A 115,343-nucleotide genomic window follows, 5' to 3' on the forward strand; every position below is an offset into this window, starting at 1 on the left:
TTCTTATCAGGCCGTTTTAGAGGACGATACGATTGATGGTGTCTATATTGCCTTACCGCACATGATGCACAAAGAATGGTCGCTAAAGGCATTAGCGTTAAAAATACCCGTCTTTTGTGAAAAACCTGCCGTTTTAACAACTGCTGATATGAAAAAAATTGAGCTTGCCTCGGTGCAAAACAAAACATTATTTATGGAAGCATTCAAGACGAAATTTAACGCGGGGATGGATCATTTAAAAAAAGACTTAGATTTAATTGGACCCATTCAAACGTTATCGGCTAATTTCTGTTCAAACGCTATTCCGGAACAAAAACCAACCTCATATTTACTACAAAAGGGCCAAGGTGGGGCTTTAAATGATATTGGCACGTATCCAATTGGGTTTGTGTTAGATATTGTGGCAACCCCCATTAAAAAAATTAATCCCACAATGGAAATGCACAATGGGATTGATGAAAGTTTTTCGGCAACTATTTATTTTGAAAATGGCGTACAGGCTTTTATCGAAGGGGCCATTAATGAAGCTAAAGAACGGGTTGCCATTATTTCAGGGCAACGGGGCCAAATCACAATTCCGATGTATAACAGAATTGAAGATTATACGATTGCGTTGACGAATGGGCAAAAAATTGATCGTCATTATTTTATTGCAGGGGATGATATGACGCTTGAAATTCAGGCTTTTATTGATTTGGTGGAAGTTGGGGCGAGCGAATCTCACAGACATAGTTTGCAAGATACATTTGATATTATTCGAGTGATTGAGAAAATTAGACAAGATAAATGATGACAAAATATCTTTTGACAGCGCTTTCTTAATTTGGTATACTTATCTTGTCAAATAAGGGCTGTAACTGATTAGATCAGGCGTTACCTATTGATAACTACTTTTTGTGGTTATCAATAGGTAATTTTTTTTGAAAAAAATGAGTATCAGCTTGTTTTGACGGCAACATGGTACATAAGAACGACAAAAAAACTTTGAAGGAGTGTAATGATATGTATAAAACAGATTATCCAAAAGGGTTTAAAGATGGTTTCTTATGGGGTGGCGCAACGGCCGCTAACCAAGTTGAAGGTGGCTGGAATTTAGATGGAAAAGGGATGACGACTGCTGAAGTTATTCGGAAATCTGAAAAAAGAACTGAAATGAATTTGGGTTCTGTCACAATGAAAGCTATTGAAGAAGCAATGGCTGATACGACCACTGACCATTACCCAAAACGTCGTGGTATTGATTTTTACCATAATTATAAAGAAGATATAAAATTATTCGCAGAAATGGGATTCAAAGCATACAGAATGTCGATGGCATGGGCACGTATTTTCCCTAATGGTAACGAAACAGAACCGAATGAAGCCGGATTGGCTTTTTATGACCGTGTCTTTGATGAATTAGCAAAATATGATATTGAACCCGTTGTGACATTATCACATTATGAGATGCCACTCGACTTGACGATTAAACAAAATGGATGGGCAAGTCGTGATACAATCACAAGTTTTACACGCTATACGGATGTTGTCCTTAAACGTTACAAAGATAAAGTTAGGTATTGGCTAACTTTTAATGAAATTAACGTTAGCTCATTTGGGTTTATGGAGACGGGCGCTGTAGATAGTGAATTAACGGAAAAGGAACAATTACAAATTCGTTATCAGGCAGTTCATCATCAATTTATTGCTAGCGCATTGGTCGTTGAACAAGCACGGAAAATTAATCCTAATTTTGAGGTGGGATGTATGCTTGCGAGAATGCAAACTTATCCCTCAACGCCAAATCCGGCAGATGTTCGGGCCGCTCAAGAAAATGATGATTTAAACTTATTCTTCACAGATGTTCAGATCCGTGGTGAATATCCGGAATATATGAACCGTTACTTCAGAGAAAACAGTGTACATATTTTAATGGAACCCGGGGATGAGGCAATCCTTAAAATGGGAACGGTGTCCTATCTTAGTTTTAGTTACTATATGTCAATGGTCACGTCGGCTGGCAAAACAGGTGACACGTCGTTGGGGAACATGATTAATGGTGAAAAGAATCCATACTTAGAAACAAGTGACTGGGGTTGGCAAATTGACCCGGTCGGGTTACGAATTACGCTGAATGCAATGTGGGATCGTTACCGAGTGCCGTTATTTATCGTTGAAAATGGGATTGGCGCACTTGATAAGTTGGGTGCGGATGGTAAAGTTCACGACGATTACCGAATTAAATACCTTGAGGAACATATTATCCAAATGAAAGAGGCGGTCATGGATGGCGTCGATTTAATGGGTTACACCATGTGGGGTTGCATTGATTTGATTAGTGCATCGACTTCCGAAATGAGTAAACGCTATGGATTCATTTATGTGGATCAAGATGACGACGGTAATGGCTCATTGAAACGTTACAAGAAGGATAGTTTTGATTGGTACAAGCAAGTCATTGAAGCCAATGGTCAAAATATTTAAAGACAGGTTTTATCCGACGAAAAGGAGAAATATAATGAATTTAAATGACATCAAAGATGGGCTAGTCGTTTCTTGTCAGGCACTTGAAAATGAACCGTTATACAGTTCATTTATTATGGGAAAAATGGCTTTGGCAGCAGAACTAGGTGGCGCCGTTGGGATTCGTGCCAATTCAGTAGCCGACATTTTAGAAATTAAAAAACAGGTGAATCTCCCGTTAATTGGGATTATAAAACGAGATTATCCTGATTCAGAAGTTTATATCACGGCGACCATGAAGGAAGTAGATGAGTTACTGACAACGGATGCCGAAATTATTGCGATGGACGCAACTGTTCGAGATCGTCCAAATCATGAATCCGTTACAGATTTAGTCGGCAAAATTCATACGAAAAACAGACTAGTCATGGCAGATATTTCGACTTACGAAGAAGGTATTATGGCCGAAAAAAATGGTTTTGACATGGTTTCTACTACGCTTTCTGGCTATACAGATTATACGGATGAAAGAGACAGTCCAGATTTTGAATTATTAAAAAAATTGGTTGAAAATCTTAAAATCCCCGTGATTATGGAAGGTCATACAACAACGCCGGAAGAGGTAAAAAAAGCCTTGAATATGGGCGCGTTCTCAGCTGTTGTGGGTGGTGTTATAACAAGGCCACAACAAATTACGCAACGATTCGTTGATAGAATAAGTTAAGACAATTGTAAAAATTAAGGGACGCCTTATCAGGGAACGAGATAATTATGATAAGGTGTTCCTTTGTGTGGATAAAAATTGAAATTCATGATACATAAAAAATTATATTCATTATTTTTATTATTGGGCTTAGGCGCGTTATGATAGGCATGAACGTTTGTATTACAAATGCCATAAAGTCCCATTTTAAAAGTAATTTTAACAAACGACTGTATAAGTGGTATTCTTATACTATGATAAAAACTGAGAGAGAAAAGATGTCAGATGGTGAACCGTATGAGCAGTTTGATCCGGAGTTAGTTGAACGACGAGAACTAATTCGGAGAGAACTGCTGACAATTAACCAACTTGACGATAATAAACAACAGAATACAAATATTAAAGCATTATTGGCTGATTCCGGTGACGACTTTTGGGCCGAAACGGGAATCGAATTTGATTATGGATTTAATATTCATATCGGAAATCACTTTTATGCGAACTACCATTTAACGATGTTGGACACTTGTCCGATCACGATTGGTGATCATTGTTACATTGGTCCAGACGTTGGCTTCTACACACCAGTACACCCCTTATCCGCAAAATTACGTAACGCGGATGTTGAAATGGGTAAACCAATTACGGTTGGCGATAGTGTCTGGATGGGTGGACACGTCACGATTTTACCAGGCGTTACGCTTGGTGACCGTGTCGTAGTTGGCGCCGGATCAGTAGTAACAAAGTCGTTCGGTGATGATCTCGTAATTGCGGGTAACCCAGCACGAATTATTCGTTATCTAGATGATAATGGAGACGTGAGCCCAGGTTAGCGATTCGATAGAATATTAACTATTAATTAACGTTATGAGTATTTGTATAAGATGGCAAGCTAACAAGCACGCTGTGCAGATATCCCTAGTGGAGAAACTGTACCAGTGTGTTTTTTTGTGCAAATAAAAGTGAAGTTGTTGGGATGAGTGCGAGGCGCACTCTAAATTTAGGAGGAATTTTTTATTTTAGAAAAACAAAATATCGATAAAAAAATGTTTGTACCAACCGTGGCACTATTTATTTTAGTGTCAGTCGGATTATTGCTTGGTGGGTCAGGTTTGAAGCTAGCATTGGGTTCTGCAATGGACGCCATTACGGCTCATCTGAGTTGGGTTTATCTTGGCATATATATTCTCAATTTTGTTTTCTTTTTATATATTGCCTTGAGTCATTACGGTAGAATAACACTCGGTAATAAAGGCGAAAAGCCCGCATACAATGATTTTAAATGGGGAAGCATGGTTTTTGCGACTGCCATTGATGCTAGTATTTTGATGCTTAGCATGGTTGATCCACTTCGTTACGTGCAACAACCATTGTTTGGCGCTAAAGCAATGTCACCCGTTAATTATCAAAATGCACATATGATGGGCCAATTCGATTGGGGTCCAATGGCTTGGATGATGTTTGCGTCATCGGCCGTAATTATTTCGTACGTTATGTATGTAAAAAAAGTAAAAGTGATGTGTGTCAGTGATGTCATCCCAATGTTAAAAGGGGACCAAGCTTATAAAAAAATCTTACGTAAAATTGTTGATTTTCTAGTTGTCTTTGGGATTATGGGCGGTGTTGGTTCATCAGTCGGAATGGAAATCCCCGTATTGTCACGAATTATCGCAACATTAACGGGTGTTCCAGATACAATTTTGTTAAAATTAGCCTTGTTTGTAGTCTTGTTTTCTATTTTTACGTTAACAATGTTCAAGGGAATTAAGGGCGGAATTGACCGATTAAGTTCAGCACATATCTGGACGGCAATTGGGTTCTTATTAATTGTTTTATTAGTGGGTCCAACGTTATATATTTTAAAATCAGAAGGACATAGCCTTGTACTGATGGTGACACAATTTGTCGCAATGAGTACAGGGACTGCATCAGGGTTGGGCCATGCGGTTGATCCTGTTAAATCAGAAACTATTTTTTATTGGGGTTGGTGGCTAACGTTCATGCCATTTATGGGCTTGTTCATTGCTAGAATTTCACGTGGCCGAACGATTCGCCAAGTTATTTTAGGGATGTTAGCATATGGCGCATTAGGCTGTATGAGTTTCTATGCAATCTTAGGTGGCTACTCACTTTATCTTCAGCAAAGTGGAGCCGTTGACCTTATTCATACCTTGAATGTTTACGGTCAGGCCGCAGCAATCGCGCAAGTCATTTCAACGTTGCCTTTTAAATATGTCATGTTAGTTATATACGCAATTTCCTGTTTTATTTTCTTAGCAACCACCATTTCTTCATCAGCATACATTGTGTCGGCATTTACCAGTACAAAACTTGGACCAGCACAACAACCAAGTTTATTTAATCGCTTGGTCTGGATGGCAATCTTTATGTTATTCTCATTCGGGATTGTCTTTGTTGGTGGATTCAAAACCATTCAAGCAATTTGTTTAATGGCCGGATTCCTGTTGATTTTTGTATCATTATTATTAATTATTTCAACATGGCAATATTTGGCACATGATCATTCAACGGAAAGCGTCCATACTTCATTTATGAAGATGATTGGAAAAGCAGTTAAAAAGAATATCGCTGCACAACAACATGTGATACACGATATGATTCATTAAAAATAGGTAAGATTACGGTCACTTCAGTTTCTTGGAGTGGCTTTTTTAGTGCTTTACAGGTAGAGTGAGCTCTTGTAAACTACCTTAAACGGCAGTAAAAGATACCAACTAAATTAATGGGGTAACCAATATGAACTTTGAAGATGAAATTCCAACAATCACAACGACAGAACTTGAAGCATTACTGTCAGAAAGTCCACAGATTATTGACGTTCGTGAAGATTACGAATTTGCTGAAGGACATATTCCAAATGCAATTAATGTCCCACTAGGCGAAATTGATAATTATGAGTTAAATGGTAAAGCATACATCATTTGTCGATCAGGACAACGTAGCGCGCAAGCTGCTGATCTTTTGTACGAAAAAGGAAACAACGTGGTCGATGTATACGGGGGAATGCTTAGCTGGCAAGGCCCTACGGTTACAGAAGGTTAAACGGTTTCATGATTTTTATGATTTAAGAACGAAGAGGGGAACATATTACTTGTATGTACCCCTCTATTTACTCTATAATAATTAAAATGAGTGTTTAAGTATTAGAAATTGATGATTATTTGCTTTGTTTTGGGTGGGGACTAAGCGTGAGTAAAATTAGGAGGGTCAAGATGATTGAACTAAGCGGAACTTTTAATAAATTAAATCAGCTGTTGAGCTTATACGGGAAGCAAGACGGGCTTATGGATATTAAGCAACTGGGGACAATTGACATATACTATTTGAACGCGATTGAGCAGTTAAAAAATCCAACAATTGGACGAGTGTCAAAATTGTTGAATCAATCAACACCAAATACGAATTACCATTTAAAAAAGCTAATCATGTTAGGGTTAGTGGTGAAAAAGGCAGACGTTTCAGATAAACGGGTGATTCACCTGGTTGTAACAGATAAGTATAAAGAGTTGACGGCTGTTGATAACGATTTTTGGAATCAATTAGAGAGCAAACTAGAGGAACAAGTGACGGGTAAAGATCTAGCAACTTTTAGACGCGTATTAAAAGAAACAATTAATCAAATTGAAGCAATGGAATAAATTTATAATAATAAATTATTCTGGCAAAAATAGCGTACTTAATTAATAAGCATTAGCTATAATTTAATGGATCGATACCTATGAAGAACGATAATGACATCGTTCTTTTTATTTTCGGCAAAAATGATTTAACGCTTGCGATATAAAAATGAATAGGGTATGATAAGTAAAGAGAAACGAACAGATGTTCTACTATTGAGAGGATGGGTTACTAACTATGGCTAATAGAAGTATTGCAACCGGAGACGGTAAGAGAAAAGACGGTAAAGAACGCGAAGCAGCATTAGAAAAAGCGTTATCAGCAATTACAAAAGAATTCGGACAAGGCGCTATCATGAAGATGGGCGACAAGGCCGATACGAAGATTGATGTTAACTCAACGGGTATTTTATCATTGGATTACGCATTAGGTGTAGGTGGTTTCCCTAAAGGCCGTATTATTGAAATATACGGACCAGAAAGTTCTGGTAAAACGACGATTGCACTTCATGCAACTGCAGAAGTGCAAAAAAATGGTGGTACAGTGGCTTATATCGATGCTGAAAATGCGATGGATCCTGCATATGCTACAGCATTAGGTGTAGATATTGATGGATTACTATTATCACAACCAGATACTGGTGAACAAGGATTAGAAATTGCAGATGCCTTGGTATCTAGTGGCGCCGTTGATCTTGTTGTTATTGATTCAGTTGCAGCCTTAGTGCCACGTGCTGAAATTGAAGGCGAAATGGGTGACGCTCATGTTGGGTTACAAGCTCGTATGATGTCACAAGCACTCCGTAAATTAGCCGGTTCAATTAATAAGACAAGAACAACTGTTATTTTCATTAATCAATTGCGTGAAAAAGTTGGGGTTATGTTTGGTAGCCCCGAAACAACACCAGGTGGTCGTGCTTTGAAATTCTACGCAACAATCCGTTTGGATGTTCGTCGTCGCGGACAAATTAAAGATGGTACTGATGTCATCGGAAATGAAACAACGATTAAAGTAGTTAAAAACAAAGTCGCACCACCATTTAAAATTGCTGAATTAAACATGATGTATGGTTCAGGTATATCAGCAACAGCTGATATTTTAGACCTTGCGGTTGAAAATGGGATTGCTGAAAAAGCTGGTTCATGGTTCTCATATCATGGTGAACGTTTAGGTCAAGGTAAACCAAATGTTGTTAATATTTTGGAACAAAAACCCGAAATGTTGCATGAAATGGATCAAGAAGTTCGTGCAAAAATATTTGCACCTGAAGAAGAACCCGCTAAAAAAGTTAAAGAAGAAGTAACAGCGCCAAAGAAAACAACTAAAAAAGCAAAAAAAGCTGATGATGATGCCCCAGTATTAGATTCAAAAATCGAAACATTGGATTTACCAGAAGCTTAATAAGATTAAAGAGCAGCCCACATTTAAAATGTCGGCTGCTCTTTGTTTCTAACTATATGGAAGGATCGATTAAAACGTCGATTAATTTTGCTTGGGTTGGCGTCAAAATATGACTCGTACGATAAACAAGTGACATTAAAAATTTGGGTTGATCCGGCTCTGATAAAGGAAGCGCAACTAAGTTGTCTGATGGATCTAAGGCAAGCTCTGTTAAAAATCCGACTCCGATATTTTCGGCAACCATTTTTTTTATAATCTGACTGTCGCTTGTTGTATAAATGATTTTTGGTTTAAAGTGATTCTTAGTAGTTAGTTCTTTAAAAGCAATCGGATGAACAAAGCCCTCATTTTGCATAATGAATTTTTCGTTACGAAGTTCGGCAAACTTAACGGATTCTCTTGAGGCAAGCGGGTGTTGCTTACTGACAATAATCTTAAAATTTTTAGACGCAAAATGCCTAACTATTAGGTGATTATCTTCAATCGGTTCAACTGACCCTAGTAAGGCCATATCTAGGGAACCATTTATTAACTGGTGAAGTAGGACTTGTGACCCATTTTCTACGGTATCGAGATGGTCCATCAATCCCGATTTGAAAAGGTTACCCACAATCTGTGGAAAATAGTATGTTCCTATAATAGGAGGTAGACCAAAGCGAACGCGTTCATTTTTAAGTTGTTCAATTTCTTGGTTCGCAATTTTCAACTCTCCTAGAATGATATTAACGTGTTCAGCAAATTGTTCTCCGCTAGGCGTGAATAAAACTTGCCGATGTGATTGGTCACGAATAATTAAGGTTGTTTCGAGTTCTGCCTCCAACCGTTTCATGGAAGTTGTAATTGTGGGCTGACTTACTGAAAAATAATTAGCAACTTTTGAAAAATTTCTTAAATTAATTATTTGTTGATAATATTCTAAATCTCTAATGTTCATTATAATCCCCTTGAAATAGGCTTTTTTAATTGTCATATAAATAATATTTATAGTATAGCATACGTTTGACTATAATTTTTAGTGGGGTGTATCCTTGCTCTTGTAAGTAACAGAGAAAACTAAATACAGATAAATAAATGGAGGAATCAATTATGACAAAAGCACAAGATATGTTAAATAACCCATTTGTAAATAAAGGAACAGCCTTTACAATGGAAGAACGTCGTGAATTAGGACTTGTTGGTATGTTACCAGCCCAAGTTCAAACAATCGAAGAACAAGCTACACAAAATTATGCACAATATTTAAGTAAAGAATCAGGTCTTGAAAAACGCCATTTCTTAATGGAATTGTTCAACGAAAACCGCACGTTATTCTTCTACTTGATGGGACAACATGTTGCCGAATTCATGCCCGTTGTTTATGATCCAGTTGTTGCTGACTCAATCGAACAATACAATGAAATCTACGTTAACCCACAAAATGCTGCCTTCTTATCAATTGATCATCCAGAAGATATCGAAGCAACTTTGAAAAACGCTGCTGCCGGTCGCGATATTCGTTTAGTTGTTGTAACTGATGCCGAAGGAATTTTAGGCATGGGTGACTGGGGTGTCAACGGTGTTGATATCGCAATCGGTAAATTAATGGTTTATACAGCTGCTGCTGGAATTGATCCTTCACAAGTATTACCTGTTTCTATTGATGCTGGTACAAATAATGAAACATTGATGAATGACCCATTATACCTTGGTAACAAACATGCTCGTGTAACTGGCGATAAATATTATGACTTTGTTGATGGTTTTGTTCAAAGTACAAAGAGCTTGTTCCCAGAATTATTATTACATTGGGAAGATTTTGGTCGCTCAAATGCTGCTAATATTCTTGAAAAATACCAAAATGATATCACAACATTTAACGATGATATTCAAGGCACAGGGATTGTTGTTTTAGCTGGTATCTTAGGTGCTCTAAGTATCACTAAAGGTTCAATTGCTGACCAAACAATCGTTACTTATGGTGCTGGTACTGCCGGTGTCGGTATTGCTAACCAAATTATGGATGAAATGAAACGCGCCGGTGTTTCAGAAGAAGATGCTCGCAAACGTTTCTTCTTAGTCGACAAACAAGGTTTATTGTTCGATGATACAGAAGACTTAACACCTGGCCAAAAAGAATTTACGCATAAACGTTCAGAATTCGCTAACGCTGATGAATTAACAACTTTAGAAGCAGTTGTCACAGCTGTTCAACCAACTGTTATGATTGGTACATCAACACAACCTGGTACATTTACGAAAGAAATCGTTCAAGATATGGCTTCACATGTTGAACGTCCAATTATCTTCCCATTATCAAACCCTACAAAATTAGCAGAAGCTAAAGCTGAAGATTTGATTGAATGGACTGATGGTAAAGCCTTAGTTGCTACAGGTATTCCAGCAGATAATGTTGATTATAAAGGTGTTACTTACCAAATTGGTCAAGCAAATAATGCACTTATGTACCCAGGTCTTGGATTTGGTATCATCGCTTCAACATCTTCAAGAGTTAATGGTGAAATTTTATCACAAGCTAGTCATGCTTTAGGTGGAATCGTTGATACGACAGCCGTTGGCGCTGCTGTATTGCCACCAGTGACACATTTAGCAGAATTTTCACAAACAATTGCTGAAGTCGTTGCCCAAAGTGTCGTCGACCAAAAACTAAACAAAGAAGCAATTACGGACGTTAAAAAAGCTGTTGCAGATATGAAATGGACTCCTAAGTACTAAAAAAAGTGTAGAGAGAAGGATAATTAATTATGGTATTTTTCCAATCAATTCAAAGTGTTTTAGTTGTTGTTTTGATGATGTTACTTGGTTACATTTTACAAGTTAAAGGATGGTTCGCCGATTCATTTGGTGGCAATATCTCATCATTAATTACTAAAATTGCTTTACCCGCATCAATTTTCGTTTCTGTTTTAAAATTTCTAAAACGTGATCAATTAGTTGCCTTGTCGGGTAGTTTACTTTACCCAGCAATCGCTGTTATTATCGGTTACTTAATTGCATGGGCACTTGTTCATATTTTGAACATCAGACCAGGTCGTCGTGGTATTTTCATGAATGCTGTTGTTAATGCAAATACAATCTTCATTGGTTTACCTCTAAACGTTGCTTTGTTTGGCGAAAAGAGTATCTCATATTTCCTTGTTTACTATATTATTAATACAGTATCAACATGGGCATTTGGTGTTTTCTTAATTTCAAATGATGATCCAACAAAAGACAAATCAGATAAAACGAAAAAGAAAATTAACTGGGCAAAAGTTATCCCAATGCCACTTGTTGGTTTCATCGTTGCTTTAATTTTCTTGATTCTTGCAATTCCAGTTCCTGATTTTATTAGCCAGACATTAGGTTATGTTGGTGGATTAGTGACACCATTATCATTAATTTATATTGGTATTGTGTTAGCTAAAGCTGGATTGAAGAGTATCAGATTTGATCGTGATACAATCGTCGCTTTATTAGGACGTTTTGTCTTATCACCAATCATTTTGATTGCTGTTATCCTTTTAGGGACACACTTAACTGGTGCAGATTTAGCACCATTACTACAAAAAACGTTGATTATTCAATCAGCTACACCTATGTTAGCTGTGTTACCAATCTTGGCTAATGAAGCACATGGGGATGTTAAATATGCAACGAATATTGTGACTTCAAGTACAATTCTATTTATCATCGTTGTCCCAATTCTAACGACACTTATCTCATTTATGTAAGACTTAAGTATTTAAATAGTGTATTGATGATGAACTCCATAATCATTGATGCACTATTTTTTTGCATATTAATGGCAACAACAAGTAAATCAGTTATAATGAAGGAGCATTAGTGAGACCCATTAAAATTGTAGGAGTAAAAACATGAAAACTAATAATAAAACGTATCATATGAGTATTTTAGCGCTATTTATTGCGATTGTTATCGTTCAGAATTTTGTGCCATTATTCGGATATATTCCAGTTGGACCATTGAGTATTACGACCATTCATATCACAGTTATCGTTGCCGCGTTGGTATTGGGTTGGAAGGATGGAGCGTTTGTCGGTGGCGTTTGGGGATTAATTACTTTTATTAGAGCTTTTGTATCGCCAACAAGTCCAATTGCGCCAATTGTGTTCACCAATCCAATCGTATCAATTGTTCCGAGAATTTTGATTGGTATTGTCACGGCAGTAGTTTTCTACTTTATATATAAATGGTGGAAAAATAAGACATTAGCAATGGTCATTGCCTCCGTATTAGGTTCATTAGTTAATACTGTTTTAGTGTTAGGACTGATTTACTTGCTGTATCACGGTCAAGCAGCTAACTTTTATAAAGTTGATATGGGACAATTATTACCTTACATTATGGGATTAGTTGTTACAAATGGTGTGCCAGAAATGATTTTAGCAGGGGTTGTCGCGCCACTAATTGCAGCACCGCTACAAAAATTAGTTCGAAAAGGTTAGGTGCAATGAGCGATGAGTATTTTAACATTTGATTGTTATGGAACATTGTTGAATAGTGACATTATTTATGAGTATATTGAAAAAGTGGCAAAAGAACACGGTGTTGATGGACAACATGCAAGAGACATATTTACGATGTATGAGGATCGATTAATGTATGGTGAACCATACCAGGATTATGATCGAATTTTAAAACAGATTTTAGAGTATTGTGATTTTGAACTTAAAACGGATTTTTTTAAGGGTGAATATAATAATCTTATTGCAATTCATTTTAACTTTAAATTACATCCTGATGTTTTACCGGCTCTAAAGAAGCTAAAGGAACAAGGACATCAAATCTATTTGATGTCTAATACGATGCATCGATTTATGGATAAACATTTGGAACAATTTGATGGCGTAGTTGATGGTGTGTTTTTGGCTGAGGATATGCATTGTTATAAACCAGATTTAAATTTCTTTAAGCAGGTGCAAGCAAAACTGGCATTTACAAATGAAAATCATGTTCATATTGCTAAAGGTTATTGGTGGGATATTGTCCCTGCAACAAAACTGGGTTGGTCAAAAATCTGGATAAATCGTGATCAAAAGCAAGGATTTGAACGAGAGGCTCCTTACTTAGAATTGCCGGATTTAATTGATTTAGTAACACTTATTAAAAAATAAAAAAGTTGTTGGCAACGAAATTTGGCTCTTCGTCAACTATTGTTGTTCGATAATATTATGAAGGTTCTGATCACTTAGTGATTAGACCTTTTTTTGTTGATATTAAAAAATTTTTGGGTTACTTCAAACAGGGTTATCTATAGATCTTGAATGATCAGAATGATAATATGAAGAGAATAAGAATATGTTGAGGAGATCTAGAATGAAAGATATATATGTTGTTGGGGCTGCAATTATAAAAGATGGGAAAATATTATGTACTAAACGTTCAGAAAATAGAATTTTGGGCACATTATGGGAATTTCCAGGTGGCAAAGTTGAATCAAGTGAGACACCACAGGATGCTATAAAACGTGAAATCAAGGAAGAGCTTGGTGCGTCAATATTAGTTGGTAAGCAAGTAGCTGATACTGAAAAATATGAATATTCTTTTGGAATTGTTCATTTAACTGTTTTTTACGCACAGTTTGCTGAAGAAAGTTATGGCCATGTAGCACATAGTGATATGAGGTGGATGATGCAGTCTAGTCTCTATGATTTAACTTGGGCACCAGCAGATCTCCCCGCCGTTGAGGAAATAAAAAGTAGTGATCTTTCTAAATTAAGCTTTATCTAAGGAGAAAAAATGACTGATTTATACCATCAAATGAAGAATGCTGTTCTTGCTGGATTCATGGATAAAGACAAATATATATTAGAGGATGAGTATGCACCTAAGCTCTTATTTAACTCAGCTGATGATTATGTGAAAACACATATTGATGAAGAATTATCAACCTGCCAATCATTTACATTTGCAGTAGCTTTCGTGACAGAAGGTATGCTAACTGATTTAAAAGTGAAATTTGCCGATTTAGCATTAAAAGGTATAAGAGGACGAATTATTACTTCCACTTATTTATCATTCAACCATCCTAAGGTGTTTAGGGAGTTATTAAAAATTCCGAATATTGAAGTTAAAATATTAGATCAAAAGTCTTCTTTTCATGCTAAAGGCTATATTTTTAATAAAGATGAGTATCAATCAATTATTATTGGTAGTTCTAATTTAACAGAACAAGCAATGCTTAAAAATTATGAATGGAATATTCGACTTACATCTTACCAAAATGCAGATTTAACAGAGCAAGTCATTACAGAAGTTGAAAAACAATGGGCTTCAGCATCATATTTAACAAATGATTGGATAGACAGATATGAGTTATTGTATAAAGAAATTCAATATAGAGATACAATCGAAACGTCAGATAGTATTGCAGAGACAGAAGCAACTTATGAAGTTATAAAACCAAATAAGATGCAAATCGAAGCTCTAAATTCTTTAAAAGAGATCAGAATAAATGGAAAAAATAAGGCATTAATTGTCTCCGCAACGGGAACTGGAAAAACATATCTTGGTGCGTTTGATGTAAAAGCATATAATCCAGATCGTTTTTTATTCATTGTACATAGCGAAACGATATTGAAAAAAGCAATAGAGAGTTTTCATAAAGTTCTGGGTGGACCGAGAGAACAATATGGATTATTTTCAGGTAATATAAAAGACAAAAATGCAAGATTTTTATTTGCAACGATACAAACTATCTCAAAAGAGGAACGATTGAACAGCTTTGATCCAGAAGAATTTGACTATATACTTATTGATGAGGCTCATAAATCTGGGGCTAATAGTTACCGTCGTGTAATTGGGTACTTTAAGCCCGATTTTTTATTGGGGATGACTGCTACTCCTGAAAGAACGGATGACTTTAATATTTATGAATTATTTGATTATAATTTAGCGTTTGAAATCAGATTACAAGATGCATTAGAAGAAGACATGTTGTGCCCTTTTCATTATATCGGTGTTACAGATTATGAATGGAAAGATAATATCGAAACGGATAACAATATATTACAACGATTAGTATCACAAGAACGAATGGATTATGTTGAAGAACAGATTAATTATTATGGTTATTCCGGAGAATCTGTTCATGGATTAATTTTTTGTAGCATGAAAGACGAAGCATATGAAATCGCTCAAATAATGACTGACAAGGGATATAGGACTGTTGCATTAACTGGAGAGGATTCAATTGAAAGGCGGGAACAAATTATAGCAGAATTCGAGGCAGGAGAACTTGATTATATTGTAACTGTGGATATTTTTAACGAAGGTATTGATATTCCGTGTGTGAATCAAGTTGTTATGCTTAGAAATACACAATCTAGTATTGTTTTTGTCCAACAGTTGGGAAGAGGTCTTCGTAAATTTGAGGGTAAGGAATATGTTACGGTAATTGATTTTATAGGAAATTATAAAAATAATTACCTTATTCCGATAGCACTAACCGGAGATAATTCGAGAAGTAAAGATATTCTCAGGGGAAGATTACGAACGAGCCAGATTATGGGGATATCAACGATAAATTTTTCTGAAATTGCTAAAGAACGTATCTATGAGTCTATTAATCAGAGTACGTTAGATTCGTTAGTACAGTTAAGAGAAGATTACCGGGATCTAAAAGATAGATTAGGAAGAGTTCCTGGACTTTCTGACTTTAGTTTGATGGGGTCCGTAGATAGTCTTGTTCTATTAAATAAATTTGAAAACCATTTTAAATTTTTAACAAAAATGGGTGAGAAATATCATGTAAAATCAGGTGAAAATGCGATTTTATCATTTGTGTCGCAAGAATTGGTGAATGGATATCGTATTCATGAACTTTTGCTAATACAAATGTTATTAAAAAATGAAGGAGAACTAGAAAAACCAACCTTCATTCAAACGTTAGAAGAGCAAAATATAAGACATGACGATGCAACTCTTAAGAGTATGTTAGAGATACTTTCATTGGAATTTTACACGGCAGCTGTATCGAAAAAATATAACGATCAAGCAATTGTCATAGAGGAAAATGAAAAATATATTTTGAACGATGATATTTATAGAAGTTATCAAGAATCAGCAGACTTTTCTTGGTTTGTTGATGATGCAATTAATACAGGAATTCAGAAAGCAAGTGAGTATAATCAATTTGAGATGTTAACAATTGGTAAAAAGTATACCCGAAAGGATGCATGCCGCTTACTGAATTGGGAATCAGATGAATCCTCAACAATGTATGGTTATAAGAATAAATATGGGACATGTCCATTATTTATTACATACAATAAAAAACAAGATAATAAAGAGACTGTAGCGATGTATGAAGATGAATTTCTGAATAGTGGCATAATGCATATGTTTACAAGGCATCCAAGAAAATTAGACTCTCCGGAAGTCGTAAAAATAGTAGAAGGAAATCGATTAGGAGAAGTTATAATGCCGTTATTTGTTAAAAAAAGTGACGACGAAGGAAGTCAATATTATTATCTGGGTATGGTAAATGTGGATCAACAGTCGGTAAAGCAAGAAAAGATGCTCGTTAAAGAAGAATTAAAAGACGTTGTAACGATGAATCTAATACTTGAGAATCCGGTAAAGTATAGTTTATATCTTGATTTCGTAAAATAAAAATATGAATTCTGTAGTGAATATCTGAACATAAAAAAGGGCCGCGATAAAAGTCCTCAAAAAATCGGACTCTTCGTCAACTGTTGTTGGTAGATAAATAATTATGGTTCTAGTCACTTAGTGATTAGAACCTTTTTGTATGTATCTTAAGTGTATAAAATATTATGACTCTATAAAAGTTTTGTGGGTTTTAGGTCTTTTTTATCATTATACAAAAATATCTGTTGTGCGCAATAGATATTAATTCTATTACTCACAACAGATATTGCGGACCCAATTTTTGTCTGTTAACAACTTTTTTAATTGAATTTAGAAATGATTGCTGAATCCAGCTTACCGGTTTCTAAAGCAATCAACGCATCGATTACAGACATTTGATGAATTTCGGTATCATCTGCGAGCAAACTACTAGGGATGAAGAAGGTCGTTTCGTTTTGGTCACCGGCCAAGTAGTCACCGTCAATTGTCTGACCTAGAATGCGAACATCGTCCCAGTTCAAAGAGAGGGTATCGGGTGATTTTAAAAAGTTCATGGTCTCTTGAAACTGAGTTTGAAGAGACTGACCAGGAAATTGTATGTAACCATCGTTTGTTTGACGAATGCTCTTATCCAGTAATAATTGTTGTAGCGTTTGTGGGGCTAAATCGTTTAACTGACTTTTTAATTCTGTAAACATGAATACCACACTCCTTTGACTTAACGTTTGTTTAGGATGGTAACATTGAAATTGATATTTCCCCAAGAAGTTGTACTTTTACCTTGCATTTGTATTGCTTTCGGGAAGAGTGATTTACCAGAAAAAATAGGTGTGACTTGGTAACGAACGTGGTCGCCCTTATCGACTGCCGCGCGAACTGCGTTTTCATATTTAGTCATGTAAGGCGTATTGACAGGATTTTGATATAAGGTCGCAAGATTTTCTCTTTTATCACCACTACCGCCTAATTGGCGACCAATTAAATGGCCACGAGAATGGTTGTAGGGTGATTGACCGGAAACGAAACCAGTTGGTCGAATCGCAGGGTCGGCAGATGTTCCTCGAGACGCCAAGGATTTAACTAAAAGTGCATTCGCTTGCGTTGCACGGCCAAGTGAATCTAACGCGCCATATTTAATCCAGCCATTTGAAGAGTCTGCCAAATCACTTTTTGAAAATGTCGGATTCTTATTATCGATAATTCCTTTAACAGCTTTACCACTATTAATGGAACTTGTATTTGCCGTTCCTGACCCTTTTTTAACAGTTGTTGAAGTTTGGTGGTCATTTGTTTGTAACAAATCTTTAACAGAACTAGGTAATTTACTACCAAAAAGTGAGAGGACGATAATGACTGCAAGTCCTATCAGATAATTTCGCGTTTTATTTTGGATGACACGTTTTTTTCGTTTCATAAATAGTTAACCCCAACTCTTTTCTTTTAGTGTAGCATGGAATTAAAAAAAGTTATCAACAATTTGTGTTGGTAACTTTTTTGAGCGAATTTATTTTTCAAATGGATATTTATAGTTCCATTGTTCACGTGCTTGCGTCATGATTGACATGACATCAACCGTTTTTTCTAAGAATGGCTTTGGATCTAATTCACCAGAGACCATGTCTTGAACGTCTTTAATTTCATAATTCATTGCTTGTTTTGAATGGCCAGCTATAATTTCTTTGACTGAACCATCGGTAAACACAAGTGTTGCCTTGTTAGCACGAGGATAATCATAAACGGTGAAATAGCCACCTTCGTAGGCAACGATTCCCATTTTAGGCATTTTGGCTCTAAAAGTTAATGAAACATTGGCCATTTCATCATTAGCATTTCGTAAACTAATCGTTTCAGATTCATCAACACCCGATTCGAATAAATTCATAGCTGAACCCGTGATTTCCGGTGTTGCTGTCATGAATTGACGAACGAAAGATAAAGCGTAAACACCAATATCTAATAATGCGCCACCAGCTAAGTTGGGATTAAAGAAACGGTTTGTTGGATCTGGTTCTTTAAAACTACCAAATGAAGCTTGAACCATTTTTAATTTGCCAAGTTTATTTTCTTCAGCAATTTCAATGATTTTTTGGTAAAGTGGCATATGGTAAACGGTCATTGCCTCTTGTAAGATTAACCCTTTTTCTTCGGCCAAATCAGTTGCTCGCTTGAGTTCAGCACTAGTCATCGTAATGGCTTTTTCACTCAAGACATGCTTGCCAGCATTTAGTGCGGCCAGAATTGTTTCGATGTGATAATTGTGAGGCGTTGCAATGTAAACGATATCAATTTTATTATCAGCTAATAAGTCTTCATAACTACCGTAAGCATGTGGAATATTAAATTCATTTGCAAAAGTCTGCGCTTTTTCTAAATCACGAGATCCTGCTGCATAAATGTCACCAAATGGTTGATCAAAATAAGTTGCGAAGCTGTGGGCAATGTTACCGAGTCCGATAATTCCCCAGTTCAAATTTTTTGTCATAACTGCTCTCCTATCACATTTAAGAATAGGTTAAGTTTAACAGAAATTTACTTAAAAGAGAAAAAATACGATGGTATTAAAGATAAAATTAGGGTAAAATAAGTGAAACAATTAAAAGCATAGGGGACGTGTACTGATGAAAAAGAAAAATGTTCGGGGAATTTTTGTTAAGAATGGGAAAATTCAAGTTGCCAATATTATCGTTTTAATTCTAATTGTAGGGATCATTACAGTGGTCGTTTCAATGAATGTTCATAAAAAAAATGTTGCTCGTGATGAATCGATTGCAACATCGTTATCAACTTCAAAAATTGAGGCTAGCGAATCAGCTAAGAAAGCAGCTGAAGCGGCTAAAAAGCAAGCTTTTATTAAAAAGGTTGCACCTGAAGCACAAAAAATGCGTAAACAATATAAAGTATTTGCCAGCATCACAATTGCGCAAGCTATCTTAGAATCAGATTGGGGCACAAGTTCACTAGCTAAGGACTACAATAACCTATTTGGCATTAAAGGAACTGGTGCACGCGCCAAAGACTTTAAAACTAAAGAACAAGAAAAAGATGGTACATGGAAAACAGTTACTGCTAAGTTTATTGTGTTCAAAGACTGGGATGAGGCAATTATGTCTCATTCAAAACTGTTAGCAAATGGAAATACATGGAATAAGACACAATTTGCGGACGTTTTATCGGCAGCAACATACGAAGATGCTGCAGCGGCATTGGTTGTTGATGGTTATGCAACAGATAATGATTACAGTACTAAATTAACGGATATCATTAAACAATATAATTTAGATCAATATGATAAATAAATCGGTTTATGACAGGTAGAGTCACGATAAATGAGCGGATTCAAATTGAATTTATCCTCATTTTGTGTTATTCTTAAGTCATTCAAAACCGGAATGTAGCTTTTTTACTTATTACCGAAGTGGAAAAGCTATTTTTATACCCAAAAAAATATAATAACAAGAGGAGCGTAACCCACGTGAAACTTTTAGAAGACAGAATTATGCAGGATGGCATTGTATTACCAGGAGATGTATTGAAGGTTGACCAATTTTTGAATCATCAAGTTGATCCCGATTTAATGATGGCAATGGGTAAAGAATTTGCTAAGTTATTCAAGGATGAAAAAATCACTAAAATCTTGACGGTTGAATCATCTGGTATTGCCCCAGCCGTATTTGTTGGTTTACAATTCCACGTACCCGTTGTTTTTGCACGTAAGAATAAGAGCATTACTATGCAAAATGACTTATACTCTGCTTCTGTTTACTCGTACACGAAGAAAGTTGAAAATACGATTGCCGTTGCCAATAAATTTTTAGGCGAAAACGATCGTGTTCTAATTATTGATGATTTCTTGGCAAATGGTCAGGCAGCCGAGGGATTATTTAAAATTTGTGATGAAGCTAAGGCAGAGATTGCTGGAATTGGAATTGTGATTGAAAAATCATTCCAAAAAGGTGCCGAATTAATTCATAAACGTGGTGTGCGTTTAGAAGCCCTTGCTAAAATCTCATCATTCGATGGTGATCAAGTTCATTTTGAAGATTAAATTGACTTAAAGAACGCAAATTGCGTTCTTTTTATTTTCTTATAAATTTGTTAAATAAAGAAGGTTAAACCTTGCTTGCCCCACATGATACCAGTATGATTAAGAGTATAAAGCCAAAGTAGAAAGTAGTGAACATATAGTGGAGAAAAAAGTTATCTTTCCTGGAAGTACTTTAGGAATAATTGGTGATAGTCCAACGGGCGCAATGTTGGCCATGGCTGCAAGAAATTTAGGATTCAAAATCGCAGCATATAGTCAAAATGAAGTCAGTGAAACGCTTCAATTAGCGGATTATTCCGTTGTGGGTAAGATGAACGATAAAGATAAATTGAAAGAATTTGCCGAACGAGCAGATGTTGTGACGTATGAGTCTGAACACGTCAGCTCGGAAGTCATTGAATACATTTCAAAATATACTTACGTTCCCCAACAATATGACGCGCTAGAAATTGTACAAGATCGCTTATTAGAAAGAGCGTTTTTTGATCAAATAAATGTTAATATTCCGCCTTTTGAAACGATTGTATCACTTGAAGACGTGTATAATTCAGTGCTTTCAATTGGTTATCCAAGTGTATTAAAACCCATTCAAAAAGGATTTGGCAAGAGTTATCAAAGTGTGCTTAAAACTCAAGCCGATATTTCTGACGCAGCTTATCTAGTTGAACGTGGAACTTATATTTTAGAGTCATGGATACCTTATGAGCAAGAAATTTCGATGGTGTTAATTAAGAATGGTAAGGAAATTAATTTCTTTCCAGCAGTTGAGAATAAGTATCGTGATCATAGATTACACCAATCGATTGTACCGGCTAATCTGGATTCTGAAATTTCTGCTGAAATTCACAAAATTGCCATTAAAATTACGGAGAATTTGGACTACACCGGCGCATTAGAAATCGGTTTTTTTGTTACGAAATCTGGTACGATTTATGTGAAACGCATTGTACCTGCCATGCACCAATCGGGTTATGTTTTCGATAAGGCGACTAATGTTACAATGTATGAACAACATTTGCGTGCAATTTGTGGGTTACCATTATCAAAAGTTAAATTCCTCGCACCGACTGTCATGGTGTCATTAAAGGAAGAAGAACGGGCTGATTTAAAGACGCAGTGGGTTCTTAAAAATAATTGGTATTATCATTTTTATCGTTACCCAGAAAATCATAAATTGGAACGTGCTGGTCATATCCTAGTACAGTCTGATTCGGTTCGTGAAGCATTAAACCAAATTGAAGATACGGGTATTTGGGATAAAAAAGAATCAATAAATTAAATATAAATGAGGGGATGAATCGATTCAAAGTGATTCATCCTTTTTTATGGATTAATACTAGTATTTATTAAACAAAAATTAAAGAAGTTAAGACGTTTTTTTGCTATAATAAATAATGACTGATTTATAGAGAGGGTTGACTAATTTGACTACTGAAAGCTTATTGAACGGAATGAATAACAAACAAAAAGAAGCTGTCCTACAAACTGAAGGACCACTTTTAATTATGGCCGGAGCCGGAAGTGGAAAAACGCGGGTATTAACGCATCGCGTTGCTTATTTAATTGAAGAAAAAGGGGTAAACCCGTGGAATGTTTTAGCTATTACGTTTACAAATAAAGCATCGAAAGAAATGCGTGAACGTGTTAACAAGTTGCTTGATAAAGGCGCTGAAGATGTTTGGGTCTCAACTTTCCATGCACTTTGTGTCCGTATTTTAAGACGCGATATTGACCAAATTGGTTATAATCGTGCTTTTTCGATTACTGATACAGGTGAACAAACGACTTTAATAAAGCGTATTCTAAGAGAACAGAATATTGATCCACAAAAATTTACGCCAAGATCATTTTTGGGCGCTATTTCGAATGCCAAAAATGATTTATTAACGGAAACAGAATATGCTGAACGTGCTGCGAGCATGTTTGAACAAATGGTTGCCAAAGTTTACACGGCGTACCAAAGAGAATTACGTTCAAATCAAGCCGTTGATTTTGATGACTTAATTATGTTAACAATTCGTTTATTTAAAGAAAAACCAGAAACGTTAGCTTTCTACCAAAATAAATTTCAATATATTCATGTTGATGAATACCAAGATACAAATGAAGCACAGTATACATTAGTTAATATGTTAGCTGAACGTTTCAAAAATCTCTGTGTTGTTGGGGATGCGGACCAAAGTATTTATGGGTGGCGTGGTGCGAACATGGATAACATTATGAACTTTGAAAAAGATTATCCGAATGCCGCTGTCGTTAAATTGGAACAAAATTATCGTTCAACAAAAACAATTTTAGACGCAGCTAACTCAGTAATTGGGAATAATACAAACCGGAGTGACAAGAGTCTTTGGACCGACAATAAAGCCGGCGAGAAAATTTCTTATTATCGTGGTCAAAGTGAAAACGATGAATCACATTATGTGGTTGAAAAAATCCAAGAACAAATTAAAGAAAACCATTTAAATTACGGCGATTTTGCCATTTTATATCGAACGAATGCACAGTCACGTGTGATTGAAGAAACGTTCTTAAAATCTAATGTTCCCTACAAAATGGTCGGTGGACATAAGTTCTATGAACGTTTAGAAATTCGAGATATCTTAGGCTATATTCGGTTAATTGCTAACGATCAGGATTCAATGAGTTTTGATCGTGTTGTGAACGTGCCAAAACGTGGAATTGGTGCAAGTAGCGTTGATAAATTACGTGAATTTTCAGAGATGAATAATTGGACAATGCTTGAAGGTGCTGAAAATTCAGCACTTGCTAATATCTCTGGTAAAGCTGGAAAATCGCTTCAAGAGTTTGCCGTCATGATTCGTGGATTGCAAAAAATGCGTGAGTTTTTAAACGTAACTGAATTAACCAAAGAAATTTTAAAGCAATCTGGCTACGAAGCTAGTTTGAAAAAGACAAAAACAATTGAGAATGAAACACGACTTGAAAATGTCGAGGAATTTTTGTCTGTGACCCAACAATTTGATGATCGCTGGGAAGCTGAAGAAGATGACAGTGACCGGTATGTTGATTTCTTAGCCGACTTGGCTTTGGTTTCCGCACAAGATGACATTGCGGAAGAACCCGAAGAAGTGACATTAATGACCTTACATGCTGCAAAAGGACTTGAATTTCCAGTTGTCTTTTTAATGGGATTGGAAGAGGGGATTTTCCCACTTTCTCGTGCCATGTTAGAAGATGATGAACTTGAGGAAGAACGCCGTTTGGCCTACGTAGGTATCACACGTGCAGAACGTAAATTATACTTAACCAATGCATATTCAAGAATGTTATATGGTCGCCGTCAAAGTAATCAGGCATCACGTTTTATTGGTGAAATCGATGATTCATTGCTTGAATTAGACAACCAAATGGCAGCACCATCAAGTGGTCGCTCATCATTTTCAAATCAACGTGCAACGGCCACGACCTATCGACGTCCTGCTAAAACAATTGAACGTGATAATGGAACCGGGGCAGATTCAGTTGTTTGGCGAATTGGCGAAAAAGTTGAGCATAAGGCTTGGGGAACCGGAACAATCGTTAAGGTTTCGGGCTCTGGATCTGATGCTGAACTAGATATTGCCTTCAAAGAACAGGGAATTAAACGTTTATTAACAGCGTTTGCGCCCATTACAAAAAAAGTTGACTAAATAAGGGAGGGCTCAAGTTTGTCAAATCAAGAGATAACATTAGAAGAAGCAACTCATAGAATTAATCAATTGAGAACTGATTTAATCGAATGGACGCGTCAATATTATGTCCTTGATCAGCCAACGGTTGAAGACCATGTTTATGATGAAAGTTACCGGCAGCTAACGGAACTTGAGCAAACCTTTCCGAGTTTAGTGACACCCGACTCACCGACACAACGAGTTGGTGGACAAGTACTTCCTGGATTTGAAAAAGTAACGCACGAGATTCCGATGCTGTCATTGGGAGATGTTTTTTCCATTGAAGAGCTGTCTGAATTTGACCAACGATTACAAAAATCAGTTGGATCTGAAGTTAGCTATAATGCTGAACTTAAAATCGACGGGTTAGCAATTTCATTAACGTATGAAAATGGTGTATTTATTAAAGGATCAACTCGTGGAGATGGGACAATTGGTGAAGATATAACTGAGAATCTTAAAACGGTTAAATCTATCCCGTTGACATTGACGGAACCTATTTCACTTGAGGTTCGTGGTGAGTGTTATATGCCAACAAAAGCATTTGTTGCATTAAATAAACGACGTGAAGAAGCTGGAGAAGCAACCTTTGCTAATCCGCGTAATGCGGCGGCAGGTAGCTTGCGTCAATTAAACACGGCTGAAACAGCACAACGCCAATTAAGTACTTTTATTTATTACTTGGTTAATCCAGAACTATTAAACGTAAGAACGCAAAGTGAAGCTTTAAAACGTTTGACTGAACTTGGATTTAGAACAAATAACGAGTCGCGCGTGACTAACAATATGACGGAAATATCGGCATATATTACTGAATACCAAGCAAAACGCCATGATTTATCTTACGATATTGATGGTATTGTACTGAAGGCCAACTTGTTTACGATTCATGATGAAGTTGGGAATACAGTTAAAGTACCAAAATGGGCAATTGCTTACAAATTCCCTCCCGATGAACAGGAGACAATTGTTTTAGACATTGAATGGACAGTCGGTCGAACGGGTGTTGTGACACCGACGGCAATTATGAATCCAGTACAATTGGCAGGAACAACGGTTTCTAGGGCATCCCTGCATAACGGTGATTTACTTAAACAAAAAGATATTCGGATTAACGATACTGTTATGTTACACAAGGCCGGAGACATCATTCCAGAAATATCTGAAGTTGTTTTAAGCGAACGTCCAGCCAATAGTGCTGATTATGAATTACCAACGCATTGTCCCGTTTGTGATGCATTATTAGTTCATTTGGATGAAGAAGTTGCATTGCGCTGTATTAATCCAAAGTGTCCTGCCCTAATCAAAGAAAGCTTAGCTCATTTTGCTTCTCGAAATGCAATGAATATTGATGGACTCGGACCTAAGATTGTTGAACAATTATTTGAAGCTAAGTTAATCACGGATGTTGCAGGTTTGTACCAACTAACTGCGGATCAGCTATTAACATTAGATAATTTTAAAGAAAAATCTGTTAATAAATTGTTGCAGGCCATAGACAACAGTCGCCAAAATTCCATGGAACGTTTGCTATTTGGATTGGGTATTCGACATGTTGGCGCTAAGGCGGCACGTTTAGTTTCGGCTGAATTTAAAACAGTTCATCAGTTAATGGTTGTGACGGCTGAAGAAGTTTTAACAATTGATTCGATTGGACAAGTTATTGCTGACAGCCTTGTAACGTATTTTGCAAATGAACAGGTTCATGAATTGGTAACCGAGTTAGATAATGCGCAAGTTAATTTAACCTTTTTAGGCCAAACGGCTGAAGAAATTGCAGAAGTGGCTGAGGGAAGTCCTGTGATGGGTAAAAAAGTCGTCCTAACGGGAACCCTTGACCAATTGAAACGCAATGATGCTAAGAAATGGCTTGAAGCACACGGTGCTTCCGTTGTAGGAAGTGTTTCAAAAAATACGGATTTATTAGTTGCTGGACATGATGCCGGAAGTAAATTGACGAAAGCCGAGCAACTAGAAATTGAAATCTGGGATGAACAAAAGTTCATTTCGATTATGGAAGGAGCATAACATGAAAAAAATTAAAATTGGACTTATGCTGAGTTTCTCACTGATTGTCTTGGCAGCTTGTGGCAACGTTGCGTCATCGTCAGGCGCGTCAGGTATTTCTAAAAATAACTCAAGTTCGGGTTACCAGACAACCGGACAAACAAGTGATAGTAACTATGAAGGTGTTATTAAAAGCGGTAAATACTTGACGAGTAAGTCAAGAGGCGTGGCATTGACACAAAATGAGAATGTCTTGAATTTGAAAAGTTTTGAATCTGGTTTATTAGATTTATCAAAAAGCCAATTTGCAACTAATGATTACATTTTTCAAGAAGGTCAATATCTATCAAAAGAAACCGTTCAAAACTGGTTATCACGCGAATCTGGATCAAATAGTGAGGGGTTAAATCCTAAAGATAACGGCAAGACGGGTGAAACAGAACGTAATCCAATGTACGTTCAACAGCTTGAAGAACAAGATTTTATGACAAAAAAAGATAACAAAATGGCTCTTGCAGGTATATCTTTAGGTATCGGGATGAATTCAGTCGATTATTACCAAAAAGAAGAATATGGTGCGCAGTACAAGACTGAAATATCTGATGCTACAATGAAAGAAAAAGGCAAGGAAGCGGCAAATAAAGTGGTTGCTCGCCTTCGTAAGACAAAAGGAGTCAGCGACAGTGTTCCCATCATGGTTGCAATGTATAAACAAGCCTCAAATGATAGTTTAGTTGGCGGTAGCTTTTATGCATATGCTATGAATAAAAATGGTAAAACAACCATCGATAGTTGGAAAGATGTGTCAATTACAAGTTACACATTCCCAACAACATCATCTGCAACCACGCCTAATACAAATGATGAAACAACATTTACGAATTTCAAAACGGAAGTTCAGAGTTTCTTCCCTAATTTAGCGGGTGTGACGGCACAGGTTCAATATAAAAATAAAGCAATTACGGGGATGCACATTAATATTACCTCGCAATTTTACAGTGAAACTGAGATTGTTAGTTTTACGCAGTACTTGGCAACAACCGCTGCAAAATATCTAGCTTCTGGTATTCCAATTGATATTACCGTTAAGGGTAGTGATGGAACAATCCAAAGTTTCCTTGCCAAATCGGCCAAGGATAGCTCATACTATACGCATGTATTTACCAGTTATTAAAAATAAAACCAATTTGAATCTTGAAGGGATGGCTTTGAATGTCAATTAGTAAAGAAGAAGTAAAGCATGTCTCAGAGTTAGCTAAATTAGAACTCAGCGACACAGAATTAGACGTATTTACTAGTCAATTAGATGATATTATCGGAATGGCTGAACAACTTTCGGAAGTGGACACAACAGATGTTCCTGTTACAACGCATATTACGGATGTTATGAATGTCATGCGTGAAGATGTTGCAGAAAAAGGAATGGACCGTGATCTACTCTTTAAAAATGCACCAGACAGTGAAAATGGGTTGATCAAAGTACCTGCTATTATTGATGAAAGTGAGGAAGCCTAAACATGGATTATTTCAAACAAGATTTATCAAGTTTACATGACTCATTAGTGAATAAAGAAATGAGTTCTGAAGAGTTGACGAAGGCGACCTTTGCCGAAATTAAAGCACGTGATTCAAAAATTTCTGCCTTCCTCGCAATGAATGAAGAAATGGCAATTAATCAAGCTAAAGCAGTTGATGCCGCTGGCATCGATGCAAATAACATTTTAGCTGGAATCCCCATTGCTGTTAAAGATAATATTGTGACTAAAGATTTAACAACAACTGCCGCAAGTAAAATGTTAGAAAATTTCAACCCAATTTATGATGCAACCGTTATTGAAAAAATGCGTCAAGCTCAAATGGTTACGATTGGTAAAACGAACATGGACGAATTTGCCATGGGTGGTTCTACTGAAACGTCAGCTTTTAAGACAACAAAAAATCCTTGGGATACAACTAAAGTTCCTGGTGGCTCATCAGGTGGTTCTGCTGCTGCTGTTGCCGCAGGAGAAGTTGTTGCCGCGTTAGGGTCAGATACTGGTGGTTCAATTCGTCAACCCGCTTCATTCAACGGCGTTGTCGGGACAAAACCAACTTATGGTCGTGTATCTCGTTATGGATTAATCGCATTTGCTTCAAGTTTAGACCAAATTGGTCCATTCACGCGTGGTGTTAAAGATAACGCTGCTGTTTTAAACGCAATTAGTGGTAATGATAGTCATGACTCTACTAGTTCAGCACAAGCCGTTCCTGACTTTACTGCCGGTTTGACTGGTGATATTAAGGGGATGAAGATTGCTTTACCTAAAGAATATCTGGGTGAAGGTGTCGATGCGGACGTTAAAGAAGCAATTCAAAAAGCCGTTAAGACATTTGAAGAACTTGGTGCAACAGTTGATGAAGTGAGCTTACCTAATAGTAAATATGGTGTACCCGTATACTATATTTTAGCTTCTTCTGAAGCATCTTCTAACTTACAACGTTTTGATGGAATTCGTTATGGTTTCCGTGCACAAGATGTTAAGAGCTTAGAAGATGTTTATGTTCGTTCTCGCTCTGAAGGATTTGGCGATGAAGTTAAGCGTCGAATTATGTTAGGAACATTCTCATTATCTGCTGGAACTTATGATGCATTCTTTAAGAAAGCAGCCCAAGTTCGAACATTAATCTGTAATGATTTCCGTAATGTATTCAACGATTATGATTTAATTATTGGCCCAACAGCGCCAAATACGGCCTTTAATATTGGTGACAAAATTGAAGATCCTATTACGATGTACATGAATGATATCTTAACAATCCCAGTTAATTTAGCTGGGTTACCGGGTATGTCAGTGCCTGCTGGATTCTCAAAAGGACTTCCAGTTGGGTTGCAATTAATTGCGAAATCATTCGATGAAGCAACAATGTACCGTGCTGGATACGCGTTTGAACAAGCAACTGATTTTCACAAAGAAGTTCCTACGTTAGGAGGCCAAAACTAATGAATTTTGAAACAACAATTGGACTTGAAGTTCATATTGAAATGAAAACTAAATCCAAAGCATTCTCGCCTTCAAAGGTTGATTTCGGGGCAGAACCTAATACGAATACCAATGTTATTGACTGGGGTTATCCCGGTGTTTTACCAACAGCAAATAAAGGCGCAATTGAATATGGTATGCGTGCCGCATTAGCATTAAATTGTGAAATCACAAAAGATAATCATTTTGATCGTAAGAACTATTTTTACCCTGATAATCCAAAGGCCTACCAAATTACGCAATCTGAAGAACCAATTGGTCGTAATGGTTTCTTAGAAATAGAAGTTGATGGCGAAACGAAAAAAATTGGGATTGAAGAAATGCACGTTGAAGAAGATGCGGGTAAAAATACGCATAATCCTAACGGCTATTCTTATGTCGATTTAAACCGTCAAGGGACACCTTTAATTGAAATTGTGTCGCGTCCTGATATTAAAACACCTGAAGAAGCTTACACTTATCTTGAAAAGTTACGCCAAGTTATTCAATTTACTGGTGTTTCAGATGTGAAGATGGAAGAAGGGTCAATGCGAATTGATGTTAATATCTCAATCAATCCAATTGGTCAACCAGGTTATGGGACAAAAACTGAAATGAAGAATTTAAACTCATTTGAAAATGTCCGTAAAGGACTTGAATTTGAAGAAAAACGTCAAATGAATGTTTTGATGTCTGGTGGTATTGTACAACAAGAAACACGTCGTTTTGACGCACCAACTGGAACAACTATTTTAATGCGTGTTAAAGAAGGAGCTAGCGATTATCGTTACTTCCCAGAACCAGATATCCCACCAATTCATATTAGCGATGACTGGATTCAAGAAGTTAAAGATTCAATTCCAGAAATGCCTGATAAACGTCGTGCGCGTTATGCAAGTGAATTAGGGTTACCCGAATATGATGCTGAAGTCTTAACACAAACAAAAGAAATGTCAGATTTCTTTGAAGAGACAATTCAATTAAAGGCCGACCCTAAATTAGCCGCTAACTGGTTAATGGGTGAAGTGAATGCCTTTATGAATACGAATAAATTAAACTTGCAAGATACTAAATTAACACCAGCAAATCTTGCCGGCATGATCAATTTAATTACTGATGAAACAATATCAAGTAAGATTGCTAAAAAAGTTTTCCAAGAAATTATTAAAAATGGGAGCGAACCTAAAGCGTGGGTTGAGTCTAAGGGCCTTGTTCAACTTTCTGATCCTACCAAGTTACAACCTATTATTGATGGTATTTTGGATAATAATGAACAATCAATCGAAGATTTCAAAAACGGTAAAGACCGCGCTGTTGGATTCTTAATTGGACAAATCATGAAGCAAACACAAGGACAAGCAAATCCTAATGTGGTTAATCAATTATTGATGGCCTCATTGAAGCTAAGATAATCTTATTAAAATAAGATTCATGTGGAGGAACGGAATGAGAAAAAGAGCCAGAATTATTTATAATCCAACATCTGGTCGTGAGGCTTTAAAAAGTGATCTTGTGAGTATCCTAGACATTATTGAAAATGCGGGATACGAAACAAGTGCTTATGCTACAACGGCTAAAAAACATTCAGCGCGTGATGAAGCAACACGCGCTGCCCAATTAGGGTTTGATCTAGTCATCGCTGCCGGTGGTGACGGAACCATTAACGAAGTTGCTAATGGGATTGCCGGACTTAAGCACCGACCAAAATTGGGTGTTATACCTGCTGGAACAACTAACGATTATGCTCGGGCCTTAAAAATACCTAGGGATGATCCAGTTGCTGCGGCAAAAGTTATTGCTAAAGGAAATACGGTTAAAATGGATGTTGGACAAGCTGGGGAAAAATATTTTATTAATATTGCCGGTGGTGGACTCTTAACGGAATTAACTTATGATGTTCCTTCACAGTTTAAATCGCTTTTTGGGTACCTTGCCTACTTGGCTAAGGGTGCTGAAATGTTACCAAGAATGAAGCCAATTGAAATGAACCTCGAATATGATGGGGGATCGTTTAAGGGAAAAGCGTCAATGTTTTTATTAGCATTAACGAACTCCGTAGGCGGCTTCGAACAAATCGTACCAGACGCCTCACTTGATGACGGTAAGTTTACCTTACTTGTCGTTAAAGCAAGTAACATCGCCGAAATGTTGCATTTAATGGCACTTGTGCTAAATGGCGGTAAGCATATTAATGATAAACGTGTAATCTACATTAAAACGTCTAAATTAGTTGCTAAGCCAGTTAATAACAATAAAATGATGATTAACATTGACGGTGAGTACGGCGGGGATGCACCAATGACGTTTAAAAATTTGAAGCAACATATTGAGATTTTTGCGAACACGGATGCATTACCTGAAACGTCAATTACATCGGGACGCACAGCTGCTGAAATTGCTGCTGAAGAACATTTTGTAAAAGGTGTCGAAAAAATGAATGGTGAAGATATTGACGGCAATGGTATAATCGGTAAGTAAGAGATAAATAAGAAATCAAGTAGGATTGAGGTGCTCGGTAAAGGCCTCAATCCTGTTTTATTCCTAGAGTTGGTACCTATTGACTTTTAGGGGTTAAACATGGTTGAATAAAGTAAATACGCAGGAACATCGAAAGGACAACAATGAAAAAACTACCTCCAGTAATAAAGAACCAAGAATTTGACACAGAGATTATCGATTTAACTTATCAAGGCATGGGTGTTGCCAAAGTAGACGGCTACCCATTGTTCATTGAAAATGCGTTACCAGGCGAAAAAGTTAGTATCCGTGTCATGAAAGTTAGCAAGAACTTTGGTTTCGCCAAAGTATTAGCTTTCCGTAATGAAAGTCCAGATCGCGTTGAAACAAAAGGCTCAGCATACACACAAACTGGGATTGCACCATTACAACATTTGGCATACCCAGCACAATTGAAATTCAAGCAAGCGCAAGTACAAGAATTATTAAAAAAGGCGCATTTGGATATTGAAGTATCTGACGCTATTGGTATGGAAGATCCTTTCCACTACCGTAATAAAGCCCAAGTACCTGTTCGCGAAATTGCCGGTGAATTAAAGACTGGATTCTTTAAGAAAAATAGTCATGATTTTATCGCAATTGAAGATTTTTTAATTCAAGATGAAGAAATCGATAAAGCAATTGTTGCTGTACGTGATGTCTTGCAACGTTTCCATGTGGAAGCTTATGATGAACGTGCACATAAGGGAATTATCCGTCATATTATGGTTCGTCGTGGCCATTACTCAAAACAAATGATGGTTGTTTTGGTGACACGTTCTAAGAAATTACCAATGTTTACAGAAATTACGGCTGCAATTCGTGAAGCATTGCCAAACGTAACAACAATTGTTCAAAATACAAACTCTGAAAAAACAAATGTAATCTTAGGTCGCGAAAACAAAGTTCTCTTTGGCCCTGGTTATATTGAAGATCAATTAAACGGCTTAACATTTAGAATTTCTCCACATTCTTTCTACCAAATTAATCCCGTTCAAACGGAAAAATTATATGCTGCAGCCTTTGAGCGCGCTGGTTTAACAGGTAACGAAACAGTAATTGATGCTTATAGTGGTATCGGTACAATTTCATTATCAATGGCAAAACATGCACGTCAAATTTACGGTGTAGAATTGGTTTCAGAAGCCGTTAAAGATGCAAAAGAAAATGCTAAAATTAATGACATTGATAATGTTCGTTTCGAAACAGGGATGGCAGAAAACTGGATGGAAAACTGGAGTCATGCTAACTTAAGACCCGACGTCTTAGTTGTCGATCCTCCTCGTAAAGGGTTAGAACCAGCATTTATCGAAAGTACGCTTAAAATGCAACCCAAGAAGGTTGTCTACATTAGTTGTAACCCATCAACATTAGTTCGTGATATTGAAGGATTTATGGCAGATGGTTATAAAGTAACAAAACCAATCTTACCAGTTGATCAATTCCCACAAACAACACATATTGAAACAGTTACAATTCTAGAAAAATAGGATTAACTGATGAATTTTTATTATGTTTGTGCAATTGTTACGACGATTAGCGCTAGCGTGAGTTTAGGATTTTCGATTGAAGCTTTGCTGAAAACCTCTGAAAAATCAGGACAAATAAACGCAATGTATGCTATCTCAAGAAGTCTACCGTTAGCAGTTGCTAGTATTGTTCCATTCTTTTATCATTCCAATAGTTATTTAATCGTAATTTCTACTTTGATGATTATTATTCAAGCAATTGATGCAGTGATAGGGTTCCTAGTCAAAAATCGATTTAAAACAATTGGACCAGGGCTTACAGCAGTTTTCAATTTTGTCTGTTTACTGGGTATCATAATTTAAATTTAAAGGCAGCTAAAAGGATTTTCTTTTGGCTGCCTTTTTTTGGCTCTTCGCCAACTGTTTTTGGTGACTAAATTGATAAATTTCTGATCACTTTGTGATTAGGACTTTTTGGCTCTATGTCAAATAGTGTTGATGAAGCAAAAAATGATAAAACTAAAGCTGAAGAATCTTACGATTCTTTGGTTTTTTTTATGCCGTTATGAAGATTCTATTTCTGAATGAATTAAAAGTTCTGTAACCGAAGGATACGCGTTTAATAACCTTGATTTTATTATTTATGCCTTCTAGTGTCGCATTTGAATATGAATAAGAAATTGCGTTTAGGATGTGTTCTTTGTGTTTAATTATTGATTGAACCGACGTTTTAAAAAGATAAATTGGAGTTCCCTTTCTTCTCTAGTTCTTCTAGAAAGGGCAGGAATTCTTCTGTCTTTTTGTATTTAATGATCCGAATAATCGCTTGATAAATATCGTAGGCATCAGAAAGCTCAGGTGAATAAGCTAATAATCGATCCATTAAGTCTTGTTCAGTAAAAAGTCCTTTAAATAATGAAAAATGTTTGTAATTCTTATAATCGAGTTTATCGGAATATTTGTTGAATTTTTTCCAATAACGTTTTAATACTAGCGCATCTTTCTTATATGATAATTGTTTAGAGACGTTAACCCGTGTACTAGATAAGGATCTTTGGAAGAGCTGGACAATATGAAATCGATCTAAGATGATGGCTGCATTTGGAAAGACCGTTTTAATAACCGTCTCGTAAGAGGCGTTCATATCAATTACAATATACTTTACTTTATCTCTGACTTCCCTAGGGTAATGGAGAAAATGTGATTTTAAAGTCGTTTGTCTACGATCTGGTAAGATGTCGAGAATTTTACCACTTTTTTCATCTAAATATATGAAGCTTAAGCCACCTAAAACGTTACTAGTGAGACGGACTTCATCAAAGCAGAGTACTTCAGGTAAATGCATCCAATCTGTCTGATGCTGATTTTCAAGTGTATTCAAAACACGAAGTGTTGTTGAAATAGAAATACCAACGCGCTTGGAAATAGTTTTGATGGAAGAAATGTCTGATAAATAAAGAAGAGTTAACCGTTTGATAGCAATTGAAAGATGGCATCCTGGTTCAATGACAGTTGTCCTTGCGGTAAAAGTTTCCTGACAGGCTTTACAATAGAAACGTTGTTTCTTTAAGTTAAGATAGGTGTCAAAATGGCTTGTTCGTGGTAAAAGGATCATAGATGTTTTTGTCCCATTTTTGACAACCGTGAAATTAGTATTGATAATGCCGCATCTTTCATAGCATTTCGGTATATATGTGAGAACAGCATTAACTTTTTTGATTTTTCTTTGATGGTAAGTCACTGTCGTGACGGCATTCTTACAAAATAAAATATTTTTATCTTGGATATCAAGTAAATTTCGGATATCATTATTAATGGACATGAAGTTCACACTCCTAAAATTGTGGTTTAGACGCTTTAATTTTATCATGTGAGAACTTTATGTTCTTTTTTTTGCGAAAAAATAGTGCTAATGATTTCTCATCAACACTCAAAAGTATAGAACCAAAAGTAAAAGAGCAAACGCTCTCAATGTTTGCTCTTAAAATAGAATTCAAATGTAATCGATTACAAATAGGGAGGTGTATCATGGGGAAATATGATGATTTAATTCCTTTTATCTTTGATAATATTGGGGGGAGAAAAAATATTATTAGTTCAAATCATTGCGCAACTAGATTACGATTAAAGTTGGGTGATGCATCAAAATTTAATGAAGATAAGTTAAAAAATAATTCATTAATCATGGGAACAGTAAAAAGAGATAATGAGGTTCAATTAATTATCGGGCCAGATGTTGATAAAGTCTATTCACTTTTTAATAAAGAATGTAATAAATCTGAATTTGATAATCAAGTTAGGCAACAAAAAAGGCGTAGGAAAAATTTAAAAAGTTATGGAACTTCAATAGTAGATTTTATTAGTGGGACTTTTGTTCCAGTATTACCTATTTTAGTTGCAGCAGGACTAGTATCAGCGGTATTAAATATATTAGTTACATTCTTTGGTGTTTCTACTACGAGCGGGACTTATACAATTCTTAATACAGTGAATAATGCAGGATTTTATTTCTTACCAATTTATATAGGGTATAGTGCGGCGAAAAAAATTGGAATAAATGGTATGATGGGGATGTTTTTAGGTGCTATATTAGTCCATTCAGCTATTGATGGGGTAAAAGGCTTAAGTTTCTTTGATCTAGCAATTCCAATTACGACATATAATACAACAACAATACCTGTTATTTTTGGTGTTTTATTCATGGCTTTAGTTGATAAGGGGGCTGATAAGGTTATACCCGATGCAATTAAATTCTTTTTAAAACCGTTAATTGTGATTTTAATAACGGTACCGATAACACTTATTTTGTTAGGACCACTTGGAAATGTTGTTGGTGGGTATATAGTAAGTTTATTAGGACTTATGTTTGATAAGATGGGCTGGCTTTCAGTTGGAATATTAGGTGGATTGACACCACTATTGGTTATGACGGGAACCAATCAAGCACTGTTTCCGCTTGTGTTTGCCATGATGGCTGAATCGAATTATGATTCGTTTGTACTTCCCGCGATGTTGGCAGCAAATGTGGCTGTAGGTGCAGGTGCGCTAGCTATTTCGTTACAAGAAAAAATGTTGAAAAACGGTCCTTGGCCTTTTCAGCAGGCATTACTGGAGTGATGGGGATTACAGAACCAGCTGTTTTTGGAGTAATGATTAATTACAGTAGTGCATTTATTGGTGCCATTACTGGTGGGGTTGTTGGTGGAATATTTGCTGGGTTAGTTTCATTGAAACAATATGCTGTAGTTTCACCAGGAATTGCTGCTATTCCAACATATATACCAACAAACGGTTCTGGATTAAATAGTAATTTTTGGTTTTTTATAGCTATTCTAGTTGTTTCCGTGTGTGTTTCATTTACTGTGACTATTGTTCTTGAAAAGAGAAAACGCAACAAATTAAAAATTCAAAAAGCAGATTCTTCATTTAAAATATTAAGTCCCGTTCAAGGTACAGTTCTACCAATTGAACAGGTAAACGATCCATTATTTTCAGAAAAAATGATGGGTGATGGATTAGCAATTATGCCTAGCGAAGGAGTAATTGTGGCTCCATTTGATGGTTATGTTATTATGACCACACCAACCAAACATGCAATTGGATTACGCGGAGATAATGATGTAGAAATTTTGATACATATTGGAATGGATACTGTTAATTTAAATGGAGAATTTTATAATTTATTAGTTGAAGAGGAACAATATGTTTATGCAGGAGATGTATTGATAGAGTTTGATATGCAGGCGATAGCTGAAAAGGGATTCGATTTAATAACGCCGGTAATTGTTACTAATTCTGCAGAGCATGATTGCTTTGCCAAAACTATTCAAAAAGAAGTTAAGAAGAATGATTATCTTTTTTCAGTGAGTTAATAATAACGAATCAAAGTACCTTCTGACACGCTATTGACAGCGGATACATTTAACGCTATACTAAACTTATTCGCAATGTTATTACTCTTGAAGTAAGCATGTGTGGACTTAAAATGATTATAAATGATTTAATAAGGTGTTATCAGAATTCTGAGCATGACTTGTTTGTAGGTGGTAAACTATACCCAATACAGATGAGTCTATTTTTTTGAGGTGAAAGCGATGAAGATTAAACGTGTTTTAAATAATAATACTGCGATATCCGTCAATCACAGCGGACTAGATGTATTATTAATGGGCGCTGGAATTGCTTTTGGTAAAAAGCAAGGTCAAAGTGTAGATATGGATAAAGTTGAAAAAACGTTTATTATTAAAGATAAAGACACGCTTAATAAATTTACAGATCTTGTAATAGATGTTTCTTTGCCAGAAGTCATGATGGCGGAGAAAGTCATTAATTTTGCTAAAATTAAATTGGGTAAAAAGTTTAATGAAACAATCTACGTTAATTTAACCGATCATATGCATAATTCAATTAAACAATACAAAGCCGGTATTGTTTTGAAAAACCCTTTAAAATGGGATATTGCAAGGTTTTATCCGGATGAATATGAGGTTGGTCAAAAAGCCGTTAAAGTTGTTTCGGATGAGTTGAATATTAAGTTTGAAGACGATGAAGCTGCTTTTATTGCATTGCATTTTGTGAATGCAGAGATAGATGGTGTCGAAAATAGTAAGAACTTGGCTTATAACGTCACCAAGATTGTTAAAGAAATCGAAGATATTGTGAAGGACTATTTCCATACGGAGTTTGATGAATCATCATTGAACTATTATCGATTCATTACTCACTTAAAATTCTTTGCGCAGAGACTGTTAGCAGGGAAACATTACGATGATGACGAGGATCAAATACTGCTTGATACAATAAAGAAACGGTATCAAAAAGCATATGATTGTGCACTCCAAATTCAAAATTTTGTGAGTGAGCATTATCAGTATGAAATAAGTGGAACAGAATTATTGTATTTAACGGTGCATATTAACAGATTAATAAAAAATTTATAGGGATGTTATTTTAATTAAGCATGACCTAAAAGACAAGCAATCGTGTCTTTTTAGGTCATGCTTTTTTTTATATCAAAGGAGAGCATAAAATGAAAAATAAAGACTTAGCAAAAAAAATATATGATGAAGTTGGACAAGAACAAAATATTCATTCACTGATTCATTGTATGACAAGATTACGTTTCGAATTAAAAGATGAAAGTATTGTTGACGATGAAAAAATTAAAGAAATACCTGGTGTTATGGGAGTTAATCATCAAAGTGGTCAATATCAAGTGATTATTGGAAACGACGTTGGTGATTATTATGATGAAATTACAAAGTTGGGCAATATTGTTGGAGAGTCATCTGATGAATCATCAACTGAAACAAAGAAAGAGAAAGGAAATTTATTTAATCGTTTTGCGAGCTTCATCTCAGCCTGTATGTCACCGTTAATTCCTGCATTAATTGGTGGTGGGATGGTTAAAGTCATTTTGATTTTATTGCCATTGCTCGGTTGGATGAGTGAAAAAAGTCAATCGTATGCAATTTTAACAACATTTGGTGATGCACCATTTTATTTCTTACCGATTATGTTGGCCGTTACTGCAGCTAAATATTTCAAAGTGACACCAATGTTAGCCGTCACGATTGCCGGGGTTATGATTCATCCCTCATTTGTTGCAATGGTCGCTGCTGGTAAAGGTGTGCACTTTATGGGATTACCAGTTACATTAGCCACTTATTCATCATCAGTTATTCCAATTTTGATGGTGGTTTGGGCTATGAAGTATATTGAAATGGGTGTAGATAAAATTTGTCCTGCTTCAATGAAAAGCATTTTAAAACCACTTTTAGTTTTATTTATCACAGCAACGTTGGCCCTTGTTGTGATTGGACCTATTGGAACGTATGCAGGTCAATATTTATCAGATATTATTTTATTCATTCAAGCTAAAGCTGGCTGGTTGGCGATGATTGTTATGTCAGCATTTATGCCTTTAATTGTGATGACAGGAATGCATTGGGCTTTTGCGCCACTATTCCTTAATGCATCAGTTGCTTCGCCGGATTCACTTATTTTACCTGCAATGTTAGCTGCAAATATTGCTCAAGGAGCTGCTTGTTTAGCCGTTGCCATTAAAGCAAAAAATAAAAATACAAAACAAATCGCAAGTGCCGCAAGTATCTCGGCTTTATTAGCGGGTGTTACTGAACCTGCCTTGTACGGAATTACACTTAAATATAAGAAACCTTTATATGCTTCGATGATTGCGGGTGGTATTACAGGATTATTTACAGGAATTATGCACTTGAAATCATTTACGTTCGCTGTTCCGTCAATCATTTCAATGCCTCAATTTATGAGTAAAACAGATAGTCAAAATATTTATACAGCTGTGATTGTGTTGGTTGCTTCATTTATAATTAGTTTCGTTTTGACATACCTGTTTGGAATTGATGAAGGTGATGCTAAAGTTGCAACGGTTACGACGACTGCAACTGCTAACACGGAAGAAATTAAGGTATTAGAATCTGGTTCAAAGGGAACAAAGAAAGTATTCAGTCCAGTTGCTGGAGAAGTAATCACGTTAGAAAGTGTCAACGATCCAACATTTGCTGAAAAAATGTTAGGAGACGGGGTCGCAATTATTCCAAACGATGGTAAAATTTTTGCTCCTTTCTCTGGAGAAGTTGTAACGGTCTTTCCAACTAAACATGCTATTGGATTGAAAAGCGATACAGGAATTGAATTGTTAATTCATTTTGGATTGGATACAGTTAATTTGAAAGGCAAACCATTTTCCCAACATATTGAAGCAGGGCAACACGTCACGCAAGGTGAGTTACTCATGGAGGCTGATATTAAACAAATTCAAGATGCGGGCTATGATATTACAACACCAGTCGTGGTGACAAATACTGCAGAATTTGTTGAGATTGTCCCAACAGAAGAGACAGTCGTCACAAAAGCTGATACTATTTTATATGTAATCTAAGAGGAGGAATTTAAATGACAAAATTTCCAAAAGGATTTTTATGGGGCGGCGCAACGGCTGCTAATCAACTTGAAGGGGCCTACAATGAAGGTGGGAAAGGACTATCAGTTCCGGATGCCTTACCAGGTGGAACCGAGAGATTTGATATTATCAATCAACCTGATTTTAATTGGAAAATTGATACTGAAAAATATACTTATCCCAATCATGATGGCATTGATTATTACCATCGCTTCCGTGAAGATATTGCCCTTTTTGCTGAAATGGGATTTAAAGCGTATCGTTTTTCAATTGCATGGTCACGAATTTTTCCACAAGGTGACGAATTAACACCAAATGAAGAAGGATTAGCCTTTTATGATAAAGTCATTGATGAATGTTTAAAATATAATATCGAGCCTGTGATTACGATTTCGCATTATGAATTACCACTTAACTTAGTGACGACTTATGGTGGTTGGAAAAATAAAAAATTAATTGAATTTTATGCAAGATTTTCTGAAACAGTTTTAAATCGGTACCACGCTAAAGTTAAGTATTGGATGACTTTTAATGAGATTAATAGCGCTTTACATTTTCCAGTGATGAGCCAAGGGTTAGTTGCAAGTAACGGTGCAAACGATAAGCAAAATGTTTACCAAGCATGGCATAATCAGTTTGTAGCGGGGGCAATGGCTGTCAAAACTGGACACGAATTGGACCCTGATTTACAAATTGGCTGTATGATTTTATATGCAACCACATATAGTTATAATTCTGATCCTATTAATCAAATGGCAACACTTGAACAAAATCAAGAATTTAACCATTTTTGTGGTGATGTTCAAGTGCGTGGTGAATATCCAACATATACGAATCGTTTGATGCAAAAATATGGGTTCAAGTTTAGCGATTTAGAGACAACGCCAGAGGAATTGGCATTACTAAAAGCCAATCCTGTTGATTATATTGGATTTAGTTATTATATGTCAGCAACGGTTGATGAAACGAATGTGGCGCAAAATAGTGCTCAAGGGAATCTCATTGGTGGGGTTAAGAATCCATACTTGAAAGCCAGTGACTGGGGTTGGCAAATTGATCCAACCGGTTTGAGAATTGCGTTGAATGAACTTTATCAACGTTACCAGAAACCTTTATTTATTGTTGAAAATGGCTTCGGTGCAAAAGATGAACCAGATGAAAATAAGTTTGTTGTTGATGATTATCGTATTGATTATCTGCGTGCACATATTGAAGCAATGGCTGATGCAATCAATGATGGCGTTGATTTAATGGGATATACACCATGGGGATGTATTGATTTAGTTAGTGCATCAACTGGTCAAATGTCTAAACGTTATGGCTTTATTTATGTTGATTTGGACGATGAAGGAAAAGGAACATTAAGTCGCTCTAGAAAGAAATCATTTGGTTGGTATCAAGAAGTAATTAAGTCAAATGGTGAAAATTTATAATATTAAAATCACATTAAAAAAGATTTGCTTTTGATGTGATTATTTGGTGCCAAATAGTTGTATTCACTAATAAAAGGCGTAGTATGTAAATTATCTTAGAGGATTAGGAGGGTTTTCATATGACAAAAGAAACTGAAAAAGAGTTACGCGAACGCTTATCGAAACAAGAATTTGAAGTAACGCAACATGCTGCGACAGAAGCGCCATTCACGGGTAAGTACGATGACTTTTATAAAAAAGGTATCTATGTTGATATTGTTAGCGGTGAAGCACTCTTTAGTTCAGCAGAAAAATATGATGCTGGGTGTGGCTGGCCATCATTTTCTAAGCCTATTCCGGGTTCTAAGATTGCCGAACTAGCGGATAATAGTCTTCCAGGTCATCAACGAGTGGAAGTGAGAAGTGGCGAAGCCAACTCACATTTAGGTCATGTTTTCCCTGATGGACCTCAAGATCAAGGTGGATTACGTTATTGTATCAATTCCGCCTCATTAAAATTCATTGCTGAAAAGGAAATGGCAGCGGCTGGTTATAAAGATTACTTAAACGTTTTATAAAAATAAAAGCATTCAACTTTCATGGCCATTTCGGGCGTTAAAAGTTGAATGCTTTTTTAATTATGATTGTATTTTACGATGGATAAAGTAAACAGGAATACCAATCCCAGTCATTAATAGACCAATCAAAGCCAGGCCTGTCTGCGTTAGTAAAGTTGCGCCAAGGATGAAGAGGCCCCCCATAATCGCAATTATGGGAATTACTGGGTATAACGGTACCTTATAAGGTCTTTTTAGAGCGGGTTCTCGTTTTCTTAAAATGAAAACGGCAATAAAAACGAGCACGTTAAAAATCCAGATAACAAAAATCAACATATCTGTTAACAAATCAAAACTACCCAAAAACATCATGATAATGGCAATACCAATTTGTAAGAAGCCAGCAATATAAGGAACTTTTGTGTGAGGAGAGAGACGTTTTAACCAATTACTAAAGGGAAGTTGGTTTTCTAATGCCATCGCGTAGGGAACGCGCATGCCAGTCAAGGTATAGCCATTAATTGCGCCATAAACCGAGATTAAAATACCGATGGTAACAAATTTACCACCAAATCGGCCAAATAATTGCAACGAAGCGTCTGAAGCGGCATTTAAATTGCCGGCCAGTTCCGAAATGGGCAATGCTTTAAGAAAAACAAAGTTAATTAACGTATAGATAATCGTAATTGAGAATAGGCCAAAAATGATAGCCTTTGGTAAATCACGTTCTGGATGATGCATTTCGCCAGCAATATTTCCGACACCAATCCAACCATCGTAAGCGAACATAGTCGCAAGTAGGCCACCACTCAAAGCAGTGAAGAAGGAGTTGTGTGCGCCAGATGTTAAGGGGATTAAGCTAAATGAAACATGCGCTGGCGTAAAAAGACCCCAGATAACAATCACGATAATAGGTAGTAATTTTAAAATTAATGAAATTGACTGAAATGCGCCACCAACTTTTGCGCCTAAAAAATTAATTAAGGTAATACTAATGCCACTCACTAAAGCGATTGGAATAGTCAAATTAGCATTAAGGTGAAATAGGTTAATGAATTGTGTCCCGAAAATAATCGAAAGTGCCGCAATATTTGCGGGATAGTAGATGATGATTTGAGCCCAACCGAGTAGAAATGCCGAAAAGCGGCCATAAGTATATTCGATATATTTAATTGCGCCACCTGTTTCTGGAATTGCGGCCGCAAGTTCTGCGGCGGTTAGTCCAGCACAAATGGTTAAAAAGCCACCAAGTAACCAAACAAATAGGGTTAGGTTAGCGGATTGAGTTTGTTGTGTGACACTTGAGACTTTGAAAAAGACGCCCCCGCCAATTACTGTTCCCATGACAGTTGATAACGCGGCAAAAAAGCCAATATCTCGTTTTAAGTGATCGTTGTTCATGGTTAAAAATCCTCGTTTCTATTTGGAATGCGTATTTAACTATTTTAGACTATATAATCGCGTAATGAAACAAAAAAATTGAAGGTGAAAATCAACAAAATTCTGTTAATCTTCATCTTCAATTTTAGGTTCCGAAGGTTCTTTAATCGGAGCTAATTTAATGGGATAGGTGCGGTTATCTGCTTCATCAAATAAACTGATTGGACCTTGATCATTCGCGTCAATTCTTAGGTGAAATCCATACTCGTCTAAGAAACTCAGTTCACGTTCGTCTAAACGCTCTACTTCACCGTTAAGTGCACGCTCGTCAATTCGAATCGTGAGGTCTGATGAAATATCTAGATTATGGTGTCGGTGGCTAATTTCATCGTAAAATAACCAATGACCGGCATAAAAAATAGGTAAAGAAACCTTAGTTTTTGGTGCGGTTATTGATTTGATATCTTTCGTTAATCCAATAAAAAATGATGCACCCAATAGTGCAAAACTACGCTTCTTCACGCCTACCCCTCCTATTAGAACTACTTTATTTAAATATAACACTTTTATCTAACAAGCGGAATATATTGCCCCAAATATATCTAAATGTAATCTATCGTCACAAAATTGACACAAAGAGATTATTATGAAAACGGTTTAACTATTGTTATAATGGAACCAATAATAAAATGGAGGTAGCAAATATGATTAAATTAGGTATTATTGGTACGAATTGGATTACTGGTCAATTTATTGAAGCGGCTCATGAATCAAAAGAATTCAAATTAACGAGTGTTTATTCAAGATCCGAAGCAAAAGCTAAAGATTTTGGTGAACAATATGGGGCAACGAATTTCTATGATAATGTGACAGATTTTTTTGCTTCTGATTTATTTGAAGCCATCTACATTGCATCCCCAAATAGCTTACATTTTGAACAAATTAAATTAGCAATTAAAGCGGGTAAAAAAGTCATTGCTGAGAAGCCGATGGTATCGAATCCAACAGAAATGGCTGAAATTCAAGAGATTCTAAAAAAACATCCTGAAAGCCAACTTTTTGAAGCAGCGCGTCAAATACATCAGGAAAATTTCAAAATTATTGAACAAAAAGTAACGGAGATGGAAACAATTCAAGGGGCAACCTTAACTTATATGAAATATTCATCACGTTATGATGCCATTTTAGCTGGTGAAGAACCTAATATTTTCTCACCAAAATTCTCCGGTGGTGCTTTGCAGGATCTTGGCGTTTACGTTGTCTATGATGCCATTGCTTGGTTTGGTGCACCACTCAAAGTGCAATATTACCCAACGATGTTACCAACGGGCGTTGACGGTAAAGGTGTCGCAATTCTAACTTACAAAGATTTCAACGTTACATTGAATGTTGGTAAGACAGCTAATTCATATTTAACGAGTGAAATTTATGGATTGAAAGATACTATTGTGATGGATAACGCCGCTGAATTGAATGAGGTTATTTATCGAGATGGCTCTGATAAAGAAGACATGTTGAGTCAATTCCCAGCAAAAAATCCGATGTTAGCTGAAGCAAATGCGTTTGCTAGGGTAATAAATAATCCTGGGGATGCTGCAAGTATTGCGGACTACAAGAAGTGGCAAGCACTTAGTACAACGGTTAACCAAGTCTTGTTTGATTTAAGACAAAGTGCCGGAATTGAATTTCCAGCTGATCATAAATAGGAATTACTGAGATAAGTTTCCATGAATCAATGGAAGCTTATTTTTTATATGCTATACTTAATTATTAAAACTAATCCTAGAAGTTAAAAGAAAGAGACTAAAATGAATCCAAAATTTGATGCATATTTTAAAGAACAAGGTTTTGAAACACGGTCACCTATTCAAGAAGCCGTTTATGAACCCCTAAAAACTGGTGAAAATGTCCTTGGTTTAGCACCAACTGGATCAGGTAAGACCTTAGCATTTAGCTTGCCATTACTTGAAAGATTAACACCAAAGGATGGCATCCAATTACTTGTTATCGCACCTTCACAAGAATTGGCTATGCAATTAGCAGGTGTAATCCGTCCGTGGGCTAAAGAACTTGATTTAAAAGTTCAAGCAATTATTGGTGGCGCAAATATGAAACGCCAAATTGAAAATTTAAAGAAAAAACCTGAAATTATTGTTGGAACTCCAGGTCGTTTATTAAATTTGGCCGAAGATAAAAAAATTAAGTTGCACAAAGTTATGTCAGTCGTGATTGATGAAGCTGATGATTTATTAACGGACGAAACATTAACGACTTGTCGTGAGTTAATTAGCCAAGCTCCCGCAGGTATTCAATTAAGTTTCTTCTCTGCAACTGAAACAGCAATTTTAGATGATTTAAAAAAATGGTTTGGCGCAGATGTGACGACTTACGATGTTCGTGACGTTGACCAAACGCAGGGAATCGTTCACCATTATGCCATTGAAACACCAACTCGTAAACGTCAGTCAACGTTACGTCGTCTGGCAAATGTAGAGGATTTCTATGCCTTAGTTTTCTTCAATCAATTATCATCCCTACAAGATATGGCTCAGAAATTAAAATACGATCATGTACCAGTTGCTGTTTTAGACAGTGAACAACGCCAAGTTAACCGGGCAAATGCCTTATCGCAATTGCATAAACATGAGATCAAACTGTTGTTAACAACGGATGTTGCTGCTCGAGGCCTAGATATCCCGATGTTATCAGCAGTTGTTAATTATGATATGCCAAAAGATATTACGTCGTATATTCACCGTGTCGGCCGAACGGGACGGATGGGTGCTGAAGGAATGGTCATTAATCTTGGAAACGAACATGATTTACGAACGTTAAAACAAGATTTAAAAAATACGCCATTTGAAATTGAAAAAGGCTACTTATACGAGGGTGCTATTGTCACTAAACGTCCAGAACGTGCGGTTGAACCTAAAGTTAAAAAACCTAAACCAGTTGAAGTAAAAGCTAAAACTGCTGTGGGCCAAAAAGAATCTGATGAACCTATTAAGAAACCACATCGTAAAATTCGTTTGAGAAATCAAAAGAATAAAGGAAAAAGACGTAAACCTAAAGCAGAACATTTCGATTAATTAGAGCAATCATCCAAAGTTATTTGGGTGATTTTTTTATTGCCTTAATCTGTAAGCGATTGCAAGAGTGGCATTGCCGTGCTATATTTAAAGAAGTTAATCTAGACATAAAAGGAGTTACATATGGCCATGACAAATATTAAGTTAGATAAAAATTATTTTGACGGATACTTTGATTTATCAATTTATGCATTTAATAAAACCGTTTCAGCTGAAAGAAAAAGTTTTTTCAAAAAGCTATATGACCATTCATCTGACTGGGGTTCCGTTGAGTCGGGTCAAGTGGTCAGTGGGGTGATTAATACACCGTTCATGACTAATTTCCATGGTGCCTCGTTCAAAATGGGTGGAATTGGTTATGTCGCAAGTTATCCTGAATTTGCTGGGCAAGGTAGTATTGGTCAATTAATGAATTTAGCTTTAGATGAAATGTATCAAGATGGAACAACGCTATCTTATTTAGCCCCATTTTCATATCCGTTCTATCGTAAGTTTGGGTATGAAGCAACGTTTGACCAAACTGTTTACCGAATGAATGCGAAGGATTTGCCTCGATTAAAAGTGAAGGCAATTGGCCATGTTGAACGCCACCCATATTCAGAAGTTAAAAATGACCTTAATGAAATATACAAAAAGAATCAATTATCACAACAAGGTGGAATTGAACGGGCAGAATGGTGGTTAACGTATTCTGCCGAAAAACATCCTAATTGGGAGACGGCCGTTTATTATAACGAGGCAAATGAACTAGAAGGATACCTCGTATATCAAAGAGAAGCTAATGAATTTAAAATAGTTGAATGGGTTTATCAAACAAGTGAGAGTTGGCTTCAATTACAAAACTTCGTGATTAAACATCAATCAGCATATGAATGGTTTAGCTATGAGAGCCCAATTGGTCAACCATTACCAGATTTGTTGGCTAATCCACAAGTTGACGTGAAAATAAAACCATATATGATGGCAAGAATTGTGAATGTCGCTGATTTTTTGACGCGTTATCCTTACCAACATGATTTTGATGCGATTGTGATTCAAGTTAAAGATACCAATATTGCCGACAATGAAGGTCAATGGCAAGTTAACCATATAAACGGGCAGACGACAGTAGAAAAAATAACGGATAAAGAGCCAACTTTAGTCACTGATATTCAGAATTTAACGCGTAGTATGATGGGTTATCGAACAATGAAACAATTAAAACAATATGGGTTTTTATCGGGTGATGTAACTGCATTTGATCGTGCCTTGATTAAAGATCAGCCGATACTAAGTGATTACTTCTAAGGAGATAACAAATGGAATATGAAAAAATGAGCCATTTTCCAACGGATTTTTTATGGGGTGCTTCTTCGGCGGCCTACCAGATTGAAGGTGCCTACCGAGAGGATGGGAAGGGATTATCAGTTTGGGATAAGTTCGTTCGAATTCCCGGAAAAACCTTTAAAGGAACCAATGGTGATGTAGCTGTTGATCATTATCACCGCTTTAAAGAAGACGTTGCTTTAATGAAAGAACAGGGATTAAAAGCCTACCGTTTTTCAATTGCTTGGACACGAATTTTTCCTGAAGGTAAAGGGCAAGTTAATCAAAAGGGAATCGATTTTTATAATCGTTTAATTGATGAGCTGATTGCTAATCAGATTGAACCCGTTGTGACTCTCTATCATTGGGATTTACCTCAGGCTTTGCAAGATGAGTATGGTGGTTGGGAGTCACGCGAAATTGTGTCCGATTTTACGAACTACGCCAAAACATGTTTTGATGCGTTTGGTGATCGCGTTAATCATTGGGTATCATTGAATGAACAAAATGTTTTTATTTCACATGGCTACCAAATGGAAAGTCATCCCCCAGCAGTTAATGATGAAAAACGGATGTACGCCGCAAATCATATTGCTAATTTGGCAAATGCCTCAGCGATTAAGACATTCCATGATGGCCATTATCAAGGTGGAATCGGACCCAGTTTCGCTTATAGCCCGGGTTATGCGGTTAATGGCGACCCTAAAAATCAAGTAGCAGCAACTAACTACGAGGATTATGCTGCTCATTTTTGGATGGACGTCTACGTTTACGGTCGTTATCCTAAAATGATTTATAAATGGTTAACTGAGCGTGGAACGGCACCTGTGATTACCGAAGTAGACCAGGCCTTGTTAATTGCTGGAAAACCAGATTTTATGGGATTAAACTACTATCAGACGCAGACAATTGCGGCTAATCCGTTAGTTGGTGGTGTTGGACTTGCAGCAGAAAATAATACAGGTAAAAAAGGGACCAGTTCTGAAAGTGGTGTTCCGGGGATGTTCAAGACAACTAATAATGAATTCTTAAAACAAACCGATTGGGATTGGAATATTGATCCCGAGGGACTAAGAATTGCTTTAAGACGAATTGATAGTCGCTATGACTTACCCGTCCTGATTACTGAAAATGGACTTGGCGCTTACGATAAATTAGAAGAAGACCATCAGATTCATGATGACTACCGAAGTTACTTTATTAATGAACATATCAAGGCGATTAAAGAAGCCATATCTGATGGCGTTAAAGTGATTGGCTATACAACTTGGAGCTTTACAGACTTGCTAAGTTGGTCAAATGGGTACCAAAAACGTTACGGTTTTGTTTATATTGACCGCGATGAAGAAAGTGCGAAAGAATTAAAACGTTATAAGAAGGACTCGTTCTACTGGTACCAAAAAGTGATCCAGGAAAACGGTCGTTATTTATAAAAAAATAAAGCTATTGTTGATTGCGCTTACATATGGTGGTACACTAATAGATGAAATGAGTGTTACTGATTCGATCAGGCATGACCTATTGATGGAGATGTGTAAATGTCTGTATTTATGGGTCTTTTTTTATGGAAAGGGGGGTGGTTTAATGTGAAGTTTGTTAAAAATTTTAATAACAATGCGGCTTTAGTTGAATCATCCGATAATATTGAGTGGGTCGTTATCGGTAACGGGATTGGATTCGGCTATCACGTTGGAGATATCATTGATGACGCTAAAATTGACCGCCGTTTCAAGGCTGAGGAAGATTCAGATACAATGAAACTCATATCGGGATTTGATGCGCAGGTTTTAGAGGTTGCTTCAGCACTTGTTAATGTGGTTGAACCTTTAATTAATGTTAAGTTTGACGACGTTCAATTTTTAGTTTTGGTTGACCATCTGCAGTACTCGCTCAAGAAGAACAGTGATGAAATGTTTTTGAATGACCAATCTGTTCACTGGGAAATAAAAAAATTATTTCCAGTTGAATTTAATGCTGCAGAGGCCGGAATTCAAAAAATTGAGTCGGAGTTCAATCTTTCGGTTCAAAAAAATGAACTTATTTTACTGACATACCATCTCATTAACGTCAAAGAAGGCGGACATGCCGTCCAAGATTCGATGAAAATGTCAGAGCTTATTTCAGGAATTATTAATATTATTCAATTGGATACTGGTATTATTCTTGACGAAAAGACCTTTAATTATAGTCGGTTTGTGTCACATTTACGTTATTTATTCATTAGACATTTTAATAATACCGAGATTGACCGTGCAGAACTTGATCCCGAGTTACTCGCGATGATGATTAGTCGTTACCCACAAGTCTACAAGACTGTGGAAAAGATTGTGCATTATATTAGAGAACGTGCCAATTGGGATTTACAAGCGGATGAGCAAGTTTACTTAGTGTTACACATTTGGCGCGTGACCCACAGGCAAGAAGAAAATTAAATAAATCGATAATTAGGTGTGTTATTGCCATTTATAAGCAAGCATAAACCCAGTTACTCATTTCAGACTCAGCTTTTTTTGAGCAGGAATGAATAGCTGGGTTTTCATTTACAAAAAAATAAAAGGAGTGATTATAATGAGTTACGATAAATTAGCTAAAGATATTCTAAAAAACGTGGGTGGGGAAGCCAACGTTAATAGTGTTGTCCATTGTACAACGCGGTTAAGATTTAAATTGAAAGATGAAGATAAAGCTAACACCGATATTTTAAAAGATATGGATGGCGTTGTTACAGTTGTTAAAAGTGGTGGCCAATACCAAGTGGTGGTTGGTAACCAAGTACCAGAAGTTTATGATGAATTGGTCAAAGGGAGCGGACTTGCCGGAGACGGAATTGTACCAGATGATGACGGCGAAAAAATGAAACCGCTTGATGCGTTTATCGATATGATTTCAGGTATTTTCGCACCAACTTTAGGTGTCTTAGCTGCAACAGGTATGATCAAAGGGTTGGTTGCCATGCTTGTCGCATTTAACTGGGTGGCAGCAACATCTGGAACTTATATCATTTTAAATGCGTTGGGAGATTCTTTCTTCTACTTCTTCCCAATTATTTTGGCTTACAGCGCAAGTAAGAAATTCCACGTTAATCCATTGTTGGCAATGGTGATAGGGGCATCCCTAGTCTATCCAACAATTGTGGCCCAATTACCAGCAACATTGGCCGCAACGGGTGGTAAGGCACTTTATACTTTATTTGCAGGAACCATTTTTGAATCACCTATTTACATGACATTCTTAGGTATTCCGGTGATTATGATGAGTTATGCATCGTCAGTTGTACCTATTATTGTGTCAATTTGGTTTGCATCAAAAGTTGAACCCTTTTTCCAAAAAAGGATTCCAGAAGTTGTTCGAACATTCTTGGTACCAATGTTAACAGCACTTGTAGTCGTTCCAATTACCTTTATATTCATCGGCCCCCTTACAACTTGGGCCAGCGATATCGTCGCAACCGGATTTTCGGCAGTTTATTCACTTAGTCCAATTGCTGCTGGGGCAGTGCTTGGTGGTTTATGGCAAGTCCTTGTTATTTTTGGGTTACATTGGGGACTTATTCCGCTCGCACTTCTCAACATTTCAACACAAGGGTCAGATCCAATTTTAGCTTTGATGCTGGGTACAACATTTGCCCAAATCGGATCCGTTTTAGCGATCACAATTAAAACTAAAAATAATAAATTGAAAGCACTTGGTTATTCATCATTTATTTCAGGTATATTTGGTGTCACGGAACCCGCTATTTACGGGATTACCTTGCCTCGTAAAAAACCATTTGTCATTACATGTATTTCAGCCGCTATCGGTGGGATGATTCTTGGGTTATTTGGAACAAAAGGTTACCTACTTGGTGGATTAGGAATCTTCTCAATTCCAAGTTACTTAAATCCTAAAACAGGGATTGATATGTCATTTTACGCCGTACCAATCGCAATTGTAGTTTCATTCGTTTTATCATATGTCCTAACAATGATGTTCGGGTTAACAAAAGCGGATCAAGAAGTCCCTGTTGTGGCTGAAACAACGAACGCTACGACAACTGCTTCAGCTCCAGTGAAATCAGAACAAGTTGAAGAAGAAGTTCTTGTTAGCCCACTTAAAGGCCAAGTATTACCTTTAGCTGACGTGAAAGATCCGGTCTTTAATTCTGGTGCAATGGGTAACGGAATTGCTATTTTACCTGAGATAGGTCAACTATATGCACCAGCCGATGGTGTCATTTCACTCGTTTTCCCAACAGGGCATGCGGTTGGCATGAAAACAGATAGTGGTGCTGAAATCTTGATGCATATTGGGATGGATACGGTTGAATTAGGTGGTAAATTCTTTGAAATTCAAACTGAAATGGATAAAGTCGTTAAAAAGGGCGATTTGTTACTTAAGTTTGATATTGATGAAATTAAAAAAGCCGGATATGAAATTATTACGCCGATTATTGTAACGAATACACCAAGATATAAAGAAGTTAATGCGATTGCTAAAGAACACTCAAATGTGATTGTTGGTGACGATTTACTAGATTTAGAAATTAACTTAGGGGGCAAATAGAATGACAAAATCAAATTTTCCAGATAATTTTTTATGGGGTGGCGCAACGGCGGCCAACCAATTTGAAGGGGCATATGATGTTGATGGTAAAGGATTATCATTAGTAGATATCCTACCAGATGCCCATCATGGTCGTTGGGATTACTTATTTAACGCAAAAGAAGCAATGAAAATGGAAGAAGACTTCTATCCTAGTCATGAATCAGTTGATTTTTATCATCATTACGAAGAAGATTTACGATTAATGGCGGAAATGGGGTTCAAAACATTCCGGATATCAATTAGTTGGCCACGAATTTTTCCACAAGGTGATGAAAAAGAACCAAATGAAAAAGGCTTACAATTTTATGACAGAGTGATCGATTTATGTATTGAATTGGGGATGGAACCACTTGTCACAATTAATCATTTTGACACGCCGTTAGGGATGTTGAAGAAAATGAATGGTTGGGCTGATCGTCGGATGATTGATAATTATTTGAATTTTTCGCGTGTATTATTCATGCGTTACAAAGATAAAGTTAAATATTGGCTGACATTTAATGAAATAAATATGATTTTACACATTCCATTATTGGGTGGCGGGCTAGATTTAGAAGGTATCGATAATCCTGAACAAGTTAAATATCAGGCGGCGCATCATCAATTGGTGGCCTCTGCATTAGCAACTAAGATGGCGCATGCAATTAATCCTGATTTTCAAATTGGATGTATGTTGGCGGCCGGAGTAACTTATCCTAATACGCCCAATCCAAAAGACGTCTTTGAGGCAATGACTAAAGATCGAGAAGGTTATTTCTTTATCGATGTTCAATCACGTGGCTACTACCCAAGTTACTCGGCAAGATTGTTCAAAGATATGGGTGTATCCATTGAAATGGCTGATACTGATGCGGCAGACTTACTTGAAAATACGGTTGACTTTATTTCGTTCAGTTACTATTCATCACGTTTAGCTAGTGCTGATCCTGAAATAACGGATACAACTGCAGCGAACGTCTTTGAAAGTTTAAAAAATCCTTATTTGAAAACGAGCGAATGGGGTTGGCAAACAGATGGTCTTGGGTTAAGAACAACCATGAATCAAATCTACGACCGTTATCAGAAACCTTTATTTGTAGTTGAAAATGGATTAGGCGCAAAAGATATTGTGGAAGATGGCGATAAGATTCATGATGAGTATCGAATTTCTTATCTTAGCGAAAACATTCAGGCCATGGGTGAAGCAATTGCGGACGGGGTCGTTTGCTTAGGCTATACATCATGGGGCTGTATTGATTTAATCAGTGCTGGTTCCGGAGAAATGGCAAAACGCTACGGGTACATCTATGTCGATCGAGACAATGATGGAAACGGAACGTTGAACCGACTAAGAAAAGATTCATTTTATTGGTACCAAGATGTCATTAAAACAAATGGCGTAGAACTATAAACAAATAAAAGGATTGAATGCGATTAAAAAACGCATTCAATCCTTTATTTGTCAATAAATTAACTACGAGCGTAAATTTTATTTTTTTAGAATACCTAAATCAATCATAGATTGTGCGGTTGTAATGACGGATTCTTTAGCGGAACGAGGGTGCCAACCTAATAAATCGATAGATTTTGCGTTGCTTGTATCGGCATATTTACCAACTAAAGAGGCAACCATCCGTAAATTTGGACGGAAGATAGCCGCAAATTTGACGACGCCATTTGGAATTGTTTTCTTAGGTAATTTGTTGGCATAACTTGGAAAAGCATCTCTTAAAATATGAGCTAAATCTAGCATGGAAAGTGTTTCACCAGTCGTTGCTAAGAAACGTTCACCGTTTGCTTTTTCCGAAGTCATCGCGAGGATGTGCAAGCTGGCAACGTCACGGACGTCAACGTAACCCGAGTTAACATTAGGGACTGCTTTAATGTCACCATCCATCATTTGTTGAATTTGAATATTTGAATGTGAGTAAACAGATCCTAAGACGGGTCCCATAACGGCAACCGGATTTACAACAGAGAGTTCTAAATTGTGACCCTCATTTTGAATGAAATCCCAAGCGGCTTTTTCTGACAATGTTTTTGATTTTTGATAAGGATGGATATGAGTATCTTGTAAATTAGACCAATCTTTTTCAGTGTAAGGCGTTTGACGGTTATGATGACCGGCAAAAACGGCACCATAAGCTGATGTTAGAACAACGCGTTTAACATTAGCATTTTGTGCTGCCCGTAAAACCATGAGGACGCCATTTACAGCAGGATTAATCATTTCTTCTTCATGTTTGAAGTTTAGTTTTGGCGTGGGCGATGCAACGTGCATCACGTATGAGACGCCTTCCATTGCTGCCGGCCAATTTTTTTCACTGGTTAAATTCGTTTCAATAAAAGATAAATCTTGATTATTTTGAATACCGCTGCTGTGCATAATTTCTTTAATATAGTTGGCTTTTGCCATTGAACGGACAGTTGCTCTAACGGCATAGCCTTGTTGTAATAGTTGTAAAATAATATGTGAAGCGATAAATCCACTACCACCTGTGACCAAAACTAATTTTTTCATTTGAAGTACCTCCTAAGTTGCGTTACACTTGTAACGTCAATAACGATATATTAGGTTAAATGACAGGAAAATTCAAGTGAAGAGTCAGCATCTGTGACAGAATGGAGAATGTGTTATGTCAGCGACCAACCACGCACAACTAATAAAAAAAGATTCTGAAGACTACTTAACTACGGCATTGCTGCAATTACTAAAAACGAATCAACTAACTGATTTAAGCGTGACTCAGGTAGTTAAGCGAGCAGGTGTCAGTCGAATGGCATTTTATAGAAATTATAAAACGCTTGATGATATTCTTATTCGTTATTTAACGCCCATTTTCAATGAGAGTTTCGACGATGTGAGTAAGGGTTTAACCCAAGAAGATAAACTGCGAGCCATGGCACATCTATTTGATGAACTGTCGGATCCATTGGATTTAGCAATGAAGCAGGGATTCGAAACCATCGTTCAACAAATATTTAATGAAAATATCATTCGGATGTATCAGAAACAAAATATATGGTCGGGATTAGTGCCAGACAATCAAAAATATTATACAAACTTTATGGCGGCTGGTGTCTATGGTATTTGGCGTGAATGGCTGTTGAGTGGAAAGAAAGAACCACTCGTTAATATCCAACTTTTGATTACCAATATTCAGGCGTCACTTATTGCATCAACGGTTAAATATAAATAAGCCGCAACCATAATTGAAATGGTTGCGGCTTATTTGGTATGTCCCTGATCAGAGTCGAACTGATGACCTACCGCTTAGGAGGCGGTTGCTCTATCCAGCTGAGCTACAGAGACAAAAGACTAGCTACTTCATTGTAAATGGCGACAATAAAGAAGTCAATTTGATTTTAATAGAAGTATTCAAAATTATGGTAGAATACAACTAACGATTAGTGAGGATGTGAGCGGCATGAACGGAAAAGATAGACAAGAAAGTATCAAAGAGCAGCTATATAATAATGCGAATGCAATTAGTGCGAATCAATTTGCGCAACAATTCAAAGTTAGTCGACAAACAATTGTGGGTGATATTGCTTTGTTAAGAGCACAGGGTGAGCAAATATTAGCCTCATTCAACGGCTATACTTACGATCAAGCACCTAATAAAATCATTAAAATGATTGTTTGTAAACATCGAGTTGACCGTGTGCAAGAAGAATTAGAGCTCTTAATTCGAAACGGTGCAGAGGTTCAAAATGTAACCATTAACCATGAGATCTATGGGGAATTATCAGGAACGTTACTGATTAAAACGGAAAATGATATTAATGAATTTATGACAAAACTTAATGGACATAAAGGCCGATTGCTATCAGAATTAACGGCTGGTATTCATACGCATCTCATTAAAGTAGCATCAGAAGAAAGTTTTACTAAAATTCAACAAGAACTATTTGATGCTGGTCTTGGTTATCAAACGGATTAGGTTGACAAGACACCCGGATATTTGGCATACTCTACTTTAGAAGGTGTAAAGACACCCTCGTAAATTAAACGAGAAGAGATGCTAGCAGATGGATATTCAGAAAAAGAAAGAACACAAATTACTGGCTGTAGCCGGATTTGCATGGTTATTTGACGCCATGGATGTGGGATTGTTATCATTCATCATTACAGCGCTTCAAAAAGAATGGCAGTTATCAGAAGTTCAAATGGGTTGGATCGGTAGTGTTAGCTCAATTGGAATGGCGGTTGGTGCTTTGATTTTTGGGATGTTAGCTGATCGTATGGGACGTAAAATTATTTTAATTGTCACGCTATTATTTTTCTCCATCGGTAGTGGGTTGTCGGCATTAGCAACGGGTTTATCATTTTTCTTAATTATGCGTTTCTTAATCGGCGCCGGGTTAGGTGGTGAATTACCGGTTGCGTCAACGCTTGTTTCTGAAAATGTTGCACCCGAGAGACGCGGTCGAATTGTCGTTTTGTTAGAGAGTTTTTGGGCTGGCGGTTGGATTGTATCAGCCGTTGTAGCAACATTTGTCATTCCAAAATATGGTTGGCGTGTAGCAGCGGTTGGAACTGCGTTAACGGCAATTTATGCGATTTTCATGCGTTTGGGGATGAGAGATGTAAAAGAACCCGCGATTATCGGAAAAGCGCAGAGACTGTCATTTTTCACCTCAATACGAGAAGTCTGGTCTCAAGCATACCGTCGTCAAACTTTAATGTTATGGATTCTATGGTTCACGGTTGTTTTTTCTTACTATGGGATGTTTCTCTGGTTACCCAGCGTAATGGTGATTAAGGGGTTCGATCTTGTGCATAGTTTTGGTTATGTCATGATTATGACCTTGGCACAATTACCGGGTTATTTTAGTGCAGCATGGTTAATTGAGAAATTAGGGCGAAAGCCAGTTTTAATCGGTTATTTATTGGGAACAGCAGTATTTGCCTTTCTCTTCGGGAATGCCGTGAGTGTTGGGGCGTTAGTTACATACGGCGCGCTACTCTCATTTTTTAATCTCGGCGCGTGGGGCGTAATGTATGCCTACACGCCTGAACAATATCCAACCATTATTCGGGGCACAGGAACAGGAATGGCGGCTTCGTTCGGCCGAATTGGTGGGATTGTTGGACCAGCATTAGTTGGGTATCTGATTAGTAATCAGATTACTGTCGGCCGTATTTTTACAATTTTCTGTGTTGCCATTATGCTTGGCGTAACAGCAGTTTTCTTTTTAGGCGATGAAACTAAAGGAAAAGTTTTAGATTAAACTTAAAAGAAGTTAACTTGGAAAGAAATTTTCTGGGTTAACTTCTTTTTTTGTTGACAAGTGTAAACGATAGAATTACAATGTGTTTATTGTTTACATTTGTAAACTAACTAAACGTTAATTTGAGAGGAAAGAAAAATGTCAAAATTAATTGTATCAATGATTGGTATTACGGTGGTCGGATTTATTATCTGGTGGTTTTTTGGTAAGCATGAACAGTCAACTGCGATTGCGGATGTTAAGGCTGACACGCAAAGCGTTGATATTGAGGTTAACGGTGGCTATTCGGTTGAGACGGTTATCTTGAAGCAGGGTGTTCCGGCTGTACTTAATTTCAAACGATTAGATTCATCAAGTTGTTTAGACCACGTCGTTTTTCCGGAATTTGGTATTAATCGTGAATTACCAAAAGGTGAAATAGAAACGATTGAAATTGATACAAGTCAAGTTGGAAAATTTCAATGGGCGTGCGGTATGGATATGTTCCGAGGCAACGTCATTATTGAAAAATAATAAATCTATGGAGGGTTAATAATGAGTAAAATGAAACAGCAGGTTCAGGTAACAGTAGCAGGTAATTACAGTCCTAGCGTCATAGAATTAAAACAAGGAATCCCCGCCGAAATTGTAGTGACACGTATTAATACGCAAGGCTGTTTGGAGACAATACATAGCGGCGAAATGGACTTTGAAACAGATTTACCTTTGAATAAACCACAAACGATAACTATCTCAACGGATAGGGTCGGAGAATATGCGTTTAGTTGTGGAATGGATATGGTGTTTGGGAAAGTGGTGGTGAAATAATGTCAGTGATGAAAAGGTTCTGGATTGCATTAATCCTATCAACGCCAATGTTGGCGAATATGATTTTGATGCCGTTTGGCGTTATGATGCCAGGTGGTGAATGGTTACAATTTGGGTTGACGACAATCATCATGGTTGTTGCGGCAGGGCCATTTCTGCGAAGTGCCTGGGCCTCTTTTAAAAAACACCACGCTAATATGGACACTCTGGTTGCGATTGGGACAATTACGGCATATGTCTACAGTATTTATGCAATGGTCATTCATGATGCTGTCTTCTTTGAAAGTGCAGCTTTAGTAATAACGTTCGTTTTACTTGGTCAAGTTTTTGAAGAACGTATGCGAAGTAGCGCATCAAATGCAGTTGAAAAATTAGTTGATCTACAGGCAAAAGATGCGGAGGTTATTCGTGATGGTGAGACGATATTAATTCCATTGTCGGAAGTTATTGTTGGGGATGTGATTAGCGTCCGCCCGGGTCAAAAAGTGGCGGTGGATGGTGTCATTATCGAAGGTGTTTCAACGATTGATGAATCAATGGTTACAGGAGAGAGTATGCCTGTGATGAAAAAAGTTGGTGATAAAGTAATCGGTTCAACCATTAATAGTAATGGTGCATTTACATTCCGTGCTGAAAAAATTGGTGATGATACCTTACTCGCGCAAATTGTGGAATTAGTTAAAAAAGCGCAAACAAGCCATGCGCCAATCCAAAAATTAACGGATAAAGTTTCAGATATTTTTGTTCCGGTGGTGTTAATTGTTTCGATTATGACTTTCCTATTTTGGTATGTGGTTATCGGTGCAACAGTTTCCAACGCGCTAATTTTCGCCGTTTCCGTTCTTGTCATCGCATGTCCCTGCGCGTTGGGACTAGCAACGCCGACTGCCCTAATGGTTGGGACGGGATTAAGCGCAAAAATGGGTATTTTAATTAAGAATGGGGAAGTGCTTGAGGCAGCTAATGATTTACAAACGGTTGTTTTTGATAAAACGGGAACAATCACGGTTGGTAAACCAGTTGTCACAGATATTATTGGTGATCCACAAGACATTCTTTCACTGGCGGCTAGTTTAGAAGAGTCATCAGAACACCCACTAGCATCAGCCATTATGGTTAGAGCTTCAGAAAATAAGATTATACCACCTAAAATAACTGAATTTCGAGCGATTGAAGGTAAGGGTGTTGAGGCAATGCTTGATGGGAAACGAGTATTTGTTGGTAACGATAAGTTATTAGGCGATTATCAAATTGATGCTGAAATGGCTGTTAAAGTGCAACAATTACAAGATGAAGCTAAAACAGTTGTGTTCGTTGGACGCGGGAATGAGGTTGTTGGATTAATGGCCATTCAAGATGAACCCAAAGCAACTTCGAAGGCTGCAATTAGTGCGTTGAAGGCACGTGGGCTTAAAACCATTATGTTAACGGGAGATAATGAACGCGTTGCACAATCAATTGCCAACCAGGTCGGGATTGACGAAGTAGTGGCTGATGTCCTTCCAGGAGATAAAGCTGCACATATTCGTGAGCTACAAAAAACGAGTAAAGTTGCCTTTGTGGGGGACGGGATTAATGATGCCCCCGCTTTAACGACGGCTGATGTTGGTATTTCGATGGGTTCCGGCACAGATATTGCAATTGAATCTGGTGGAATTATTCTGGTTAAAAATGACCTTCGTGATGTTAATCGTGCATTAATCTTGAGTCACAAAATAGTGAATCGAATCAAACTTAACTTATTTTGGGCGTTTGTATATAATGTGCTGGGAATCCCGGTTGCCGCAGGTTTATTTTACGGAATTGGATTAGTTCTTAGCCCAGAATTGGCAGGGTTAGCTATGGCATTTAGCTCGTTGTCGGTCGTGACAAGTTCTGTTTTATTAAACAAAGTCAAGATTAGTCAACAAACACGTATAGTTTAAAAATAATTTGGGATAAAAGAACGTACAATTAGATGGTATACTGACGTAAAGAAAAGAAGCCCTGCGTTAACAGGACTTCTCTTATAGAACCGTTAAAGACGGTGACTAGACTTATGTTATAAAATAACCGTTATCTCGTCAAAAGCTAATAGGACGGTTATTTTTAAGCAAATTTACAACTAAACCAATTAGGGCAATGATTAATAAAAAAGAAACTAACAAAATCTGTTAGTTTCTTTTTTATTATCTAGTTATGCCCAGTCGCCATTACGGAAAACGGGAACTTTACTACCGTCCTCACGAATACCATCAATTGACATGTCAGCAGAACCAACCATGAAATCAACGTGCGTTTGACTTAAGTTTAAACCAGCATCCGCTAATTCTTTATCGTTCATTTTTGTGCCATTTTTGATTGAGAATGGGTATGCAGAACCAAGTGCCAAATGATCACTTGCATTTTCGTCGAACAATGTGTTGTAGAATGTTATTCCTGATTGTGAAATTGGAGAAGGGTCTGGGACTAAAGCAACTTCGCCCAATGATTTGGCGCCATCATCAGTAGCAAGCAAGTGTTGTAAAACGTCCTCGCCTTGTTCGGCAGTTGCTTCAACGACTTTACCCGCTTCAAAAGTGAATTTCATGCCACTTAAAGTTGTTCCTGCGTAACTTAAGGGTTTCGTTGAAGAAATGTAGCCATCAATCCGTCTAGAATCAGGGGCGGTGAAGACTTCTTCAGTTGGCATATTTGCCATAAATTCAAACCCTTGTGCATCAAATGAACCTGCACCTTCCCACAAATGGTTCTTGGGTAGGCCAATTACGATATCAGTCCCTGGAGCAACGTAATGTAAGGCAGAAAACTGTTCCTGATTCAATTCTTCTGCTTTTGTCCGTAATTTTAAATCATGTTGGTGCCAAGCTTTTATTGGATCAGCTTGATCAATTCGAGTTGTTTTGAAAATTTCTTCCCATAAACGTGATACGGCTGCGTCACCTTTTAATTCTGGGAAAACAAGTTCTGCCCAAGCCGTATCGGCAGCAGCCACTACAGTCCAACTAACGTCATTATTTTGAGTTGCTTTACGTAAAGGACGTAAGGCTTGGCCCATGGCTTTTTGGCGTGAGGCAATCTTTTCAGCAGAAATACCAGCAAACGCATCGGGGTCATCTGACATTACTGAAATACGTGATGCTTTTTTAGCCACCCAATCTTCGACTTCAGAAGTTGTGTAACCAGGAACGTTCACTAAACGATCAAGTGGCGCAAATTCAAGGAATGATTTTGCAACATGACTATCCGCCCATTTGACGATTACTTCACTGGCACCGGCAGCATACGCTTGGTCCACGATTAAATGTGCTAGTTCTTGTTGTGTAACAGAAATTTGTAGCACAATGGTTTGACCTTTTGACACGTTCACACCGACCTTAACGATTAATTCAGCATACTTTTTAAGTTGTTCTTTAAAATTCATTTTTGACATATCAAAACCTCCAAATTTATTAATTAAGTAAGGATAACATATTAATGAGAAAATGATGAATGATTAGCAATTAAATTTTTGTTAACATAATCAGAATTTTAACGTTTCTTTGGTATACTGTTAGATAGAATCATTATTGAGGAGGCCAATCATGAAAAAAGTGAAAGTGATGACAGTGTTCGGTACGCGTCCGGAAGCAATCAAAATGGCACCAGTTATCTTAGAATTAAAAGAACGATCTACAGAATTTGATATGGTGACCGTTGTGACGGCACAACATCGTCAAATGTTGGACCAAGTTTTAGAAATATTTAAAATTACACCAGATTATGATCTGAACGTCATGCATGCTAACCAAACATTGAGCGATACGACACGCAATGTTTTGCAGAAACTAGATGACGTTATTAAAAAAGAACAACCAGATATTATCCTAGTTCATGGCGATACAACGACAACTTTTGCCGCAAGCATTTCTGCCTTTTATAACCAAGTTGCGATTGGGCACGTTGAAGCGGGACTCAGAACCTGGGATAAATATTCCCCATTTCCAGAAGAAATGAATCGTCAATTGACCGACGTTTTAGCAGACATGTATTTTGCACCAACCTCACAAAGTGAAGCCAATCTATTATTAGAAAATCATGCAAAGAATGTTATTTTTGTAACGGGTAATACGGCAATTGATGCCTTGAAACAAACCGTTCAAAAAGAATACAATCACGATGTTCTAACATCAGTTAATCCTGAAAATAAGATGATTTTGTTAACGATGCATCGCCGTGAAAATCAAGGTGAACCCATGCGCCGTGTTTTCGAAGCCATCAAAGAAGTTGTGAATGACCAACCGGACGTTGAAGTTGTGTATCCCGTCCATTTAAATCCAGTCGTCAAAGATTTAGCTGATGCTATTTTGGGGAATGAAGCTCGTATTCATTTGATTGAACCGCTTGATGTGGTTGATTTCCATAACTTGGCGGCTAAAAGTTATTTTATTATGACAGATTCCGGTGGTGTGCAAGAAGAGGCACCATCGCTTGGTAAACCAGTACTCGTTTTGCGTGATAATACAGAACGTCCAGAAGGTGTCGACGCAGGTACCTTGAAGTTAGTCGGAACTGACCCTGTAAAAGTTAAAGAAACCATGATATCATTGATAACTGATAAGAGAGAGTACGAACGAATGGCAAATGCGAAAAATCCTTATGGGGATGGGCAAGCTGCTAAACGAATTCTAGATGCGATTGCTTACCAACTTGGAGATAGTCAGCAAGAACCAGAACGTTTCGAATAAATGGAGGATTTCTAAAGCATGAGTAAACGAACAAAACGTCCCATTATTATTGGTGTAACCGGTGGTACTGGTAGTGGTAAAACAACAGTTAGTAACGCCATTTATTCACAATTAGCTGGTGAATCAATCATGATTTTACAGCAAGATACGTATTACAATGATCAAGCTGATATGAGCATGGACGACCGTAAGGCAGTTAATTACGATCATCCGCTTGCTTTTGATAATGATCGCATGATTAGTGATTTAGAACAGTTGCTAAATAATGAAGCAATTGATATGCCAGTTTACGATTACACAAAGTTCACGCGTTCAAGTGAAACAATCAAAACGGAACCACAAGATGTTATTATCGTTGAAGGAATCTTAATCCTTGGGGATGAAAGACTCAGAAATTTGATGGATATTAAAGTTTTTGTTGATACGGATGATGATTTACGTATTATTCGTCGTATTACCCGCGATATGAAAGAACGTGATCGTTCATTACAATCAATTATTAATCAATATGTTAAGACGGTTAAACCAATGTATAACCAGTTCATTGAACCAACTAAACGTTATGCAGATATCATTGTGCCAGAAGGTGGCGCAAATACCGTTGCAATTGATTTATTATCAACTAAAGTTCGCGACATTTTACAAAAAGATTAGATAGAAAAGTACGTATAGTGACAAGATGCATTTTAGCGAACGCCTTTAAGTATGGACAGGCTAGAGATAAATTCCTGTCTATTCATAAAGGCGTTTTTTAATTATCGGGGATGTTCTGATATAATTAATTTTTTTGCCGGTGACTTGCCACATATTTAAATACAATAAAAGGCGTAATTTCGATGGAATATCGAAATTACGCCTTATTTTTATTAAGATTTAAATGTTAATCGTTGAATTTTTTAATGTTAGCTAAGTAAATTGAACCACCGACGATTGTAACAATTCCGCCAGCCCAGCCTAAGAATGGAACCATAGAAACGGCGCCACCAACAATTAATAAAACGCTTGGTGCAGCAGCAATTTTATCTGAATTTTTGAACTTAACTGCGCCCATAATTCCTAAAACTAATACCGCAACTTTAACGATAAGAATGAATACTGAAGCGCCTGAAGTTGAAGACGCTGATATTGTATCATGATTGACACTAGAAACAGCATCTGACACAACACTTCCAGCTAAAAATATAGGTGCAAAAATTAAAAATATTCCCCCGATTAAACCAACAATCCCATTAGTAACAACTAAAGTTTTTTCTTTCAATTGTAATTCTCCTTTTCCAAAGTATTTTAATATTCTATCATACATTTAAATCAATTACATAAAATTTTTTTATAAAAGAATAGAGGGGGATATTAAATATATTGCGTTAACGTAAACCGGAGTTCAATGGAAAGGCTTACTTAATAATGGATTTATATTTTATTATTTAACGGAAAAATATAATATTTAATGATTTGATATTAGTATTGGCGCATATGAGTATAAGCGACGAGATTAAATACAATGAATTGAAATTAAAAACTGGCACCCATAATGTATGGATGCCAGTTTTTAATTTTGAGTTAACTGATTTCTTTTTTAGATTTCTTGAAAGTTAACGTAATGGCGGCCAGAATGCTGATTATCCAGGCTAAAATAACTGTGGTTAAACTTGCTTTAGTAATTATTTTTGAATGATAGCCAAGGGTTAATGTATTTATCCCTTTTTGAGTTGATTTAACAGTTGGGCTACTTAGTGATGATAACTTAATATCTTGCATTCTAAGTTTTTTACCATTTAGTGTAATCTCCGAATTACTGTAAAGCACGATAGGTAAGGAGATTTTTTCTCCTTTTTTAGCTGCAACCCATTTAAGATTTAAATTACCTTCATCCGTTACTACTTTTTCAACATAGGGTTCATGATTGATGACGTCTTTTATATAGGTATCATTATGAAAATCTATTTTCTTAGAGTTATTGTTGGGTAGGTAATCAGGAGCTATTTTTTTAGCGAGTATTAGACCTTTTGACAGATCATTACTGGTGAATGCATTTTTAATTTGTTTACTACTTGGATGATTTGAAAATACCATGTTACCTTTATTGGCAACTGGGTTATCTGAATTCCATATTTCATTTTGATGTTGAATATCAATATATGATTGTCCCAATATGAAAATACTTCCAATAATTAAAAAGAGTTCACCATTTTTAATTGCTCCTGGTAAAGATATTGTGGAAATTGTGGCACCGAATCCGGCAAGAAGTAAGACAGTGGCAAAACTATCGAATCGGAAAGGAAATTGTAAGAAATTTTGAAGTGGTGGAATTAAAACGGCTAATCTGTTCCAAGGAACAAGACTTGAAGTTAAGATAAGGAAGAAAATGCCCAAAATAGTGACCGTCTTATTAGCCAATGATATTTCCTGCCATTTCGAAAATAGTAATACAATTTGTAATATAAAAATAAGGCTCATTACCAAGCCAATTTGTAATGGACTATAATTCGCCGTAGAGAGGTTCATGGTTGAACTGGACATATTTGCATGCGCAAATGTTGTATACAATTTATTAGTTGTGAAGATATCTAACATACTCCCCCAGACGTTGAACGTTAAAAGTAACGATAACAAAGAAGCAAAGAGACATTTTAAAAAGAGTTGTAATTTTTGATTAGTTTGAATAAAGCCAATAATGAAGAAAACGGTTAACACCCAGATTGACATTAAAGCACTTAGTAGGTGAATTTGAATCATTAATGAAACAATTAATGTTAAAGAAAGTATCTTAAGATCCTGTGCATTATTTTTAATCATTTTAATACCAATTAAAACGATTAATGGCATCAACATGACGCCCCAAGTCATGAAGTTCTGATCAAATGACCAGCGTGTAACATAGAAGCTCCCCATAAAAAGGCTGGCTGTTAATAATGAAATTTTTTTCGTTGAATTCAATTCTCTTGATAAGAAGTACATTGAATAACCACTTACAAAGAAGATAAAAAAAGAGGTTATAACTTCAAATTTTATCCAACTCTGTAGCACAAGTAATGAAGAACCCAGTAAGTAGGCCATTCCGGGTCCATATAGTGCATTAACCATTCGGCCACTTTGCTGAAAACCATAATTAGACTGAAAATAACTATAGTTACCGGTTTTAAACTGCATGTAAGTATCATAGATACGATTAAAATGAAATAGTGAGTCCCCGCCCAAAACTAAACTATGATTGAGTAATTGAGGTAGAACCAAAAATAGACTTAGTGCAAAGATGACGCCGAATATAGCCCAATTACTTTTTAAGTGTTTAAATTTATTTACCAAAATATTAACTCCCCGAAAATTTATTTAATTTATCAAACAATAAGAATATCATTTTTATTATTATGAAACAATAATAATTTTAAGTAATAAACTTACCTAAGATTGAGTAGTAGCAATCGTTACGCTACTAAAGATCTGGTTTGTACCTTTTTTTCATGGTGAGAATGATGAGCGCTATAACACTGATTATCCAAGCAGAAATTACAACAAGTATACTTTTCATCGTGATTAAATTTGAATGATATGACAAAATTAATGTATTCTTACCCGCTTTTGGCGAGGTAATAGTTGGAGTTCCAATTATTGATAATGTCATTTTATCTTTATTTAAATGATGGTTATTTAAAGTTATTAATGAATTTGCATAAATAACAATTGGTAATTGTATTTTATCTGTTTTTTTTATGGCATTCCAAGAAATAATAAGTTTATCGTTTACGACCTGTGTAGTAATGGCCGATGTATTCCGATTAATATATTTACCGTATGCGGTATAGGCCTCAGAATCCCCTTTATTTCGGTATCCATTTGTACCACGCTGGTTATATGAAGCGTCGTCGGCAGAATAGTATTTAGGTAGGTAGTCAGATGATTCATTTGTAACTATCTGAAGGCCTTTTTCCAGGTTTGAGGAAACAAAAATATTTTTAATTTGTTCATTGCTATAATCGCTCTTAAAATCATTAAGTGATTTAGAAATAATAGGGCGATCTGTGTTCCATAGTGCGCTTTTATTTTGTAAGTCCGTATAGGATTGGAATAATATAAAACCACTTAATATGATCATGAAAATTTCAAAATATTTTTTTAGTCGTAGGGATGATAGTGAAGTAATAGTTGCTCCAAACCCTGCTAGTAATAAAACTGTAGCAAACCCGATGAAACGGTATGGAAATTGTAAAGAGCTCTGCAGTTGGGGAATGATATTACTTAATTTAGTCCATGGAATAAGGGTTGATGATAAAATTAAAAAAAACGTACCAAGGATAGTGACTACTTTATTAGGGGTTGTAAATTTAACACTTTTAAAAAAATATAAACCAATTTGTAGAAGAAAAATAAGACTTAAAACAAATCCTATATGTGTAGTATCGTAAGTTGATACAGAGATATCGGTTGTAAAATTGGACATACTGAGTTCTGAAAATGGAGAATAGAGCTTTTCAGAACCGAAGACGTCTAACATTGCCCCCCAAACGTTAAATGTAAGAAGTAACGTCAACATTCCCGCAAAAAAACATTTTAATAAAAGTTGATTTCTTTTTTTGTTTTTAATCATACTAAATATGAAAAAGATACCTAAAACGATAATCGACATTAAAGTGCTTAATACGTGAACCTGAATTAACAGTGAAAAGATTAATGCAAGGGGGAGAACATGCAAGCTCTCGGAATCGTTTTTAAGCATTTTAATACCAATTAGAACAATCAAGGGCATGAGCATAACGCCCCAGGTCATGAAGGATTGATTGGTCGACCATCTAGTAATCCAAAAGCTACCCATAAAAAGGGTAGCCGTAAGTAAGGATATTTTTTTTGTTGATCCCATCTCTCTGGATAAAAAAAACATAGTATAACCACTAATGAAAAAAGCGAAGAATGACGTTATAATTTGAAAGTTGATCCAGTTGTGTACAAGAACTAAGAGTGCACCTAAAAGGTAAGCAAAACCCGGACCGTACAGTGCATTAATGATACGACCGCTTTGTAAAAATCCGTAGTTTGACTGGAAATAACTAAAATTTCCCGTTTTAAATTGCATGTATATATCGTAGATGCGATTGAAATGAAATAAAGAATCACCACCTAATATTAAGCTGTGATTAAGTATTTGAGGTAAAACTAAAAATAAACTTACTGCAGAAATCACACCGAGAACGGGTCCGTGATTTTTTAGATAGCTAAACTTACTTACCAAAATATAAATCCCCCAAAATTTCTATAAAGACTAATGATTTTTAAAACGAGCCCAAGCAATGGGTACAAGGATTGACACAAACCAAATGAGCAACCCAAGGACGCTGAGTACAGCACCAGTGGTCAACCCAGGTGTTTTGTAACTGTAAACAATATGGTGAGTCCCTTTTTGTAATTTTAGGCCAATAAACGCTTCATTTGTTTTAATGACTGGAACGGTATGACCATTATCTGTTGCTGTCCAACCTTCAGAGTAAGGGATGGAAGAAGTTAAGATACCTGGTTCTTTAGTTGTCATTGAACCGCCAACTTTATTTGTTGAAAATTTTAAAGAATGCAGTTTATTTTTTTGAATAGTTTTCACTTCATTCATGTAGGTCTTACCAAGTGGTACGGCGGTAACTTTAATTTTGAATGAGTAAGTACCTGAATTCGATAGAAGTAACTCCAAACTTTCGGGCATCTTTTTTTGATAACCCATATTCAAAGTAGTATCAGACAATATCTTGAAGAAAGAGAGATTATCAACACCTAATTGTTTAATCTTATTTGTTGTTTTTTTGGACTTGAGACCGATGGAATAACTGGTGCCTGAAGAACCTGTTGTTAATTGTTTGCTGAGTGACTTTTGTGAGGCCAATGATGCGTTTGTATCTAATAGCTGTTTGTCAGAACCTATTTTGTTATTTAGAACGGCCAACTTCATTTGATCTTTAACAGATAGTGCCTCGTGTTTAATATTAGTTAAAGAAACATGTAATTCAGAATTCTGATATTTTTTAGCATCTTTAATTTTTATGTGGTAAGTATCCAAAACAGGGTTATTGTGATATTCATTGCCAATGACGGGTATAGTTGACTCGTTCAGTTGACCCGTATTTGTCGTTTTTTCAACCGTAAAGGAGACGTTTTTGACATCAGATACCGGTTCATTTTGTTTGAAATCAGAAGTATCAGCAATACTAACCACTTTTGATAACTGGCGTTCTTTATTTGAGGCTGATAACTTAGTATAACGAGCATCTGAAATGACATTAGGTTGCCAATATATTAATGGAAAATTATTCTGCGTCTCATAAAGATTTGTTTGTTCAGTTTTGTCCTTTGAAAGGTTAGAGCGACTCAGGTGATAACCATAAGGAATTTTTGTGTCATTTAATTCACCTGATTTTGTGAAAAGATATTTTACACCTAAAAAGTTATTCGCAATCGTTCGATCATCGAAGTTTTCAAGGGGAACATTATTGTTATACTGCGAATTTTGGAGATTATTTGAAAAAGTACTCAAGGAACCATTCTGGATGGAATAGTAAGAATTAATGAGATTTACATCAGGATTTAAATTATTGCGTAACATAAAATCAGCGCCAAAATTGTAGTTGCGACTAATTGTTGAAACGCGAAACGCATTAGATTTAGGGATGTCCTTGTCTAAATCGGCAAAAATATTTTTTGACAAAGATTGGTATCCATCACTGGGCATTAAGGTATGACTGAATGTATTTGTGAATGGAGAAGCATAAGAAATTCCAGTGGCAGCCAGGTTTAAGAGAACCAAACTTAATAAGATTCGCCCGGAATAACGTCGTTGACGATATAACAAAATAATTGCAAAGAAAGAAATTAAAAAAATGATAGGGATAAAAATTTCTGTCTCACCGTTAATGTAAAAAGGAACGGTAACTAATATTAAATAACCAACAAGACATTTCCCCATAAATTTAAGTTCCGCTAGGTCCATTTTTTTAAGGCTATCAATGAATAATGAACTACTTAATGCGACTGGGACAAATAACAAGAGAATCCAGCGGTTGGAAGGTGCTTGAAAACCATTAAATAAGGCCCCAAATAATGGAAATAAAAGCATAATTAAACCCATTATAAAAGTCGTTATTAATAATGGATATTTCTTACGATTGTAAATAATGTGAATAATCGCTAAAACGGCAAAACTGCTAAATCCGAATTTGGTCCAAAAGGTCGACTGGCCGCTCGCAATTAGTTGGGCGGGAAGATTAATATAGTAATAGATAGGGAAGACCTTTAATCCATTAGCGAATAAACCACCAGATCGTGTCGAATCTAACACGGAAATCATAGCAGGTAATAACATGATTGATGAAACTAGTAGGCTAGTTATGGCACTAAACAAGAAAATGGCGGCTGTTTTAAAAAATGTCAACCGTTTTCGGTAGTAAATAACGTAACGTAAGATGAGGTATAGCAGTGCACCGATACCTAAAACGACGGAAAAATAGAAGTTACTGATGAACGTCCAAGTTAACACGAGAATAAAGAAGTGAGGTCTAGCCCCTTGTAGAATTTTCTCAATACCAATAATTAACAGCGGAAAAATAATAAAAGGTGTTAGAAAAAATGGTTGCATGACAGACGAATAAAGTGAAAATGACGTGAACTGGTAAATGAACGTTCCTGTTAAAATTGCGCTAGTACTTAGTTTGAAATGTCGTGCAAAGAAAATAAAAGATAAACCAACACAAAATAACCTCAAGACGAGTGTGAACTGATAAACAGTTACCACGGCACTTGAGGGAAATAATAACGTAATATAAGCAAAAACATCGCCAATAACATAATAAGCGAATGTTTGAAATTGATCGGCCCCGATACCTAAGTTCCAAGACCACATTTTTAATGGTTGGAAAGGGTGGGTAATGAAATTACCAAGGAGCTGACGATAATTTTCTAGTATAGGTAGATGTTGTTCTGCAGGATCATGACTTTGAATTAAAGAATATCCAGATATTTTGTAAGTCCCAAAAATAAGACCGGCTAAAATTGCAAAAATAATAAGATAATAAAGGTACATCATTTTTGATTTTTTAAGATCGAAGTGAAACTTATACATAACCAGAATCCTCCTGTAACTAATTCTTTTTTGAACTAAATATATCTGATTCTTTTACAATATAAATAGGACGATTTTTAACCTCTAAGAAAATTTTACCTAAGTATTTACCAAGAATCCCGATACAGAAAAGTTGAATACCACCCATCATTAAAACAATTGAGATAGTTGATGGCCAGCCAGCCGTTGGGTCTCCGTAAATCAAGGCTCTAATAATAATAAAGATAATAGCGAAAAGAGAACCAACAAATGATAGAAATCCGACAAAAGTAGCAATTGAAAGAGGTGCTTCTGAGAAAGCGATAATGCCATCTAAAGAGTATTTGAATAATCCCCAGAAATTCCAACTTGTTTTACCAGCAACGCGTTCTTGATTTGTATATTCTAAGTATTTTGTGTTAAAACCAACCCAACTAAAAATACCTTTTGAGAAACGATTGTATTCAGACATCGATAAGACAGCATCAACCATTTGACGTGTCATTAGGCGGTAGTCGCGGGCACCATTAACAATTTCAGTATCTGAAATACGGTTAATTAACTTATAGAAAAGAGTCGCAAAGGCAGAACGAATAACGGGTTCACCCTCACGAGTTGTTCGGCGTGTACCCACACAGTCGTAATCATTTTCAGGATCTTCTAGAATAGCTAACATTTTAGGTAAGAAGCTAGTTGGATCTTGTAAATCAACGTCCATAACCGTGACGTAGTCTCCAGTTGCTTTTTGAAGACCGCAATATAAAGCAGCCTCTTTACCGAAATTACGAGAAAACGATGCATAATGAACCGTTTCTGGGTGCGCTTTTTGTAATTTACGCATTTCTTTAAGCGTATTGTCAGATGAGCCATCGTTAATAAACCAATATTCTAATGCCACATTTGGTAAGTTAACTGATTCTTTTTCAACTGCATCAAAAAAAAGTGGGATGGATTCTTGTTCGTTATAACATGGAACGACAATTGAAAGAACTTTGTTTGTCATAAGTGGTGCCCCCTAGTAAATTTAATAAGTTTATTTTATGATTTTTTAAAGATGAATAACTTGCTGAAAACGTAGTTAATTAAAACAATGAATACTTGATCAAATAATTTAACGAGCGCCGCATCTAAGTGTAAGACAGAGACGCCAATTGTCATAATTAATTGATCGATTACTAAGGATAAAATTCTAAATCCAAAGAAGGATAAAATTTCTCGTATAAAACCTGAAAAATTAACATTTTTGGAGCCAAATACCCAAAGCTTATTAGTTACAAATGCAAAAACAACGGAAACGAACCAAGCAATTACGTTCGCAAATTGATAATTCACGCCAAGATATGATTGGAAAATAACAAAAGTAATGATATTAATTAAGGTTGTTAACCCACCAAAAATTAAATATGAAATTAATGCGTAGTGCGCTCGAAATAGCTCATTAATTTTTTTCATCTATTAATCCTCACTAGTATTCGCTTTATCGAATAATTCCTTTGCAAATATCTCTAGGTTGGCGATATCCTCTTCTTCAGGTGCTAAATCTATTTTTAGATTAGCTGAGCCTTTAGTTGCACCAGCTTCTTCAAAAGCCGTACCAAAGTCATCAACGGCGGTAGCGAAGTACTCTGCGTAGAATGTATCACCAGATCCGGCAACACCAAATAATTTTCCAGTTAAATCAAGTTCTTGTAAATCTTCATAGAAATCAAGTCCTTCATCGGGAAGAGAACCTTCATCGTAAGTATAAGGAACCACAATACCAATATCGAAGTTATTTAAATCTGATGCATCTGATTGTGAGATTTCTTCCATCTCAACTGTTGCACCTAAATTTTCGAGTGCTTCTGTAATAATATCGGCAACGTCTTCATTATTACCTGTAATTGTTGCAAAAATAACTTTAGCTGAAACCAAACTAAATTCCTTCTTCCATAATTAAATATTATTCAAAGTATATCAGATAAGAAATTGATTGTGAAAGGAATTAAGCATCTCGTAACAAATTTTCAACAATTGCGGTATAATAGTTTAGAAGAATTATTTAAATAGGAGGAAACAAATTAAATGATTACATTAAAATCAGAACGCGAAATTGAAGAAATGCGTGCTTCAGGTGCTATTATTGCTGGTATGCACAAAGGTTTACGCGATATTATCAAACCAGGTATCTCAAGCTGGGAAATTGAAACTTTCTCACGTAAATATATTGAAAGTCATGGTGGTATTGCTGAACAAATCGGGTTTGAAGGTTACAAATACGCAACTTGTGTTAGTATCAATGACGAAATCTGTCATGCCTTCCCTCGTAAAGGCTTAATTTTAAAAGATAACGACTTAGTTAAAGTTGATACCGTTGTTAGCTTGCATGGTGCGATGAGTGATTCTTGCTGGAGTTACGTCGTTGGTGAATCAACACCAGAGATTGATAAGTTAATGGCAGTAACACATAAGGCACTCTACCTAGGTATTGATCAAGCCGTTATTGGTAACCGTATTGGCGATATCGGTAACGCCATCCAAACCTATACTGAAGATCAAATGGGATATGGGGATGTTCGTGAATTTGTTGGACATGGCATCGGCCCAACAATGCATGAAAGTCCTTCGGTTCCTCATTACGGTCAAGCTGGTAAAGGTTTACGTCTTAAAGAAGGCATGACAATTACGATTGAACCCATGATTAACGTTGGGGGTTGGGAATCAGAGAGTGACGATCCTAATGGCTGGACTGCAAGAACGGCTGATGGCAGTCTTTCATGTCAATATGAACATGTTATTGTCATCACAAAAGATGGTCCTAAAATATTAACATCTCAAGATCCAGAGTTTGACGCAAAATATTTGTAAAATAAATAGAAATGGGAATCGCTTACTTAATTTAAAGCGATTCTCTTTTTTTTTGTGGTAATTCGGATAATTCATGGTAAAATTATAGTGTTATTAATAAACTTAAAATAATATTTAAAAAATAAATTCTATTTAACAATGACGCTCGAAGTTAAGTTTATTAAAATAATGAGATTCTTTATTAAGCCATAAAGAACGAAATAAAAGGAGAAGTAAATAATGAAAGTTAGAAAAGCAATTATACCTGCAGCGGGATTGGGAACGAGATTCTTACCAGCAACAAAGGCAATGGCCAAGGAAATGTTACCAATCGTTGATAAGCCAACGATTCAATACATTGTTGAAGAAGCAAGAGCGGCCGGAATTGAAGATATTTTAATTGTTACCGGAAAAGGGAAACGACCAATCGAAGATCATTTTGATTCCGTTCCTGAATTAGAAGCTAACCTTGCGGCTAAAGGTAAAACGGAGTTATTAAAAATCGTTGAAGAAACAACAGATATTAACTTGTTTTTCATTCGTCAATCACATCCTAGAGGTTTAGGTGATGCCGTTTTAATGGCTAAAGATTTTGTTGGTGATGAACCATTCGTTGTTATGTTGGGTGATGACATTATGCAAGACAAAGTGCCATTAACAAAACAATTAATGAATCGTTACGATGAAACGCACGCTTCAACACTTGCCGTAATGGAAGTCCCACATAAAGAAGTTTCAAAATATGGGGTCATTGCGCCTAAAAGTGAAGTGTCAAAAGGATTATTCGATGTTGAAAAATTTGTTGAAAAACCAGCAGTTGACGATGCACCAAGTGATTTAGCAATCATTGGTCGTTACTTATTAACACCAGAAATATTTGGTATGTTGGAGACACAAAAACCCGGTGAAGGTAACGAAGTTCAATTAACTGACGCAATTGACCGCTTAAATAAAGTTCAACGTGTTTTTGCGCATGAATTTAAGGGTGATCGTTATGATGTCGGTAATAAATTTGGTTATTTAAAAACAAGTATCGACTTCGGATTAAAACATCCAGAAGTTAAAGATGAATTGAGAGAATACATCAAAGAACTATCTAAAAAATTATAATTAAATTAAAAGATTGGGTTGATAACGATGACCCAATCTATTTTTTTGCCTAAATGTGATACAATTTATTTCATGGATACAAATCTCGGAGGAATCACATGAAGAATAGATGCTTACAATTTATCAAAACATTTCAAACGCAATTCATTAACGCCGACGTGAGTAATTCCTCGGTTATTATTGCGTATTATACGTTGTTATCAATTTTTCCAGCCATTATTTTTATCGGAAATTTATTACCATTGCTTCATTTAAGAGTAACCGTCATTCTGGAATATTTAAAACTTGTCATGCCATCCGCAATCTACAAAATATTGGCACCATTAATTGAATCATTCCTGAATAATGGAAATGGTGGATTATTATCAATTGGGGCCATTGTAACGCTATGGACGACAAGCAAAGGGATTAATGCCTTGAAGAAAGGGTTTAACCAAGCCTATGGTGTTGAAACCAAACAGAATGCTATTATTGGGCGTATCGCATCCTTAATATTGACGATTGCTTTAGTTGCAACTTTAGGTGCCATTATTTTGTTCCTTGGGTTTGGTCAGATGGTTGTTGAATTTTTAACGCCAATATTTCATCTTCCGGGAGCCATTTTGACGGTTATTACAACGGTTAAATGGCCGGTTGCTTTAATCGGTATTTTTATTATTATTTTATTGTTATATCGGATTGTACCGAGCGTGAAGCTAAGGTTTAGGGCCGTTATACCTGGAACAGTTCTGACAACGTTTGGATGGATTATGTTAACGCAAGTCTTTTCCATCTATGTCCGATACTTTGGGGGTTCATTCAGTAGCTATGGGGCCATTGGGACCGTTATGATTATGTTATTCTGGTTAAATTTTGGCGCGTGGATAATTATGTTGGGTGCCGTTCTTAACGCGTCAATTGCTATTATGCGACACGGTGAGGTTGAGGAACAATCAAGTCGTTTGAATATCTTAGTTGATCAATACACGGGCAGATCGACAAAGAAAAAACGAAGAAATAAGAAAAAAAATAAACAGCATAAAAAATAACAGTTCAGGCGTCATTAGAAAAGCAAATAAATATTTTTGGGAGTTAATCTATTGGGAAATAAGTTTAGCTATTTTAAAAATCAAGGAATAATCTTTAGTCTTATTTTTAGTGTGAGTTTATTGTTGGTACTACCTCAAATCCTTAATCATAGTTTAGTTTTAGGATCCGATTCCCTGTTCCATTTTAATCGTGTATACGATACCTACATGCAATTTAAAACGGGTAATTTTAGTTATTTTCAAACTAATTACGGTTTTCAACAAGGAGGACGTATTGTAAATGCCTTATATGGACCCGGTTTCGCCTATCTTTTAGGTGGGTTGTTGTTAATCGTACATAGTTGGATAAAATTTCAGATTATTTCTAATTTCTTAATTTTTTTTATTAGCGGCTATTTAATGTATATCTTATCTAGAGAGATGGCGTCAACTAAGCGGATTTCTCTGCTTACGGCTACTTTTTTCATGACTAGTTTATGGATTACACGTTGGTCGACTGAACAGAATTTTATGGCCTGGGGTATTGCTTTAATGCCGTTAGTCGTTGTAATGGCATTAAAGATGATTAAGAATAATGCCGAAGACTTACGAATTATCCCCTTAGCACTGGTTGTTTCATTGATGATCCAAGTTCATTTGTTGAGCGCCTTAATGTCAATTGGTGTCTTAATAGTATTTTTTATAGTGGGTTTCATACAAACGAATAAAAAACGACAACTTGTGCTAAAGTGCATCTGGGCAAGTTTACTATCGTTAGTACTAACATTTAATGTCTGGGGCGCCATGCTAGACGTTATGACGAAAAACCAGTTATATCCACCATATGACAATCCCGACATGGCAGAGTCGACCATGAACTTATCAGCGGGAGATCCAACATTAACTCAAATAGGCTTAGTCATAAGCATTATCTTTGTCTTACAAATTCTTTGGTTATTTATGAAAAGGGATCAATTACCTTTAACCAATAAAGTCGTAACAATTCTAGGATTATTATTTTTAATTTTAGCTTCCAATATTATGCCGTGGACTGAAATAGCGGCTGTCATTCCGCAATTGCAACGCTTTTTACAATTCCCCCGCCGGTTTGAAGGATTTGCTTCGGTGTTATTACTGGCTGGTTTTGGTGCAACCTTATCAACTTTACCGTTCAAGGATTCAAGGAAATATTGTGAATTTTTATTATTAGCTGGTAGTCTTTCTATCGGAGTACAAGCCTATTCAGAAATAAATAAAAGTAATCAAATTTGGAACAATCAACAACCACTGGCATCTGCTGAGAATGTTAATGTTATAAAAGGCATGAGTAACAAACAGATTACACATGCCTTTACCAGTTCTAAGTTAGGAGCAGGATTGGACCTTGTCACGAAAGCGACACCTGATTACTTACCTAATAATCGTGTGACAAGCAGAGATCCTTATGTTGACTATAAAAGGGATATGATTATTAATAAATTTAAGGTCAATAAAACGGTAGATAAGCATGGCGATTTGACCATTCGCTGGAACGCAATAAAAAAAGGAGAGTCTATATCTCTGCCGGTTGTTATTTACAATGGATCAACGCTTAAACTAAACGGAAAAAAGATTAATCCAAAGAAAATAAGATTATCAACGATGGGTAGTCCGACCATCCAGTCTACTAACGTGGACACAAATGTCTTAACCGTTGGATATAAATCAACAATGGTCACTAAATTGAGATTGTTGATTGTTGTATTAACTTGGGTTGTTAGTAGTTTGTGGGCTGTTGGTAGAATGATAGTAAGGTGTAAAAATAAATTAGATTGATATATATCTTCTATGTAATATGTTAATACTAATGTGTGTTAAAAATGAATATAAATTTTGATAAAAGATAATTTGAAAAACGTATAATCTTATTATATGCGTTTTTTGTATTAGAAATGAAATATAAAGAAGTTAAATCTAACGTATAATTAAAAAAGTAGGCTGGTCAAGCTTTGAAAACGGAAATAAAAGTTAAATCAAAGCCTATTGGTTGACAACAAGATTAAACAATCCATTTTAAGTTTCATTTAAGGATACTAACATGTATAATGAATTATTGCGTCATTGTATACATCTAAAAAAATATTTAGGGGTAATTAATTATGGACGAAGATAAAAGTCAGCAACAAGGTAGTCACAAGAAACACCGTCATCATAAGAAGAAAAGAATGAGTACACCAAAAAAATGGGGGATTGGTGTTGGAGTTGTTATTGCCATACTGTTAGTTATCGGTGGGGGCTTAATGGCTAAGGTCTACCTGGATGCAAAAGACGTGGTAGATAATACATATCAAAAAGTAAATGTTAAAAACAAGCGAACAACGGGTACGGTATCACTTAAAAAAGAAGCGCCTTTTTCAGTTCTAATTTTGGGTGTTGATACGGGCGAGGATGGCAGAACAGATCAAGGACGATCAGATACAATGATGGTCGCAACGATTAATCCTAAGACGAACATGACAACGTTAACGAGCTTGCCACGTGATACGAAAATTCCAATTACCGGACACGGGACAGAGAATAAGTTAAATGCCGCGTATGCGTATGGGGATGTTTCATTGGCCATGGATACCATTCAAAACTACTTAAATATTCCAATCGATTATTATATTCAAATGAACATGAAAGGGTTAGAAGAGATAACGGGTGCAGTTGGTCCGATTACAGTTAACAACCCATTCGCTTTTGACGACTATGCTAAGGGTGAAATAGAGCTAAACGAAGGAAACGTATTAGCATTTTCTAGAATGCGCCATAATGATCCAAATGGCGATTATGGGCGTCAGAAGCGCCAACGCTCAGTCGTAACCGCATTGGGTAAGAATATTGCTTCGATTAATGGTGTGACAAAATATCAATCAATTTTGAGTGCATTAGAGAGTAACATGAAAACGGATTTGAAATTTGATGATATTAAGGCAATCGCAACTAAGTATCGTAGTGCCATTGGAACAATTAAAGATATTCAACTTCAAGGTCAATCACAGATGATTGATGGCGTGTCATATGAAGTTGTGCCAACGGAACAAGTAACGAAAGTATCACAAATGATCAGAAAACAATTAGAATTAGACTAGGAGACTTATATCACATGGAAGAATCAATCAATATTGAACAAATATTTAATATTTTAAAGAAACATCTTAAACTAATTGGTGGTTTAACGCTTACTGGGGCATTACTTGCGCTTCTTGTGACGATTTTTTTTATGACACCAAAATATGATGTAACTGTTCAAATATTAGTTAACCGAACGGAAACGGACAATAATGCAGGAATGGCATATAATGCACAGCAGGCAGATGTTCAGATGATTAATACCTACAAAGATATTATTCAAAATAAAATTGTTCTGGATCCTGTCAGAAAAGATATAGCTAAAAAAGATAACTTTACTGGAACAAGTGACGATTTGAAAAATCAAATTAGTATTTCAAATCAAGAAAATTCACAAGTTTTCAGCGTAACTGTTAAAGACACGAACGCTTACCGCGCGGCAGACATTGCTAACTCAGTTGCCGATAATTTTAAAAGTAAAATAAAAAAAGTTATGAAAGTTAATAATGTGACAATTGTAGCTGATGCAATCGCAAAGCCAAATGCCGTATCACCAAATAAAAAAATTAACATTATTATGGGGTTGATTCTTGGAGCAATTCTTGGAATTGCAATGTCAATCGCGCTAGAGGTGTTCGATAAAACTGTTAAAAATGTTGATTTTTTAACGGATCTGGGACTTTCAAATTTAGGAATGATCAATCACATTGATGAAATGAAGAAGAGTCAAAGATTATTTGGACAATCAACGCCAAGAGTACGCAAACATACAAACTAAGCGAATAGGGGTTATAAAATGAACTTATTTAGAAAAGAGAAAAAGTTGTCGACAGATAGTATCGATAACGGGATAGGGCTTATTACAGTTACACAGCCAACGTCAACGATTGCTGAACAATTTCGGACTGTTCGAACAAATATTCAGTTTTCAAGTATTGATAAAGAGATGAAAGTGATTATGGCAACGTCTTCGGGACCTTCTGAAGGCAAATCGACGGTAATCACAAATCTGGCCGTCACATACGCCAACCAAGGTCTTAAAGTATTGTTAATTGATGCAGATATGCGTCGTCCAACAGCACATCAGACGTTTAGTTTAAGTAACCAAACGGGATTAACAAATTGTTTGACAGAAAAAGATATTGATATTGCGAAAGCAGTCGAAGAAACGCCAATTGAAAATTTATACGTTATGCCGGCCGGTCCCACACCGCCGAACCCTTCAGAGTTATTGAACACAAAACGAATGGATGCTATATTGACTGCTGTTGCTGAACAAATGGATATGGTTATTATCGATACACCGCCATTAATTTCCGTAACCGATGCGCAGATTGTGGCAACTAAAGTTGATGGTACAATCTTAGTTGTTCGAGAAGGCGTTGCAAATAAAGGTGCCGTCGTAAAAGCTAAAGAATTGTTAGATACCGTACATGCAAGGATAATTGGCACAATTTTAAATGATGTCTCAGGTAGTGATGAATCGGGTTATTACGGTGGCTATTATGGCTATTATAAATAGAGGTTATTAGTAAATAACAATTTAAGGGAGCAGGGATTCTAAGTGAGTCGAAAAAGTAAACAAGTTATTTTAACCGGTTTGGATAGTGTAATCTGGATAGTTTCAATTCTATTATCAATATTATTTTTAAAACCGTATATTAATTTTAATAATACTGAATTGTTAGTATTTAGTTTTGTGGGTTTAATTTTGTATTTAGTTGTAGGTTATTCATTGAAACTTTTTTCAAAAATAAATCGTTACACTAGTTTTAAGGAAATGCTTGCAATTTTTGTTGCGACGACGATTGCGGGTGTCATTAGTAATATCGTCTATTTTTTTATTAGTTATAATTACAGTATTCGATTTGGAATACTGGCATATTTGTTTGCTTTACTTTTTATTTGTGGAAGCCGATTTGCTTGGCGCTATCTTGTCGAGCATGTCCTAAATAATGGAGAATCAAAGCCACAAGTTACTACATTAATCATTGGGGCCGGAGATGGCGCAGAAGTATTAATGGAGAGAATTCAAAGAGATAATGCTGATTTGAATGTTATAGGGTATATTGATAACAGTCCTGAGAAACAAAAAATGTGGATGATGGGAAAAAAGGTTTTAGGAACTTTTGAAGATATTCCTGCAGTAGTTGAAAATTATGACGTCAAACAGGTTTCGATTGCTATTCCATCATTAGATCCTCGTAATTATGAAAAACTATTGGATATTTTAAATCCATTAAAAATTAAAATTAATCGAATGTCGAGTTTCGAGGACATGTTGGAAGATAATAGTGATTCCAGAAGAATGCACGATATTGACGTAGTGGACTTGCTCGGACGCCAAGAGATAAAGCTGGATATGGCAAAAATTGAAAGTAAGTTATTTGGTAAAACAATACTAGTTACGGGTGCTGGAGGGTCTATTGGTTCTGAAATTTGTCGTCAGGTTAGCAAATTTAATCCAAAACGTCTAATTTTATTAGGCCATGGTGAAAATTCAATATATTTAATTCATCAAGAATTAAAAAACCGTTACGCGGGTAAGATAGAAATCGTTCCAATTATTGCAGATGTACAGGATCGTGATCATATTTTTGAGTTAATGATGCAGTATAAACCGGATCTTGTGTATCATGCGGCGGCACATAAACACGTCCCATTGATGGAGGCGAACCCAACTGAGGCAATAAAAAATAACGTTTATGGGACAAAAAACGTTGCAGAGGCCGCTAAGAATGCAAACGTTAAGTCGTTTGTCATGATTTCAACGGATAAGGCGGTTAACCCTCCCAATATAATGGGGGCAACAAAGCGCCTTGCTGAAATGATCGTAACTAGCTTGAATGAGGCGGGACATACAAAATTCGCTGTTGTTAGATTTGGTAATGTCTTAGGTAGTCGCGGTAGTGTAGTGCCACTCTTCAAGAAACAAATCGCTAAAGGTGGGCCGGTTACTGTTACTGACCTTAGAATGACACGATTCTTTATGACAATTCCTGAAGCAAGTCGCCTTGTAATCCAAGCTGGCACTTTATCAAAAGGCGGAGAACTATTTATCTTAGATATGGGTAAACCGGTTAAAATTGTTGATTTAGCTCGTAAAATGATTAAGCTTAGTGGTTATAATCAAAATGAGATTGATATTGTTGAATCAGGAATGAGACCCGGTGAAAAGTTATATGAAGAGTTGCTAGTAAGTAGTGAGAAACAGCAAGAACAGGTTTATGAAAAAATATTTTTAGGTAAGGTAACACCATACAGAATTGATGATATTATGAGTTTTGTAAGGAGCGTTAGATCGTTAACCGGAACCGACTTGAAGAAAGAGGTTATTAGTTATGCGCATACTCATAATGGTGAACCGTCAATTGATTCGGAAGGTATAAGTTAATGTATAAAAATTTCTTTAAAAGAATAATTGATTTCGTTGTTTCGCTAATAGGCCTTGTACTTTTATCGCCTATTTTTTTGCTTATCGCGATTACGGTTAAGCTCGACTCAAAAGGTCCCGTATTTTTTAGACAAAAAAGGGTAGGCATTCATAAAACATATTTTAATATTTTAAAATTTAGAACAATGCGAACGGATACGCCTGACGTACCTACTCACTTGTTAAAGGATCCAGATGTTTTTATTACGCGTTCAGGGAAAATACTTCGAAAGACAAGTCTCGATGAGTTACCTCAAATTGTAAATATTTTGATTGGGCAAATGAGTATTATTGGTCCGCGTCCCGCCTTGTGGAATCAAAAAGACCTCATAGTAGAGCGCGACAAGTATAGTGCTAATGACATCTATCCCGGTTTAACTGGACTAGCCCAAATTAGTGGAAGAGATGAACTATCAATTAAGGAAAAATCAAAAAGTGATGGTGAGTATGTACAACTTCTATCTTTCTCAGAAGACGTGAAAATATTTTTTGGAACAATCATGTCTGTTTTGAAAAGTGATGGCATAAAGGAAGGTAAAAGTGATGATTAAAAAGGTTTTAGTCACGGGTGCGAATAGCTATATTGGTCATAGTTTCCTGACATACGCACGACATGAGAATATGGAAGTTGATGAAATTAGTGTTCATGAAGACGAGTGGAAGCACGTTGATTTTGGGAAATATGACTCAGTTATTCATGTTGCGGCGATAGTTCATTCAAAACGTCAAACCTCTGAATTATACTACAAAATTAATAGGGATTTATCCTTAGAAGTCGCTAAAAAGGCAAAAAAAGATGGAGTGAGTCAATTTATATTCCTTAGTAGTATGTCGGTATACGGGTTAGACGAGGGGAGTATCGACGCAAAAACGATTCCAAAACCAAAAAATGATTATGGAAAATCTAAACTGGCGGCAGAAAAATTATTGCTTAAGGAACAATCACCTAACTTTAATATCAGTATTATAAGACCTCCTATGATTTATGGCCCGGGATCCAGGGGGAATTATAACGTATTAAGAAAAATTGCGTTGATGATGCCCATACTTCCTGAGATAGAGAATAGACGTTCTATGTTGTATATCGATAATTTTTTGATATATTTACAAAATATAATAGTACAAAATAGCTCAGGAATTGTATTTCCTCAAAACAATGAGTATTCAAATACTTCTGAGATGATGAGAAAAATAAGATTGGCTCATGGAAAAAAAGCAAAGTTTTCCAAAATGATGGGCAGGTGCTTACTAATGGCTAAACGTCTTCCAGGTGGTATGGGAGATAGACTAACAAAAGCATTCGGAACATTATATTATTCAAATGAACTAGCTACTATTAATATAGAAAAAGATATAAAAAAAATTCTGTTGGATGAGAGTATTCTACGTACGGAAAGGGATAAAAAGTGAAAAAAATGTTAATGGTTGCATCCATGGGTTCTATGTTAGCCCAGTTTAATATTGAAAATATGAAAATATTAATAGAGCTTGGATATAAGGTAGATGTGGCCGCAAATTTTACTGACGTGGATCCGATGAGTCATGAACGTAGAAAAAAATTGTTTGATTTTTTTAAAGAAGAAAATATTAAATATTTCCAGATCGATTTCTCTAGAGGTATTGGAAGTGTGAGCGGTAATTTAAAGGCGTACTCGCAGTTAAATAAGGTAATAATGAATAATAAGTACGATTTTATCCATACTCATTCTCCATTGGCGAGTGTAATTACAAGAATATCCGCAAAAAAAAATAATGTACCCGTTCTTTATACTGCACATGGGTTTCAGTTTTTTAGAGGTGGTTCTTTTAAAGATTGGGTAATTTTTTATCCAATTGAGTACTTTTTTTCAAAATATACCGACGGAATTATTACCATAAATAATGAAGATTTTAAAAGAGCAAAAAAAATGAACTCAAAAAAAGTCTACTATATTCCGGGGGTAGGGGTTAACACCCGGAAGTACGGAATGACAAGTGAAAATGGAAAATTTAATAAAATTAGAATTGAATTTAGTTTAGGTATGGATACTACTATTTTATTATCAGTGGGAGAGTTATCGAAAAGAAAAAATCATGAAGTAATTATCAGGGCCATGGCAACCATGAAAGAACTAGATATCGTATATTTTATATGTGGTGTAGGTCAAGAAGAAACAAAGCTAAGAGAATTAGTTCAAACATTGAATTTAAACGAAAAGGTGAAGCTACTGGGTTATAGGACTGATATTGATGAAGTTATGTCTTATTCTGACATCTTTGTGTTTCCATCAAAAAGAGAGGGATTAGGGTTAGCGGCCATAGAAGCGATGGCTGCGGGTCTCCCAATTATCACATCAAACGTGAATGGTATAAATGATTATTCAATTGATGGCGTGACTGGTTACAGTTATTCTCCGAACGATTATAAGGGATTTGCTAAAGGAATAAAAATGTTAATCAATAATAAAGAAATTTTTGGAAAAATGAAAATTAACAATAAAAATGCTGCCGTAAAATATGATATAGCTAACGTTAATAAAAATATGAAAGAAATATATGAGCAATACACAAAGGAGAAATAATTTGAAATTTGGAATTGGCGTAATTGTGTTTAATCCTGATGAAAAAGTTATAGCACGGCTTCTTAAGTATGAAAGTTATACTAAAAATATAATAATTTATGATAATTCGGTTGACAATAATGCCGTCTCAGAAAAAATCAGTAAACTATTTAAATATTATTATAAAAATGGTGAAAATAACGGAATGTCTGGTGCATTAAATTTAATTTTTAATAAATCTATAGAATTTGATTATGATATCTTATTAACAATGGACCAAGATAGCGAGTTTTCAAATGAAAACATAGACTTAATGTTACATAAAATGATAAATGAACGCCAGAATAACACCGCAATCTATTGTCCCAATTATAGAAAATTATATTTTGACAAAAATACAAACAAAGAGATAGCTAGTCAAGCAAAGATAAATATTAATGAAAATAAAAATGTATTGTCTTGCATGACATCGGGTTCATTTTATAAGGTGAAATTTTTGGAAGGTTTATTGAATTTGGAAGATTTATTTATCGGTTATGTTGACCAAGATATATGTTATAACTTAATTTCGAGAGGCTATAAAATACTAATGATAGGGAGCATTTCTTTTGATCAACGAGTAGGTGGAGAAATTAAAAATAACGTTATAAACAGACTGTTTAAAGTTCTTCACCATACAAATAATAGGTACTACTACATGATTAGAAATAATTTGTACCTTCAAAAAAAATATAAAAATAATCATCAAATTGTATCAGAATTAAAAAAAGGAATCGTAAGAATACTTTTTAATATCGTCTTCGGTGAAAAAGATAAATTTGAGAAGATAGAATTTAGTATTTACGGGATGAAAGATTTTAAGAATGGTATTTTAGGCAAAATATCATTAAGGGGAGCTAAATGAATTATTGTGTAGGTCTTGTTATTTACAATCCTTCTTTAGGGGAATTGGAATTTATAAATACATATATAAATAGCGTTGATAAAGTATATATTTATGATAATTCTGACGTAATACATAAAGAAGAACTAACGGAGATACTAAAGACAACTAATTATGAGTATTTTTTTAATGGTAAAAACGAAGGAATATCAATTCCTTTTAATAATATGATGAAGATTGCTGAAAAAGAGTCGATGGATTATATGATAATGTTAGATCAAGACAGTAAGATTGAAAAAAAAGGAATTAATAAATTAAAAGATATAATTAATGGAAATAGTTATAAAAAAGTATTTTCGTGTAATGTAATTTTCGAGGGCGAGAGCCAGACTTATCCAGAAAAACTAAAAACAATTAAATTTGCGATTACGTCGGGTACGGTAATCGATATTAGTTATTTTAATACATTACATGGTTATGATGAAAAATTATTTATTGATGGCGTGGATAGAGATTTTTGTCTTAAATTGGCTGAAGCGAATGAAATGATATATCAGATGAATAATGTTTTTTTGTTCCAACAATTAGGAAATAGACCCAAAAACTTATTAGGTATATATGAGCATTCCCCAATTAGAAATTATTATATATTTAGGAATAGGCTGTACTTAATTGATAAATATCCGAATGTATTTCAGGGATTAATTAAATTTAAGAGTAAGCAGTTATCTATACTTAAACAGTATGTGTCTATTTTGTTGTTTGAAAGAGATAAAATGGATAAACTTCGGTTTATTAAAAAGGCAAAAAATGATTATAAAAAGGGAAAAATGTACCAAATAAAGAAGGAAGGTACTGAGTAAATATGATTGAATTAAGTGCCTTATTAGTTATGACCATTCTTTTTTTTATTGCATTTGTATTTTCAGTCTCAAATAAAAATTTTATGAATCCGTTAATGTTTTTTTTAGGTCCTTTAACTGTTTCTTACTACCTGTTTTATTTTATTTTTAGACCACTTAATGCTGTTTCAGCCTTAACTATAGGGACATTTATGGCGGCAACAATAATCTTTACGCTCTCGTTTTTAATAAGTGTCATATTTAATCGTTCCTTAGCATTAAAACATGGCAATATGCAGAAAGTAAGTTATGTGAAAAGTAATAGAATTTTAATTTATGCTGGTATTTTATTTGGATTAATAAGTTTCGTATATGCGATATTTTATTTCAAAAATTTAGGAACTAGCAGCACTTACGGGAATTCTGTGAGAGAAGTATATATTGATACCATTGATAGCACACCGTTTATAATAAAATATGGCAAGTATTTTCTTCTATTTGGAACTGCCACTTTATGGTATGAATATTTAAATGAAGTAAAAAAGATAAACAAATATTTTATATATCTTTTACTTGGATGCAGCCTGGCTAATTCATTCTTAACGTTATCCAGGACTGATTTGATGATAACAATAATACCTTTCGCAATTATTTTTGCGAAATCACAAAAGAAAAAATCTTTAAATATTGGAATAAAAAAGATTTATAATAAAATGAAAACGTTGCTTTTAGTGGTGGCTTCCGTAGTACTGATATTTTTAATTGGTTCGTTGAGATCAATGTCGGGAGCGGCAACATCTTTGCTTAGTCCAAATAATTATATAACGCAGTATATAGGATACCCACTGGTTGCGTTTGATAAATGGATATCGCATAGACCTTGGGAAGGTAACGGGGTACAAGCAATAGAGCCTTTAAATAAAGTATTCTCGGTTTTAGGAATAGGGCCAAAAAATCATTTAGTGTTTGCACAAAGAGGACAATTTAATGTATATGGTTTTTTAAAAGAACCATATCTTGATTTTGGTGTTCTAGGAATCGTAATGTATATGATAATAGTCGGTTTTTTTTGCGGATGGATTTATATGAAGTCACTTCAAAAAAACGAATATTACATCATTTTCTATTCGTTCTACATGTACGCCGCGTTTATGGCCTTTTTTTCGTGGTCATTTTTTATGATCACTTATGTATATCTCATCGTATACTTAGTCGCTATTAGTTCAGTAGACACTAGAATAGAGACGACCAAGAAAGGCAGTGGGACTATTGGGTAAGATAAAGATGGTTATTAATATATGTGTAAAATTTATTAGTAGTTTTTTTCCTAAAAATAATAAGCTAGTCGTTTTTGGCGCATGGGATGGCGAGCGGTTTTCTGATAATTCAAAGGCAATGATTGATTATATAACTCGTATAGATCCGGAATATACATGTGTTTGGATTGGTTCAAAGAAATTAGAAGAGACAGTTTTGAAAAGCAAAAATATTTTTATAGAAAAAGGATCAGTAAAGGCGTTTTTTACTATTTTGAAAGCAAAATACGTATTTGTTACCCATTCATACAGGGATGTGGTTTCCTTGAATATTACTGGCGGAAGTAAATTAATTCAGTTGTGGCATGGTTTTCCTGTGAAAAAAATTGTTGCCGACGTGCCTTTTGATAAGGGAAACTATAATAATCATCATGAAAAATATGATTATTATGTAACGTCATCAAAAATTGAGAGTGCACGGTATTTAAGTGCATTTAGGTATTGGGGAATAAAAGATACCCAGTTAATCGAGGCGGGCCAGCCAAGAAACGATATTTTTGAGATTTCACAGACAAAAAAAAATAATATAAGAGATAAATTACGAAATGAACTGAATTTAAAAAATGATGAGAAGGTTATACTATATATGCCAACTTACAGAGAAAATTCAATTAATAATTTTTCATTTCTGGAAGAGACAAGTATTTTTAATGAAAGTTTAATGAAGAGTGGAAAAGTAATTATCGAGAGGCAACATTTTAAACAGAAAATTAATAAAAATAAGTTTGAGTATTCAAATATAAAAGAAATTCCACAATCTGTGGATACGCAAGAACTGTTACTTCTTGCAGATGTATTAATTACTGATTATTCAAGTATTTACGTAGACTTTATTCTACAAGATAAGCCGGTTGTGCATTATTTATATGATAAAAATTATTATATAAATAATGATAGAGGGGTTTATGGAAAGTTTGAAAATCAAGTGGTCGGACCAATTGTTATGGATATTGACAGATTAAAAAATATGATCCTAAGTAATAATGAGGATGTTTATCTTCCCGAAGTAAGGAAAAAGATGAATATTTATTTTAATGAATTTAATTTAAAAAATAACAGCGAACATATTTGGAAACAAATTAATAACGAAGATTGATATTACTATAAAATGAGCAAGGGAGATAATCAAATGAAAGGCATTATTTTAGCGGGTGGATCAGGTACGCGTTTATATCCAATTACTCGGGCGTTATCAAAGCAGTTAATTCCAATATATGATAAACCAATGATATATTATCCATTGTCAACGCTAATGCTAGCCGGTATACAAGATATATTGATTATATCAACGCCGTCTGATACACCACGATTTGAAGAACTATTTGGTGACGGACATGACTTAGGATTAAACATTGAATATGCTGTTCAAAAAGAACCCAATGGATTGGCCGAGGCATTTATTATTGGCGCAGATTTTATTGGGCAAGATTCAGTTTGTCTAGTTTTAGGCGATAATATTTATTATGGTGGCGGTTTGTCTAAGCTACTCCAAAAATCGGCGCAAAAAGAGGTTGGGGCAACTGTCTTTGGCTATCACGTAACTGATCCAGAACGCTTCGGCGTCGTTGATTTTGATGAGAACATGAAGGCTAAATCAATTATTGAAAAGCCCGAACATCCGGCTAGTAACTATGCTGTCACAGGATTATACTTTTATGATAATCAAGTAGTAGAAATTGCCAAAAATATAAAGCCATCGCCTCGTGGTGAAATTGAAATTACTGATATTAATAAAGCATATTTAGAAAAAGGGCAACTAGATGTCGAACTAATGGGACGTGGATTTGCATGGTTAGATACAGGTACACATGATTCATTACAAGAAGCAAGTAGCTTTATTGCGACGGTACAAAAACGACAAAATTTAAAGGTAGCATGTTTAGAGGAAATTGCTTATCGAATGCACTACATTAATAAAGAAAAAGTAATTGAACTGGCGCAGCCATTAAAGAAAAATGATTATGGCCAATATTTATTACGACTAGTGGAAGAGGATAAATAGAAATGGGAAAATTAAAAGTCACTACTACGAAGTTGCAGGATGTTAAAATTATCGAGCCAGCAGTATTTGGCGATAATCGTGGTTTTTTTACAGAATCATATTCGGATAAAGATTTTAAAGAGGCCGGCATTGATATTGATTTTATTCAAGATAACCAATCACTATCAACACAAGCTGGTGTTTTAAGAGGGTTACATTTTCAACGTGGAGAAGCTGCACAAACAAAATTAATTCGTGTTGTAACGGGTGCCGTGTTGGACGTTATTGTAGATGTCCGTAAAGGTTCACCTACTTATAAACAGTGGGAAGGGTACATTCTTTCTGCAAGTAATCACCGTCAATTATTGGTACCGAAAGGTTATGCTCATGGGTTTGTGACGTTAACCGACAATGTTAATTTTCTTTATAAGTGCGATGGCTATTATAATGCGGCCGCGGATGGTGGAATCTCATTTAAAACCCCAGAATTAAATATTGACTGGCCCATTGATTTTGATCAAGCAATTACATCCGATAAAGATGCAGCACAACCAACGTTTACGGAGTTTGAAAAAGATAATCCGTTCGTATACGGAGAAATCTAAATAGGAGAGGTAGCTAAAATGAAAAATATTATCGTAACAGGCGGAGCTGGATTTATTGGATCTAACTTTGTTCATTATGTGGTCAACAATCATCCGGATATTCATATTACAGTATTAGATAAATTGACTTATGCTGGAAATAAAGAAAATTTAGCCGGGCTACCTGCTGACCGTGTTGAACTAGTAGTCGGCGATATCACTAATGCTGAACTTGTCGACGAACTTGTCAGCAAAACTGATGCAGTAGTTCATTACGCTGCAGAAAGTCACAATGATAATTCTTTAAAGGACCCTTCTCCATTTATACAGACAAATATTATTGGGACATATACTTTATTAGAGGCTTGTCGTAAATATAATGTCCGTTACCATCACGTGTCAACTGATGAAGTGTACGGTGATTTACCGTTACGCGAAGATTTACCAGGACATGGAGAGGGCGAAGGTGAGAAATTCACGCCTGAAACGCGCTATAATCCAAGTAGCCCTTACTCGTCAACAAAGGCTGGTTCTGATTTATTAGTTCGTGCATGGGTACGATCATTTAATTTACAAGCGACTATCTCTAATTGTTCTAATAACTATGGTCCTTATCAACATATTGAGAAATTTATTCCTCGACAAATTACTAACGTTTTAAGTGGAATTCGTCCTAAGTTGTATGGATCTGGTAAAAATGTGCGTGATTGGATTCATACTAACGACCACTCAAGTGCAGTTTGGGCAATTTTAACTAAAGGTCAAATCGGTGATACTTACCTAATTGGTGCGGATGGTGAAAAAGATAATAAAACCGTGTTAGAATTGATTTTAGAATTAATGGGTCAATCTAAGGATGCCTATGACGTCGTTAAAGACCGTCCTGGACATGATTTGCGTTATGCAATTGACTCATCAAAATTACGTGAAGAACTCGGTTGGAAGCCAGAGTTTACTGATTTTAAATCTGGTTTACAAGATACGATTGACTGGTACAGAAATAATGAATCATGGTGGAAAACTGAGAAGGATGCAGTTGAAGCTAACTATGCTAAAAATGGGCAATGATAACTTACAAAGATACCAGATGAAAGGAGACAACCAAATGAACGAAAGAACACTTGTGTCCATAGTAATTCCTTATTATAATTCAGAGAAAACTATACGAAAATGTATAGGTAGTCTATTAGAACAGACGGAGCCTTGTTTCGAGATAATAATAGTTGACGACGGTTCAACGGATGAAACGCTTTATAAATATAATTTAGAAGAAGACCAGCGTATAAAAATTATTAAACAAAAAAATTCCGGATCGGCTGAGGCTAAAAATAATGGATTAAAGTACGCTAAGGGACAGTACATAATGTTCTTGGACGCGGACGATTATTTTGAAGAAGGAATGATTGAGGGTCTTCTAAATGTTTTTACAAATGAAACAATTGATATTGTTTTATCAGGATTTAATTTTGTTAACAAAAATGGAGAAAAGCTAGAATATAGTGGACAAGAGAAAGGACCGCAAGGAATATATACGGGTATGGAGGCGCTCGAAATGTTTTTAAGTGGGGAAATCGGACCAATCGGAAGAAACGTAATATTCAAAAAAACGTATATAGATGAATATTATATTGGGGGGATATTTCCTTCAGGAAGGACAAAGGAGGATGGGGCAACAGCATTTAAAATACTTGGTAATGCACACGAAATATATATACTAAATGAAAGATATTATAACTATGTACAGCATGAGGAGTCATTAGTGCATAAAGTAAATCCCATTGATGTAGATAATATTATTATAAATAATAATGAATTGGTTACATATTTAAAAAAAATACCTGAAAATGAAAAATTACTGAAATTAAAGGACAATTTTATTTTTAGTAATTTATTCCAGGAATATAAAAAAATTTTGATATCTGAAAAAGATGTGAGACAAAAATATATGAAAGTAATTAAAGTAAAAATAGAAAAAAATATGAGTGAAAATGTTAAATATAAAAATTTATCAATGAAAAATAAAATTAAAAGGATTATGGATAAATTAAATTTAATAACATTGGTATTAAAAATAAATCGTGTTTTTCAAAATAGGGGCAGAGAAGTTTGAAAAAATTAGCAAGTAACATAATATATAATGCATTATACCAAGTGTTTATTATATTAATACCTATAATTACTATTCCATATGTATCCAGAACCCTTGGGGTACACTATATAGGTGATTATAGTTATTTTTCTGCTATAATACTTTTTCTGGGCTCATTTATAATGTTTGGAAAAAATCAACAGGGTGTTAAAGTGATGGCGCAAACCCCTCAAAAAGATCGTAAACAGGTTTTTTTTGATGAATGGATTATTCAAATCCTTGCCACGGTACCAATAACCATTATTGCCATTATTTGGTTTTATATCGTATCTGATATGGTTTCATTGATAATATATTTACCTTTACTATTGGCATTTAGTTTCGATATTTCTTGGTTTTATATTGGTATTGGGGAAGTAAAAAATGTTGTGTTAAGGAACACAATAATTAAAATTATCTCCGTTTTCCTTATTTTTTATTTTGTTAAATCTAGCGATGATTATATGATATACATTTTAATAAATAGTTTAGGGATGTTTTTTTCTAATATTATATTTTTTATACCATTAAAAAAATATATTAGATTTGGACATGCTAAGTTAAAAATAAGAATTAACAATGAATATTTGTCAGAATCAATGCGTTTGATATTATCCCAAGCGGTAGTCCAAGTATATTCCAATCTGGATAAACCAATCGTGGGGAGTTTATCAGGTTCCGAGCAGTTGGCTTATTATTCGCAAGCGCAAAAGATAGCGCGAATTATTCTGGCCATTGTAGTGTCTCTGAGTGTTGTGTTGATGCCCAAACTTGTCGAGTTACGAAGCTCTGGAGAAAACCAAAAAATGATATATTTGTTCAACAAATCTTTGAAATACACCACAATTGTTTCGTTATTGTTCACATCCTTAATAATAGTGAACAGCGTTGATTTTGTACCATGGTTTTTTGGGCCCGCGTTTAAGCCTATGATTCCCAGTATGATGTTATCGGCTTTAATTATTGTGTTTATTTCTGTTGGAGGGGTTTTTGGTAATCAGTATACGTTATCAAAAGGAGAATACAAAAAATATACAATCCCTCTTGTAATAGGTGCAGTATTAGATATTGTTCTTTTATTTGTTTTAGCGCCGATATATAATGCAATTGGGGCAACCATGGCATTAGTTCTTGCTGAACTCGGAGTGTACTTGTCACGACTTTATTATGTAAAGGATGAACTAAATTTGAAATTAATATTTAAGAAGGAGTATCCATGTTATTTATTATTTATTGGAATTACGATAATCGGACTGCTTATTCCAATAGAAATACAAAGCGTATTCTTTAGGATGGTCGTGAGAAGTGTTTCGTTAATTGTCCTAAGCTCATTAATATTACTTTACACGGATAAGGCGTTATTAAATGATGTTAAAAAAATATGGATTAAAATTAGAGGAAGAACAATCTAAATTAATTTTAAATAGTAAGGAAAAAGCTATGAAAATATTAGTTACTGGCATAAATGGTCAGTTAGGAACGGAATTAAGTCATTTACTGGATGACCAGCAAATTGAATATACGGGTGTTGGTTCTAAGGAGTTAGATATCACTGACACAAAGACGGTTAACAATTATTTCTTGAAGAATCGTCCAGAAGTAGTGTATCATTGCGCCGCATATACGGCGGTTGATGCCGCGGAGGAAGAACCTGGTAAATCAACTAATGAGCGGGTTAATGTGTTAGGAACTCAAAATGTTGCTAGGGCTTCTGAGTCTGTTGGGGCAACACTCGTGTATATTAGTACGGATTACGTTTTTGATGGAACAAATGACCAAATGTACACGGAAGAAACACCAACCGCGCCAAAAAATGAATATGGTCGCTCAAAATTAGCCGGTGAAGAAGCCGTTGCTAAGATAATGAGTAAATATTATATTATTCGGACTTCATGGGTTTTTGGCGAATATGGTAAAAACTTTGTTTATACAATGTTGAATCTAGCTAAGACACATGATCATTTGACCGTTGTTAGCGACCAATATGGTCGTCCAACTTGGACCCGGACATTGGCTGAATTTATGACATACGCTATTAAAACGGATGTACCATTTGGCTTATATCAACTATCAAATGATGGTTCTTGTACTTGGTATGAATTTGCTAGTGAAATTTTAAAGAATAAACCAGTCGAAATTAGTCCGGTAACGTCTGAGGAATATCCGCAGAAAGCATACCGCCCTAGACATTCGATTATGGATTTAAATAAGGTGAAGGCTACTGGTTTTAAAATTCCGACCTGGCAAGATACGCTTCATGAATTCATGGCTAAAATAGAAGTATAATATAGGTCAACTTTTAATGATTTGATTTATCGAATTATTAAAAGTTGTTCTTTTTTATTTATCCCATCTTTCGTGCTAACATAGCACTGAGGAGATGATTCGAATGACAATTCCACTAGGCTTAAAAGCAGGAACGGAACCGATTCAACTTCACGATCGTTTACAACATCAACCGGATGTCTTTGAATTTTATATAAACGAATTTGATGTCTCTGGCGATGGATTAAAACGATTATCGGATGAAATTGATGAAGTAAAAGATACAACGAAGAAAATCGTATTGCATCATCCAATGAAGGTTGGGGAGCAATCTGTTGAGCTAGATGTTTCTGAAGTAGCTGATCCTAACTTATATCGATTCGTTAGAGAGAGCACAGAGACGTTAATTCAGCTAGCGAAAGATAAATCAATTCAAGTTTTGATACATGGTTCGTATAACCAGCAAACACCAACAATTATTGCAGAGTATGCTAATTTTGATGAAGCACAATCGGCATTGTTTAATCGGATGGACTATTACCAAAAATATGGTCAAAATAACGTTATGTTTGAGAATTCTATTTCAGATTTATTTTATTTTGGTTCTGAAGAGATGGACCGATTTATTCTTCAAAAAGGTTATCGGTTAGCGTTTGATACATCCCATGCATTTATCAAGCGGTCGGGAAGTAACGCTGATTTACAAGCAAGTTTAAAACGATTAATGCCAAACATTGTTCATTATCATTTGGTCGATTCAATGGGTGAATTTCATGACAGTTTGACATTAGGTAAAGGGAAAATTGACTGGGAACGGGCTTATTCCTTAATGAACCCTGATGCGACTTCAATTTACGAGATTGATTTAGCAGATCAAAATGATTGTCGTGAAATGCTTGAAAGTCACGATTATCTACAAAATTTAATAGAAAAATAGACCTAGTTTTGAAAGTGTACTACAACTATAACTTTCAAAACTAAGGTCTATTTTTTTCGATTATCAAACCAATATAATAAAGAACCTAGGACTAGAACAATAATCCCAAATAAGATAATCTTCCAGGTGAAGCTGAGTAGTAAGTATAGTGATACAATTAACGCAATACTTGGGATAATCGGACCACCGGGAAGTTTAAAGCCTTTTGGTAACTTTGGATCGTTATTAAACTTAAATGTGGCCAAAATAGTTGGCACATATTGAACAAATGAGGCGAAGACAATACATGAAACCAAGAACAAGTAGCTACCACTGAGTAGCAATAAGATACTTGTAACGGAGGTGGCGATGATTGCCACAAATGGCGTATTGTGCTTGCTTTGTTTACCAATAATTTTTGGTAATAATTGGTGCTCATTCGCTAGAGAAGCGGCAACGATTGGTGTATTAAAAGAAACTGAGATTGCGACACCAAGAATTGAAATAATCATCCCTACAATAATGACAGTGTAGCCCCATTCACCAAAAATACTTCTGAACGCTTCAGCAATTGGTAGTGAAGATGTACCAAGTTTTGGTCCAAGAATGCCAACGGCAACTGTTTGAAGTAACGCATAGAGTAACGTCACCGTTGCAATTACGTTTAATAATGCCTTTGGAATATTCTTTTCGGGATTATCCATCTTGGCTGCAGCAATTGGTAAGAATGAAAAACCGGTGTACATATAAAAGATCACGCCAAATGCGGCATTGAATCTCGTAAAGAGTTGGGTGCCACCTTGAACATCAGCTGGTATCATTGGCGTAAAATGACCACTTTTAACAAATAAAGCGCCGGCAATGATAAAGAGTAGCATAATGAAGACCTTCGCCGCAGAAGATAAATTATCCGCGAAATCGAGAATTGCTGTTCCAAAATAATTAATGATTCCTAAAATAACGACTAAGATAATAGCTGTTAAATTATAAATAGGTGCTTGTTGCAGCGCCGGAAAGAGCATTTTAAGCACGGTCAGCAAGGCGGCAATTTCGGCAGATAATGTGACGACACCTAAGACCCAAGTAAAAATACCGACTTGAAAGCCAGTGAATTTACCGAACGCATTATAAGCGTATAGCCAAGCGGCACCGTCTTCTGAAAACTTGCTGGCTAATGTGGCGTAGCAAAGCACAATCATTGTAACAGCCAACGCTGCAAGAATGATTGTGAAAATACTAAAAGCACCAATATCGTTATATATTTGACCGGACAGTAAGAATATCCCTGATCCAATGATGCCATTAATACCAAGTAGAAAAACGGTAAAAAAGGTCATCTTTTTGTTAGCTGTTTTATTCATATGTATTACTCCCATCCAATAACTGCTTAAATTCAGCATAGCGAATATCATGATGAAACGCAATGGATAGCCATTATGAGGGTACAAAAAAAGCCAACAATTAAGTTGGCCTCCAATGTTAGACTAAGTCGTTCTTGTAAATTGGTGTTTCAATCGTTTCAACAAACTGTGCTGAAAGTGGTGTCACAAACATTTTTTCGTTATCGCGATGGAATAAATCTGAACCCGTAATTTCTTCCATGGCTTTCTTAACGGTGGCTGGATCTAAATCCGTATTGACGTAACGGAGTTTCATGTGACGTGTTTTACCTGCTTCATTTTTAAATGCTAAATCTAATTGTTTCATATTAGTTCCCCCTTAGTTTTAATTAAGCTAAAATACTTGATTCTGTGCGGATAGTCATCTTAACGGTATTGTCGCCTGTTAATGAAGCGACGGTTGCGCCAAGTTGTGCAATTGCTTCGTTAGAGGCATTCTCAGTAATATTAGCGAATGAACGTTTACGTTCAACCCCGTCAGTACTTAATCCCTCAACGATAACGTTTGTTTTTACCCAAGTTTTACTCATTTATGTTCTCCTCCATGTTGCTATATTTGATAAGTGCCGCGACGCCTTACATAGATAATAAAGAATCAACTAGGTAGTTTGTAAAGTAAATCGGTAAATTTATTCTTGATTCATTTGGGCGATGACTAGTAAGGCTTTTTTACCAACGTTATTACGCCAGTTATAGGCAGCTTGTCGACTGACATGGTGACTTGCAGCAATTTCGGTGACTGACTTATGTCTAATGTAACAATCTACCAGATAATGTTGTTCAACGTTAGAACATAAATCGTACAAGGTCTTAAAAAGTTGCTCGGTGAATAGTTTTTCAGCAATCGTATCTTGAGTCTGTAATGTGAGGTCGATGATGGAATCCGTTATATCAACAGAATCGTTACCTGTTGGTTCTAAATGGATCTGTTGATTCGATTGACGGTTGATTAAATCTAGTAGCCGCCAGTAAACTCGTTGATACGCGTAAACCATAAAAGATTGTTCATTGGCTTCAATACTTTTAGGATAATGATCATAAGCGGCACTGAATGCTAATCGTGCTTCCTGTACGAAATCATCATATGAAGGATGTGACTGATTGAGGGTCATTTTTTTTAAGACACCGAAGATAAGTTTCTCTCGGTTATTTTCTAGTAAAAAGGTTAAGCCTTCGTTGATTTGATTTGTCATGTGGTTTTAACTCCGCTTCATTAATTAGGATCCCTTGGCCAAGGTTCTTAATTAGCATACGAAGATAGTAAGACAGAAAACACCCGACGCAATCATGTTATTTATGGGTTTTTGATGAGGTTTTACCAGTAAAGTCTAGACTTATTGTTTTCTTAAGATAAACTTAATAATTACACTTAAGTTCACACAAGATTGTGGGCGATTAAATCTGTAACATTAATCAAGTTGTTGATCACATTGGAAGTAAGAAAGGGAGTAAGGGCTATTGAGTTGGGAAGAAGAGGCAAAACAGGATTTTGAGGAGATTATTGATTATCCGGAAACACGGTTATTATCGGTTGGTGCGCAATATTGGCGGACATTGTTGGAGAATCATCCGATTATTGATGTCACAGATTATGATTTTTTCACGGAACATGGGATTGTGACGGATAATTATCAAGTTAATATGGAAACAACTTTGTATATTCATCATATTAGAGATAAACGCGATGAGTTACGTTCAATTATTTTTGATAAACATAAGGGGATTTTACTATGTAAGTACACCACCACGAATTTTGTGAATCGCTTAATTAATGAAAAGATTCTGACTTATGTGGCGATGCGTGCGATTGGATCGTTAGTTAATAAGAAGCAGGCGTTACCTTATTCGTGTGGTCTTTATCAATTGTTTCCAGATTGTGGACCGTCAAAACGGGATGCATCGTGGACGGCAGGGCATCATTTAGCTAATATTTCTGATGTGAAGACGGGAACAGATTTATTTTTTAATAACGGATTAAGAATTCGAATTCAGAGTAGTTATTCACAGTTTCTTAAGCAATTGAATTTGGCCCATCTCTTTACGGATATTCAAGTTTCCTTAGCCGGTAAGGTTGCAGCTGAAATGGGATACGAAAATCCTATTCCTCTATTCAGGTACCATGATGCTATTTTGTCTTTAGTCCAGAATAGACGAGAGATTTATGTGGATAAGATTGATTTTATCAAGGAAGTTAAACACTTGTTGGCTGCGTATACATTAAAAGGGTATGCCGACGAATCACCTGATGATTCACTTATTAGACAAACATGTAGTTGGACACATATGAATAGAGGAATTCTTCGTTATTGAGATGACAAATAAACTTGACGGGTTAGAGATGTTGATAATTATTATTGATGTTAATAAAAATAGGTAATCTTTCATTAACATCGCGTTAGTGAAAGATTACCTATCCTATTATTAATGTTTTTTATGGGTGGTAAAGGGTAGTACAATAATGGCTAAGCCACTAATTATCCAAGCTAATATAACAATTGTGAGTTTAGATTTAGTAATTATTTTTGAATGATACCCAATTTTTAAATAATTTATGCCATTTTTTGTTGAATTTATGGTTGGCTTACCCATAGTTGATAGTTTTATTTTATTTTGATTGAGATTCGTGCCGTTAAGTTGAACGGATGAGTTCGTGTATATTACTATTGGCAACGAAATGGTATCACCGATTTTTTTTGCGTTCCAACTAAGGGTTAAATCGCCATTATGATCTACAATTTTAGTAACCTTAGACTTTTCATTTGAAATCATATCTTTTCGATAGTCAGCATCAGGACTCTTACTTAGAACGCGATTGTTAGGAAGATAATCGGACGTTGGTTTTGTAACTAAAAGTAATCCGGCATCTAAATTAGGGCCAGTAAAAGCATTAGTAATTTGATCATTACTTGTATTTTTTGCAAAATAAGTATCATGTAGGGAGATTACGGAATGTTCACTATTCCATAGTTGATTATCAAATTGAATTGCCAGATAAAATTGAACAAGCATTAAAACACTACCTACCGTCATTATTAATTCAAAATATTTTCTGAAATCGTTAGCTGAAAGCGTTGAGACGGTCGCGCCAAAACCAGCCAGTAATAAGACTGAAGCAAATCCCTCAAATCGATAAGGAAATTGTAACATGTGTTGTATCTCTGGAAATGAGTTACCTATCGACGTCCACGGGAGAAGGTTTGAAGACAGTACTAAGAATATGATACCTAACACTGTGACGACCTTATTAGTTAACGTTAACGTATCTTTTTTAATGAATAACCAAATTATTTGTAAGATGAATATAATACTCATAACTAAACCAATTTGGGTAAACGTTGCGTTATCCGTTGACAAATTCATTGTTGCTGCCGACATATTCAGGTTACCAAATGGCGAGTAGACTTTATTTGTTGAGAAGACATCAAGTAAGGCACCCCAAACATTAAATGTTAGAACGAGTGATAACAGACCCGCAAAGAAACATTTTGAGAGAAGTTTTACTTTTTGGTTCGTTTTTAAAAAGCCAACTATGAAGAAAATAGCCAATACGCCAACCGACATTAAAGCACTTATTAGATGAACTTGAATAAGTACTGAAACGACTAACGCAAAAGGGATAATGCGTAATCCTTCAGAATTATTTTTAATCATTTTGGTTCCCATTAAAACGATTAAAGGCATCAGGGAAATTCCCCAAGCCATAAAATTTTGAGAAGTCGACCAACGTGTAATCCATAAGCTGCCCATAAAAAGAGCTGCCGTAAGTAAAGAAATTTTCTTGGTAGAATCCATTTCTCTGGATAAAAGATACATTGAATAACCACTAACAAAGAAAATTAAAAAAGAAGTGACAATTTGAAATTTAATCCAACTATGGACGGCTAATAGTAAACCTCCTAAGAAATAAGCAAATCCAGGGCCGTATAAAGCATTAACAATACGTCCACTTTGTTGGAATCCATAATTAGATTGAAAATAACTGAAGTTTCCTGTTTTAAATTGCATGTATGCATCGTAAATACGATTGAAATGGAACAAGGAATCAGTACCTAACACTAGACTGTGATTTAAAATTTGAGGAAGAACTAAAAAGAAACTCACTGCAAAAATGACACTAAATATGGTTCCCTGTTTCTTAAAATGTATAAAAATATTTTTCAATTGATTAGCTCCCCAGAATGTTTATTTAAATGGTATAGGTACAGTAATTATGTACCTGTGTACGTTGCTCCGAATAATGTAATATAAAAAATAAAAGTGATTATTTACAATTACATGTCAATTGATTATATATCGTAAAGAGGGTTACTTTGAGTGCTTTTAATTTGACATTGTCATGTAAGATGGAGGGTGATACAAACACTAAAATATTATTTGATTATTGATATTTTGAATAAATTAATGGGCTAAAATAATTATGATTTAAAATATTGATAAATCATTTAAAATGATAACACAAAGTTAACAAATTTCAACATTTTTTCTGTTGGAATCGAGAAATAGGTTAAATATTAATTAATAAATAATTTATCTCTTGAAAAAGATGTTTAATTAGCTGATGTTATTGCTAAACTGTAATTAAATTGTAATTAAATAATATATCATTGAGGCATATGTTTTGGTACAATTAAAGTTATGTTTTAAAACCAAATAGGGGGAGTATGTCGTTGAAAAAAAAGGAATTAGTTAAGCTTATGACTGCGGCTTTTGTTGCGTGTGTTGGGGTTGGAATTGTAAGTCTGCCAGTAATTGGGGACGGCGAAGTAGTTGTTGAGGCAAGTAAAACGGATGATTTTATTAATAAGATGTCAGCCAGTGTGCAAAGTACATCGCAAAAAAATAATTTATATTCTTCGGTGACATTTGCGCAAATGATTTTAGAGTGTTCTTATGGGCAAAGTGAGTTGGCACTAAAGGCAAATAATTATTTTGGGATTAAAGGCAGTTACTACGGGGCATCGTATTCCAAGAAGTCTCTAGAGTACGATAAAAAAGGAAAACCATATTATGCCGTTTCAAAATTTAAAAAGTATCCTTCAGCACAGGCCTCAATTGACGATTATGCTTATCATATGCGTCATGGTGTGAGTTGGGATTCTAAATATTACTCTGGCGTCTGGCGTGAAAATGCAAAAGATTATAAGGCAGCTACTAAGGTTTTAAGTTCAAAGTATTCAACAAGTAGCGCATATCATAATTCTTTAAATAATCTAATTAGTAAGTACCATTTAGATAGGCTTGACGAAAGATATTCAACTGTTAAGTATACGGGTGGTACAGGATCTGAGTCAGCTCAAGTAATTGGTGCAGGATATGATCTTTATAACCACGTATCAAATACGGAATATAGTGCTAATAAAGGACCTGCTTCAAAATTAGCAGGAAAACGTGTTTACCTTGATTGTACTGGGATTAAAAGCGATGGGACGACTTGGTACCGAATTAGAGTCGCTGGAACGTCAACACTCTACTGGGTAGATGGACGTGCATTGAAATTTAGACCAGTAGAATATTCAGGAATGTACACAACCGCAAGATTTAATGATGTATCATCTGATTTACGTAGTCATGTTTATAATTCAGTTGCTCTTTCACAAAGTCGAGGGAATGCGCAGAAGTATAAAAATCAAACGACGGTTGTTAATCAGAAGGCGGTTATTACTGACTATAGTGGTAGCCAAAGTACTATGTATCGAGTTTCAATTAATGGGACCACTATGTGGGCCTCATCTAGAGCGGTTCGTTTTGGTAAATAAAAAACAGATGATGTAAAGATATATTTTGATAATTTCATTACTGAATTGGCTGGTTTAATAGTGTGCCTGCTGGAGCAGTATTAAAAAATGTGCTCAAAGTAATGTTTCTTTCAAGGAGTGAAAAATTACCCCCCTGAAAGTAATTACTTTGAGCCTTTTTTATTTGAAAGTATTGTAAGATTAAAAAATTTAAAAGGAGCCAAGATAATATGATACAAAAAAAAATAAAAGAAAATGGGATGCCATTTATTGTTATCTTTATTACCAGTTTATTTTTAATTTTACCCCAGGTATTAAATCATAGTTTAGTATTAGGTGCTGATTCGTTATTTCATTTTAATCGTATTTACGATATTTATATGCAATATAAAACAGGGGATTTTAATTATTTTCAGACTAATTATGGATTTCAGCAAAGCGGCCGGATAATTAATGCGGTTTATGGTCCCGGATTTGCTTATCTTTTGGGCGGTATATTAGTAGCCGTTCATAGTTGGATGAAATTTCAAATTATTACTTCCTTTTTATTATTTTTTATTAGTGGATACTCTATGTATTCTTTATCTAGGAGTATGGCATCAACTAAAAAAATATCATTGTTAATGGCAATTCTTTTTATGGGTAGTTTTTGGGTTACGGGCTGGGAGGCCAACCAAAACTTTATGTCATGGGGCATCATGCTAATGCCACTAGTTGTACTGATCGGACTTAAGATGATCAAGAATAATGGCGAAGAATTGGGTATAGTCCCGATGGCGTTAACTGTTGCCTTGGTTATCCAAGTTCATGTTTTAAGTGCATTAATGTCAATCTCTGTGTTAGTTATTTTCTTTATAGTAGGAATGTTTAAAACGTCCCATAAAGTCCAACTCCTGGTAAAGTGTTTTCTAGCAGGAGCACTAGCGTTGATTTTGACTTTTAATGTTTGGGGATCAATGCTGGAAGTTTTTACAACGAATACTCTTTTTTCACCATTCGCTGAACCTAATATGGCCGGATGGACGATGAATATTTCAACCGGTAATTATGATTTCAGTCATTTAGGACTAGTGATGAGTGTTATTTTTATTTTACAGATATTGTTTATGTTTTCAAAAAAAGAGACGGTCTCATTAGCGAACAAGCTAGTCACGATTACAGGTGCCGGATTTTTGATATTATCCTCGAATATAGTACCTTGGGCAAGATTGTCAGCTATTTTTCCACAGCTACAAAGTTTTTTACAGTTTCCTTACCGTTTTAATGGGTTTGCAATGGTTTTATTGTTGGCCGGATTTGGTTCAACATTATCTACTATATCGGTTAAATCTTTGCGAAAAAATTTAGAAATTATATTAATGGTTGGATGCGGATTGATCTTGATTCAAGCATACTCAACGCTCCAAAATCATAACGAATTTTGGCATAGTGAGCAGCCTATCTATAAGAATTCAGGTCTTCATTATGCGGGCCATTACAGTAATAAACAAATTACGAATAAATTTACTAGCCCTAATTTAGGCGCGGGGTTAAAAATGGTTGAAAAATCAACACCAGATTATTTGCCTAAATACCATGCCGGAACGAGTACCGGTTATGCTACCTACGAGAAAGAAATAATAATTAACCATAAAAATGTAAAAAAGACGGTTAAAAATGGCACACTAATTGTTAAATGGAATGCGAAAACAAAGGGAGAGTCTAAAAGATTACCGATTGTTGTCTATTCAAATTCGATATTATCATTGAATGAGCACAATCTTTCTAAGGATAAAGTAAAATTATCAACAATTGGTAGTCCTACCGTAAAAGCAGATAAGAAGGGTGAAAATACATTAACCTTAAATTATCATTCAGATATGATAACGAAATTGAGATTAGTTGTGGTTGCATTAGCTTGGGTAATAAGTGTGTTATCAATGATTATCTTTTACGTTAAATCGCGTTACGATAAATAGAAATGTTTAAATTGGCAGAACTGTCATTTTAAAGCTAAAACAGTTCCGAATTTTTAAATTCGGAACTGTTTTTTGCATTATAATAAAATGAGTTACATACGGGTTATTAGTTATAATTATTATGAAATGAATAGATTAAAAGATACTAATAGTAGAACAAACTGACAAAATTTATAGTATAATCTGTGAAGGGGATAGGTAAGGTGATTATTATATGCAAGGGATATGCCGATATTTTATGGCAGATTATAATAATTTGATTAAGGTACTTATTTCTAAACTTAGAAGTAGGAAGAGGAGAACTATTTAATGGGAAAGCAGAAAGAAATGAGTACAAAGGTTCATTTTAAGATGTACAAGACAGGCCGTACTTGGGCAATAGCAGGAATTGGAATTTTGAGTTTGGCGCTGGGAACAGCGTCGACAACACAAAATATTAATGCAGCCGCAGTGGATAGTAATGTTCCAGTAAGTAAAGTAGCGGACAGTGCAGTGGGAAAACCGGTAAAAACAACAGAAGCAACTGCAACGGTGGCTTCAACTAAAGAAAATAAAACGTCAGCACCAACGGTGGATTCAAAGGCCAAAGCTAAAGTAGCACCAACGACGAAGCCGAAGATTGAAGATAAAATAGCCCCAACGGCGACAAAAATGGAAGATAAAAAGGTATCTACGAAAACGGCAGAGCCGAAAACTGAGATTAAGACAACATCCGATAAGGTAGAAGATGACCAAGATTCTACCGATGAAGATTACGTGGACCATTCTAAAGTTTCGTTAACAAATGTATGGTACACGGCGAAGCAGGGACAAGCATTAAATGTACGTGAGTTATTTAAAGGGGCAACAGATGTTGATGGATCAGATGTTGATTATTCAAAAATAACTGTTCAAGTTGATAATCCTGATGGAACTACCGTTAATAAATCTGTTGGGAGTGACTACTCTATCGATACAAGTAAAATTACCATTGATGCTTTTACTATATATTACTCATTTACTAATTCAGAAGGCGCGGAAGTATCTAATTACGTTTACGTTCTTGTCTCTAGTGATTCTGGAGCATCTTTTTCATTCCATGAGATAGGAAGTATTTATGAAAATCAAGAATTTTCACCCGAACAGTATTTTGTGGGTGCAACTAAAAGTAATAATGAAGATGTTCCTTTTTCAAAAATAACTGTTGATACGTCAAAATTGGATACCACGACACCGGGATCTTATACGGTGGTATATTCATTTGTTGACAGTGATAATTCTATAATTGATAACGAGCTTCATGTTACGGTATTGAAGGATCAAAGTAAACTTAACGTTAAAAATATTACCCTTAAGAAGGGAGAGACGTTCTCATCTGAAGATTACAATAAACTTGTATCTGCGGTTGATTCTGATGGGTCAACAGGAATGGTAGGGCCAGATAGTGAGAACGTTAACACAAACAAACCGGGTGTTTATAAAGTAACATTTGAGTTTTATACGCTGAGTGGTAAAGTACTCACTGGCACATCTGTCGTAACTGTTAAGGACACAAATACAGGATCGGGAACAAATAACGGAACGGGTAACACAAATACAGGATCAGGAACAAATAACGGAACGGGTAACACAAATACAGGATCAGGAACAAATAACGGAACGGGCAATATAAATACAGGATCAGGAACAAATAACGGAACGGGTAATACAAACACAGGAGCAAACAACGGAACGGGTAACACAAATACAGGATCAGGAACAAATAATGGAACAGGCAATACAAACAAAGAAAACACTTTAAGTAATGGAACGGGTAACACGAATAACGGGACAAGTAATGCAAACAAGGAAAATACTCTAAGTACTGGTACAACAAATACTGGTACAAAGGTACTTGCTCCAATGGCAGAATCAGGTAACGCAAACAATAAATTAAATTCTGAAACTTTACCACAAACAGGTGAAGCTAGCGAAAGTAATGTCACAATTATGGGAGCTGTATTATTAGTTCTTAGCTCTTTTATCGGTATTTTTACTTTTTCAAATAAAAATCAAAAGAATTAATATATAAATAAAACCTCTAATCCACAGTATATGCGGATTAGAGGTTTTATTTATTTTGTTAATTTGTAAACTATCTAATGACTGAAGAACGACGTGATAATTTAACGACGGCTTCAACTTTTGATGTTTGTGGGAACATATCGACTGATTGAATATAATCAACGCGATATGATTTTGTTAATAATTCTAAATCTTTTGCGAGCGTTGAGGGATTACATGAAACATAAACGAATTTTTTAGGGCGACTCTTGTTGATAGCTTCAATTAATTGATCATCTAACCCAGTACGTGGGGGATCAACAACTAAGGCATCTGGTACGAAACCTTCTTCTAACCATTTAGGCAAGATATCTTCCGCCTTACCGACTTCATAAGTGGTATTTTCTTGATGCGAAAGAATTGCATTCTCTCTGGCATCTTCGATTGCTTCAGGCGTTGTATCCATACCACGAACTTCTTTAACGCCATGTGCAACATAAAGTCCAACGGTACCAACACCACAGTAGGCATCAACTAATGATTCATTTTTATCTAAGTTAAGAGCTTTGTTGATTTCGTCGTATAAAACGCCAGTTTGAACCGGGTTTAATTGGAAGAAAGCACGTGCTGATAATTTGAATTTCATTTTACCAAGGCGTTCCATAATGAAATCTTGGCCGGCGATATTAATTGTTTCGTCGCCCCAAACAAGAGAGGTTTCACCTTTGTTGATATTTTGCATGACAGAGGTTACCATAGGTAATTCTTCCAGAATATGCATGATTAATTCGCGTTTCTTAGGTAATTTTGATGAATTCGTAATGAATGTTAATTGAACTTCACCCGTATCAAATGATTCGCGAACGGCAAGCGTTTTGATAATTCCTGATTTGGCTTCTTCATTGTAGATAGGAATTTCAAGTTCTTCTAGTAGCGCAACAACATGACGAATAACAAGCATTGTTGTTGGACGCTGTGTGCTAAACTCTTTTAAATCTACTAAGTCATGACTTTTTGGTTTATAGAGTCCGGCAATCACATGTCCGTCTTGTTCACGAACCTGGAATTGTGCTTTATTACGGTATTCATAAGGTGTTTGCATACCAATAGTTGGTTTTAAATCGTAATGTTCATAACCGCGTGGTTTGTATCTTTCTAAAGATTGAACAATGACATCTTTTTTGAAATCTAACTGACCTTGATAGTTCAAATGTTCTAATTCGATACCACCGACTTCACCATAAGTTGAATCTTTTGGTTCTACACGAACGGGGCTTTGTTTACGGATTTTGTGGATTTTAGCGTTAATGTAAGTTGGTGATACGCTAGTGACTTCTGCCACAACAACTTCGTCTGGAAGCGCACCAGGGACGAAGGTAATCTTACGTTTATAGTAGCCAATTCCTTCACCATTAATGCCTAAGCGTTTAATAGTTAGAGGGAAGCGTGAACCGGCTTCGATTTCTATTCCAAATTCTTGATTGTCTGCCATAGTTTTTATAAACTCCTTATTGCTTTTTTCTTATTATAACACAGGAATATTGGCATTTTGGCTGTTCAAAGATATAATAACAAGATAAGCATTTAAAGGAGTCCACATGACAAAAAAAATTACAAAAATAACCACGCAGAAACGTGTTGGTCGCTACAACGTCTTTATTGATGAGAAGTATGCCTTCCCTATTGGTGAAGAAGTATTGATTTCGTTTCATCTCGCAAAGGGAATGGAACTGGACGATGCATTAATTAAACAAATCGCCGATGCAGATGATCGTTCGAAAGCGTATTCCAAAGCATTGAATTATTTATCAACGCAAATGCGAACGGTTAAAGAAATAAAAGATTACTTGAAGAAACATGAAATTACAGAAGACGCAATTGAAGAGACGATTGAGAAGTTATATGAATTCAGATTAGTCAATGATCTTGAATATGCCAAGAGTTATGTCCGGACAATGATGCATACGTCTGATAAAGGGCCAACGGTTATTCGCCAGAAATTACGGTTAAAGGGTGTTGCAGTTGAAAGCATCGACGAAGCACTAGAAGAATTTCCAGTAGATGAACAATTGGAAAATGGCATCAAAGTAGCTGAGAAATTAGTTAAACATTACCATGATCAATCATTTAGAAATTTAATTAATAAAGTTCGCCAAGCATTAATGACAAAAGGGTTTAAATCTGATGAAGTCACACAAATTATGGATAACTTAGAACTTGAGATGGATCCTGAAGCGGAGTGGGATGCGCTTGTTAAACAAGGGGATAAGGTTTGGAAACGGCAACGAGGGTTAGAAGGTAGTCAACGTGCTATGAAAGTTAAACAGGGGTTATTCCAAAAAGGGTTCCAGTTTGACGATATTAATGAATATATTGAATTGAAAGAACAAGATGAGGCACTTGAATGATAATGTGGGATGACGAAAAAATTAAAGACTTTCAAGAAACCTTATTAACTTGGTATGACAGCGAAAAGCGCGATTTACCTTGGCGCCGGGATCATGAGCCTTACCATATTTGGGTCTCAGAAATCATGTTACAACAAACACAAGTGAACACAGTTATTCCTTACTACGAACGGTTTATGGACTGGTTTCCAACAGTCGAAAGCTTTGCGAGTGCACCAGAGGAACGAATCTTGAAGGCATGGGAAGGACTTGGTTATTACTCGAGAGTTCGAAATATGCAAAAGGCGGCTAAACAGGTTGTTCAAGATTACGCCGGTCAATGGCCGCAAACAGCCAATGAATTACAAAATTTAGTTGGCATTGGGCCATATACGGCTGGTGCTATTGCCAGTATTGCTTTTAATGAGGCCGTTCCTGCAGTTGACGGAAATGCATTTCGCGTATTTTCACGTTTGTTTGAGATTGAAGACGATATTGTGAAACCACAAACTCGAGTTATTTTTGAACATGTAATTCAACAAGTGATTTCTAAAGAACGGCCTGGTGATTTTAACCAAGCAATCATGGATTTGGGCTCGAGTTACATGACCGCTAAAAATCCTGATCCGGAGTATTCACCGGTTAAGCGATTCAACCAAGCTTATTTAGATGGGAAAGAACTTGAATTTCCAGTAAAATCTAAGAAGCCTCGTCCCGTTGAAATGGCCTATGCTGCTTTAGTGATTGAAACCGACAAAGGTTTTTTATTTGAGAAACGTTCTAGTAAAGGGATGCTCGCCAATTTATTGGCTTTTCCGTTACTTAGAGTTGATGATTTGAAAGAAAAAACGGATGATGAATTATTAACAGATGAACTGGTCATAAAATTAGATCAATGGAGTCAAGAAAACTTGAATCAACCACTCGTCTTTTCGCCATTAGAAGGACAAATGGTTAAGCATACCTTTACACATCAAAAATGGTTAATTGATCTATTTGTTGTGAAAACTAAGGCATTTGATTTAAGTTATTTCCCAGGAGAATTCATTCTGGAGAAGGATTTTGATCAAATTGCGGTTCCTAAAGTGCAACAGAAAATTTGGGATAGATATTTAAGTCTTTCTTCAAATAAATTTTAGTAAAACGGCTTATTTTTTGGTATAATTATTCTTGCAATCGATGTAAAGTGCACTACGTGTTTAGAAAGTAGGTTTTGGTAGAGATGAGTAATCAGTCAAAGGAGCCTAAAGAAGGCGACTTCATTACCATAAAGAGTTATAAACACGACGGTAGTTTGCATCGAACATGGCGTGATACGATGGTGTTGAAAACCAGTGAGAATATGATTATTGGGTGTAATGATCACACATTAGTGACCGAAGCAGACGGCCGTCGATGGGTAACCAGAGAACCCGCAATTATTTTTTTTCATAAACACTATTGGTTTAATATTATAGCCATGATACGTGATAACGGCGTTTCTTATTATTGTAATTTGGCTTCACCGGCCACGTTGGATAAGGAAGCTTTGAAATATATAGATTATGATTTAGATGTCAAAGTTTTTCCAGATGGTGAGAAACGGTTATTGGATGTAGATGAATATGCAGAACACGGGAAAAAGTGGGAATATTCTGACAATGTCGATAAGATATTGAAGTATAATGTCCGAACACTTGTGGACTGGATAGATAACGGGAAAGGGCCATTTTCTAAAGAATATATAGATATTTGGTACAATCGTTACCTCGAACTAGCGGAACGTGAGAATAAGAAGTAAGGAGAAGAGGTGATTCCATGTATTCTTGTGGAATCACCTCTTCTTTTTGTGAGCTATTAACTTTTTTCTTCTTAGATTGGGAGATATGGTAACATATAAGTACGGTAAGTACGAAACAATAATAGATGTGTGAATGAAAATATCTAAATGAATGGATGAAAAAATGAATACTAAAGCGAATATAAAAGATGTTGCCAGCAAGGCAACCGTGTCTATTGCAACTGTGTCACGCTTTTTGAATGGGAAAACAGAACGTATGTCTAAAGAAACTGCATTGAAGGTTCAGGCTGCAATTAAGGAATTAAATTATGTGCCTAATGACGCTGCACGCCAAATGATTACAAAAAAAAGTCGAATGATTGCCACAATTGTGGCAGATGTAGACGATTATTTTGCTACTGAGATGTTTAAGGGAATTAGCTCTATCCTGGATGCTCAAGGCTATACAGCCGTTTTGTTTGATTCTGACACTGACAAGAATAGAGAGCAAGGGATACTTAAAATTATTGGTGAAAAATCATTTGATGGCTTAATTATGCAACCGATGCTTAAAACAGAAGCGGATTTACGAGTTGCGGTCAAAAGAAATCTACCAACAATTATTGTTGATCGTGAGCTATCCGATTCGAATTTAGCTAACGTTGTCACGAATAATTTTGACATTAGCCAACAGGTAACAAAATATTATATGAATCAAGGGTTTGAGCGAGTAATTGTTATAACTGGCGAGTTATCTGGAGTCTCGACTCGAGAAGAACGATACAGCGGAATTAGGTCCGTAAGTTCCGATGCCATTTTGATGGAGGTACCAAGTGGAGATACAAAATTAAGTCATACCTATGATAAGCTGAAGAATACATTGATACGCGATGATAAAAGAACCGTTATATTTGCACTAAAAGAGCGCTGGTTATTGCACCTTTTGCCTAAAATTATGGCTGACGGGTTTATGGCTAACCAACAAGTGGCGGTGACAGGTTTTTCTGATACTGAAGTTATTAAAGCCATTAATCCGGGAACATCATTAATTAATCAAAACCCATTTCTATTGGGTGCTAGTGCAGCAGAATTATTGTTGAATGAATTAAACGGCGAGATAGTGACCGAAAATAAAAAAATAATTATTCCTGCTGAATTTAAATAGACAATTGGAAATAGACTTACCTTTAATGGCAAGTCTATTTTTGTAAAGAAATATAAATTGAAAAGGCCGTTGTGTAAACGTTTACCAAAGTTCTCGAAATTTAATTAATTTTAACCCTTGCATTATTTAAAATAAGTATATATAATATGTCATGTAAACGTTTACCTAATTAATTTTAGGACATCTATATAAACTAATTGGAGGCGCTAAAAATGGATAAAAGAACTTTTTTAGATGTAGATAAATTTGCATTAGGGTTTGCTTCAACAACTGTAGAATCCAAGTTTGAAGACGAAAATATGGTTAAAACGGCAAAAAATTTTCTTGCTGCATACTTAACGGCCTATTACTTAGCGGAAAATTTCAACGAAATTGAACGAGAAAATTTTGATAACAACAATGAAGAAAAATTTGAAGATATGAATTTTGAAACATTGATGAGTCGGGTAAAGAAACTCAATAAATATTAATATCGGGGGAGAAAAATAATGACAGTTATCTTAAATACATGGATTTTTGAAAATGATGTAAAAAATGGAGTCAAGCAGGACGAACTAATTGATCGCGTTTCAAAATTGGACGTTGATGGTATTGAAGTTAGACGTGAGTATTTTAAAGATTTAGCGGTAGAGTTACCAATTGTTGCGAAAAAAGCGATGCAATATAAGCTATTAATAAATTATAGTGTCCCAGATCAAGTATTTTTAGACAATGGTATGTTAAATCCTAAATTAGCTATGTACTTTGAAGAAGGATTAGTTATGGGCATAAAAAAAATTAAATTTAATGTTGGAAATTTTGCCGCATTTACAGGAAATCTAAAACAGGCGTTAAGCGCATTTCCATTAGATAAAATCAAGATGAATGTTGAAAATGATCAAACTGAATTAAGTGGAAGTGTTGAGGCGTTGGTAACATTTTTAGAGAGTACGAAACAACATGATATACCAGTCGGTTACGTTTATGATCTTGGTAACTGGGCATTTACGAAGCAAGATGCACTTAAGAGTGCAGACTCATTATCGCAGTATACAGATTATATTCATTTAAAAAATGTCATTAATAATAATGGTAGTTTAGTAACATCTGCAAATTTAGATGAAGGAATGTTTAATTGGCGTGTTATTTTGAAACACTTACCAAAAAATGTGGCTTTTGCACTTGAATTTCCAATGGATACTAAAGCCCTTATTCAGTCTCAAATTACACTACTTAAAAAAGAAATCGAGGACTAAATTATGGAAACACTAATACCGATTCTGTTACTAGTTACTTTCGTCGGCTTCATCGTTTATATTTTAAAGGGTGGAAATATTATGATTGGTTTTTTCGTAATGGCAATTCTATGGTCTGTTATTGGCCAAATTCCGTTTGATAAAGCTGTTCAAAAAGTTTTTGCCGAGCCCGCTCTGAACTATGGACCAACTATTATCTATATTGCATTTGGGTCATGGTTTGGTAGGGTTCTGGTCGATAGTGGAATCGCACCCGCAATTTCAGAAGCAACAAAAAAAGTGGGGAAGAAACGTCCCTTGATAGCCGCAATTCTGATTGTTTTCGTTACAGCGTTTATATTTGTAAGCGCATACGGAGTTGGTTCTGTCATTGCTATTGGGGTTATTCTACTCCCAATTATGTTATCTCTTGGTATTCCAAGGGATATTGCCTTGACTGCCTTCGTAATGTCAATTGGCGCACCCATGTATATTAATGTTGTTTTATTCAATCAAATTAAAGCATTTTTTCCGAATGCCATTTACGGCGGTCAATATCTAATATTTGGATGGACCGCAATGGCAGTTCAATTGATTGCCGTTGTTATTTTCCTAGTGCTACATCGTAAGAAGTTTACCCAGGAAAATGTTGATGCCAATCTTAAAATAATTGGTGAAACACAACAAGATGATGAAAGTCGTCATATTCCTAAAATAGCTTTCATAGCCCCAATTATTCCTGTTGTGATGAATATGGTATTTGGTTGGGATGCCATCCCCGGACTAACATTAGCAACGTTGTTTGCTATTCTTGTGACCGGCAATATGAAAGGGTACAAAAGTTTCGTTCAATTTTTGAATAGTACCATTCAAAAAGCAATTGGTGATATCGCGGGTCTAATTATGTTTTTAATGGCATTAGTTATGTTCGCCGGTGCCGCCCAATTGAATGCCGTTAGATTTCAGTCTATGTTTAGTATGATACTACCTCATGATCATTTAATTTTAGCTATTGTCTTTGGTATATTAGCGCCACTTGCTTTATTTAGAGGCCCATTACATGTTTGGGGTGCTGGTGCTGCAACTGCTGCAGTTCTTTCGGGAACTGGATTGTTCAATGATGCATTTTTATTACCTTTACTTTATGTGCCAGCACTTCTTGCAGTTTCAACGGGAATTACACAATCGTGGAATGTTTGGGGACTTGATTATATGAAAGTCCAATCAAAAGATTTATTAAAACG

Annotated in this window: 103 protein-coding genes and 1 tRNA gene (2 of these 104 cut by a window edge); 80 read left to right on the forward strand and 24 right to left on the reverse strand. The window is 35.7% G+C overall.

The window, feature by feature from the left end; translation table 11 throughout:
• The 8 genes from N0K73_RS03500 to recA form a co-directional block, all read left to right on the forward strand.
• Positions 1-790, forward strand: partial view of a Gfo/Idh/MocA family protein gene (locus N0K73_RS03500; RefSeq protein WP_112250608.1) — the 3' portion only. It extends 155 nt beyond the left edge of the window; 790 of the gene's 945 nt are visible here — the last part of the coding sequence; its start codon lies off the left edge, out of view; it ends in the stop codon at positions 788-790.
• A gap of 212 nt (positions 791-1,002) precedes the next feature.
• A complete protein-coding gene (locus N0K73_RS03505) occupies positions 1,003-2,463 on the forward strand; it encodes a glycoside hydrolase family 1 protein (RefSeq protein ID WP_112250606.1) in 1,461 nt (486 codons plus the stop codon).
• A 31-nt stretch (positions 2,464-2,494) separates the two neighbouring features.
• Positions 2,495-3,166 (forward strand): N-acetylmannosamine-6-phosphate 2-epimerase, encoded by a 672-nt coding sequence (locus N0K73_RS03510; protein WP_404825129.1) that lies wholly within the window; start codon positions 2,495-2,497, stop codon positions 3,164-3,166.
• A 233-nt stretch (positions 3,167-3,399) separates the two neighbouring features.
• Positions 3,400-3,978 carry a sugar O-acetyltransferase gene (locus N0K73_RS03515; RefSeq protein WP_112250602.1) on the forward strand — a complete coding sequence of 193 codons (579 nt, stop codon included), beginning with the start codon at positions 3,400-3,402 and terminating at the stop codon, positions 3,976-3,978.
• Positions 3,979-4,191: 213 nt separating this feature from the next.
• Positions 4,192-5,772: a BCCT family transporter gene (locus N0K73_RS03520; RefSeq protein WP_284068608.1), complete on the forward strand. Its 1,581-nt coding sequence runs from the start codon at positions 4,192-4,194 to the stop codon at positions 5,770-5,772.
• A gap of 130 nt (positions 5,773-5,902) precedes the next feature.
• Positions 5,903-6,208, forward strand: coding sequence for a rhodanese-like domain-containing protein (locus N0K73_RS03525; protein ID WP_112250587.1), 306 nt, complete (start codon positions 5,903-5,905; stop codon positions 6,206-6,208).
• 170 nt (positions 6,209-6,378) lie between these two features.
• Positions 6,379-6,804, forward strand: a complete 426-nt coding sequence (locus tag N0K73_RS03530; protein ID WP_057974442.1) for a MarR family winged helix-turn-helix transcriptional regulator — start codon at positions 6,379-6,381, stop codon at positions 6,802-6,804.
• A 217-nt stretch (positions 6,805-7,021) separates the two neighbouring features.
• Positions 7,022-8,185 carry a recombinase RecA gene (gene recA / locus N0K73_RS03535; protein WP_112250585.1) on the forward strand — a complete coding sequence of 388 codons (1,164 nt, stop codon included), beginning with the start codon at positions 7,022-7,024 and terminating at the stop codon, positions 8,183-8,185.
• Positions 8,186-8,237: 52 nt separating this feature from the next.
• Here the strand turns inward: recA and N0K73_RS03540 are convergent, their stop codons facing one another.
• Positions 8,238-9,119 carry a LysR family transcriptional regulator gene (locus N0K73_RS03540; protein ID WP_112250583.1) on the reverse strand — a complete coding sequence of 294 codons (882 nt, stop codon included), beginning with the start codon at positions 9,117-9,119 and terminating at the stop codon, positions 8,238-8,240.
• 152 nt (positions 9,120-9,271) lie between these two features.
• Between N0K73_RS03540 and N0K73_RS03545 the strand changes: the two genes are divergently transcribed.
• From N0K73_RS03545 to N0K73_RS03570, 6 genes are all read left to right on the forward strand, one after another.
• On the forward strand, positions 9,272-10,897 hold the full coding sequence (locus tag N0K73_RS03545; protein ID WP_112250581.1) for a malolactic enzyme: 1,626 nt from the start codon (positions 9,272-9,274) through the stop codon (positions 10,895-10,897).
• A 29-nt stretch (positions 10,898-10,926) separates the two neighbouring features.
• Complete coding sequence (locus N0K73_RS03550) at positions 10,927-11,895, forward strand: AEC family transporter (protein WP_112250578.1); 969 nt, start codon at positions 10,927-10,929, stop codon at positions 11,893-11,895.
• 144 nt (positions 11,896-12,039) lie between these two features.
• Complete coding sequence (locus N0K73_RS03555) at positions 12,040-12,630, forward strand: ECF transporter S component (RefSeq protein WP_112250576.1); 591 nt, start codon at positions 12,040-12,042, stop codon at positions 12,628-12,630.
• Between the two features lie 12 nt (positions 12,631-12,642).
• On the forward strand, positions 12,643-13,299 hold the full coding sequence (locus N0K73_RS03560; protein WP_112250574.1) for an HAD family hydrolase: 657 nt from the start codon (positions 12,643-12,645) through the stop codon (positions 13,297-13,299).
• A 202-nt stretch (positions 13,300-13,501) separates the two neighbouring features.
• Complete coding sequence (locus N0K73_RS03565; RefSeq protein ID WP_112250572.1) at positions 13,502-13,915, forward strand: (deoxy)nucleoside triphosphate pyrophosphohydrolase; 414 nt, start codon at positions 13,502-13,504, stop codon at positions 13,913-13,915.
• Between the two features lie 9 nt (positions 13,916-13,924).
• Positions 13,925-16,798, forward strand: a complete 2,874-nt coding sequence (locus N0K73_RS03570) for a DEAD/DEAH box helicase (RefSeq protein ID WP_112250570.1) — start codon at positions 13,925-13,927, stop codon at positions 16,796-16,798.
• 299 nt (positions 16,799-17,097) lie between these two features.
• On the opposite strand, the gene N0K73_RS03575 is transcribed toward N0K73_RS03570, so the two are convergent.
• The 3 genes from N0K73_RS03575 to N0K73_RS03585 form a co-directional block, all read right to left on the reverse strand.
• Positions 17,098-17,475 carry a hypothetical protein gene (locus N0K73_RS03575; protein WP_112250568.1) on the reverse strand — a complete coding sequence of 126 codons (378 nt, stop codon included), beginning with the start codon at positions 17,473-17,475 and terminating at the stop codon, positions 17,098-17,100.
• Positions 17,476-17,495: 20 nt separating this feature from the next.
• A complete protein-coding gene (locus tag N0K73_RS03580) occupies positions 17,496-18,191 on the reverse strand; it encodes a DNA/RNA non-specific endonuclease (protein ID WP_112250566.1) in 696 nt (231 codons plus the stop codon).
• A gap of 90 nt (positions 18,192-18,281) precedes the next feature.
• Complete coding sequence (locus N0K73_RS03585; RefSeq protein WP_112250564.1) at positions 18,282-19,259, reverse strand: Gfo/Idh/MocA family protein; 978 nt, start codon at positions 19,257-19,259, stop codon at positions 18,282-18,284.
• A 136-nt stretch (positions 19,260-19,395) separates the two neighbouring features.
• On the opposite strand from N0K73_RS03585, the gene N0K73_RS03590 reads away from it, so the two are divergent.
• From N0K73_RS03590 to N0K73_RS03645, 12 genes are all read left to right on the forward strand, one after another.
• Entirely contained in the window at positions 19,396-20,073 is a 678-nt protein-coding gene (locus tag N0K73_RS03590; protein WP_057974433.1) for a glycoside hydrolase family 73 protein, read from the forward strand.
• A gap of 176 nt (positions 20,074-20,249) precedes the next feature.
• The gene (locus tag N0K73_RS03595; RefSeq protein WP_057974432.1) at positions 20,250-20,822 is read left to right on the forward strand and encodes a xanthine phosphoribosyltransferase; all 573 of its coding nucleotides are present in this window, start codon (positions 20,250-20,252) and stop codon (positions 20,820-20,822) included.
• 139 nt (positions 20,823-20,961) lie between these two features.
• Positions 20,962-22,101: a 5-(carboxyamino)imidazole ribonucleotide synthase gene (locus N0K73_RS03600; protein ID WP_112250562.1), complete on the forward strand. Its 1,140-nt coding sequence runs from the start codon at positions 20,962-20,964 to the stop codon at positions 22,099-22,101.
• A gap of 145 nt (positions 22,102-22,246) precedes the next feature.
• Positions 22,247-24,475 (forward strand): DNA helicase PcrA, encoded by a 2,229-nt coding sequence (gene pcrA / locus N0K73_RS03605; RefSeq protein WP_225416494.1) that lies wholly within the window; start codon positions 22,247-22,249, stop codon positions 24,473-24,475.
• An 18-nt stretch (positions 24,476-24,493) separates the two neighbouring features.
• Positions 24,494-26,524: an NAD-dependent DNA ligase LigA gene (ligA, locus tag N0K73_RS03610; protein WP_112250560.1), complete on the forward strand. Its 2,031-nt coding sequence runs from the start codon at positions 24,494-24,496 to the stop codon at positions 26,522-26,524.
• A 1-nt stretch (position 26,525) separates the two neighbouring features.
• A complete protein-coding gene (locus N0K73_RS03615; protein WP_112250558.1) occupies positions 26,526-27,677 on the forward strand; it encodes a CamS family sex pheromone protein in 1,152 nt (383 codons plus the stop codon).
• A 38-nt stretch (positions 27,678-27,715) separates the two neighbouring features.
• Positions 27,716-28,018: an Asp-tRNA(Asn)/Glu-tRNA(Gln) amidotransferase subunit GatC gene (gene gatC / locus N0K73_RS03620; RefSeq protein ID WP_057974428.1), complete on the forward strand. Its 303-nt coding sequence runs from the start codon at positions 27,716-27,718 to the stop codon at positions 28,016-28,018.
• A 2-nt stretch (positions 28,019-28,020) separates the two neighbouring features.
• On the forward strand, positions 28,021-29,484 hold the full coding sequence (gene gatA, locus N0K73_RS03625) for an Asp-tRNA(Asn)/Glu-tRNA(Gln) amidotransferase subunit GatA (protein WP_112250556.1): 1,464 nt from the start codon (positions 28,021-28,023) through the stop codon (positions 29,482-29,484).
• Positions 29,484-30,914 carry an Asp-tRNA(Asn)/Glu-tRNA(Gln) amidotransferase subunit GatB gene (gatB, locus tag N0K73_RS03630; RefSeq protein WP_112250554.1) on the forward strand — a complete coding sequence of 477 codons (1,431 nt, stop codon included), beginning with the start codon at positions 29,484-29,486 and terminating at the stop codon, positions 30,912-30,914. Before gatA ends, gatB begins: the two co-directional genes overlap by 1 nt.
• A gap of 34 nt (positions 30,915-30,948) precedes the next feature.
• Entirely contained in the window at positions 30,949-31,980 is a 1,032-nt protein-coding gene (locus N0K73_RS03635; protein WP_057974425.1) for a diacylglycerol kinase, read from the forward strand.
• Between the two features lie 143 nt (positions 31,981-32,123).
• A complete protein-coding gene (gene rlmD / locus N0K73_RS03640) occupies positions 32,124-33,488 on the forward strand; it encodes a 23S rRNA (uracil(1939)-C(5))-methyltransferase RlmD (protein ID WP_112250552.1) in 1,365 nt (454 codons plus the stop codon).
• A 9-nt stretch (positions 33,489-33,497) separates the two neighbouring features.
• Entirely contained in the window at positions 33,498-33,830 is a 333-nt protein-coding gene (locus N0K73_RS03645; RefSeq protein ID WP_112250550.1) for a hypothetical protein, read from the forward strand.
• Between the two features lie 192 nt (positions 33,831-34,022).
• On the opposite strand, the gene N0K73_RS08305 is transcribed toward N0K73_RS03645, so the two are convergent.
• Complete coding sequence (locus N0K73_RS08305; RefSeq protein ID WP_112250671.1) at positions 34,023-34,211, reverse strand: transposase; 189 nt, start codon at positions 34,209-34,211, stop codon at positions 34,023-34,025.
• The gene (locus N0K73_RS03650; RefSeq protein ID WP_181647389.1) at positions 34,198-35,289 is read right to left on the reverse strand and encodes an ISL3 family transposase; all 1,092 of its coding nucleotides are present in this window, start codon (positions 35,287-35,289) and stop codon (positions 34,198-34,200) included. Before N0K73_RS03650 ends, N0K73_RS08305 begins: the two co-directional genes overlap by 14 nt.
• Before the next feature lie 206 nt (positions 35,290-35,495).
• On the opposite strand from N0K73_RS03650, the gene N0K73_RS03655 reads away from it, so the two are divergent.
• The 6 genes from N0K73_RS03655 to msrB all read left to right on the forward strand — a co-directional run bounded on the left by N0K73_RS03655 (position 35,496) and on the right by msrB (position 42,400).
• Positions 35,496-36,584 (forward strand): PTS transporter subunit EIIC, encoded by a 1,089-nt coding sequence (locus tag N0K73_RS03655; RefSeq protein ID WP_225416493.1) that lies wholly within the window; start codon positions 35,496-35,498, stop codon positions 36,582-36,584.
• Positions 36,584-37,339 (forward strand): glucose PTS transporter subunit IIA, encoded by a 756-nt coding sequence (locus tag N0K73_RS03660; protein WP_225416492.1) that lies wholly within the window; start codon positions 36,584-36,586, stop codon positions 37,337-37,339. Before N0K73_RS03655 ends, N0K73_RS03660 begins: the two co-directional genes overlap by 1 nt.
• A 222-nt stretch (positions 37,340-37,561) precedes the next feature.
• Positions 37,562-38,407 carry a BglG family transcription antiterminator LicT gene (gene licT, locus N0K73_RS03665; protein WP_112250546.1) on the forward strand — a complete coding sequence of 282 codons (846 nt, stop codon included), beginning with the start codon at positions 37,562-37,564 and terminating at the stop codon, positions 38,405-38,407.
• An 89-nt stretch (positions 38,408-38,496) separates the two neighbouring features.
• Entirely contained in the window at positions 38,497-40,389 is a 1,893-nt protein-coding gene (locus N0K73_RS03670; RefSeq protein ID WP_284068609.1) for a beta-glucoside-specific PTS transporter subunit IIABC, read from the forward strand.
• Positions 40,390-40,403: 14 nt separating this feature from the next.
• Positions 40,404-41,843, forward strand: a complete 1,440-nt coding sequence (locus N0K73_RS03675) for a glycoside hydrolase family 1 protein (RefSeq protein WP_284068353.1) — start codon at positions 40,404-40,406, stop codon at positions 41,841-41,843.
• Positions 41,844-41,962: 119 nt separating this feature from the next.
• Positions 41,963-42,400 (forward strand): peptide-methionine (R)-S-oxide reductase MsrB, encoded by a 438-nt coding sequence (gene msrB / locus N0K73_RS03680; RefSeq protein WP_057974422.1) that lies wholly within the window; start codon positions 41,963-41,965, stop codon positions 42,398-42,400.
• Positions 42,401-42,460: 60 nt separating this feature from the next.
• Here the strand turns inward: msrB and N0K73_RS03685 are convergent, their stop codons facing one another.
• Both N0K73_RS03685 and N0K73_RS03690 read right to left on the reverse strand, forming a co-directional pair.
• On the reverse strand, positions 42,461-43,780 hold the full coding sequence (locus N0K73_RS03685; protein ID WP_112250541.1) for an APC family permease: 1,320 nt from the start codon (positions 43,778-43,780) through the stop codon (positions 42,461-42,463).
• Between the two features lie 105 nt (positions 43,781-43,885).
• Positions 43,886-44,281, reverse strand: a complete 396-nt coding sequence (locus N0K73_RS03690; protein WP_057974420.1) for a DUF4828 domain-containing protein — start codon at positions 44,279-44,281, stop codon at positions 43,886-43,888.
• A gap of 182 nt (positions 44,282-44,463) precedes the next feature.
• On the opposite strand from N0K73_RS03690, the gene N0K73_RS03695 reads away from it, so the two are divergent.
• The 7 genes from N0K73_RS03695 to N0K73_RS03725 all read left to right on the forward strand — a co-directional run bounded on the left by N0K73_RS03695 (position 44,464) and on the right by N0K73_RS03725 (position 54,127).
• On the forward strand, positions 44,464-45,465 hold the full coding sequence (locus tag N0K73_RS03695) for a Gfo/Idh/MocA family protein (protein WP_112250539.1): 1,002 nt from the start codon (positions 44,464-44,466) through the stop codon (positions 45,463-45,465).
• Between the two features lie 102 nt (positions 45,466-45,567).
• On the forward strand, positions 45,568-46,848 hold the full coding sequence (locus tag N0K73_RS03700) for a DEAD/DEAH box helicase (RefSeq protein ID WP_112250537.1): 1,281 nt from the start codon (positions 45,568-45,570) through the stop codon (positions 46,846-46,848).
• Positions 46,849-46,971: 123 nt separating this feature from the next.
• On the forward strand, positions 46,972-48,135 hold the full coding sequence (locus N0K73_RS03705; protein WP_284068610.1) for a GNAT family N-acetyltransferase: 1,164 nt from the start codon (positions 46,972-46,974) through the stop codon (positions 48,133-48,135).
• A gap of 11 nt (positions 48,136-48,146) precedes the next feature.
• On the forward strand, positions 48,147-49,586 hold the full coding sequence (locus tag N0K73_RS03710) for a glycoside hydrolase family 1 protein (RefSeq protein ID WP_112250533.1): 1,440 nt from the start codon (positions 48,147-48,149) through the stop codon (positions 49,584-49,586).
• Between the two features lie 153 nt (positions 49,587-49,739).
• Positions 49,740-50,585: a PRD domain-containing protein gene (locus N0K73_RS03715; protein ID WP_181647387.1), complete on the forward strand. Its 846-nt coding sequence runs from the start codon at positions 49,740-49,742 to the stop codon at positions 50,583-50,585.
• Positions 50,586-50,721: 136 nt separating this feature from the next.
• Positions 50,722-52,695, forward strand: a complete 1,974-nt coding sequence (locus N0K73_RS03720; RefSeq protein ID WP_112250529.1) for a beta-glucoside-specific PTS transporter subunit IIABC — start codon at positions 50,722-50,724, stop codon at positions 52,693-52,695.
• 1 nt (position 52,696) lies between these two features.
• Positions 52,697-54,127: a 6-phospho-beta-glucosidase gene (locus N0K73_RS03725; RefSeq protein WP_112250527.1), complete on the forward strand. Its 1,431-nt coding sequence runs from the start codon at positions 52,697-52,699 to the stop codon at positions 54,125-54,127.
• A 78-nt stretch (positions 54,128-54,205) separates the two neighbouring features.
• On the opposite strand, the gene N0K73_RS03730 is transcribed toward N0K73_RS03725, so the two are convergent.
• Positions 54,206-55,237: an SDR family oxidoreductase gene (locus N0K73_RS03730; RefSeq protein ID WP_112250525.1), complete on the reverse strand. Its 1,032-nt coding sequence runs from the start codon at positions 55,235-55,237 to the stop codon at positions 54,206-54,208.
• A 115-nt stretch (positions 55,238-55,352) separates the two neighbouring features.
• Between N0K73_RS03730 and N0K73_RS03735 the strand changes: the two genes are divergently transcribed.
• Positions 55,353-55,916: a TetR/AcrR family transcriptional regulator gene (locus N0K73_RS03735; protein WP_112250523.1), complete on the forward strand. Its 564-nt coding sequence runs from the start codon at positions 55,353-55,355 to the stop codon at positions 55,914-55,916.
• 39 nt (positions 55,917-55,955) lie between these two features.
• Here the strand turns inward: N0K73_RS03735 and N0K73_RS03740 are convergent.
• Positions 55,956-56,029 (reverse strand) — tRNA-Arg (locus tag N0K73_RS03740).
• Between the two features lie 115 nt (positions 56,030-56,144).
• Here N0K73_RS03740 and N0K73_RS03745 point away from each other — a divergent pair.
• The 5 genes from N0K73_RS03745 to N0K73_RS03765 all read left to right on the forward strand — a co-directional run bounded on the left by N0K73_RS03745 (position 56,145) and on the right by N0K73_RS03765 (position 60,683).
• The gene (locus N0K73_RS03745; RefSeq protein ID WP_057974444.1) at positions 56,145-56,660 is read left to right on the forward strand and encodes a transcription repressor NadR; all 516 of its coding nucleotides are present in this window, start codon (positions 56,145-56,147) and stop codon (positions 56,658-56,660) included.
• An 88-nt stretch (positions 56,661-56,748) separates the two neighbouring features.
• Positions 56,749-57,951: an MFS transporter gene (locus N0K73_RS03750; protein WP_057974410.1), complete on the forward strand. Its 1,203-nt coding sequence runs from the start codon at positions 56,749-56,751 to the stop codon at positions 57,949-57,951.
• 138 nt (positions 57,952-58,089) lie between these two features.
• Complete coding sequence (locus N0K73_RS03755; RefSeq protein WP_057974409.1) at positions 58,090-58,464, forward strand: cupredoxin domain-containing protein; 375 nt, start codon at positions 58,090-58,092, stop codon at positions 58,462-58,464.
• Positions 58,465-58,485: 21 nt separating this feature from the next.
• A complete protein-coding gene (locus tag N0K73_RS03760) occupies positions 58,486-58,758 on the forward strand; it encodes a cupredoxin domain-containing protein (RefSeq protein WP_112250521.1) in 273 nt (90 codons plus the stop codon).
• Positions 58,758-60,683 (forward strand): copper-translocating P-type ATPase, encoded by a 1,926-nt coding sequence (locus N0K73_RS03765; RefSeq protein WP_112250519.1) that lies wholly within the window; start codon positions 58,758-58,760, stop codon positions 60,681-60,683. The genes N0K73_RS03760 and N0K73_RS03765 overlap by 1 nt, the downstream gene beginning before the upstream one ends.
• Before the next feature lie 251 nt (positions 60,684-60,934).
• Here the strand turns inward: N0K73_RS03765 and N0K73_RS03770 are convergent, their stop codons facing one another.
• Entirely contained in the window at positions 60,935-62,170 is a 1,236-nt protein-coding gene (locus N0K73_RS03770) for an aminopeptidase (protein WP_057974406.1), read from the reverse strand.
• A gap of 151 nt (positions 62,171-62,321) precedes the next feature.
• On the opposite strand from N0K73_RS03770, the gene wecB reads away from it, so the two are divergent.
• Positions 62,322-63,464: a non-hydrolyzing UDP-N-acetylglucosamine 2-epimerase gene (gene wecB / locus N0K73_RS03775; RefSeq protein ID WP_057974405.1), complete on the forward strand. Its 1,143-nt coding sequence runs from the start codon at positions 62,322-62,324 to the stop codon at positions 63,462-63,464.
• Positions 63,465-63,482: 18 nt separating this feature from the next.
• Entirely contained in the window at positions 63,483-64,118 is a 636-nt protein-coding gene (udk, locus tag N0K73_RS03780) for a uridine kinase (RefSeq protein WP_057974404.1), read from the forward strand.
• A 226-nt stretch (positions 64,119-64,344) separates the two neighbouring features.
• On the opposite strand, the gene N0K73_RS03785 is transcribed toward udk, so the two are convergent.
• The 7 genes from N0K73_RS03785 to N0K73_RS03815 form a co-directional block, all read right to left on the reverse strand.
• Entirely contained in the window at positions 64,345-64,722 is a 378-nt protein-coding gene (locus tag N0K73_RS03785; RefSeq protein WP_057974403.1) for a hypothetical protein, read from the reverse strand.
• 302 nt (positions 64,723-65,024) lie between these two features.
• The gene (locus N0K73_RS03790; RefSeq protein ID WP_284068354.1) at positions 65,025-66,770 is read right to left on the reverse strand and encodes a putative glycosyltransferase family protein; all 1,746 of its coding nucleotides are present in this window, start codon (positions 66,768-66,770) and stop codon (positions 65,025-65,027) included.
• Between the two features lie 127 nt (positions 66,771-66,897).
• On the reverse strand, positions 66,898-68,688 hold the full coding sequence (locus tag N0K73_RS03795) for a putative glycosyltransferase family protein (RefSeq protein WP_112250515.1): 1,791 nt from the start codon (positions 68,686-68,688) through the stop codon (positions 66,898-66,900).
• A 30-nt stretch (positions 68,689-68,718) separates the two neighbouring features.
• Entirely contained in the window at positions 68,719-71,556 is a 2,838-nt protein-coding gene (locus N0K73_RS03800; protein ID WP_112250513.1) for a YfhO family protein, read from the reverse strand.
• Positions 71,557-71,575: 19 nt separating this feature from the next.
• A complete protein-coding gene (locus N0K73_RS03805; RefSeq protein WP_112250511.1) occupies positions 71,576-72,538 on the reverse strand; it encodes a glycosyltransferase family 2 protein in 963 nt (320 codons plus the stop codon).
• Between the two features lie 35 nt (positions 72,539-72,573).
• Positions 72,574-72,987 (reverse strand): GtrA family protein, encoded by a 414-nt coding sequence (locus N0K73_RS03810; RefSeq protein ID WP_112250509.1) that lies wholly within the window; start codon positions 72,985-72,987, stop codon positions 72,574-72,576.
• Between the two features lie 3 nt (positions 72,988-72,990).
• Positions 72,991-73,449 carry a flavodoxin gene (locus N0K73_RS03815; RefSeq protein ID WP_112250507.1) on the reverse strand — a complete coding sequence of 153 codons (459 nt, stop codon included), beginning with the start codon at positions 73,447-73,449 and terminating at the stop codon, positions 72,991-72,993.
• A gap of 150 nt (positions 73,450-73,599) precedes the next feature.
• Between N0K73_RS03815 and map the strand changes: the two genes are divergently transcribed.
• The 22 genes from map to N0K73_RS03925 all read left to right on the forward strand — a co-directional run bounded on the left by map (position 73,600) and on the right by N0K73_RS03925 (position 96,480).
• Positions 73,600-74,382: a type I methionyl aminopeptidase gene (gene map / locus N0K73_RS03820; RefSeq protein ID WP_057974396.1), complete on the forward strand. Its 783-nt coding sequence runs from the start codon at positions 73,600-73,602 to the stop codon at positions 74,380-74,382.
• A 219-nt stretch (positions 74,383-74,601) separates the two neighbouring features.
• Positions 74,602-75,471 (forward strand): UTP--glucose-1-phosphate uridylyltransferase GalU, encoded by an 870-nt coding sequence (gene galU / locus N0K73_RS03825; protein WP_112250505.1) that lies wholly within the window; start codon positions 74,602-74,604, stop codon positions 75,469-75,471.
• Between the two features lie 98 nt (positions 75,472-75,569).
• Positions 75,570-76,499, forward strand: coding sequence for a YihY/virulence factor BrkB family protein (locus N0K73_RS03830; RefSeq protein ID WP_112250502.1), 930 nt, complete (start codon positions 75,570-75,572; stop codon positions 76,497-76,499).
• 51 nt (positions 76,500-76,550) lie between these two features.
• A complete protein-coding gene (locus N0K73_RS03835) occupies positions 76,551-78,293 on the forward strand; it encodes a putative glycosyltransferase family protein (protein WP_112250500.1) in 1,743 nt (580 codons plus the stop codon).
• Between the two features lie 323 nt (positions 78,294-78,616).
• On the forward strand, positions 78,617-79,591 hold the full coding sequence (locus tag N0K73_RS03840; RefSeq protein ID WP_112250498.1) for an LCP family glycopolymer transferase: 975 nt from the start codon (positions 78,617-78,619) through the stop codon (positions 79,589-79,591).
• A 14-nt stretch (positions 79,592-79,605) separates the two neighbouring features.
• Positions 79,606-80,349: a YveK family protein gene (locus N0K73_RS03845; protein WP_284068611.1), complete on the forward strand. Its 744-nt coding sequence runs from the start codon at positions 79,606-79,608 to the stop codon at positions 80,347-80,349.
• 18 nt (positions 80,350-80,367) lie between these two features.
• Positions 80,368-81,093 (forward strand): CpsD/CapB family tyrosine-protein kinase, encoded by a 726-nt coding sequence (locus tag N0K73_RS03850; protein WP_284068612.1) that lies wholly within the window; start codon positions 80,368-80,370, stop codon positions 81,091-81,093.
• Between the two features lie 42 nt (positions 81,094-81,135).
• A complete protein-coding gene (locus tag N0K73_RS03855) occupies positions 81,136-82,965 on the forward strand; it encodes a polysaccharide biosynthesis protein (protein WP_284068358.1) in 1,830 nt (609 codons plus the stop codon).
• Positions 82,965-83,555 (forward strand): sugar transferase, encoded by a 591-nt coding sequence (locus N0K73_RS03860; RefSeq protein WP_112250490.1) that lies wholly within the window; start codon positions 82,965-82,967, stop codon positions 83,553-83,555. The genes N0K73_RS03855 and N0K73_RS03860 overlap by 1 nt, the downstream gene beginning before the upstream one ends.
• Positions 83,548-84,414, forward strand: coding sequence for an NAD-dependent epimerase/dehydratase family protein (locus tag N0K73_RS03865; RefSeq protein ID WP_225416491.1), 867 nt, complete (start codon positions 83,548-83,550; stop codon positions 84,412-84,414). The genes N0K73_RS03860 and N0K73_RS03865 overlap by 8 nt, the downstream gene beginning before the upstream one ends.
• 5 nt (positions 84,415-84,419) lie before the next feature.
• Positions 84,420-85,565, forward strand: coding sequence for a glycosyltransferase (locus N0K73_RS03870; RefSeq protein WP_225416497.1), 1,146 nt, complete (start codon positions 84,420-84,422; stop codon positions 85,563-85,565).
• 1 nt (position 85,566) lies between these two features.
• On the forward strand, positions 85,567-86,448 hold the full coding sequence (locus tag N0K73_RS03875) for a glycosyltransferase (RefSeq protein WP_181647385.1): 882 nt from the start codon (positions 85,567-85,569) through the stop codon (positions 86,446-86,448).
• Complete coding sequence (locus N0K73_RS03880; protein ID WP_112250485.1) at positions 86,445-87,290, forward strand: glycosyltransferase family protein; 846 nt, start codon at positions 86,445-86,447, stop codon at positions 87,288-87,290. The genes N0K73_RS03875 and N0K73_RS03880 overlap by 4 nt, the downstream gene beginning before the upstream one ends.
• A 2-nt stretch (positions 87,291-87,292) precedes the next feature.
• Positions 87,293-88,546, forward strand: coding sequence for an O-antigen polymerase (locus tag N0K73_RS03885; protein ID WP_112250483.1), 1,254 nt, complete (start codon positions 87,293-87,295; stop codon positions 88,544-88,546).
• A 7-nt stretch (positions 88,547-88,553) separates the two neighbouring features.
• Positions 88,554-89,681 (forward strand): CDP-glycerol glycerophosphotransferase family protein, encoded by a 1,128-nt coding sequence (locus N0K73_RS03890; protein WP_146744982.1) that lies wholly within the window; start codon positions 88,554-88,556, stop codon positions 89,679-89,681.
• 33 nt (positions 89,682-89,714) lie between these two features.
• Entirely contained in the window at positions 89,715-90,587 is an 873-nt protein-coding gene (gene rfbA / locus N0K73_RS03895) for a glucose-1-phosphate thymidylyltransferase RfbA (RefSeq protein ID WP_112250479.1), read from the forward strand.
• 2 nt (positions 90,588-90,589) lie between these two features.
• Positions 90,590-91,171, forward strand: a complete 582-nt coding sequence (gene rfbC, locus N0K73_RS03900; protein ID WP_112250477.1) for a dTDP-4-dehydrorhamnose 3,5-epimerase — start codon at positions 90,590-90,592, stop codon at positions 91,169-91,171.
• A gap of 18 nt (positions 91,172-91,189) precedes the next feature.
• Positions 91,190-92,218, forward strand: a complete 1,029-nt coding sequence (gene rfbB / locus N0K73_RS03905; RefSeq protein ID WP_112250467.1) for a dTDP-glucose 4,6-dehydratase — start codon at positions 91,190-91,192, stop codon at positions 92,216-92,218.
• Between the two features lie 37 nt (positions 92,219-92,255).
• The gene (locus tag N0K73_RS03910) at positions 92,256-93,260 is read left to right on the forward strand and encodes a glycosyltransferase family 2 protein (protein ID WP_181647384.1); all 1,005 of its coding nucleotides are present in this window, start codon (positions 92,256-92,258) and stop codon (positions 93,258-93,260) included.
• Positions 93,257-94,690 (forward strand): oligosaccharide flippase family protein, encoded by a 1,434-nt coding sequence (locus N0K73_RS03915; RefSeq protein WP_112250463.1) that lies wholly within the window; start codon positions 93,257-93,259, stop codon positions 94,688-94,690. The genes N0K73_RS03910 and N0K73_RS03915 overlap by 4 nt, the downstream gene beginning before the upstream one ends.
• A gap of 28 nt (positions 94,691-94,718) precedes the next feature.
• Positions 94,719-95,564, forward strand: coding sequence for a dTDP-4-dehydrorhamnose reductase (rfbD, locus tag N0K73_RS03920; protein WP_112250667.1), 846 nt, complete (start codon positions 94,719-94,721; stop codon positions 95,562-95,564).
• A 103-nt stretch (positions 95,565-95,667) separates the two neighbouring features.
• Positions 95,668-96,480 (forward strand): sugar phosphate isomerase/epimerase family protein, encoded by an 813-nt coding sequence (locus tag N0K73_RS03925; RefSeq protein ID WP_112250461.1) that lies wholly within the window; start codon positions 95,668-95,670, stop codon positions 96,478-96,480.
• 47 nt (positions 96,481-96,527) lie between these two features.
• On the opposite strand, the gene N0K73_RS03930 is transcribed toward N0K73_RS03925, so the two are convergent.
• The 4 genes from N0K73_RS03930 to N0K73_RS03945 all read right to left on the reverse strand — a co-directional run bounded on the left by N0K73_RS03930 (position 96,528) and on the right by N0K73_RS03945 (position 99,052).
• Complete coding sequence (locus tag N0K73_RS03930) at positions 96,528-97,820, reverse strand: APC family permease (RefSeq protein WP_225416490.1); 1,293 nt, start codon at positions 97,818-97,820, stop codon at positions 96,528-96,530.
• Between the two features lie 118 nt (positions 97,821-97,938).
• Positions 97,939-98,166 (reverse strand): DUF2922 domain-containing protein, encoded by a 228-nt coding sequence (locus N0K73_RS03935; RefSeq protein ID WP_112250459.1) that lies wholly within the window; start codon positions 98,164-98,166, stop codon positions 97,939-97,941.
• A gap of 22 nt (positions 98,167-98,188) precedes the next feature.
• Positions 98,189-98,389 (reverse strand): DUF1659 domain-containing protein, encoded by a 201-nt coding sequence (locus tag N0K73_RS03940; protein WP_057974372.1) that lies wholly within the window; start codon positions 98,387-98,389, stop codon positions 98,189-98,191.
• Between the two features lie 99 nt (positions 98,390-98,488).
• Positions 98,489-99,052 (reverse strand): sigma-70 RNA polymerase sigma factor region 4 domain-containing protein, encoded by a 564-nt coding sequence (locus N0K73_RS03945; protein WP_112250457.1) that lies wholly within the window; start codon positions 99,050-99,052, stop codon positions 98,489-98,491.
• A 265-nt stretch (positions 99,053-99,317) separates the two neighbouring features.
• Between N0K73_RS03945 and N0K73_RS03950 the strand changes: the two genes are divergently transcribed.
• Positions 99,318-100,169 carry a competence protein ComK gene (locus tag N0K73_RS03950; protein WP_112250455.1) on the forward strand — a complete coding sequence of 284 codons (852 nt, stop codon included), beginning with the start codon at positions 99,318-99,320 and terminating at the stop codon, positions 100,167-100,169.
• Between the two features lie 111 nt (positions 100,170-100,280).
• Here N0K73_RS03950 and N0K73_RS03955 read toward each other — a convergent pair whose 3' ends face one another.
• Entirely contained in the window at positions 100,281-102,020 is a 1,740-nt protein-coding gene (locus tag N0K73_RS03955; protein WP_112250453.1) for a 6-pyruvoyl-tetrahydropterin synthase-related protein, read from the reverse strand.
• Positions 102,021-102,526: 506 nt separating this feature from the next.
• Between N0K73_RS03955 and N0K73_RS03960 the strand changes: the two genes are divergently transcribed.
• From N0K73_RS03960 to N0K73_RS03970, 3 genes are all read left to right on the forward strand, one after another.
• The gene (locus tag N0K73_RS03960; protein ID WP_181647382.1) at positions 102,527-103,615 is read left to right on the forward strand and encodes a glucosaminidase domain-containing protein; all 1,089 of its coding nucleotides are present in this window, start codon (positions 102,527-102,529) and stop codon (positions 103,613-103,615) included.
• Between the two features lie 209 nt (positions 103,616-103,824).
• Positions 103,825-105,552 carry a 6-pyruvoyl-tetrahydropterin synthase-related protein gene (locus tag N0K73_RS03965; protein ID WP_112250449.1) on the forward strand — a complete coding sequence of 576 codons (1,728 nt, stop codon included), beginning with the start codon at positions 103,825-103,827 and terminating at the stop codon, positions 105,550-105,552.
• 309 nt (positions 105,553-105,861) lie between these two features.
• Positions 105,862-107,595 (forward strand): KxYKxGKxW signal peptide domain-containing protein, encoded by a 1,734-nt coding sequence (locus tag N0K73_RS03970; RefSeq protein WP_112250447.1) that lies wholly within the window; start codon positions 105,862-105,864, stop codon positions 107,593-107,595.
• A gap of 70 nt (positions 107,596-107,665) precedes the next feature.
• On the opposite strand, the gene rlmD (N0K73_RS03975) is transcribed toward N0K73_RS03970, so the two are convergent.
• Positions 107,666-109,066 (reverse strand): 23S rRNA (uracil(1939)-C(5))-methyltransferase RlmD, encoded by a 1,401-nt coding sequence (gene rlmD / locus N0K73_RS03975; protein ID WP_112250438.1) that lies wholly within the window; start codon positions 109,064-109,066, stop codon positions 107,666-107,668.
• A 106-nt stretch (positions 109,067-109,172) separates the two neighbouring features.
• Between rlmD (N0K73_RS03975) and recX the strand changes: the two genes are divergently transcribed.
• The 7 genes from recX to N0K73_RS04010 form a co-directional block, all read left to right on the forward strand.
• Entirely contained in the window at positions 109,173-109,982 is an 810-nt protein-coding gene (recX, locus tag N0K73_RS03980) for a recombination regulator RecX (RefSeq protein WP_112250436.1), read from the forward strand.
• Positions 109,979-111,100 (forward strand): A/G-specific adenine glycosylase, encoded by a 1,122-nt coding sequence (mutY, locus tag N0K73_RS03985; RefSeq protein ID WP_112250433.1) that lies wholly within the window; start codon positions 109,979-109,981, stop codon positions 111,098-111,100. Before recX ends, mutY begins: the two co-directional genes overlap by 4 nt.
• A gap of 83 nt (positions 111,101-111,183) precedes the next feature.
• The gene (gene ntdP / locus N0K73_RS03990; RefSeq protein WP_112250431.1) at positions 111,184-111,741 is read left to right on the forward strand and encodes a nucleoside tri-diphosphate phosphatase; all 558 of its coding nucleotides are present in this window, start codon (positions 111,184-111,186) and stop codon (positions 111,739-111,741) included.
• Between the two features lie 163 nt (positions 111,742-111,904).
• Positions 111,905-112,885, forward strand: a complete 981-nt coding sequence (locus tag N0K73_RS03995) for a LacI family DNA-binding transcriptional regulator (RefSeq protein ID WP_181647380.1) — start codon at positions 111,905-111,907, stop codon at positions 112,883-112,885.
• 212 nt (positions 112,886-113,097) lie between these two features.
• Entirely contained in the window at positions 113,098-113,355 is a 258-nt protein-coding gene (locus N0K73_RS04000) for a hypothetical protein (RefSeq protein ID WP_057973656.1), read from the forward strand.
• Positions 113,356-113,373: 18 nt separating this feature from the next.
• Positions 113,374-114,120 carry a sugar phosphate isomerase/epimerase family protein gene (locus N0K73_RS04005; RefSeq protein WP_112250427.1) on the forward strand — a complete coding sequence of 249 codons (747 nt, stop codon included), beginning with the start codon at positions 113,374-113,376 and terminating at the stop codon, positions 114,118-114,120.
• 3 nt (positions 114,121-114,123) lie between these two features.
• Positions 114,124-115,343 carry the 5' portion of a gluconate:proton symporter gene (locus N0K73_RS04010; RefSeq protein ID WP_112250425.1) on the forward strand. The gene runs 67 nt beyond the window's last position, so 1,220 of the gene's 1,287 nt are visible here — the first part of the coding sequence; it begins with the start codon at positions 114,124-114,126; its stop codon lies beyond the right edge, outside the window.

The sequence above is a fragment of the Dellaglioa algida genome (assembly GCF_030127605.1).
GTDB lineage: Bacteria > Bacillota > Bacilli > Lactobacillales > Lactobacillaceae > Dellaglioa > Dellaglioa algida.

Bases quoted from the DNA above. Each gene is read 5' to 3' on its own strand.
- N0K73_RS03770 (WP_057974406.1), bottom strand. From the start codon at position 62,170: ATGTCAAAAATGAATTTTAAAGAACAACTTAAAAAGTATGCTGAATTA.
- N0K73_RS03670 (WP_284068609.1), top strand. From the start codon at position 38,497: ATGAAAAATAAAGACTTAGCAAAAAAAATATATGATGAAGTTGGACAA.
- N0K73_RS03930 (WP_225416490.1), bottom strand. From the start codon at position 97,820: ATGAATAAAACAGCTAACAAAAAGATGACCTTTTTTACCGTTTTTCTA.
- N0K73_RS03555 (WP_112250576.1), top strand. From the start codon at position 12,040: ATGAAAACTAATAATAAAACGTATCATATGAGTATTTTAGCGCTATTT.
- gatB (WP_112250554.1), top strand. From the start codon at position 29,484: ATGAATTTTGAAACAACAATTGGACTTGAAGTTCATATTGAAATGAAA.
- N0K73_RS03910 (WP_181647384.1), top strand. From the start codon at position 92,256: ATGAACGAAAGAACACTTGTGTCCATAGTAATTCCTTATTATAATTCA.
- N0K73_RS03810 (WP_112250509.1), bottom strand. From the start codon at position 72,987: ATGAAAAAAATTAATGAGCTATTTCGAGCGCACTACGCATTAATTTCA.
- N0K73_RS03545 (WP_112250581.1), top strand. From the start codon at position 9,272: ATGACAAAAGCACAAGATATGTTAAATAACCCATTTGTAAATAAAGGA.
- N0K73_RS03845 (WP_284068611.1), top strand. From the start codon at position 79,606: ATGGAAGAATCAATCAATATTGAACAAATATTTAATATTTTAAAGAAA.
- N0K73_RS03660 (WP_225416492.1), top strand. From the start codon at position 36,584: ATGGGGATTACAGAACCAGCTGTTTTTGGAGTAATGATTAATTACAGT.
- N0K73_RS04005 (WP_112250427.1), top strand. From the start codon at position 113,374: ATGACAGTTATCTTAAATACATGGATTTTTGAAAATGATGTAAAAAAT.
- N0K73_RS03995 (WP_181647380.1), top strand. From the start codon at position 111,905: ATGAATACTAAAGCGAATATAAAAGATGTTGCCAGCAAGGCAACCGTG.
- N0K73_RS03870 (WP_225416497.1), top strand. From the start codon at position 84,420: ATGTTAATGGTTGCATCCATGGGTTCTATGTTAGCCCAGTTTAATATT.
- N0K73_RS03765 (WP_112250519.1), top strand. From the start codon at position 58,758: ATGTCAGTGATGAAAAGGTTCTGGATTGCATTAATCCTATCAACGCCA.
- rfbA (WP_112250479.1), top strand. From the start codon at position 89,715: ATGAAAGGCATTATTTTAGCGGGTGGATCAGGTACGCGTTTATATCCA.
- N0K73_RS03705 (WP_284068610.1), top strand. From the start codon at position 46,972: ATGGCCATGACAAATATTAAGTTAGATAAAAATTATTTTGACGGATAC.
- N0K73_RS03940 (WP_057974372.1), bottom strand. From the start codon at position 98,389: ATGAGTAAAACTTGGGTAAAAACAAACGTTATCGTTGAGGGATTAAGT.
- N0K73_RS03730 (WP_112250525.1), bottom strand. From the start codon at position 55,237: ATGAAAAAATTAGTTTTGGTCACAGGTGGTAGTGGATTTATCGCTTCA.
- N0K73_RS03570 (WP_112250570.1), top strand. From the start codon at position 13,925: ATGACTGATTTATACCATCAAATGAAGAATGCTGTTCTTGCTGGATTC.
- N0K73_RS03685 (WP_112250541.1), bottom strand. From the start codon at position 43,780: ATGAACAACGATCACTTAAAACGAGATATTGGCTTTTTTGCCGCGTTA.
- recX (WP_112250436.1), top strand. From the start codon at position 109,173: ATGACAAAAAAAATTACAAAAATAACCACGCAGAAACGTGTTGGTCGC.
- N0K73_RS03655 (WP_225416493.1), top strand. From the start codon at position 35,496: ATGGGGAAATATGATGATTTAATTCCTTTTATCTTTGATAATATTGGG.
- N0K73_RS03695 (WP_112250539.1), top strand. From the start codon at position 44,464: ATGATTAAATTAGGTATTATTGGTACGAATTGGATTACTGGTCAATTT.
- rfbC (WP_112250477.1), top strand. From the start codon at position 90,590: ATGGGAAAATTAAAAGTCACTACTACGAAGTTGCAGGATGTTAAAATT.
- N0K73_RS03540 (WP_112250583.1), bottom strand. From the start codon at position 9,119: ATGAACATTAGAGATTTAGAATATTATCAACAAATAATTAATTTAAGA.
- N0K73_RS03965 (WP_112250449.1), top strand. From the start codon at position 103,825: ATGATACAAAAAAAAATAAAAGAAAATGGGATGCCATTTATTGTTATC.
- N0K73_RS03650 (WP_181647389.1), bottom strand. From the start codon at position 35,289: ATGTCCATTAATAATGATATCCGAAATTTACTTGATATCCAAGATAAA.
- N0K73_RS03840 (WP_112250498.1), top strand. From the start codon at position 78,617: ATGGACGAAGATAAAAGTCAGCAACAAGGTAGTCACAAGAAACACCGT.
- N0K73_RS04000 (WP_057973656.1), top strand. From the start codon at position 113,098: ATGGATAAAAGAACTTTTTTAGATGTAGATAAATTTGCATTAGGGTTT.
- wecB (WP_057974405.1), top strand. From the start codon at position 62,322: ATGAAAAAAGTGAAAGTGATGACAGTGTTCGGTACGCGTCCGGAAGCA.
- N0K73_RS03865 (WP_225416491.1), top strand. From the start codon at position 83,548: ATGATTAAAAAGGTTTTAGTCACGGGTGCGAATAGCTATATTGGTCAT.
- N0K73_RS03755 (WP_057974409.1), top strand. From the start codon at position 58,090: ATGTCAAAATTAATTGTATCAATGATTGGTATTACGGTGGTCGGATTT.
- N0K73_RS03805 (WP_112250511.1), bottom strand. From the start codon at position 72,538: ATGACAAACAAAGTTCTTTCAATTGTCGTTCCATGTTATAACGAACAA.
- N0K73_RS03860 (WP_112250490.1), top strand. From the start codon at position 82,965: ATGTATAAAAATTTCTTTAAAAGAATAATTGATTTCGTTGTTTCGCTA.
- N0K73_RS03590 (WP_057974433.1), top strand. From the start codon at position 19,396: ATGAAAAAGAAAAATGTTCGGGGAATTTTTGTTAAGAATGGGAAAATT.
- N0K73_RS03970 (WP_112250447.1), top strand. From the start codon at position 105,862: ATGGGAAAGCAGAAAGAAATGAGTACAAAGGTTCATTTTAAGATGTAC.
- N0K73_RS03515 (WP_112250602.1), top strand. From the start codon at position 3,400: ATGATAAAAACTGAGAGAGAAAAGATGTCAGATGGTGAACCGTATGAG.
- N0K73_RS03850 (WP_284068612.1), top strand. From the start codon at position 80,368: ATGAACTTATTTAGAAAAGAGAAAAAGTTGTCGACAGATAGTATCGAT.
- map (WP_057974396.1), top strand. From the start codon at position 73,600: ATGATTACATTAAAATCAGAACGCGAAATTGAAGAAATGCGTGCTTCA.
- N0K73_RS03925 (WP_112250461.1), top strand. From the start codon at position 95,668: ATGACAATTCCACTAGGCTTAAAAGCAGGAACGGAACCGATTCAACTT.
- N0K73_RS03800 (WP_112250513.1), bottom strand. From the start codon at position 71,556: ATGTATAAGTTTCACTTCGATCTTAAAAAATCAAAAATGATGTACCTT.
- N0K73_RS03585 (WP_112250564.1), bottom strand. From the start codon at position 19,259: ATGACAAAAAATTTGAACTGGGGAATTATCGGACTCGGTAACATTGCC.
- N0K73_RS03560 (WP_112250574.1), top strand. From the start codon at position 12,643: ATGAGTATTTTAACATTTGATTGTTATGGAACATTGTTGAATAGTGAC.
- mutY (WP_112250433.1), top strand. From the start codon at position 109,979: ATGATAATGTGGGATGACGAAAAAATTAAAGACTTTCAAGAAACCTTA.
- N0K73_RS03725 (WP_112250527.1), top strand. From the start codon at position 52,697: ATGACAAAATCAAATTTTCCAGATAATTTTTTATGGGGTGGCGCAACG.
- ntdP (WP_112250431.1), top strand. From the start codon at position 111,184: ATGAGTAATCAGTCAAAGGAGCCTAAAGAAGGCGACTTCATTACCATA.
- rlmD (WP_112250438.1), bottom strand. From the start codon at position 109,066: ATGGCAGACAATCAAGAATTTGGAATAGAAATCGAAGCCGGTTCACGC.
- N0K73_RS03830 (WP_112250502.1), top strand. From the start codon at position 75,570: ATGAAGAATAGATGCTTACAATTTATCAAAACATTTCAAACGCAATTC.
- N0K73_RS03580 (WP_112250566.1), bottom strand. From the start codon at position 18,191: ATGAAACGAAAAAAACGTGTCATCCAAAATAAAACGCGAAATTATCTG.
- gatA (WP_112250556.1), top strand. From the start codon at position 28,021: ATGGATTATTTCAAACAAGATTTATCAAGTTTACATGACTCATTAGTG.
- N0K73_RS03675 (WP_284068353.1), top strand. From the start codon at position 40,404: ATGACAAAATTTCCAAAAGGATTTTTATGGGGCGGCGCAACGGCTGCT.
- udk (WP_057974404.1), top strand. From the start codon at position 63,483: ATGAGTAAACGAACAAAACGTCCCATTATTATTGGTGTAACCGGTGGT.
- rlmD (WP_112250552.1), top strand. From the start codon at position 32,124: ATGAAAAAACTACCTCCAGTAATAAAGAACCAAGAATTTGACACAGAG.
- N0K73_RS03710 (WP_112250533.1), top strand. From the start codon at position 48,147: ATGGAATATGAAAAAATGAGCCATTTTCCAACGGATTTTTTATGGGGT.
- N0K73_RS03575 (WP_112250568.1), bottom strand. From the start codon at position 17,475: ATGTTTACAGAATTAAAAAGTCAGTTAAACGATTTAGCCCCACAAACG.
- N0K73_RS03880 (WP_112250485.1), top strand. From the start codon at position 86,445: ATGAATTATTGTGTAGGTCTTGTTATTTACAATCCTTCTTTAGGGGAA.
- N0K73_RS03885 (WP_112250483.1), top strand. From the start codon at position 87,293: ATGATTGAATTAAGTGCCTTATTAGTTATGACCATTCTTTTTTTTATT.
- N0K73_RS03760 (WP_112250521.1), top strand. From the start codon at position 58,486: ATGAGTAAAATGAAACAGCAGGTTCAGGTAACAGTAGCAGGTAATTAC.
- N0K73_RS03745 (WP_057974444.1), top strand. From the start codon at position 56,145: ATGAACGGAAAAGATAGACAAGAAAGTATCAAAGAGCAGCTATATAAT.
- N0K73_RS03890 (WP_146744982.1), top strand. From the start codon at position 88,554: ATGGTTATTAATATATGTGTAAAATTTATTAGTAGTTTTTTTCCTAAA.
- licT (WP_112250546.1), top strand. From the start codon at position 37,562: ATGAAGATTAAACGTGTTTTAAATAATAATACTGCGATATCCGTCAAT.
- rfbB (WP_112250467.1), top strand. From the start codon at position 91,190: ATGAAAAATATTATCGTAACAGGCGGAGCTGGATTTATTGGATCTAAC.
- N0K73_RS03645 (WP_112250550.1), top strand. From the start codon at position 33,498: ATGAATTTTTATTATGTTTGTGCAATTGTTACGACGATTAGCGCTAGC.
- N0K73_RS03945 (WP_112250457.1), bottom strand. From the start codon at position 99,052: ATGACAAATCAAATCAACGAAGGCTTAACCTTTTTACTAGAAAATAAC.
- N0K73_RS03550 (WP_112250578.1), top strand. From the start codon at position 10,927: ATGGTATTTTTCCAATCAATTCAAAGTGTTTTAGTTGTTGTTTTGATG.
- N0K73_RS03635 (WP_057974425.1), top strand. From the start codon at position 30,949: ATGAGAAAAAGAGCCAGAATTATTTATAATCCAACATCTGGTCGTGAG.
- msrB (WP_057974422.1), top strand. From the start codon at position 41,963: ATGACAAAAGAAACTGAAAAAGAGTTACGCGAACGCTTATCGAAACAA.
- rfbD (WP_112250667.1), top strand. From the start codon at position 94,719: ATGAAAATATTAGTTACTGGCATAAATGGTCAGTTAGGAACGGAATTA.
- N0K73_RS03530 (WP_057974442.1), top strand. From the start codon at position 6,379: ATGATTGAACTAAGCGGAACTTTTAATAAATTAAATCAGCTGTTGAGC.
- N0K73_RS03520 (WP_284068608.1), top strand. From the start codon at position 4,192: ATGTTTGTACCAACCGTGGCACTATTTATTTTAGTGTCAGTCGGATTA.
- N0K73_RS03615 (WP_112250558.1), top strand. From the start codon at position 26,526: ATGAAAAAAATTAAAATTGGACTTATGCTGAGTTTCTCACTGATTGTC.
- N0K73_RS03735 (WP_112250523.1), top strand. From the start codon at position 55,353: ATGTCAGCGACCAACCACGCACAACTAATAAAAAAAGATTCTGAAGAC.
- N0K73_RS03525 (WP_112250587.1), top strand. From the start codon at position 5,903: ATGAACTTTGAAGATGAAATTCCAACAATCACAACGACAGAACTTGAA.
- N0K73_RS03565 (WP_112250572.1), top strand. From the start codon at position 13,502: ATGAAAGATATATATGTTGTTGGGGCTGCAATTATAAAAGATGGGAAA.
- N0K73_RS03720 (WP_112250529.1), top strand. From the start codon at position 50,722: ATGAGTTACGATAAATTAGCTAAAGATATTCTAAAAAACGTGGGTGGG.
- galU (WP_112250505.1), top strand. From the start codon at position 74,602: ATGAAAGTTAGAAAAGCAATTATACCTGCAGCGGGATTGGGAACGAGA.
- N0K73_RS03700 (WP_112250537.1), top strand. From the start codon at position 45,568: ATGAATCCAAAATTTGATGCATATTTTAAAGAACAAGGTTTTGAAACA.
- N0K73_RS03935 (WP_112250459.1), bottom strand. From the start codon at position 98,166: ATGAAACAATTAGATTTAGCATTTAAAAATGAAGCAGGTAAAACACGT.
- recA (WP_112250585.1), top strand. From the start codon at position 7,022: ATGGCTAATAGAAGTATTGCAACCGGAGACGGTAAGAGAAAAGACGGT.
- N0K73_RS03505 (WP_112250606.1), top strand. From the start codon at position 1,003: ATGTATAAAACAGATTATCCAAAAGGGTTTAAAGATGGTTTCTTATGG.
- gatC (WP_057974428.1), top strand. From the start codon at position 27,716: ATGTCAATTAGTAAAGAAGAAGTAAAGCATGTCTCAGAGTTAGCTAAA.
- N0K73_RS03750 (WP_057974410.1), top strand. From the start codon at position 56,749: ATGGATATTCAGAAAAAGAAAGAACACAAATTACTGGCTGTAGCCGGA.